This is a genomic window from Rhodoferax ferrireducens, from assembly GCF_049302455.1.
Taxonomy (GTDB): Bacteria; Pseudomonadota; Gammaproteobacteria; order Burkholderiales; family Burkholderiaceae_C; genus Rhodoferax; species Rhodoferax ferrireducens_B.
On sequence record NZ_JBAQMD010000073.1, the window covers coordinates 1 to 111,035 of the forward strand.

At 60.9% G+C, this 111,035-nt stretch carries 117 protein-coding genes and 1 pseudogene; 46 read left to right on the top strand and 72 right to left on the bottom strand.

Annotation, left to right across the window (positions count from 1 at the left end; genetic code table 11):
• Window positions 1-295: pseudogene (locus WA157_RS12760) on the bottom strand (flagellin); the annotation flags it as partial.
• Between the two features lie 384 nt (window positions 296-679).
• Between WA157_RS12760 and WA157_RS12765 the strand changes: the two are divergent.
• From WA157_RS12765 to WA157_RS12780, 4 genes are all read left to right on the top strand, one after another.
• Window positions 680-934 carry an AbrB/MazE/SpoVT family DNA-binding domain-containing protein gene (locus WA157_RS12765; RefSeq protein WP_422621316.1) on the top strand — a complete coding sequence of 85 codons (255 nt, stop codon included), beginning with the start codon at window positions 680-682 and terminating at the stop codon, window positions 932-934.
• Window positions 922-1,380: a type II toxin-antitoxin system VapC family toxin gene (locus WA157_RS12770; RefSeq protein WP_422621317.1), complete on the top strand. Its 459-nt coding sequence runs from the start codon at window positions 922-924 to the stop codon at window positions 1,378-1,380. Before WA157_RS12765 ends, WA157_RS12770 begins: the two co-directional genes overlap by 13 nt.
• Window positions 1,381-1,494: 114 nt before the next feature.
• On the top strand, window positions 1,495-1,749 hold the full coding sequence (locus WA157_RS12775) for a type II toxin-antitoxin system Phd/YefM family antitoxin (protein ID WP_422621318.1): 255 nt from the start codon (window positions 1,495-1,497) through the stop codon (window positions 1,747-1,749).
• Window positions 1,749-2,153, top strand: a complete 405-nt coding sequence (locus WA157_RS12780) for a type II toxin-antitoxin system VapC family toxin (RefSeq protein WP_422621319.1) — start codon at window positions 1,749-1,751, stop codon at window positions 2,151-2,153. Before WA157_RS12775 ends, WA157_RS12780 begins: the two co-directional genes overlap by 1 nt.
• Before the next feature lie 64 nt (window positions 2,154-2,217).
• On the opposite strand, the gene WA157_RS12785 is transcribed toward WA157_RS12780, so the two are convergent.
• The 3 genes from WA157_RS12785 to WA157_RS12795 all read right to left on the bottom strand — a co-directional run bounded on the left by WA157_RS12785 (window position 2,218) and on the right by WA157_RS12795 (window position 3,263).
• On the bottom strand, window positions 2,218-2,379 hold the full coding sequence (locus tag WA157_RS12785) for a HepT-like ribonuclease domain-containing protein (RefSeq protein ID WP_422621320.1): 162 nt from the start codon (window positions 2,377-2,379) through the stop codon (window positions 2,218-2,220).
• A complete protein-coding gene (gene mntA / locus WA157_RS12790; RefSeq protein ID WP_422621321.1) occupies window positions 2,369-2,770 on the bottom strand; it encodes a type VII toxin-antitoxin system MntA family adenylyltransferase antitoxin in 402 nt (133 codons plus the stop codon). The genes WA157_RS12785 and mntA overlap by 11 nt, the downstream gene beginning before the upstream one ends.
• A 97-nt stretch (window positions 2,771-2,867) precedes the next feature.
• Window positions 2,868-3,263, bottom strand: coding sequence for a universal stress protein (locus tag WA157_RS12795; RefSeq protein WP_422621322.1), 396 nt, complete (start codon window positions 3,261-3,263; stop codon window positions 2,868-2,870).
• 185 nt (window positions 3,264-3,448) lie between these two features.
• On the opposite strand from WA157_RS12795, the gene queA reads away from it, so the two are divergent.
• The 6 genes from queA (at window position 3,449) to WA157_RS12825 (ending at window position 10,221) form a co-directional block, all read left to right on the top strand.
• Window positions 3,449-4,531: a tRNA preQ1(34) S-adenosylmethionine ribosyltransferase-isomerase QueA gene (queA, locus tag WA157_RS12800; RefSeq protein ID WP_422621323.1), complete on the top strand. Its 1,083-nt coding sequence runs from the start codon at window positions 3,449-3,451 to the stop codon at window positions 4,529-4,531.
• 32 nt (window positions 4,532-4,563) lie between these two features.
• Window positions 4,564-5,826: an HD-GYP domain-containing protein gene (locus tag WA157_RS12805; RefSeq protein ID WP_422621324.1), complete on the top strand. Its 1,263-nt coding sequence runs from the start codon at window positions 4,564-4,566 to the stop codon at window positions 5,824-5,826.
• A gap of 33 nt (window positions 5,827-5,859) precedes the next feature.
• Entirely contained in the window at window positions 5,860-7,077 is a 1,218-nt protein-coding gene (gene tgt / locus WA157_RS12810) for a tRNA guanosine(34) transglycosylase Tgt (protein ID WP_422621325.1), read from the top strand.
• Between the two features lie 4 nt (window positions 7,078-7,081).
• Complete coding sequence (locus tag WA157_RS12815) at window positions 7,082-7,573, top strand: hypothetical protein (RefSeq protein WP_422621326.1); 492 nt, start codon at window positions 7,082-7,084, stop codon at window positions 7,571-7,573.
• Window positions 7,574-8,084: 511 nt separating this feature from the next.
• On the top strand, window positions 8,085-8,834 hold the full coding sequence (locus tag WA157_RS12820) for a hypothetical protein (protein ID WP_422621327.1): 750 nt from the start codon (window positions 8,085-8,087) through the stop codon (window positions 8,832-8,834).
• Between the two features lie 208 nt (window positions 8,835-9,042).
• Entirely contained in the window at window positions 9,043-10,221 is a 1,179-nt protein-coding gene (locus tag WA157_RS12825; protein ID WP_422621328.1) for a hypothetical protein, read from the top strand.
• Here the strand turns inward: WA157_RS12825 and WA157_RS12830 are convergent.
• From WA157_RS12830 to WA157_RS12860, 7 genes are all read right to left on the bottom strand, one after another.
• Window positions 10,212-11,513 (bottom strand): FIST signal transduction protein, encoded by a 1,302-nt coding sequence (locus WA157_RS12830; protein WP_422621329.1) that lies wholly within the window; start codon window positions 11,511-11,513, stop codon window positions 10,212-10,214. The two genes, WA157_RS12825 and WA157_RS12830, sit on opposite strands and share 10 nt — an antisense overlap.
• A 32-nt stretch (window positions 11,514-11,545) precedes the next feature.
• Window positions 11,546-12,250 (bottom strand): PhaM family polyhydroxyalkanoate granule multifunctional regulatory protein, encoded by a 705-nt coding sequence (locus tag WA157_RS12835; RefSeq protein WP_422621330.1) that lies wholly within the window; start codon window positions 12,248-12,250, stop codon window positions 11,546-11,548.
• Window positions 12,251-12,325: 75 nt separating this feature from the next.
• The gene (tcuB, locus tag WA157_RS12840; protein ID WP_422621481.1) at window positions 12,326-13,489 is read right to left on the bottom strand and encodes a tricarballylate utilization 4Fe-4S protein TcuB; all 1,164 of its coding nucleotides are present in this window, start codon (window positions 13,487-13,489) and stop codon (window positions 12,326-12,328) included.
• Between the two features lie 71 nt (window positions 13,490-13,560).
• The gene (locus WA157_RS12845; protein ID WP_422621331.1) at window positions 13,561-15,864 is read right to left on the bottom strand and encodes a TonB-dependent receptor; all 2,304 of its coding nucleotides are present in this window, start codon (window positions 15,862-15,864) and stop codon (window positions 13,561-13,563) included.
• Window positions 15,865-16,171: 307 nt separating this feature from the next.
• Window positions 16,172-16,627, bottom strand: coding sequence for a DUF2946 family protein (locus tag WA157_RS12850; RefSeq protein WP_422621332.1), 456 nt, complete (start codon window positions 16,625-16,627; stop codon window positions 16,172-16,174).
• Window positions 16,628-16,663: 36 nt separating this feature from the next.
• Window positions 16,664-17,179, bottom strand: coding sequence for a copper chaperone PCu(A)C (locus tag WA157_RS12855; RefSeq protein ID WP_422621333.1), 516 nt, complete (start codon window positions 17,177-17,179; stop codon window positions 16,664-16,666).
• Between the two features lie 152 nt (window positions 17,180-17,331).
• On the bottom strand, window positions 17,332-17,709 hold the full coding sequence (locus WA157_RS12860) for a DUF2946 family protein (protein ID WP_422621334.1): 378 nt from the start codon (window positions 17,707-17,709) through the stop codon (window positions 17,332-17,334).
• 111 nt (window positions 17,710-17,820) lie between these two features.
• On the opposite strand from WA157_RS12860, the gene WA157_RS12865 reads away from it, so the two are divergent.
• Window positions 17,821-18,195 carry a TraR/DksA family transcriptional regulator gene (locus WA157_RS12865; RefSeq protein WP_422621335.1) on the top strand — a complete coding sequence of 125 codons (375 nt, stop codon included), beginning with the start codon at window positions 17,821-17,823 and terminating at the stop codon, window positions 18,193-18,195.
• A gap of 15 nt (window positions 18,196-18,210) precedes the next feature.
• Complete coding sequence (locus WA157_RS12870) at window positions 18,211-18,813, top strand: MarC family protein (RefSeq protein ID WP_422621336.1); 603 nt, start codon at window positions 18,211-18,213, stop codon at window positions 18,811-18,813.
• A gap of 24 nt (window positions 18,814-18,837) precedes the next feature.
• On the opposite strand, the gene WA157_RS12875 is transcribed toward WA157_RS12870, so the two are convergent.
• Window positions 18,838-19,842 (bottom strand): fumarylacetoacetate hydrolase family protein, encoded by a 1,005-nt coding sequence (locus WA157_RS12875; RefSeq protein ID WP_422621337.1) that lies wholly within the window; start codon window positions 19,840-19,842, stop codon window positions 18,838-18,840.
• Between the two features lie 15 nt (window positions 19,843-19,857).
• Here WA157_RS12875 and WA157_RS12880 point away from each other — a divergent pair, with 15 nt between their 5' ends.
• The 4 genes from WA157_RS12880 (at window position 19,858) to purU (ending at window position 23,105) form a co-directional block, all read left to right on the top strand.
• Window positions 19,858-20,952 (top strand): DUF3108 domain-containing protein, encoded by a 1,095-nt coding sequence (locus WA157_RS12880; protein ID WP_422621338.1) that lies wholly within the window; start codon window positions 19,858-19,860, stop codon window positions 20,950-20,952.
• Window positions 20,953-21,017: 65 nt separating this feature from the next.
• Window positions 21,018-21,329, top strand: coding sequence for a BTH_I0359 family protein (locus WA157_RS12885; protein WP_422621339.1), 312 nt, complete (start codon window positions 21,018-21,020; stop codon window positions 21,327-21,329).
• 49 nt (window positions 21,330-21,378) lie between these two features.
• Window positions 21,379-22,236 (top strand): ChaN family lipoprotein, encoded by an 858-nt coding sequence (locus tag WA157_RS12890; protein ID WP_422621340.1) that lies wholly within the window; start codon window positions 21,379-21,381, stop codon window positions 22,234-22,236.
• A 20-nt stretch (window positions 22,237-22,256) separates the two neighbouring features.
• Window positions 22,257-23,105: a formyltetrahydrofolate deformylase gene (purU, locus tag WA157_RS12895; protein WP_422621341.1), complete on the top strand. Its 849-nt coding sequence runs from the start codon at window positions 22,257-22,259 to the stop codon at window positions 23,103-23,105.
• Between the two features lie 33 nt (window positions 23,106-23,138).
• On the opposite strand, the gene WA157_RS12900 is transcribed toward purU, so the two are convergent.
• On the bottom strand, window positions 23,139-23,930 hold the full coding sequence (locus WA157_RS12900) for an enoyl-CoA hydratase-related protein (protein ID WP_422621342.1): 792 nt from the start codon (window positions 23,928-23,930) through the stop codon (window positions 23,139-23,141).
• A gap of 27 nt (window positions 23,931-23,957) precedes the next feature.
• Window positions 23,958-24,812 carry an archaetidylserine decarboxylase gene (gene asd / locus WA157_RS12905; protein WP_422621343.1) on the bottom strand — a complete coding sequence of 285 codons (855 nt, stop codon included), beginning with the start codon at window positions 24,810-24,812 and terminating at the stop codon, window positions 23,958-23,960.
• 270 nt (window positions 24,813-25,082) lie between these two features.
• Here asd and WA157_RS12910 point away from each other — a divergent pair, with 270 nt between their 5' ends.
• From WA157_RS12910 to WA157_RS12920, 3 genes are read left to right on the top strand one after another with little or no spacing between them, the layout of a single operon-like run.
• Window positions 25,083-26,585 carry an FAD-linked oxidase C-terminal domain-containing protein gene (locus tag WA157_RS12910; protein ID WP_422621344.1) on the top strand — a complete coding sequence of 501 codons (1,503 nt, stop codon included), beginning with the start codon at window positions 25,083-25,085 and terminating at the stop codon, window positions 26,583-26,585.
• A gap of 12 nt (window positions 26,586-26,597) precedes the next feature.
• Window positions 26,598-26,954 carry a CidA/LrgA family protein gene (locus WA157_RS12915; protein ID WP_422621345.1) on the top strand — a complete coding sequence of 119 codons (357 nt, stop codon included), beginning with the start codon at window positions 26,598-26,600 and terminating at the stop codon, window positions 26,952-26,954.
• On the top strand, window positions 26,938-27,663 hold the full coding sequence (locus WA157_RS12920) for an LrgB family protein (protein WP_422621346.1): 726 nt from the start codon (window positions 26,938-26,940) through the stop codon (window positions 27,661-27,663). The genes WA157_RS12915 and WA157_RS12920 overlap by 17 nt, the downstream gene beginning before the upstream one ends.
• A 2-nt stretch (window positions 27,664-27,665) precedes the next feature.
• Here the strand turns inward: WA157_RS12920 and ptsP are convergent, their stop codons facing one another.
• From ptsP to WA157_RS12940, 4 genes are all read right to left on the bottom strand, one after another.
• The gene (gene ptsP, locus WA157_RS12925; RefSeq protein WP_422621347.1) at window positions 27,666-29,441 is read right to left on the bottom strand and encodes a phosphoenolpyruvate--protein phosphotransferase; all 1,776 of its coding nucleotides are present in this window, start codon (window positions 29,439-29,441) and stop codon (window positions 27,666-27,668) included.
• 169 nt (window positions 29,442-29,610) lie between these two features.
• On the bottom strand, window positions 29,611-29,880 hold the full coding sequence (locus WA157_RS12930) for an HPr family phosphocarrier protein (RefSeq protein ID WP_422621348.1): 270 nt from the start codon (window positions 29,878-29,880) through the stop codon (window positions 29,611-29,613).
• On the bottom strand, window positions 29,849-30,295 hold the full coding sequence (locus WA157_RS12935) for a PTS sugar transporter subunit IIA (RefSeq protein WP_011462925.1): 447 nt from the start codon (window positions 30,293-30,295) through the stop codon (window positions 29,849-29,851). Before WA157_RS12935 ends, WA157_RS12930 begins: the two co-directional genes overlap by 32 nt.
• Window positions 30,296-30,562: 267 nt before the next feature.
• Window positions 30,563-31,015, bottom strand: a complete 453-nt coding sequence (locus WA157_RS12940; protein ID WP_422621349.1) for a c-type cytochrome — start codon at window positions 31,013-31,015, stop codon at window positions 30,563-30,565.
• 198 nt (window positions 31,016-31,213) lie between these two features.
• On the opposite strand from WA157_RS12940, the gene WA157_RS12945 reads away from it, so the two are divergent.
• A complete protein-coding gene (locus WA157_RS12945; protein WP_422621350.1) occupies window positions 31,214-31,879 on the top strand; it encodes a cytochrome b/b6 domain-containing protein in 666 nt (221 codons plus the stop codon).
• 78 nt (window positions 31,880-31,957) lie between these two features.
• Here WA157_RS12945 and WA157_RS12950 read toward each other — a convergent pair whose 3' ends face one another.
• From WA157_RS12950 to gabT, 7 genes are all read right to left on the bottom strand, one after another.
• The gene (locus WA157_RS12950) at window positions 31,958-33,436 is read right to left on the bottom strand and encodes an NAD-dependent succinate-semialdehyde dehydrogenase (RefSeq protein ID WP_422621351.1); all 1,479 of its coding nucleotides are present in this window, start codon (window positions 33,434-33,436) and stop codon (window positions 31,958-31,960) included.
• Between the two features lie 72 nt (window positions 33,437-33,508).
• Window positions 33,509-34,456 carry an agmatinase gene (speB, locus tag WA157_RS12955; RefSeq protein WP_422621352.1) on the bottom strand — a complete coding sequence of 316 codons (948 nt, stop codon included), beginning with the start codon at window positions 34,454-34,456 and terminating at the stop codon, window positions 33,509-33,511.
• A 2-nt stretch (window positions 34,457-34,458) separates the two neighbouring features.
• Entirely contained in the window at window positions 34,459-35,304 is an 846-nt protein-coding gene (locus WA157_RS12960) for an ABC transporter permease (RefSeq protein ID WP_422621482.1), read from the bottom strand.
• A gap of 74 nt (window positions 35,305-35,378) precedes the next feature.
• Window positions 35,379-36,620 (bottom strand): ABC transporter permease, encoded by a 1,242-nt coding sequence (locus tag WA157_RS12965; protein ID WP_422621353.1) that lies wholly within the window; start codon window positions 36,618-36,620, stop codon window positions 35,379-35,381.
• A 21-nt stretch (window positions 36,621-36,641) separates the two neighbouring features.
• A complete protein-coding gene (locus WA157_RS12970; protein WP_422621354.1) occupies window positions 36,642-37,673 on the bottom strand; it encodes an ABC transporter substrate-binding protein in 1,032 nt (343 codons plus the stop codon).
• Between the two features lie 57 nt (window positions 37,674-37,730).
• Window positions 37,731-38,813 (bottom strand): ABC transporter ATP-binding protein, encoded by a 1,083-nt coding sequence (locus WA157_RS12975; protein ID WP_422621355.1) that lies wholly within the window; start codon window positions 38,811-38,813, stop codon window positions 37,731-37,733.
• A gap of 105 nt (window positions 38,814-38,918) precedes the next feature.
• Window positions 38,919-40,217 carry a 4-aminobutyrate--2-oxoglutarate transaminase gene (gene gabT, locus WA157_RS12980; protein ID WP_422621356.1) on the bottom strand — a complete coding sequence of 433 codons (1,299 nt, stop codon included), beginning with the start codon at window positions 40,215-40,217 and terminating at the stop codon, window positions 38,919-38,921.
• Window positions 40,218-40,360: 143 nt separating this feature from the next.
• Between gabT and WA157_RS12985 the strand changes: the two genes are divergently transcribed.
• Both WA157_RS12985 and alaS read left to right on the top strand, forming a co-directional pair.
• Window positions 40,361-41,755 carry a PLP-dependent aminotransferase family protein gene (locus tag WA157_RS12985; protein ID WP_422621357.1) on the top strand — a complete coding sequence of 465 codons (1,395 nt, stop codon included), beginning with the start codon at window positions 40,361-40,363 and terminating at the stop codon, window positions 41,753-41,755.
• 101 nt (window positions 41,756-41,856) lie between these two features.
• On the top strand, window positions 41,857-44,523 hold the full coding sequence (gene alaS, locus WA157_RS12990) for an alanine--tRNA ligase (RefSeq protein WP_422621358.1): 2,667 nt from the start codon (window positions 41,857-41,859) through the stop codon (window positions 44,521-44,523).
• Window positions 44,524-44,583: 60 nt separating this feature from the next.
• Here the strand turns inward: alaS and WA157_RS12995 are convergent, their stop codons facing one another.
• The 5 genes from WA157_RS12995 to eat all read right to left on the bottom strand — a co-directional run bounded on the left by WA157_RS12995 (window position 44,584) and on the right by eat (window position 50,630).
• The gene (locus WA157_RS12995) at window positions 44,584-45,675 is read right to left on the bottom strand and encodes an acyltransferase family protein (RefSeq protein ID WP_422621359.1); all 1,092 of its coding nucleotides are present in this window, start codon (window positions 45,673-45,675) and stop codon (window positions 44,584-44,586) included.
• The gene (locus WA157_RS13000; RefSeq protein ID WP_422621360.1) at window positions 45,672-46,823 is read right to left on the bottom strand and encodes a hypothetical protein; all 1,152 of its coding nucleotides are present in this window, start codon (window positions 46,821-46,823) and stop codon (window positions 45,672-45,674) included. The genes WA157_RS12995 and WA157_RS13000 overlap by 4 nt, the downstream gene beginning before the upstream one ends.
• A 128-nt stretch (window positions 46,824-46,951) precedes the next feature.
• Window positions 46,952-47,818, bottom strand: coding sequence for an ethanolamine ammonia-lyase subunit EutC (gene eutC / locus WA157_RS13005; protein WP_422621361.1), 867 nt, complete (start codon window positions 47,816-47,818; stop codon window positions 46,952-46,954).
• A gap of 6 nt (window positions 47,819-47,824) precedes the next feature.
• Window positions 47,825-49,222, bottom strand: coding sequence for an ethanolamine ammonia-lyase subunit EutB (locus tag WA157_RS13010; protein WP_422621362.1), 1,398 nt, complete (start codon window positions 49,220-49,222; stop codon window positions 47,825-47,827).
• 10 nt (window positions 49,223-49,232) lie between these two features.
• On the bottom strand, window positions 49,233-50,630 hold the full coding sequence (gene eat / locus WA157_RS13015) for an ethanolamine permease (RefSeq protein WP_422621363.1): 1,398 nt from the start codon (window positions 50,628-50,630) through the stop codon (window positions 49,233-49,235).
• A gap of 209 nt (window positions 50,631-50,839) precedes the next feature.
• Here eat and WA157_RS13020 point away from each other — a divergent pair, with 209 nt between their 5' ends.
• The 8 genes from WA157_RS13020 to phoR all read left to right on the top strand — a co-directional run bounded on the left by WA157_RS13020 (window position 50,840) and on the right by phoR (window position 58,879).
• The gene (locus WA157_RS13020) at window positions 50,840-51,832 is read left to right on the top strand and encodes a helix-turn-helix domain-containing protein (protein WP_422621364.1); all 993 of its coding nucleotides are present in this window, start codon (window positions 50,840-50,842) and stop codon (window positions 51,830-51,832) included.
• A 292-nt stretch (window positions 51,833-52,124) separates the two neighbouring features.
• Window positions 52,125-53,168, top strand: coding sequence for a phosphate ABC transporter substrate-binding protein PstS (gene pstS / locus WA157_RS13025; protein WP_422621365.1), 1,044 nt, complete (start codon window positions 52,125-52,127; stop codon window positions 53,166-53,168).
• Window positions 53,169-53,209: 41 nt separating this feature from the next.
• Window positions 53,210-54,241, top strand: coding sequence for a phosphate ABC transporter permease PstC (pstC, locus tag WA157_RS13030; RefSeq protein WP_422621366.1), 1,032 nt, complete (start codon window positions 53,210-53,212; stop codon window positions 54,239-54,241).
• Window positions 54,238-55,122, top strand: coding sequence for a phosphate ABC transporter permease PstA (pstA, locus tag WA157_RS13035; RefSeq protein ID WP_422621367.1), 885 nt, complete (start codon window positions 54,238-54,240; stop codon window positions 55,120-55,122). The genes pstC and pstA overlap by 4 nt, the downstream gene beginning before the upstream one ends.
• A gap of 12 nt (window positions 55,123-55,134) precedes the next feature.
• On the top strand, window positions 55,135-55,914 hold the full coding sequence (gene pstB, locus WA157_RS13040; protein WP_011462904.1) for a phosphate ABC transporter ATP-binding protein PstB: 780 nt from the start codon (window positions 55,135-55,137) through the stop codon (window positions 55,912-55,914).
• A gap of 68 nt (window positions 55,915-55,982) precedes the next feature.
• Entirely contained in the window at window positions 55,983-56,684 is a 702-nt protein-coding gene (phoU, locus tag WA157_RS13045; protein WP_422621368.1) for a phosphate signaling complex protein PhoU, read from the top strand.
• Window positions 56,681-57,403, top strand: coding sequence for a phosphate regulon transcriptional regulator PhoB (gene phoB / locus WA157_RS13050; protein ID WP_422621369.1), 723 nt, complete (start codon window positions 56,681-56,683; stop codon window positions 57,401-57,403). Before phoU ends, phoB begins: the two co-directional genes overlap by 4 nt.
• A 45-nt stretch (window positions 57,404-57,448) precedes the next feature.
• Window positions 57,449-58,879, top strand: coding sequence for a phosphate regulon sensor histidine kinase PhoR (gene phoR / locus WA157_RS13055; protein ID WP_422621370.1), 1,431 nt, complete (start codon window positions 57,449-57,451; stop codon window positions 58,877-58,879).
• Here phoR and WA157_RS13060 read toward each other — a convergent pair.
• The 3 genes from WA157_RS13060 to WA157_RS13070 all read right to left on the bottom strand — a co-directional run bounded on the left by WA157_RS13060 (window position 58,779) and on the right by WA157_RS13070 (window position 60,908).
• Complete coding sequence (locus WA157_RS13060; RefSeq protein ID WP_422621371.1) at window positions 58,779-59,834, bottom strand: serine/threonine protein kinase; 1,056 nt, start codon at window positions 59,832-59,834, stop codon at window positions 58,779-58,781. The genes phoR and WA157_RS13060 overlap by 101 nt on opposite strands.
• 114 nt (window positions 59,835-59,948) lie before the next feature.
• The gene (locus tag WA157_RS13065) at window positions 59,949-60,377 is read right to left on the bottom strand and encodes an organic hydroperoxide resistance protein (protein WP_422621372.1); all 429 of its coding nucleotides are present in this window, start codon (window positions 60,375-60,377) and stop codon (window positions 59,949-59,951) included.
• Between the two features lie 75 nt (window positions 60,378-60,452).
• The gene (locus tag WA157_RS13070) at window positions 60,453-60,908 is read right to left on the bottom strand and encodes a MarR family winged helix-turn-helix transcriptional regulator (RefSeq protein ID WP_422621373.1); all 456 of its coding nucleotides are present in this window, start codon (window positions 60,906-60,908) and stop codon (window positions 60,453-60,455) included.
• A 165-nt stretch (window positions 60,909-61,073) separates the two neighbouring features.
• Between WA157_RS13070 and WA157_RS13075 the strand changes: the two genes are divergently transcribed.
• Window positions 61,074-62,669, top strand: coding sequence for a GMC family oxidoreductase (locus WA157_RS13075; RefSeq protein ID WP_422621374.1), 1,596 nt, complete (start codon window positions 61,074-61,076; stop codon window positions 62,667-62,669).
• Here the strand turns inward: WA157_RS13075 and WA157_RS13080 are convergent, their stop codons facing one another.
• The 7 genes from WA157_RS13080 to WA157_RS13110 all read right to left on the bottom strand — a co-directional run bounded on the left by WA157_RS13080 (window position 62,670) and on the right by WA157_RS13110 (window position 69,066).
• Window positions 62,670-63,758, bottom strand: coding sequence for a protein-glutamate methylesterase/protein-glutamine glutaminase (locus WA157_RS13080; protein WP_422621375.1), 1,089 nt, complete (start codon window positions 63,756-63,758; stop codon window positions 62,670-62,672).
• Window positions 63,759-63,768: 10 nt separating this feature from the next.
• Window positions 63,769-64,473, bottom strand: a complete 705-nt coding sequence (gene cheD, locus WA157_RS13085; RefSeq protein ID WP_422621376.1) for a chemoreceptor glutamine deamidase CheD — start codon at window positions 64,471-64,473, stop codon at window positions 63,769-63,771.
• A 62-nt stretch (window positions 64,474-64,535) separates the two neighbouring features.
• The gene (locus tag WA157_RS13090; protein ID WP_422621483.1) at window positions 64,536-65,387 is read right to left on the bottom strand and encodes a CheR family methyltransferase; all 852 of its coding nucleotides are present in this window, start codon (window positions 65,385-65,387) and stop codon (window positions 64,536-64,538) included.
• An 81-nt stretch (window positions 65,388-65,468) separates the two neighbouring features.
• Window positions 65,469-65,957 carry a chemotaxis protein CheW gene (locus WA157_RS13095; protein ID WP_011462892.1) on the bottom strand — a complete coding sequence of 163 codons (489 nt, stop codon included), beginning with the start codon at window positions 65,955-65,957 and terminating at the stop codon, window positions 65,469-65,471.
• Between the two features lie 24 nt (window positions 65,958-65,981).
• Window positions 65,982-68,168, bottom strand: coding sequence for a chemotaxis protein CheW (locus tag WA157_RS13100; protein ID WP_422621377.1), 2,187 nt, complete (start codon window positions 68,166-68,168; stop codon window positions 65,982-65,984).
• A 47-nt stretch (window positions 68,169-68,215) separates the two neighbouring features.
• Complete coding sequence (locus WA157_RS13105) at window positions 68,216-68,578, bottom strand: response regulator (protein ID WP_011462890.1); 363 nt, start codon at window positions 68,576-68,578, stop codon at window positions 68,216-68,218.
• A 44-nt stretch (window positions 68,579-68,622) separates the two neighbouring features.
• The gene (locus tag WA157_RS13110; RefSeq protein WP_422621378.1) at window positions 68,623-69,066 is read right to left on the bottom strand and encodes a hypothetical protein; all 444 of its coding nucleotides are present in this window, start codon (window positions 69,064-69,066) and stop codon (window positions 68,623-68,625) included.
• Window positions 69,067-69,272: 206 nt separating this feature from the next.
• Here WA157_RS13110 and WA157_RS13115 point away from each other — a divergent pair, with 206 nt between their 5' ends.
• On the top strand, window positions 69,273-70,367 hold the full coding sequence (locus WA157_RS13115) for a response regulator (RefSeq protein WP_422621379.1): 1,095 nt from the start codon (window positions 69,273-69,275) through the stop codon (window positions 70,365-70,367).
• A gap of 34 nt (window positions 70,368-70,401) precedes the next feature.
• Window positions 70,402-71,031, top strand: a complete 630-nt coding sequence (locus tag WA157_RS13120) for a response regulator (RefSeq protein ID WP_422621380.1) — start codon at window positions 70,402-70,404, stop codon at window positions 71,029-71,031.
• 45 nt (window positions 71,032-71,076) lie between these two features.
• Here WA157_RS13120 and fliR read toward each other — a convergent pair whose 3' ends face one another.
• The 13 genes from fliR to fliF all read right to left on the bottom strand — a co-directional run bounded on the left by fliR (window position 71,077) and on the right by fliF (window position 81,881).
• Complete coding sequence (fliR, locus tag WA157_RS13125) at window positions 71,077-71,844, bottom strand: flagellar biosynthetic protein FliR (RefSeq protein WP_422621381.1); 768 nt, start codon at window positions 71,842-71,844, stop codon at window positions 71,077-71,079.
• Between the two features lie 16 nt (window positions 71,845-71,860).
• Window positions 71,861-72,130: a flagellar biosynthesis protein FliQ gene (fliQ, locus tag WA157_RS13130; RefSeq protein WP_041790070.1), complete on the bottom strand. Its 270-nt coding sequence runs from the start codon at window positions 72,128-72,130 to the stop codon at window positions 71,861-71,863.
• Between the two features lie 9 nt (window positions 72,131-72,139).
• On the bottom strand, window positions 72,140-72,793 hold the full coding sequence (gene fliP, locus WA157_RS13135; RefSeq protein WP_422621484.1) for a flagellar type III secretion system pore protein FliP: 654 nt from the start codon (window positions 72,791-72,793) through the stop codon (window positions 72,140-72,142).
• Window positions 72,794-72,932: 139 nt separating this feature from the next.
• On the bottom strand, window positions 72,933-73,247 hold the full coding sequence (locus WA157_RS13140) for a flagellar biosynthetic protein FliO (RefSeq protein WP_422621382.1): 315 nt from the start codon (window positions 73,245-73,247) through the stop codon (window positions 72,933-72,935).
• Window positions 73,248-73,255: 8 nt separating this feature from the next.
• Window positions 73,256-73,675: a flagellar motor switch protein FliN gene (gene fliN / locus WA157_RS13145; protein ID WP_422621383.1), complete on the bottom strand. Its 420-nt coding sequence runs from the start codon at window positions 73,673-73,675 to the stop codon at window positions 73,256-73,258.
• 4 nt (window positions 73,676-73,679) lie between these two features.
• Window positions 73,680-74,669 (bottom strand): flagellar motor switch protein FliM, encoded by a 990-nt coding sequence (gene fliM / locus WA157_RS13150; protein WP_422621384.1) that lies wholly within the window; start codon window positions 74,667-74,669, stop codon window positions 73,680-73,682.
• A 21-nt stretch (window positions 74,670-74,690) separates the two neighbouring features.
• The gene (locus tag WA157_RS13155; protein WP_422621385.1) at window positions 74,691-75,293 is read right to left on the bottom strand and encodes a flagellar basal body-associated FliL family protein; all 603 of its coding nucleotides are present in this window, start codon (window positions 75,291-75,293) and stop codon (window positions 74,691-74,693) included.
• A gap of 114 nt (window positions 75,294-75,407) precedes the next feature.
• Entirely contained in the window at window positions 75,408-76,625 is a 1,218-nt protein-coding gene (locus WA157_RS13160) for a flagellar hook-length control protein FliK (RefSeq protein WP_422621386.1), read from the bottom strand.
• Window positions 76,622-77,089 carry a flagellar export protein FliJ gene (fliJ, locus tag WA157_RS13165; protein ID WP_422621387.1) on the bottom strand — a complete coding sequence of 156 codons (468 nt, stop codon included), beginning with the start codon at window positions 77,087-77,089 and terminating at the stop codon, window positions 76,622-76,624. The genes WA157_RS13160 and fliJ overlap by 4 nt, the downstream gene beginning before the upstream one ends.
• Window positions 77,086-78,501, bottom strand: a complete 1,416-nt coding sequence (gene fliI / locus WA157_RS13170; RefSeq protein ID WP_422621388.1) for a flagellar protein export ATPase FliI — start codon at window positions 78,499-78,501, stop codon at window positions 77,086-77,088. The genes fliJ and fliI overlap by 4 nt, the downstream gene beginning before the upstream one ends.
• Window positions 78,491-79,174 carry a flagellar assembly protein FliH gene (locus WA157_RS13175; protein WP_422621389.1) on the bottom strand — a complete coding sequence of 228 codons (684 nt, stop codon included), beginning with the start codon at window positions 79,172-79,174 and terminating at the stop codon, window positions 78,491-78,493. Before WA157_RS13175 ends, fliI begins: the two co-directional genes overlap by 11 nt.
• 2 nt (window positions 79,175-79,176) lie before the next feature.
• The gene (gene fliG / locus WA157_RS13180; protein WP_422621390.1) at window positions 79,177-80,175 is read right to left on the bottom strand and encodes a flagellar motor switch protein FliG; all 999 of its coding nucleotides are present in this window, start codon (window positions 80,173-80,175) and stop codon (window positions 79,177-79,179) included.
• 23 nt (window positions 80,176-80,198) lie between these two features.
• Window positions 80,199-81,881, bottom strand: a complete 1,683-nt coding sequence (gene fliF / locus WA157_RS13185) for a flagellar basal-body MS-ring/collar protein FliF (protein ID WP_422621391.1) — start codon at window positions 81,879-81,881, stop codon at window positions 80,199-80,201.
• Between the two features lie 185 nt (window positions 81,882-82,066).
• On the opposite strand from fliF, the gene fliE reads away from it, so the two are divergent.
• Window positions 82,067-82,384 (top strand): flagellar hook-basal body complex protein FliE, encoded by a 318-nt coding sequence (gene fliE, locus WA157_RS13190; RefSeq protein ID WP_011462873.1) that lies wholly within the window; start codon window positions 82,067-82,069, stop codon window positions 82,382-82,384.
• A gap of 121 nt (window positions 82,385-82,505) precedes the next feature.
• On the opposite strand, the gene WA157_RS13195 is transcribed toward fliE, so the two are convergent.
• The gene (locus WA157_RS13195; RefSeq protein WP_422621392.1) at window positions 82,506-84,125 is read right to left on the bottom strand and encodes a GMC family oxidoreductase N-terminal domain-containing protein; all 1,620 of its coding nucleotides are present in this window, start codon (window positions 84,123-84,125) and stop codon (window positions 82,506-82,508) included.
• A gap of 31 nt (window positions 84,126-84,156) precedes the next feature.
• Window positions 84,157-84,666: a hypothetical protein gene (locus tag WA157_RS13200; protein WP_422621393.1), complete on the bottom strand. Its 510-nt coding sequence runs from the start codon at window positions 84,664-84,666 to the stop codon at window positions 84,157-84,159.
• Between the two features lie 66 nt (window positions 84,667-84,732).
• On the opposite strand from WA157_RS13200, the gene WA157_RS13205 reads away from it, so the two are divergent.
• Both WA157_RS13205 and WA157_RS13210 read left to right on the top strand, forming a co-directional pair.
• On the top strand, window positions 84,733-85,470 hold the full coding sequence (locus tag WA157_RS13205) for an FFLEELY motif protein (RefSeq protein WP_422621394.1): 738 nt from the start codon (window positions 84,733-84,735) through the stop codon (window positions 85,468-85,470).
• Between the two features lie 46 nt (window positions 85,471-85,516).
• A complete protein-coding gene (locus WA157_RS13210) occupies window positions 85,517-87,202 on the top strand; it encodes an AMP-binding protein (protein ID WP_422621395.1) in 1,686 nt (561 codons plus the stop codon).
• 34 nt (window positions 87,203-87,236) lie between these two features.
• Here the strand turns inward: WA157_RS13210 and gspF are convergent, their stop codons facing one another.
• Genes gspF through gspG form a run of 11 tightly spaced genes read right to left on the bottom strand, consistent with a single transcriptional unit; the run spans window position 87,237 to window position 97,633 of the window.
• Entirely contained in the window at window positions 87,237-88,472 is a 1,236-nt protein-coding gene (gene gspF, locus WA157_RS13215; protein WP_422621396.1) for a type II secretion system inner membrane protein GspF, read from the bottom strand.
• Window positions 88,473-88,486: 14 nt separating this feature from the next.
• Window positions 88,487-89,875, bottom strand: coding sequence for a GspE/PulE family protein (locus WA157_RS13220; RefSeq protein WP_422621397.1), 1,389 nt, complete (start codon window positions 89,873-89,875; stop codon window positions 88,487-88,489).
• A gap of 23 nt (window positions 89,876-89,898) precedes the next feature.
• On the bottom strand, window positions 89,899-91,998 hold the full coding sequence (gspD, locus tag WA157_RS13225) for a type II secretion system secretin GspD (protein WP_422621398.1): 2,100 nt from the start codon (window positions 91,996-91,998) through the stop codon (window positions 89,899-89,901).
• A gap of 6 nt (window positions 91,999-92,004) precedes the next feature.
• Complete coding sequence (gspN, locus tag WA157_RS13230) at window positions 92,005-92,847, bottom strand: type II secretion system protein N (protein ID WP_422621399.1); 843 nt, start codon at window positions 92,845-92,847, stop codon at window positions 92,005-92,007.
• A 53-nt stretch (window positions 92,848-92,900) separates the two neighbouring features.
• The gene (gspM, locus tag WA157_RS13235; protein WP_422621400.1) at window positions 92,901-93,398 is read right to left on the bottom strand and encodes a type II secretion system protein GspM; all 498 of its coding nucleotides are present in this window, start codon (window positions 93,396-93,398) and stop codon (window positions 92,901-92,903) included.
• Window positions 93,395-94,624, bottom strand: coding sequence for a type II secretion system protein GspL (gene gspL / locus WA157_RS13240; RefSeq protein WP_422621401.1), 1,230 nt, complete (start codon window positions 94,622-94,624; stop codon window positions 93,395-93,397). The genes gspM and gspL overlap by 4 nt, the downstream gene beginning before the upstream one ends.
• A 26-nt stretch (window positions 94,625-94,650) precedes the next feature.
• Window positions 94,651-95,628 carry a type II secretion system minor pseudopilin GspK gene (gene gspK / locus WA157_RS13245; RefSeq protein ID WP_422621402.1) on the bottom strand — a complete coding sequence of 326 codons (978 nt, stop codon included), beginning with the start codon at window positions 95,626-95,628 and terminating at the stop codon, window positions 94,651-94,653.
• Window positions 95,625-96,305, bottom strand: coding sequence for a PulJ/GspJ family protein (locus WA157_RS13250; RefSeq protein ID WP_422621403.1), 681 nt, complete (start codon window positions 96,303-96,305; stop codon window positions 95,625-95,627). The genes gspK and WA157_RS13250 overlap by 4 nt, the downstream gene beginning before the upstream one ends.
• Window positions 96,305-96,685, bottom strand: coding sequence for a type II secretion system minor pseudopilin GspI (gene gspI, locus WA157_RS13255; protein ID WP_422621404.1), 381 nt, complete (start codon window positions 96,683-96,685; stop codon window positions 96,305-96,307). The genes WA157_RS13250 and gspI overlap by 1 nt, the downstream gene beginning before the upstream one ends.
• Window positions 96,682-97,143, bottom strand: a complete 462-nt coding sequence (locus tag WA157_RS13260) for a GspH/FimT family pseudopilin (protein ID WP_422621485.1) — start codon at window positions 97,141-97,143, stop codon at window positions 96,682-96,684. The genes gspI and WA157_RS13260 overlap by 4 nt, the downstream gene beginning before the upstream one ends.
• Before the next feature lie 46 nt (window positions 97,144-97,189).
• Entirely contained in the window at window positions 97,190-97,633 is a 444-nt protein-coding gene (gene gspG, locus WA157_RS13265; RefSeq protein ID WP_422621405.1) for a type II secretion system major pseudopilin GspG, read from the bottom strand.
• Window positions 97,634-97,683: 50 nt separating this feature from the next.
• Between gspG and WA157_RS13270 the strand changes: the two genes are divergently transcribed.
• Window positions 97,684-98,187, top strand: coding sequence for a type II secretion system protein N (locus tag WA157_RS13270; RefSeq protein ID WP_422621406.1), 504 nt, complete (start codon window positions 97,684-97,686; stop codon window positions 98,185-98,187).
• Between the two features lie 13 nt (window positions 98,188-98,200).
• Here the strand turns inward: WA157_RS13270 and rpe are convergent, their stop codons facing one another.
• The gene (gene rpe / locus WA157_RS13275; protein ID WP_422621407.1) at window positions 98,201-98,884 is read right to left on the bottom strand and encodes a ribulose-phosphate 3-epimerase; all 684 of its coding nucleotides are present in this window, start codon (window positions 98,882-98,884) and stop codon (window positions 98,201-98,203) included.
• A gap of 110 nt (window positions 98,885-98,994) precedes the next feature.
• On the opposite strand from rpe, the gene apaG reads away from it, so the two are divergent.
• The 6 genes from apaG (at window position 98,995) to WA157_RS13305 (ending at window position 104,569) form a co-directional block, all read left to right on the top strand.
• Complete coding sequence (gene apaG, locus WA157_RS13280; RefSeq protein ID WP_422621408.1) at window positions 98,995-99,387, top strand: Co2+/Mg2+ efflux protein ApaG; 393 nt, start codon at window positions 98,995-98,997, stop codon at window positions 99,385-99,387.
• Between the two features lie 11 nt (window positions 99,388-99,398).
• On the top strand, window positions 99,399-101,453 hold the full coding sequence (locus WA157_RS13285; RefSeq protein ID WP_422621409.1) for a site-specific recombinase: 2,055 nt from the start codon (window positions 99,399-99,401) through the stop codon (window positions 101,451-101,453).
• Between the two features lie 2 nt (window positions 101,454-101,455).
• Complete coding sequence (thiL, locus tag WA157_RS13290) at window positions 101,456-102,463, top strand: thiamine-phosphate kinase (protein WP_422621410.1); 1,008 nt, start codon at window positions 101,456-101,458, stop codon at window positions 102,461-102,463.
• Window positions 102,464-102,541: 78 nt separating this feature from the next.
• Window positions 102,542-103,768, top strand: a complete 1,227-nt coding sequence (locus WA157_RS13295) for an ATP-binding protein (RefSeq protein ID WP_422621411.1) — start codon at window positions 102,542-102,544, stop codon at window positions 103,766-103,768.
• A 118-nt stretch (window positions 103,769-103,886) separates the two neighbouring features.
• Window positions 103,887-104,192 (top strand): type II toxin-antitoxin system HigB family toxin, encoded by a 306-nt coding sequence (locus WA157_RS13300; protein WP_422621412.1) that lies wholly within the window; start codon window positions 103,887-103,889, stop codon window positions 104,190-104,192.
• Window positions 104,189-104,569, top strand: coding sequence for a helix-turn-helix domain-containing protein (locus WA157_RS13305; protein ID WP_422621413.1), 381 nt, complete (start codon window positions 104,189-104,191; stop codon window positions 104,567-104,569). Before WA157_RS13300 ends, WA157_RS13305 begins: the two co-directional genes overlap by 4 nt.
• 56 nt (window positions 104,570-104,625) lie before the next feature.
• Here the strand turns inward: WA157_RS13305 and WA157_RS13310 are convergent, their stop codons facing one another.
• The 4 genes from WA157_RS13310 to WA157_RS13325 all read right to left on the bottom strand — a co-directional run bounded on the left by WA157_RS13310 (window position 104,626) and on the right by WA157_RS13325 (window position 108,128).
• Window positions 104,626-105,153, bottom strand: coding sequence for a GNAT family N-acetyltransferase (locus WA157_RS13310; RefSeq protein ID WP_422621414.1), 528 nt, complete (start codon window positions 105,151-105,153; stop codon window positions 104,626-104,628).
• A complete protein-coding gene (locus WA157_RS13315) occupies window positions 105,150-105,488 on the bottom strand; it encodes a DUF1778 domain-containing protein (RefSeq protein ID WP_422621415.1) in 339 nt (112 codons plus the stop codon). The genes WA157_RS13310 and WA157_RS13315 overlap by 4 nt, the downstream gene beginning before the upstream one ends.
• Before the next feature lie 142 nt (window positions 105,489-105,630).
• Window positions 105,631-106,665 carry a porin gene (locus tag WA157_RS13320; RefSeq protein WP_422621416.1) on the bottom strand — a complete coding sequence of 345 codons (1,035 nt, stop codon included), beginning with the start codon at window positions 106,663-106,665 and terminating at the stop codon, window positions 105,631-105,633.
• A 362-nt stretch (window positions 106,666-107,027) separates the two neighbouring features.
• Window positions 107,028-108,128, bottom strand: coding sequence for a porin (locus WA157_RS13325; protein ID WP_422621417.1), 1,101 nt, complete (start codon window positions 108,126-108,128; stop codon window positions 107,028-107,030).
• Window positions 108,129-108,532: 404 nt separating this feature from the next.
• Here WA157_RS13325 and WA157_RS13330 point away from each other — a divergent pair, with 404 nt between their 5' ends.
• The gene (locus tag WA157_RS13330) at window positions 108,533-109,825 is read left to right on the top strand and encodes a porin (protein ID WP_422621418.1); all 1,293 of its coding nucleotides are present in this window, start codon (window positions 108,533-108,535) and stop codon (window positions 109,823-109,825) included.
• A gap of 170 nt (window positions 109,826-109,995) precedes the next feature.
• Here the strand turns inward: WA157_RS13330 and WA157_RS13335 are convergent, their stop codons facing one another.
• The gene (locus WA157_RS13335) at window positions 109,996-110,175 is read right to left on the bottom strand and encodes a hypothetical protein (protein WP_422621419.1); all 180 of its coding nucleotides are present in this window, start codon (window positions 110,173-110,175) and stop codon (window positions 109,996-109,998) included.
• 22 nt (window positions 110,176-110,197) lie between these two features.
• Between WA157_RS13335 and WA157_RS13340 the strand changes: the two genes are divergently transcribed.
• Together WA157_RS13340 and WA157_RS13345 are read left to right on the top strand one after the other, a co-directional pair.
• Window positions 110,198-110,497 carry a nucleotidyltransferase domain-containing protein gene (locus WA157_RS13340; RefSeq protein ID WP_422621420.1) on the top strand — a complete coding sequence of 100 codons (300 nt, stop codon included), beginning with the start codon at window positions 110,198-110,200 and terminating at the stop codon, window positions 110,495-110,497.
• A complete protein-coding gene (locus tag WA157_RS13345; protein WP_422621421.1) occupies window positions 110,494-110,988 on the top strand; it encodes a hypothetical protein in 495 nt (164 codons plus the stop codon). Before WA157_RS13340 ends, WA157_RS13345 begins: the two co-directional genes overlap by 4 nt.
• Window positions 110,989-111,035: the final 47 nt, after the last annotated feature.

The window sequence follows — 111,035 nt, forward strand, 5'->3', positions numbered from 1 at the left end:
ATTGCACGGCCAGTTCACGGATACGCTGCAAATTGCTGGTGACCTGCGTCAAGTCCCCTTCAGCCGTTTGCGCCAGCGAGATGCCGTCGTTGGCGTTGCGCGCCGCCTGGTTGCTGCCGCGAATCTGGGTGGTCATCCGCTCGCTGATAGCGAGGCCGGCGGCGTCGTCTTTGGCACTGTTGATGCGCAGGCCGCTTGACAGGCGCTGCATGGCGGTGGCCAGCGAGGCCTGGCTCATCCCCAAATTACGCTGGGCCGTCAACGAACTGATGTTTGTATTGATAACTGAGGTCATTTTGAAGCTCCTTTAAAGCTGAATTAATCCGGCATTGCTGCCAATCCCAACGCCAATCCTGTGGATTGACCGCCATGACCGGTGCGCCCTTTCGAACACTTGCCGGACGTTGAGCTCTGTTTGCACTGAAGCTCGCTGAATCACTTTTGAGATGAAACGGTAGTGAGAATATGAAAATTCCAGCCCGGCTAAAGCGCGATAAACGGCGGGGTTTACGGCTATTTCTGACGGCAGGGTTTGGCGACTTGCCGTTCCCGGTCATCAAGCTGCTTGAGCTTGCCGGGAGGAATGCATCTTTATCAGGGGAAGGCGCAGCAAAGGTTTGACAAAGTTAGATGTTGGATTAATATGACCAATATCTAACTTTTACTTAAGGAGCCTTGCATGCCTGAAATTCGTATGCGCCCAAAACATCAGGTCACATTGCCTGCCAGTGTTGTGCGTGAAGCCAAACTAAAGCCCGATGATCGTCTGACCGTTACCTTTATCAATGGAAGCATCATCATTACCCCTAAACATGATGCCAAGGATGAAGATGACATCATGTCCTTCGCTGGAATCGGTCACGGCCTTTGGGGGAACACGCCCGAGGAGGTCGACCAGACCCTGTGCAACATGAAGAACTCATGGGAAAGGTAGCCACCGCGATGGCCCGACTCGCGGGGCAACGTGTCTATATCGACACCAACGTTTTCATCTATTTCCTGGACAAACACGACACCTATTTCGAAGTGGTGTCACAGTTCTTTCAGGCCTGCATCAGACGAGAGATATTCGGCACCACGGGCGATGCTGCTGTGGCGGAAGTCATGGTCGGGCCCTACCGACAGGACAATCCTGCGCTTGCCGCCCGTTTCAAGCGGTTCTTCGCGCAAAAAAACTTCCTCACCATTGTTGGGCATGACCGTGATGTTTTTGATGCTGCCGCCATGCTGGTTGCTCGCAAGCGATTGAAGTTTATCGACGCGCTTCACGTCGCGACCGCAGTGCATGCAGGATGTCAATTTTTTATCACGAACGACGCCGGGATCAGTTCAAATGAAGGCCTTGAGGTGATCTCTTTGGCTGCGCTTTTGAAGGCATGAGGAAAAGGGGGGGCAGACGAAAAGGGAAGACGGGCCACGGTTCGAATTACTGTTTCCCCTCTCGCTGTCGGTTTGTGCAAAATTATGGCTATCCATAATTTCCAGGGTTGAACCATGAGATTTGTTGCTGTTTTTGAAGCCAAAAACCGGTTTTCGGAGTTGCTCAGTGCGGTCGAGCATGGCGAGGAAATCACCATCACGCGCCACGGCGCACCCATAGCGAGATTGGTGGCGATGGGCACCGCGGGCGAGCTACCAGTGGCGCAAAGTCAGCGCGTTTCAAATGCCATGCAACGGATGCGTACACTGGGAAGTGGTGCTGAGTTGGGTTGCACTGTCAAGCAGGCCATCCAAGAGGGCCGAGAGTGATGTCTTTTGTGCTTGATAACTCGGTCGTCACCGGTTGGTATTTGCCAGACCAGGCCACGACTTACACACAGACCATTGCGACCCGTTTGGAAACGGAAAGCGCCCTGATGCCACCGCTGTGGCAACTGGAGCTGGCTAACGTTCTTAAAACTGCCTGCGCGCGCGGGAAACTGAGCCGGGAGGTCGCCAGGCAAATTCTTGACACGCTGGGTGAGCTCCCAATAGAAGTCGATAGGCGCCCCGGACCCAACCAACGACAGTTGTTTGAATTGGCCATGCACTACAAGCTCAGCAGCTATGACGCAGCTTATCTGGAATTGGCCCAGCGCCATGGCATTGCGTTGGCAACGCAAGATACACAACTGAGGGATGCGGCCATCGCGGCTGGCCTGGCAGTTTTATAAGCTCGAAATACCAGGACTCCTCCAGATGCCTGGGCCATGGCGTGCAGCGCAGGCGTAATCTGAATCAAGCATTGACCAGGAAGCGCACAACAAATTGTTCTTTGTCAGCGGCCACCAAAGCAATGACTTGATCCATGTCGATGTTCATGTAATCGTGCACGATGCTGTTGCGCAGACCAATGATGGCAATGCGCGCGGTCTCGGCTTGGTACAGGTCAAGCCGCATGTTGTTTGTCCCAATAAAAGTCTTCCAGCTCACGCCAAGTGCGCTGCAAAAACCGCGCCCACGCCAGAGAGTCCTGGCCCGCCAGCGGCAAGCCGTCTTCGGCAACGCTGGCGCGCATGGCCAGATTGGCACGGCGTAATTCGATCAGGTCAATCGCTGTGGGTGCAACGTTCAGCTGACGTGCCAGGGTGCGCCTCAAGGTTTCGGTTTTGCCCAGCACAGTGAGCCAATCGAGCTGCGGGGCCCATTGCAGGGCAATGTCCCAGTCGCTGTCGACACGGGCCGTCTCTAGGGCGCGGCTGCCCACCAATACCGCAAATTCCAGCTGTGGCTCATCACGCAAAGTCTGCGCTAGGGCATCTTTAGCTGTGCATGGCTCATTTTTTGGCATCAAAGTTTTGCTGTTTGCCATGATATTTTGTTGCTATATACGAAGAAGAAAGGTCAGGTTCGAATTACCCGCGAATCCCCTCTTAAACCCGGCATCATCACCCCGCCGACTTGACCGCCAATACAGGACAGGAAACGGACAAAAGAAGCTCCTGGGCCACGCTGCCCATGATGAGTTTGCCCACCGGGGTTCGCTTTCTCAGGCCAATGACGAGCAGGGATGCCGGCAAGGACTCGACCAGGGCTTCAATTTCCTCGACGGCATTCTTGCCGCGCACAAACTGTTTGACTTCTGCGTTGAGGCCCGTGTCTTCCAGCAACTTTTGAACCCGCTCGAAGTCTTGCACATCGGCAAACGAGGCATCCTCTTTGGTGCCACCTGAGGTGGCGTTGACCACCACCAGCCGTTCATTGCGACTCTGGGCAATCTCGATCCCTTTGTCCAGGGCGGCCTGACCCTCGGGGCGTGGCACGTAAGCTACAAGTATTGTCATGAATTTTCTCCAGTTGTTTTAGACACTCTATTAGACGCGATCAGGCGGCAAACGGGAACCCCGTCAGCGCAGCCACCCTGTCATGTCGATGACAAAGTTGGAAAGCACAGGGTATCCACTTTTGGCCTGCGACAATCGGGCTCTTTATGCACCCGGTACGGGGCCCGTCCACCCTCTCCAGCACTATGCCGCTCACTTTAGCCGATGCCGCCCGCGCATTCTCCCTCAGCGACTTTGACTTCCACCTCCCGCCCGAGCTGATCGCCCAGCACCCGGCGCCCGAGCGCAGCGGCTCACGGTTGCTCGACGGCACCAGCGCCACCCCGCAAGACCGCTTTTTTCGTGATCTCCCGTCCTTGTTGCAGCCGGGCGATTTGCTGGTCTTCAACGACACACGTGTCATCAACGCCCGCCTGTTTGGCGAAAAGTCCACCGGCGGCAAGCTCGAACTCCTGGTTGAGCGCGTGCTGGGCGGCAACCAGGTGGCCGCGCACCTGCGCGTGAGCAAGAAGCCGGAGGTGGGCGCCTCGGTGACGCTGACCGGCGCCCCCGGCACGCACGAGAATTTGCGCGCCACGCTGCTGGGGCGCTGGCCCGATGCCCAGGGCGCGCTGTTTCGCTTTGTCCTCACCAACGACGCGGGCGACGACCCGTTCACACTGATGGCGCGCCATGGCCATGTGCCGTTGCCGCCCTACATCACGCACGCCGATTCGGCCGAAGACGCTGCGCGGTATCAGACCGTGTTCGCCAAAAATCCCGGCGCCGTGGCCGCGCCGACTGCCGCCCTGCATTTTGATGACGCCCTGCTCGCCGCCATCGACGCCCGGGGCGTGCAGCGTGCTTTTGTCACCCTGCATGTGGGCGCAGGCACCTTTCAGCCCGTGAAAACCGAAAACCTGGCCGAGCACCAGATGCACAGCGAGTGGTACGACGTGCCCGCCGCCACGCAGCAAGCGATTGCCGAATGCCGCGCGCGGGGTGGCCGTCTCATCGCCGTGGGCACCACCACCGTGCGCACGCTGGAGTCGTGGGCCAAAACCGGCCAGACCACAGGCGACACCCGAATCTTCATCACGCCGGGCTTTGAGTTTCAATTGGTGGACCAGCTGGTGACCAATTTTCACCTGCCAAAATCGAGCCTGATGATGCTGGTGAGCGCGTTTGCGGGTTATGAGCCTGTGATGGCTTTGTACCGTCACGCGATGGCAGCGCAGTACCGGTTTTTCAGTTATGGCGACGCCATGCTGCTGGCACGCCAACGCTGAGGCATACGCAGATGCCAGGAAAGCAGACGAGGATGAATACTTTTCAAAAGCGCACCGCCATTCGCATCGCCGCAGTCAGTATTGTGCTGGCGTCTTTGGCCAGCCCGATTGCCTGGTACGTGGCGCGCGAGAGTGCCGAGGAAAGCATTGTGGCGTTGGCCGTTGAGGAGTCGGGGCGTCTGCTGCACCAGTTTGACGCCATCGACTTGAGCGGCCCGCAGGCGACACAACACGCAACCTTGGCCGCGAACGCCATTTCGGGCGGCATGTTTGACATTGTCGAGATTTATGACGCGCAAGGACGCAAGCTCGCTGAATCGGTCACGCCGGAGGGCCACGCAGTGGAGTCGTCATTGCCGCACCATGGCACGCCCAATTACACGGCAGCTTTTTACAAGGGCCACAAGCCCGCATCGGGGGTCTGGGCCTTGCGCGTTTTTGTGCCACTGCGTGACTCCGCCACCGACATGAGCCGCCCAGTCACGGGCTATTTCGAGGGCGTGCGCGTCATGCCGACCTGGCAGCAAGACCAGATCTTCAATAACTCGCTGAGCGCAGCCTTGATGGTCGGGCTGGCTTCTTTGCTGTGTGGCGGGGCGCTTTACCCGGTGGTGGTGCACTTGTCAGCGGATAACGAGCGAAAGGCGCAGGAGGTGCTGGACTCGCATATTTCCATGATGGAAGCGCTTGGGCGCGCCATCGCCAAGCGCGACTCCGACACCGGCGCCCACAACTACCGCGTGGCCTGGATTGCCGCCAGCATTGCCGAACAGATGGGTCTGGCGGGCAGCGACATGCAGGCCCTGATTGCGGGCAGCTTTTTGCACGATGTGGGCAAAATTGGCATTCCGGACGCCATCTTGCTCAAGCCCGGCAAGCTCGATGACGACGAGATGCGCGTCATGCGCACCCACGTCGCGCAAGGGGAGGAGATCGTGAACGGCATGGGCTGGCTTGAAGGTGCCAATGCCGTGGTCGCCGCGCACCACGAAAAATGGAACGGCTCGGGCTACCCGCGCCAGCTCGGCGGCGAGGACATCCCGCTGGCGGCGCGTATTTTTGCGGTGGCCGACGTGTTTGATGCGCTCTGTTCAAAGCGCCCGTACAAGGAGCCGATGGGCTTTGACGCCGCCATGGCCATTCTGGAGAAGGACACCGCCAGCCATTTCGACCCGTCGGTGATGGCCGTGTTTCGCCCGATGGCGCGAGCGACCTTTGACCGCCTGGCCGGCATCAGCGAGAACGCCACCCGGCAACTGCTGGAAGACCGCGTACGCCACCATTTTGAAATGTGAAGCGGGGCGCCAGCATGAAAGACAATAGCGCCCATGCTCCAATTTGACCTGCTCCAAACCGACCCCTCCAGCCATGCCCGCCGTGGCCGCCTGACCCTGAACCATGGCGTGGTGCAAACGCCCATTTTCATGCCGGTGGGCACCTATGGCACGGTGAAAGGCGTCACACCGCGCAGCCTGGAAGACATGGACGCGCAAATCATCCTGGGCAACACCTTTCACCTGTGGATGCGCCCGGGGCTGGATGTGATGGCGCAGTTTGGCGGCCTGCATCAGTTTGAAAAATGGAACAAACCGATCCTGACCGACTCCGGCGGCTTTCAGGTCTGGAGCCTGGGGGCCATGCGCAAAATCACCGAGGACGGCGTGCACTTCTCAAGCCCGGTGAATGGCGACAAGCTGTTCATGTCGCCCGAAGTCAGCATCCAGATTCAAACCACGCTCAATTCCGACATCGCGATGCAGCTGGACGAATGCACACCCTACTTGTCGGTCGAGCCCAAGACCAAAGGGCAGATCACCACCGAGGACGAGGCCAGAGCCTCGATGGAAATGAGCCTGCGCTGGGCCCAACGCAGCCAGGACGAATTTGCCCGGCTGGAAAACCCCAACGCGCTGTTTGGCATTGTGCAGGGCGGCATGTTTGAGGACTTGCGGCAAGAGTCGCTGGAGCAGCTGGTGGCCATGGACTTTCCCGGCTACGCGGTCGGCGGGGTCAGTGTCGGCGAGCCCAAGGATGAGATGCTGCGCATCATGGCGCACACACCGCACCGTTTGCCGGCTCACAAACCGCGCTACCTGATGGGTGTCGGCACGCCCGAGGATCTGATCGAGGGCGTGGCCCAAGGCGTGGACATGTTTGATTGCGTCATGCCGACCCGCAACGCGCGCAACGGCACTTTCTTTACCCGCTATGGCGATTTGAAAATCCGCAACGCCCGCCACAAAATGGACCAGCACCCGCTGGATGAAACCTGCACCTGTTACGCCTGCGCGGGCAGCGCCACGCACGCGAACACGCCAGACACGGGTGCGGGCCGCTCCTGGGCCCAAGGCGGGCGGGGTGGCTTCAGCCGCGCCTACCTGCACCACCTGGACCGCTGCGGCGAGATGCTGGGGCCCATGCTGTCGAGCATCCATAACCTGCACTACTACCTGAACCTGATGACAGAGGTGCGCGCCGCGCTGGACGCCGGCACCTTTGGCGCATTCCGCCAGCAGTTCAAGGCCGATCGGGCGCGCGGGGTGTGAATTTGTGAACCTGGCCTTTCGCCTCCTGAAGAACCTGTTCAGTGGCCTGCTGGCGCTGCTGATCCTGTTCGAGGAATGGGGCTGGGAGCCGCTGCAGCGGGCGCTGGCCTGGGTCGGTCGTTTGCCGGGGCTGCGCTGGCTCGAAGCGCGAATCCGCGCCTTGCCGCCCTACGCTGCGCTGGCCTTGTTTTTGCTGCCCACCGCGATGCTGCTGCCGGTCAAGTTGCTGGCCCTGTGGCTGATCGGGCAGGGCAAGATGTGGGCTGGCACCCTGGTCATCCTCGGCGCCAAGCTGGTGGGCACGGCCATCGTCGCCCGCCTGTTTGCGCTGACGCAACCCGCGCTGATGCAACTGGCCTGGTTTGCGCGCCTGTTCACGCGCTGGGTGAGCTGGAAAGAAGCCCTGCTGGCCCAAGTGCGCGCCTCATGGCCGTGGCGGCTGGGGCGGGTGATGAAACGCCGCTGGAAGCAACGCTTGCGGCGTTTTATGACATGACCACGATCGAATCGCACCGCCTGCTAACATGCCGCAATGACACCCAAAGAGCTAGCCCAACACAAGACTGCTGCCAAGCAATTGCGCGGCATGCCTGTCTTCAAGCCACTCAAACGCAACAAGCTACCCAAACCTCTGCACAAAGTCGGATCGACGCGGATCATGTCCACTGACCTGATGGCGGTTTCGGACACGCACCGCGTGGTCTTGATGTGGCGTGATGGTGAGACTCTACAAGACTCGGCTTTCATGGCGTGGCTGTTTTGTGTTCTAGAAAATCAATCTTGTCCCCGTTGTTTGAATTGCACTTCCACCCCAGCCACAAAGGAGTGCATTGCAAACTGCCCTGTAAAACAGAAAATGATTACACCAACCGCCAACTTCCCGGGGCACCCGAGTTGGATTTATTAACCATCGAAGGACTCGATCCGAGGGTTGAGGTGGACCGTCAAAAGCTAACACTGCAATTTTGCAAGGTGTGTGGCATCACACTGGCATCGGAGAAAGACACGTGGACTTTGCCCCTGGTTTAAAACAAACCATTTGTTCCTTGTTTGAAGTGCATGAAGACAGCGATTCAGTGCAGCGCATCGTCACGCCCCTTGAATACCCTGGCAGCAACGACAAGGTCGTCATTCGGGTACGGCAGCGCAGCCACGGCTTTGAAATTGATGAAAACGGCGAAGCCGCGCTCTATGCGTCCATGCATGGCGGTGACGTGGACTCGGAACTGGTACAGCGCTGGGCTGAAGACTTGAACCAAACCGCTGGCGTGGACTATTCAGACGAAACCCTGATAGCTAGCCTGAGCGACCAGCGCCTGATTGCCCCCACCATCTTTCAGGTAGCAGCCGCCGCCCAACAGCTTTTTGCGCTGGCCACCTCGCACAAAGAACGCGCAGCCAATGACTTCAAAGACCGTGTAGCTGAGGTCGTGGCCGAAATCGCAGGCGCACTCAACTTGCCGTACCGCAGCAATGTCGAGCTAACCATGGCTGGCAGCATGGTGGCGGATCATGTCATTGACCACGCCACGCCCCTGATTGTGATTGCAGCTTCAAGTGCTGCTCGCCTACTGGAGGCCGAAGTCATCCACATGCAATATCTCTACACCCAGCAACCAGGCTTTGTGCTGGCTATCGCCGAGAGTGAGCAGGCAGTGGGCAAAAAGCAATTCAAACGGGCCAACTTCTACACCGGAAAAACCGTGGATTTCAGCCCGTCTGACTTGAAGCAGTTGCTGCGGCAGCAGCTCCACTAAAGTGGAACGCCCAGGCTACACGATCAGATCCGAACCGGATAACCACCCCTCACGTCAACCGATATTGAGTTAATAGCGACGTGCGCTTATTCAACGGGGGCTAGAGGTAAAAAAGCTTATATAAAATTGGTTCAAGACAATTGCCTATAACTCCATCAAAAAACTGCAACATCGACTGCTCACCCAGCCATTTCTACCCCTACCGAACGTGCACCACCAAGCCCCTTTATTTCCAGCCAACGCGCCAGATGCCAGCGCAACGTCAACTTCCGCCGACAAGTTGACCGAACCCGGCACAGCTGTCACCGCCCTCAAATTCACCAGCGGCCAGCTCTCGCCCGAGCAGCAGCGCTTTAACAAGCTGCTGACACGGACCGAAAACCTCGCACGCAAAATCGAGACGACGCGCGCGCTGGCGGATACACACCGCCCGATGCATGGCGCCACCCTGGGCCCACTGCTAACCGAGCGCAGTGCCCTGATGCGCAACATGGCGCTGTGGCTGAATGAACGACTACAACGCAAAGGACTCACCGCCAAACAAAAGCGCATGGCCAGCGAAATTATTTGCAGCCTGGCGGCCGGACTGGCAATGGCGGGCGACGCCGCCATGCAGGAATTGCATGATGCGCACAGCGACGAGACACTGGCCGAGCAAGAAAAGTCCGCCGTGGCCGACATGCAGGAACTGATGGAAGACATTCTGGGCAAACCGCTGGGTGATACCCAGGGGTTTGAAAGCCTGCAGGAAATGCTGCAAGCCAGCATGAAACAAATGCAGGAGCACAACCGGGCGCAGGAAGAAGCCCGGGCAACACACAAAGGGCGTGGCAAGAAGTCCGCACGCCAGCAACAGTCCGAGCAGCAAGCCCAGGACGCGGATGGCGCGCTGCGTACGATCTACCGCCAACTGGTCAGCGCCCTGCACCCCGACCGCGAAAGCGACGCCCATGAGCACTCGCGCAAAACCGCACTGATGAAAGATGTGAACGCGGCCTATGAGCGCCGTGATCTGCTGGCCCTGCTGCAATTGCAGCTGCGCGCCGAGTTGGCGGACGGGGAGATGGTGGCCAATCTGGCGCGTGAGAAGATCATGGCCCTGACCGTCCTGCTGAAAGAGCGGGCCGAGGTGCTGACCCGCGAACTGCGCGAAATTGAGATGCACACGCTGTCCGAGTTCGGTCTGCCGCCCTACGCGCCATTGAGTGCGGCCAGCCTCAAGCGCGCGATGGTCGAGCAACAACAGAACTTGCAGGCCGATGTTGTGATGATGAAAAGGGATTTGCAACGCGTCCAGGAGGACGCAGAGTTCAAGCGCTGGCTGCGCGAACAGCGCCAAGCACCACAGGATGACTTTGACCCCTTTGAGTTGCCTGGCTACTTCTGATCGCCCCAATCACCCCCGGCAAACACCGTCAACACCCCGGTATAGCCGTACAGGTGGTTGCGGGCGATCTCGCCACCGGCAAAAAAGCCGACCAGCGGCACATCACCCAAGGCACGGCGAATGATTTGCAGCTCGGCGCTCGGGGCCCCAAAGTGCGGCCCGCCGCGCCCGGCACAACTCACGTAAATGGCGCCGGCAATGCCACGCGCCGGATGCGGCGCCGCTTCGGCCTCGGACGCATGCAGCGCGGCGACCGCCTCCAGCGGCAGCTCTTCGGGCTCCAGTTCCTCGCGAATTTCGGCACAGACGCGGATTAAATCGGCCTTGGCCGCCTGGGCGTTGCGCTGGCAAAACACAAGTTCCATGCCCGGCTCCACCGGCTCCGCCACGGCGACGCCACGCTGCCCCGGATCAAGACCAATGATGTGGCGCACGACGACATCGTTGCCAAAATGCCCGGTCTGGCGCACTGCGGGCGCATCGGACCCCGCCAGGCCCCGGCGCGCGGTCTGCGCGCGCGCCAGCCCCACCAGCGTGGCACGCACCACCGCCAGCGCTTCTTGCGGCTGCTCCAGTGAAATATGCAAGTCGCGCAGCATCACATCCAGCGCGGGCTCGTCGTCCAGTGTCAACACCACATGCTTGTCGGCCTTGGTGACCTGATGCGTGCGCGCCACTGGCAAACAGCCTTGCGTGACGCGCGACACCAGGTTGATGCCGGCACCAAAAGCGACACCACTCAAGCCGCCGCTGAAAACCCCGCGGGCCGCGCCCTGGCCACTGATGTTGCCATCGCCGCCCACGGCAAACTGCACGGTTTTGGAGCGGCTCGAAGCCAGGCCACCAAACAGGTAGCCCGAGTCGGTGCGCAGCGCCATCTCTTCGATCAGTTCCCCCAGATCGGGCGTGCTGGCGTCGGCATGGATCAAGGCTGTATGCGCTTCAAAGCCCAGTCCCAGCGGCGCCACGCCGGAAAACACCCGGTACTGGTCAGTCGGCAGCTCGCACAACATCAGGGCCAGCGCCGGCTCGTCAAAATACTCGGCGTTATTGGCGGCAATACCCACGCCCACGGTGCCCGCCCAATCGGTGATTTCGGGCAGCTCGGCGCTCAGGTGATCCAGAATCTCTTGCGCCTGCAGCGCGTAGTGGTCCGTGATGTAGAGCAGAGCCAGCGTCGGGCTGCTGGCGTAACCATGCAGCGCCATCTGGGCGCGCACTTGCGCCAGCGTCAGCTCGGCGGCCATCTGCCACTGCGGGTGCGTGGCATGGCCATAGGGAAACAGCTTCATGACCCGCCTTTTTTATCGCAAGCCATCGCGCATCAGGTGCTGCGGCGAACGGTTTTTTTGGCGACTTTCTTAGGCGCTTTTTTGGCTGCAGCCCCCGCTGCACCTGCGCTAGCAGCTACTTTTTTCGTAGCCTTGACGGCTTCTTTGGCAAACCCTGCCGCCATGTTTTTGGTGGCGTCCATGGCGGTGGCTTTGCCCGCGTCTTTCATGGCACTGGCGGCAATTTGCCCAAACTGCTGGGTCAGAGAAGTCCAAAGTTGCATCGGATCAATCAAGCCAGCAGCCATATCGGTCACGGGCTTGGCCGCTTTGCGTACTTTTTTAGCCACATCTTCGGCGTCAGAGGCCACTTCAGAAATAGTCTGGGCGGTCGAGGCTGCCTCTTCCGTGACCCGCTGCACCCCGGAGTAAACCGAGTCGGCTGCTTTGAGCTTGAGCGCATTGGCCACGTCGCCGATGTTGAAGTTCATGCCCTTGAGTGTGGCCAGCGTCATTTTCTGCACCTCAAGCGCCTGCACGGTTGCGCCCAGTGCCTTGGAGTTCTGATCGAGCCAGAAGTGCACCGCCTTGAGTTCGGCAATACGTTTGTCCAGCTCTTCCACATTGAGGGTGGGTGCAATCCAGTTGGCCAGATTGGGCATCTGCGGCACCGTCTCCGTCGCCCCCTTGGCCAGGTTCTGCAAAAAATCAAAACCGGGAATAAATTTGCCGAAACCAGCGTTTTGTGCATCACTCATGTTGTCTCCAAGGGGTTGGCTGTAAGGGTTCACAGCTTACCCCAATGCTGACCGGATGGCGATGCGCCGCCCGCGCTAGGTCTGGCGCTTTTCGACCGCATGGCGCAAGAGCGCGGCGGTTCGGAAAATGCCGTGCGCAAACTTGCCATAAGGCAGCGTGGCAAACAGCGCCATCACAAGTCCCAGGTGCAGGGTCAGAAGGGCTGGCAGGGCCACCCCGGCGTGCACCCACCACAGGGCCAGGCCGCTGGCGCTGGCGCAAAAGAGCAGCGCGATAAAGCCGCGATCCATTGGTTTTTGCGCCGCGTCGCCGTGCAAAGGGTGGCGCTGCAGGTTGAGTGCGAACAAGCTGCCCGTGCCGAGCAGCAAACTCAGCCCGCCGGCGACACCCAGCAGTTTGGGCAGTTGCGGCAAATCGTAGGGCGCCGTCCAGCCCAGGACATAGTGATAAACGCTCGCCACCAAGGTGGCGGCAAAACACAGCAAGACACCGTAAAAGGTCAAATGGTGGGCCCGGCGCCGGGCCAGTGTGGCCGTACCGTCGGCATTGTTGCAGCCGTCGCCGTGGCCACCGTCCAGGTATTTCAGGCGCAAGACGTCACGGGCCGCCTCGCCAGCGGCCGCGGCGCCGACTGACTGGCCGCTGGTGGCCGGCGTCACGTCGTGCCAGAAACGCCGCACCCCCATGCCCAGTGCCAACACGGCATACAGGAAAACCGGCGCAAACAAACCGACCAGCACCTGGTGCGCAAACACCGCGTTGTACCCAGCCTGGGGTGAGCCCAAGAGCGTGCCATTCAAGGCCAGCGCCAGCAGCAGAAAGACGGTCAGCGCGAGCGCCAGCGCCAGCGACAGCACCAGACCATTGCGTTGGTAAAGTGCGCCCAAGGCCGGTGGCCAGGCATAGTCGGCATACGTCTGGCCACGCACGCGGGCCATGGCCTGCGGCAGGTTGACCGCCAGCTCGTGCGGCGGGGCAACCTCGCAGCCGTGCAGACAGGCGCCACAGTTGTGGCAAAGATTGGCCAGGTAGTGGATGTCGGCCTTGGCAAACTGGAGCCGCCGCGAGCTGGCGGGGAATACCGCACAAAAACTATCGCAATAGTGGCAGTCGTTGCAGATATGCAGGAGGCGGGATACTTCGGTTTCGGGTGCCGTCAGCATGGATTCGTCATTCGCTTTGCCACCGGCCAGTGCGGGAGCATCAACAAGAGGGCTGGCGGCGCGAGTGTACGGCAGCTTGGCGCCTGCTCAAGGCGTTCAGTGAGCCGCAGCAGTGCAGTTTCGGCGCCATCAGCCCGGCACTTGCGTCAAAACTTCACATTCACACCCACGTAAATTGAGCGTCCGATACCCGGCACGGCGCCACCCCATTGCGGGTAATTGGGCAGCGCCGGGTTGGTCATGGTTGTCCCTTGCCCGGTATAGGCCCCTCCGGTGGGCAAGTAATAGAACTTGTCGAACAGATTCTCAACACCGAAGTCGACGCGCACCTGTTTCCACGAATAGCTGCCGCGCAAATTGACCAGGCTGTAGCCCGGTGTCCTGATTTCATTGCGCATGCCTGAGACGCTGTCCTTGGCTTGCACCATCAACAGTTCAAAGCTGTTGTCCCAAGCTTTCAACTTTTGCGTCAACGCGAGTTTGGCGTTGAGCGGCATGACGTTGTACAGGCCATCGCCCGTATCCTGATTGGTGCCGCGGGTGTAGTTCAGCAAACCTTTGAGCCCCAAGTCACCCCAGGCACTCCTGGCCAGCGGCATGCGGCCGGAGAGGTCAATGCCGTAGAGGCGGGCCGACTGGTTGGCATATTTGAGGACGCTGAACTTGTTGGCTGCCAGGGTTGTGGCAGCCAAGTTGGTAGTGGCATTCCACTGCACGGCGTCGATGTAATCGCTCACCTGGGTGTAGTAAGGCGTGGCCTTAAAGCCCCAACGGCTGTCAGCAGCGTGCCAGTCGAAGGTGGCGGAAATCGTGTTGGCCTTCTCTGGCTTGAGGTTGACATCGCCCAGGTAACCGTTGCCGTCACCGACAAAATTGTTCATCAGCGCGGCCATCTGCCAAGTGGACCAGGTGTAGCGCTCATACACATTGGGTGAGCGCACCTTGCGGGCGAAGCCGAACTCGATGTCGTAGTTGGTGTTGGCGCTGTAGCGCGCCAGTGCGGTCAGATCCAGGTTGTTGTCGGTTTTGCTCCGGTCCTGGGCATTGAAGGCGCTGGCGTCACGACCTTGAAAGCCACCACCCGCAGGGTTGTAGCCCACCACATTGCCAGCGTTCATTTTGACCTGTTCAACTCGTGCGCCCAGCAGGGTCATCCACTGCGTGTTCTTGCGCGCTTCCCATTCACCAAAGACAGCTGTGCGGTCACGCTGGCCATCCTGGATGTTCCAGAAGGTGCCCGGAAACATGCCCCCACCTGAGGGTGGCCACCAGTCCTTGAGCCGGTATTGCTGCGCTTCTGCGCCCACGCGCAGCACATCCTGCGGGGTCAGCGCCACGTCGGCTTTGACGCTCACGCCTGTTGTTTTTCCCTCGGTGAGCATCGGCATGCCGGCCGCGCAGGTGGCGCTGATCGGGCTGCAGGGTGTGCCGTCAAGCGCTGCGCCCCCGCCCGACGCCGTGCCATACCAGTAGCGTTTGTCAGCGCCAAAGTCCATGACGTGATCCACGTTCTCGCGGTAGGCACGCGCCTCCAGTGCGCCCCAGTCGAACTGGCCCGCGTAGCGCAGGTTCACACTGTTCTGGGTGTTGCCCAGCATGTCCATGCGCTGATTCGGGTAGAGCTGAAACGGCATGTCCTGGTAGCCCAGCTTGGCTTCCAACAAATGGTTGTCGTTCTTGAAAGCCAGCCCCACGCTGTGGTTGCGTGTTTCATACGCCGTGGAGCCCACTTCATCACGCCCCAGGGTGTGCCCGACGCGACCGGTGAAGTCATAGTTTTTGAAGTCGCCGCCTGCGGTGTAGTTGTCGGCCTGGCTGGTGGCCCCGCTGTAGCTGATGTTGAATTGCTCCGTGGCGTAGGTGGCCGAAACGTTGGCGCCTCTTGCCTTGTTATTGCTGCGGTAAAAGGTGCCCACTTCGCCCTTGGTGATGGCGGCTTGCCCAGGCGCGGCAAATTCGGGCGCGCGCGTCTGCGCAACGATGGTGCCGCCAATGGAATCACCACCAGCGCTCACTGGCGTGATGCCTGCATAGACCTTGAGCAGGCCCACCTGGGTCGGGTCGATGTAAGACAGCGCCGGATTCATGTGATTGGGGCAGGAAGCAATCAGGTCCATGCCATCCACCTTGATGCGCAAACGGTCATCAGCCAAGCCGTGGATCGCTGGCAGGCTGGACACGCCACCGGCGCCATACAGGCTTAAGCCCGGTACGTCCTGCAAAAGGCTGGCCGTGTCGCTGGTGGCGGACAGTTTGGGAGCCAGGCTGGCCGGGTCAACGGCTGTGGCGCCCAGTGGCTGGCTGATATTGCTTGGGGTACCGGTGACAGTGATCGGGGCCAGCGTGACCGCGGCAACGTCTGCCGCCAGTGCCGGGCCGCTCAGCAGCGCCAGTGTAGGCAGCGCCAGGGCCATGGCGCAAGTGAGTTGGCAAAGTCTGAATTGAGACATGATGAATAGGCTTCTTTTGTAATAAGTTTGTTTGGGTCGCGGACAGGCCGCGGAGAAATCGACAGTGGCTTAATGCTGGTGTGGATCATGCGCACCTGCCGCATCGCGCGGCGGGTGCACCCACACCTTGACGGTCTGGCTGGCTGCGTGCTTAACGTTCAGGATTGGTCAAAGCGCTCGCCGTTGTTCAGCGAATGCTTCACATCAATCAGCATGAGGTGGTCGTCGCTTTGACTTCATGTCACCCTCATGAATTTAAGACAAATCAGCCTCTAGCCCCCATCGGAACTACGTGAGACGCTATGAATTAAGTAGTGCAGGAGGTGTGTGGCGGGCCGCGCGGGTGAGCCGCCAGCATCGGTTGCTCGGGGAAGAAAAAAGCCTGCCGGACCGTGGGCTCCACGGATTCGCCCAACACTGCGAAGAGGTGAACAAGGAAGTGGGGCGGTGGTGCTGCACGGTCTGTGAATAGCAGGCAAAACGGGCAATGATCTAGCGCAAGGGCAGATACCGGCCCGTCAGGGGTATCTGTCTGAAATTCGGTGCTGCCAGCCGCCTCAAGCCCGGCGTTTTGTGTGGACGCCAATGCCACCCAGCGCGGCCCGCTAAGGGTGCAGACCTCTACCAATGGCCTTATGTCGCCACGCGCCCAGACGATGGCGTGCGACAGCGTAGGCGCCAGCGGACCCAGCACGGCCAGCAACAGCGCCAACGCCAGCGCCCACGGGCGACACAGCGTGTCAGCGTGGGTTGGGCGTGACATCAAATGCGGAAACAGGCTCAAGCCGGTTAACAGGCGCTAAGGGGCCTTTTTGGCCGGCATGTTGCCGTGCATGGAATGATCCATCGGCGCCTCTTTGCCATGCGCCATGCCAGCGGGGGCAACGGCCGCCACCGGCAACGTCAGCTCGACCTTGCTTTCCACCCCCTTGGCATCCTTGAACACCAGGGTCAAGGGCACGCTGGTGCCGGCGACCAAAGCGGATTTCAAGTCCATCAGCATCAGGTGGTAGCCGCCGGATTTGAGCGCCACGGCCTTGCCTGCGGGCAGGTCCAGCCCGCCCTTGACCTCGCCCATTTTCATGACACCAGCGTCCATCGTCATCTCATGCACCTGGCTGACGCCCGCCGCCGGGGACGAGACGCCGACCAGCCGGGCGCCCTCTTTGGCGGTGAGCGTCATGAAGGCGCCGGTGGCTTGCTGACCCTTCACGGTGGCACGCACCCAGGCGTTTTCGACCTCAATGGCAGCAGCGTGGGCGGCGAAGGCAGCCGCAGCGAGGGCGACCGAGCTCATCAGTGTTTTGAATTTCATGGGATTTTCTCTATCAGGGTATTAAAAAATCAAGGGGCAGCCGGAAGCGGCTGTCGGACGACGGGCAGCCACGCGAGGCCGCCGCGCAATATCGGTCAAATACGCCTGCAGCCCTTATCAGGTCTGCATAAGACGCTATTGTTTTTGATGAATTAAAGAGAAGCCGGTGGCCCGCGCGCGGGCAAGGGCGCGGCGCTCAGAACCGCGATGTGGGCGGCGGGAATGCCTTGCAGCACATAGCCCAGCGCTTGCATCGACTCCGTAGCCACATGTGCCAAGGGCGGCGGCGGCGCGCCGATGCCAGCGCACAAGGGGCAGTCCAGCGTGTGGCTGGCAGCCGGCTGGCCGCCGTCATCGGTCTTCTGCAGCAGCTTCATCCCGCCCGCACCCGAGCAGATCAGCTCCATCGCCTGCGGCTTGACCAGCGGCGAGGCAATCGCCACTGCGACCGACATGACAAACCACACCAGCACGAAGCGGGCAAGAAGTCTGGCGTGGCGCAGCAGTTGCAGGGTTGACATCGGGCGCATTGTAGTGCCCGCTTTATCGGCCTACAGTCAACGTCTGCTGCTTGACGGTCATCAAAGTTTGTATTGATTGGGCGGCGCATGATGACAACACATTGCCACGGAGGTTTTCTCATGACCCAAAAACTCAACACCATTTTTAAAGAACAGTTGCTGGCCCAGCGCGCCAGCCTGCTGGCGCAGCTCAGCGATCTGCGCGGCGGCACGGTGGGACGTGCCGAGGCATCCGCCGAGCATTTTGGCCAAAAGGAAGACTCCAGCGCGCAAGAGAGCAGCGCACGGGAGCTTGAATTTGCGCTTGATGCGCGCGACAGCGAGGAGCTTGACCGCCTGGACGCCGCCCTGCGCCGGATCGAGGACGGCAGCTACGGTTTGTGTGTCGACTGTGGCGTTGAAATTCCTGCCGCCCGGCTCCACGCAGCGCCGGACGCGCTGCGCTGCATCGCCTGCCAGGAGAAGTTGGAGAAAACCCAGGCCCGACAGGCCTGATATCCTGCGGGGGCCATGAATTACACCTTTGCCTCGGCCACCATCCTGCTGATCCTGATCACCGACCCGATTGGCAACATCCCGATATTTGCCAATGCGCTCAAGCATGTGGCGCCCGAGCGGCGTCCGTGGGTGATTTTGCGGGAGGTGTTGATTGCGTTTGTGCTGCTGCTGACGTTCATGTTTGTCGGCAGCGGCTTTCTGCGGGTGATGAACTTGAGCGAGCTGTCGCTGCAAATTGGCGGCGGCGTGATTCTGTTCCTGATCGCACTGCGCATGATTTTCCCGCCGCCCAAGTCCGATGCGCCCGAGGAATTGCACGAACCGCTGATCGTGCCGCTGGCGATTCCGGCCATTGCCGGGCCGTCGGCGTTGGCCACGGTGTTGCTGCTGGTGTCGCAGGCACCGACCAGGCGCATGGAATGGATCGCCGCCCTGTGTGTGACCATGACCGTGAGCGCGGTGGTGCTGGTGCTGGCCGAACGGATTCAGCGCGTGGCCGGTGACCGCTTTGTGGTGGCACTGGAGCGCCTAATGGGCCTGGTGCTGGTGGCGGTGTCGATCGAGATGATGCTGCGCGGCGTCAAGACCTTTGCCGGGCAATTGACGAGCGCTTGAGCTTGCGCGCCGGCCGCCACCCTGTCAAAGTGATGCAGCGGCTTTTTCCAGTGGCACGATTTCCTGTTCAATGGCGCCAAACACGCTCTGGCCGTCACGGCCCCTCATCTCGATGCGAATGGTGTCGCCAAATTTCATGAACTCGGTCAAGGGCTGGCCGTCCTGCATGATTTCCAGCGCGCGTTTGTCGGCGATGCAGCTGTAGCCATGGCTCGCATCGGTGTTGCTGACAGCGCCCGCGCCGATGATGGAACCGGCGCGCAGCCGGCGTGTCTTGCACAGGTGCGCAATCAGTTGCCCAAAATGAAAGCGCATCTCCGGCCCGGCCTCACACAGGCCGACTTTGCGGCCATTCCAGCTCGATTGCAGCGTCAGATCCAAACGGCCCTGTGCCCAGGCTGTCCCCACTTCGTCAGGCGTCACCGCCACCGGGCTGAAGGCGGTGGCCGGTCGGCTCTGCAGCGGTCCGAAGCCGTGCGCCAGCTCGGCCGGCATCAACTGGCGCAAACTCAGCGCGTTGCTCAGCAGCAGCAGCCGAATGCCGTCGAGCGCCTGGGCCGGGCTGGCGCCCAGGCGCACGTCGCCGGTGATGATGGCCACCCCGGCCTCGAAATCGATGCCATCGGCCTCCCTGGCACAGTGCACCTCGTCGCACGGGCCAAAAAAATCGTCGCTGGCGCCCTGGTACAGCACCGGGCTACCGGCTGTGCTGGCCGGGCCTTGCAATGCAGCCGGATTGCGGTAAACCGACCCATTCACCCATTGGTAGGCACGCGGGAGCGGCGCCATGCATTGACGCGGATCAAACGGGAAGGCGTGGCGTGCCAGGCCGGCACTCGCGCTGCTGTCGCGCGCACGGTTGAGCGCGTCATACAAGTCCTGCAACTGGGGCGAGAGGAAGTTCCAGTCGTCGAGCACCTGCTGCAACTGGTGCGCGATGCCGGTCGCATAATGGGCAATGCTCAGATCGCGCGCGACGACGACCAGCTGGCCATCGCGTGAGCCGTCTTTGTAAGTAGCAAGTTTCATGGGGAATACGGCTTAATGGCAGGTGTAAATTCTGTATTTTCGTTCAAGGTGCTGGCAGCCATCACAGTCGCCGTGCTGGGGGCGCACCTGGCCGCCTTGCAGGCCAACCCGATGGCCCTGCGCCCGAGCCAGGCCGAACCAACCGTGCGGGCGTTCATCACACGCTCGATTGAAGCGGTCGCACCCCCCATGGCAATGCCAGCAGGCACCCACACAACGAAGACCCAATCGCCGCCGCCACGCCAGCGTGCCCGACCCAGTGCAAGCCGGTCAGCGCCACCGCCCGCCTCGCAGGCGGCACCCGACCGGGCGCAAGCAGCCACGCCGATGCCACCCCCCCGTGAAGAGGTGGAGGCGGTTTCACGCCAGGCGCAAGACGCCGTGGCGCAGGCGCCGCCCGACACTGGCGCGGAGCAACTGGCTTTGGCGCCGGGCACACCGCCCCCGCCACGCGACTCCACACTGGCGGTGGCTGCCGACAAGCTGCCCGGCTCGGTGCATCTGAAATACCAGGTGCAGGCCAACAAATTCCCTTATCGGCTTAACGCCGATCTGCTGTGGCAGCAAACCGGCGACCAGTACGCGGCCCGGCTGGAAATCAGCGCTTTCGGCCAGGCACGCGTGCAAACCAGTCGCGGCCAGATCACGCCCCAGGGTCTGGCGCCGCTGCGCTTTTCCGACAAGTTCCGCAGCGAAGTCGCCGCCCACTTCAACCGGGCGCAAGGCAAAGTCACCTTCAGCGCCAACACGCCGGACGTGGCGCTGCTGGCCGGTGCCCAGGACCGCTTGAGCGTGCTGGTGCAACTCGCCGCCATGGTCGCCAGTGCCCCGCAAAGCTACCCGCGAGGCAGCACGATCACGATTCAGACCATCGGGCCGCGCGCTGCCGATCTCTGGCGGTTTACCGTGGGTGAGCCGGAAACACTCGCCCTGCCGGGTGGCCCGCAAGCCACCTTGAAACTGTTGCGCAACCCGCGCGAGCCGTTTGACCAGAAAGTTGAGCTCTGGCTGGCGCCAGCGCTGGACTATTTGCCGGCCCGCATCCGCATCACGGAATCCAACGGTGACTATGTCGACCAGCAGTGGCTGGAGACCGAGCCGCCAACCTGACCCTTGAAAAAAGCCTGCTCCCCCGCCACCTGTAGGGCATAGACGTTTAAGGGATAATTCTTGCCATGCACACGCTTTACGACTCTGACACCTACTCTGTGACGCACATGCTGGCCAATGCCGTGGCCACCGATGCGACGCCAGAGGTGAGCCTTGACCGCACCGAGCCGGTGCGAATTGTGCCCACGCTGGCACGCCACGGCTTCGAGATTGTGGACAAACGCGCCAACAAGGAGGTCTATCTGGACGGCTCCTGGGCGGAACTGTTCCAGCAGCACATCTCGGCCTGGCAGCAAAACACCCCGACGCAGGAAGAGGTGGAAGACACGCTGGAGCAATATGCCGAGCTGGCGCAAAACCCGGTGCTGGTGCACTGAAGCCAGGCCACGCCCGCTGCCACTCTGCCTCGAACCATCGGCTTTTAGGATGGCTGCCAGACCCCTCGCGGCGCTTGTGGCCGTGTTGGCATTGCTGGGCTGCACCACACTGAGCCCGGCCGCAGCGCCGCCCGGCCTTGATCCCATCAGCCAACTGCAGCAGCTACTGCCCGCTGACGCCATTTTTTTGGGTGAGCAGCATGACGTACCCAAGCATCAACAAATCCACCGCGCCGTTGTAGAAGCGTTGGCCGGCCAGCAGACACTGGCTGTGCTGGCGCTGGAGATGGCCAGCCAGGGCCAGTCCACCGAAAAACTGGGATCAGACGCCAGTGAGGACGCCGTGCGCGCAGCCCTGCACTGGAACGATGAAGGCTGGCCCTGGTCGGCTTACGGCCCGGCCGTGATGGCGGCTGTGCATGCGGGCGTGCCGGTAGTCGGCGCCAATCTGCCGCCTGCACGTGTGCGTGCGGCCATGACGGACAGCGCATTGGATGCACTTTTGTCGGACCCGGCGCTGCAGGCGCAACAGGAAAAGGTCCGCGTGGGTCACTGCAATCTGCTGCCCGAGAGCCAGATTGCCCCCATGACGCGGGTCCAGATTGCGCGCGATGTCGCCATGGCCCAAACCGTCGCGCGGGCGGCGCTGCGCGGCAAGATCGTGCTGTTGCTGGCCGGCGGCGGCCATGTGGACCGCAGCCTGGGTGTGCCGCTGCACCTGCCACCGGACTTGACGGCCAAAACGGTGCTTCTGCAGGCCGGGCCTGCCTCCGAAGAAGCGGAAAGTGCAGGCAATTTTGACCAGATCTGGCCCACCGGACCAGCGCCCGTCAAGGACTATTGCGCCGACTTCAGCCAGCAGCGTAGCGCGACAGCCGCTGCATCCAGGTCGAAAAAAGAGCCCTGAGCCCTGCGACAATCGACCGCATGAATCCTGTTTATATATTGACTCTCTCCTGCCCGGACCGCTTGGGGCTGGTGCATGCGGTGTCCGGCTTCTTGCTGGAGCGCGGCGGCAACATTGAAGAAGCGGCGCAGTACAACGACCAGGACACCGGTCTGTTCTTCATGCGGGTGCAGTTTGCCTGCGCCCAGCTGACGCATGAAGACTTGACACTGCAACTTAAAGCTTTTGCCCAGCCCTTTGAGATGCAGTGGCGTCTGCACGCACGCGCGCAGCCCATACGCACCGTGATCATGGTGAGCAAAGAAGGCCATTGCCTGAACGACCTGCTGTTTCGCTGGAAAAGCGGCCTGCTGCCCATCGACATTCGCGCCATCATCTCCAACCACCGCGAGTTCTACCAGTTAGCCGCCAGCTACAACGTGCCATTTCATCACCTGCCGATCACGGCCGCCTCCAAGCCACAGGTCGAGGCCCGGCAGTATGAAATCATCCAGACGGAAGCGGCCGAACTGGTGGTGCTGGCGCGCTACATGCAGGTTTTAAGCGACGATTTGTGCCGCAAACTGTCCGGCTCGGCCATCAACATCCACCACTCGTTCCTGCCCAGTTTCAAAGGGGCCAAGCCCTATTACCAGGCGCATGACCGCGGCGTGAAACTGATTGGCGCCACCGCCCACTACGTGACCGCCAACCTGGACGAAGGCCCGATTATTGAACAGGACGTGGCGCGCGTCGACCACAGCAAGACGGTGGAAGACCTGACCACGCTGGGCCGTGACACCGAAAGCCAGGTGCTGGCGCGGGCCGTCAAGTGGCACAGCGAGCACCGGGTGCTGATCAACGGTCACAAAACCGTGATTTTCAAGTAAGCACCACAACAGCCGCTGTGGGCGCGGGCCGGCTCAGGCGCCTGTGCCCGACGGGCGCTGCGTGTAGTGCGCCTGGCGTTTTTGCAGAAAAGCCGCAATCCCTTCCTGGGCGTCCGGTGTCATGGCGGCCGTCGCCATCAGCTCGCAAGCCAGCGCGTACGCCTGCGCCTGCGGCAAACCAACCTGCTGGTAAAAACCCTGCTTGCCCATCGCCTTGGACAGCGCGCTGCCCCGGGTCGCGCGGGTGATCAAATCCAGGGTGGCGGCATCGAGCTGATCGGCCGGCACAGCGCGGTTGATCAGGCCCCACTGAGCGGCCGTGGCGGCATCGATCACATCGCCCGTCAGCGCCATCTCCAGCGCCCGTTTGCGACCGATATTGCGAGCCACCGCCACCAGCGGCGTATGACAAAACAAGCCCCCCTTGCCGCCTGGAATGGCAAAACCAGCGGTGTCGGCGGCGATCGCCAGATCGCAACTGGCCACCAGTTGGCAACCGGCCGCCGTGGCCAGTGCATGCACCCGGGCAATCACCGGTTGCGGCATCGCCTGGACGGCGTCCATCATCTCGGTGCAAACACCAAACAGCTCGCGCGCCTGCGCCAGCGTGGCCCCGGCCATGTCGCCAAAGTTGTGCCCGGCGCTGAAGACCGGGCCGTTGGCCGCCAGAATCACACCCAGGGCGTCGCTCTGCGCCACGGCGCGCAGGGCCTGCGTCAACTCCCGCATGACGGGCATGGCCAGCGCGTTGCGCTTCTCGGGACGATTCAGGGTGACAGTGGTGATGGGGCCGCTGGATGTGAGCAGCAAATGTTCGTAGTTCATGTCGGCATTGTGGCCGTCCGGCCAGGTCTACGCAAGCGGCGGCTGGCTGGCCATGGCTTCACCCAGCCGAATCGCAGCACCGGGCGACCACGCCGGGTTGAACTGCAGCGGGCCTTTCGGGAACAGCATGACCACGGTGGAGCCGAGCAGGAAGCGGCCCATTTCCTCGCCCTGCTTCAATCGGACAGGCTGCTCGTCATAGCGCCACTCGCGCACCGCGACGGAGCGCGGCGGGTTCACCACGCCGTGCCACACGGTGGCCATGCTGCCCACAATGGTGGCGCCCACCAGCACCAGCACAAACGGGCCGCGCGCGGACTCAAAGACACACACCACGCGCTCGTTGCGGGCAAACAGCCCCGGCACACCCAGGGCCGTGGTCGGGTTGACCGAAAACAGCGCGCCGGGCACGTAAATCATGCGGCGCAGAACGCCGTCGCACGGCATGTGAATGCGGTGGTAATCGCGCGGACTCAAATACAGTGTGGCAAAGTGGCCATCGTCAAACTGCGCCGCCAAGGCTGCATCGCCGCCCACCAGCGCGGTGCTGCTGTAGTGGTGGCCTTTGGCCTGAAATATCTGCTGACCCGCCATGGCGCCAAACTGGCTGATGGCGCCGTCGACCGGACAAATCAGATCAGCACCGGCGAGCGGGCGGGCGCCGGCCTGGAGGGCGCGGGTGAAAAAGTCGTTGAAGGTGGCGTAACTGGCCGGCTCCGGGTTGGCCGCTTCACGCATATTGACCTTGTAGCGCTTGACGAACCACTCGATCAACCAGGTCGTCCATTTCCCGCCACGGGCACCCGCCACGCGCCCGGCCAAGAGGGTGACGGCCTGCTTGGGAAGCAAATATTGCGGCAGCACGGCTAGACGGTCGAACATAGGGGCTACCGGTGGTTGGAATGGGCGGGATTGTACCCAGCGCATTCCGGCGCCCGCAGTGTGACAATGTAGCCTTGACGACCGCCCGCACCGTTGCGGTCATTCCCGGTAAATTTATAAGAAATTGACCTCTAGCCCCCGTCGTTATTACGTAAGCAGCTATTTATTTCATAGTATTCCTGTTTCAAAACTATCTGAATTTGTCACACCACCCAAGCCGGCTTGCCCCTACAGTTGAACCCTTTATTGAATTGACGCGTGGAATCCACCATGAACACATCTCTCTCTCCTGACATGCCGACTGCGCCACAAAGAGCAGAACGTCAGGCACAAATCGTACGGGGGCTGGAGGCGGTTTTGCCGCGCCACGCCCTGCTCTGGAACCCCGAAGACACCACGCCCTATGAATGCGACGGCCTGACCGCCTACCGCCAGCGCCCGCTGGTGGTGGCCTTGCCGGAAACCGAAGCGCAGGTTCAGGCGGTGCTGCGCACCTGCCACGCGCTGGGCGTGCCGGTGGTGGCGCGCGGTGCGGGCACCGGCCTGTCGGGCGGGGCCATGCCACACGCGCTGGGTGTCACCCTGTCGCTGGCCAGGTTCAACAAAATCGTCAAGATCGACCCCTTGAGCCGCACCGCGGTCGTGCAGTGCGGCGTGCGCAACCTGGCCATCAGCGACGCTGCGGCCGCGCATGATTTGTACTACGCGCCCGACCCATCGAGTCAGATTGCCTGCACCATTGGCGGCAATGTGGCGGAAAACTCGGGCGGGGTGCACTGCCTGAAGTACGGGCTCACCCTGCACAACATCGTCAAGATCAAAGGCTTCACGATGGACGGCGAGGCGGTTGAATTCGGTTCGGACGCGCTGGACGCACCCGGCTATGACCTCATGAGCATCATCATCGGCTCGGAGGGCATGCTGGCCGTCACCACCGAAGTGACGGTCAAGCTGATCCCGAAACCGCAACTGGCGAACTGCATCATGGCCAGCTTTGACGACATTCGCAAGGCCGGCGACGCGGTCGCCGCCATCATTGCCGCGGGCATCATCCCGGCCGGGCTGGAAATGATGGACAAGCCGATGACGGCGGCGGTGGAAGACTATGTGCACGCCGGCTACGACCTGAGCGCCGAGGCGATTTTGCTGTGCGAGAGCGACGGCACGCCGCAAGAGGTCGACGAAGAAATCGCACGCATGAGCGCCGTGCTGCGCAGCCACGGCGCCACCGCCCTTGCGGTGAGCCGCGACGAGGCCGAGCGGCTGAAGTTCTGGAGCGGCCGAAAAAACGCCTTCCCGGCCAGCGGGCGCATCAGCCCGGATTACATGTGCATGGACTCGACCATTCCGCGCAAGCGCCTGGCCGACATGCTGCTGGCAATTCAGCAGATGGAAACAAAATACGGTTTGCGTTGCGCCAATGTGTTCCACGCCGGCGATGGCAACTTGCATCCCTTGATTCTGTTTGATGCCAATCAGGCCGACCAGTTGCACCGGGCGGAGTTGTTCGGCGCCGACATTCTGGAAACCAGCGTCGCCATGGGCGGCACCGTCACCGGCGAGCACGGCGTCGGCGTGGAGAAACTCAACTCGATGTGTGTACAGTTCAGTGTGGAGGAAAACGAACAGATGTTCGGCGTCAAGCGCGCCTTTGACGTCAAAGGTCTGCTCAACCCGGGCAAGGTGATTCCGACGCTGCAACGCTGTGCCGAGTACGGCAAGATGCTGGTGCGCGGCGGACAGCTCAAGCACCCGGATCTGCCGCGGTTTTAACTTCCAGGCCCCATGACCGGACTGCGTGGTTTGGCCTGGCTGCTGGCGCTGCAGTCGATTGGTGAGTTGCTGGCGCGGGGTTTCTCATTGCCCTTTCCCGGTCCGGTCATCGGCATGCTTCTGCTGCTGCTCGCCCTGCGCGCACCCGTTGTACGAGAACCGGTGGCGGCCTGTGCCAGCTTTTTGCTGTCGCACCTCTCGCTGCTGTTTGTGCCGGTTGGCGTCGGGGTGATGACGCACCTGGGCCTGATCAGCCAGTACGGCGTGCGTATGCTGATCGTGATTGTGCTGTCGACCTGGATCGGCCTGGCCGTGACGGCGCTGACCTTGCGTCTGTTCAGGAAAAGAAGCGATGCCGAACTTCGTTGAGCTCTGGGTCTACCTCTCCAGCACGCCCTTGTTTGGCCTGACCGCCACGCTGGTGGTGTATGTGCTGGCGCAAGCCGTGTACGCCCGGCTGCAACAGGCGCCCTGGGCCAATCCGGTGCTCTGGACGGTGCTCGCCATTGCCAGTGTGCTGCTGGCCACCGGCGTGAGTTACCCCACTTACTTTGCCGGTGCGCAATTCATTCATTTCCTGTTGGGCCCGGCGGTGGTGGCGCTGGCCTGGCCGCTCTGGGAGCGACGCGCCGCCTTGGCTCTGCATTGGCCCGCCCTGCTGCTGGCGGCGCTGGCAGGCGGCTTGGCGGCCAGCGGCTCGGCGCTGGCGCTGGGCTGGGCGGCTGGACTGCCCCTGGACGTGGTGTTGTCGCTGGCGCCCAAATCGGTCACCGCACCGGTGGCCATGGGCATTGCCGACAAGATTGGCGGCATTCCCGCCCTGGCGGCCGTGTTTGCCGTGATCACCGGCATGGTGGGTGCCCTGAGTGCCAAATACCTGTTTGCTGCGCTCAAGATCCCGACCGACCCGGCGGGCTGGATGGCGCGTGGTTTTTCCCTGGGTACCGCCGCGCACGGCATCGGCGCCGCCCGGGCGCTACAGGTCAATGCCGATGCCGGTGCTTACGCCGGGCTGGCGCTGGGGCTGCAGGTGGTACTGGCCTCGCTGCTGATACCGCTGGCGTTCCGGCTGTTTTGAGTTTAGTGCCGGGTCATGCGCAAACCCGGCTCGTCGTCGGCCATCACCTGTTGCGCCCACGCCGTCAGCTTGCCCGCGTCAGCGCGCAATACCTCTTGCTTGACGGCCAGAATTTGCGCCGGATGCATGGAAAAACTGCGCAAGCCCATGCCCAGCAGCAGGCGAGTGAGGGAGACGTCGCCGGCCATCTCGCCACACAGGCTCACGGGTTTGCCCTGGGCCCGGCATTCGGCAATGGTCTGTGCCACCAGCCGCAGCACGGCCGGATGCAGCGGGTCGTACAAATGCGCGACGGACTCGTCCGTGCGATCGATCGCCAGCGTGTATTGAATCAGGTCGTTGGTGCCAATGGACAGAAAGTCGAAGTATTTCAGGAACACCTTGACAATGAGAGCGGCGGCAGGCACCTCGATCATGGCGCCTATCTTGACCGGACCGTAGGCAATGCCGCGGTTGTCGAGCTCGACACGGGCGCGGTCAATCAGGGCCATCGTGTGGCGAATTTCACCGGCATGCACCAGCATCGGTATCAGTAGGTTCACCGGGCCATGGGCGGCGGCACGCAGAATCGCCCTTAACTGCGTCAGGAACATCGCCGGGTCCGCCAGGCTCCAGCGAATGGCCCGCAGCCCCAGCGCCGGATTCAGGTGAGCGTTATCCTGCTGCGACTCATCCAGCGGCTTGTCGGCGCCCACATCGACGGTGCGAATCGTCACCGGCAAGCCCTGCATACCCTCGACGGCGCGCCGGTACGCCAGGTACTGCTCCTCTTCATTGGGCAGTCGGCCATTGCGTCCCATGAACAGGAATTCACTGCGAAACAGGCCCACGCCGACCGCACCCGCCAAAACGGCGCCAAGTGCGTCCTCAGGCATCTCGATATTGGCCAGCAATTCAATTTTCTGGCCATCCATCGTCACGGCCGGGGTGTGCAGCAGGCGGGTCAAGCGACCGCGCTCCAACTCGCCCTGGCGCTGCTTGAAACCATATTCGGCCAGCACGATGGGAGACGGATCGACCACCATCACACCGGCGTCGCCGTCGATGATGACCCAGTCATCCTGGCGCACCAACTGGCTCGACAAGCGTGCGCCCACCACCGCCGGGATATCCAGGCTGCGGGCGACGATGGCGGTGTGCGAGGTTTTGCCGCCGACGTCGGTCACAAAGCCGGCAAACACACTTTGCTTGAACTGCAACATGTCGGCCGGCGACAGGTCGTGCGCCACCAGAATCAAGGGCACATCCACGGTGTCGTCGAGCAACAGGTCTTGTTGCGAGGGCTTGCGCAGCGTTCGGCTGGGCGCCACCACCACCGGCGAGGCCACGCCCTTCATGGCGCGTAATACTTTTTCGGTGATTTGCTCCAGGTCGGCTTTGCGCCCGCGCAGGTATTCGTCCTCCATCTCGTCGAACTGGCGGGCAATCACTTCCAATTGCGTGGTGAGCGCCCACTCGGCGTTGTACAAGCGGTCCTTGATCCAATGCCTGACGCCGTTTGACAGTTCATCGTCGTTGAGCAGCATCAGATGCACATCGAGCAGCGCTGTCAGCTCCTGCGGTGCTTCTTTTGGGCCCATATGGCTGATGCTGGCTTGCAGCCGGTGAATTTCATTCACCACCGCGTCGCGCGCGCTACGCACCCGTTCAATCTCGGCATCCACCTGGGTGGCGTCAATAAAATAATGCGCCACATCCACCCGACTGGAGGCCACCAGCACCGCCCGCCCAATGGCGATGCCGCGCGCAACGGCAAGACCGTGAATGGAAAATGTCATGACAGCCGCGGCGCCGGGCCGCCCCAAGCAAGGCTAGCCCCCACGGGGGGCAGCGCAGTACACGAAGTGACAAGCGTGGGGGCCTGCCGAGCCGCCGGGCCGCCCCAAGGCGAGGCCACCCCCTCGGGGGGCAGCGCAGTACACGAAGTGACTAGCGTGGGGGCCATACCTACTCACCTTCTCCAAATTTGTCGGCAATCAATGCCAGCAAGGCATCCAGGGCCTCTTGTTCGCGTTCACCGCTGACATCAATTTCCACCGTGCTGCCGTTGCCTGCCGCCAGCATCATGACGCCCATGATGCTCTTGGCGTTCACGCGCCGCTCTCCCTTTGCAATCCAGACTTCGCATGGGTAGCCGCCCGCCAGCTTGGTGAGTTTGGCTGAGGCCCGCGCATGCAGGCCCAGTTTATTGCTGATGGTCGTGCTTGCTTTGATCACTTTTCTTCCTCAATTGATTCTGCGGCGCCGTCGTCGCCACCGGCATGACGCCCTGCGTGCCACCGGCCAGAGCCCGCGCCACCATGGCGTCCAGGGTCTCACCGCGGTAGGTGACGGTGCGCAGCAGCATCGGCAGATTGACCCCGGCAACTAATTTTGAGTTCACGCCGTCGACCAGCCTTTGCGCCACGTTACAGGGGGTGGCCCCAAACACGTCGGCCAACACCAGTGTCTGCGGCACATTCAGCAAGGCCAGTGCCTGCCTGGCACCGGCCAGCGTTTCTTCGGGTGGCGTATTGGGCTGCACGTCAAACGTCGCGACGGCCGCCTCGGCATCCGGGAATACATGCAGCACGCACTGGCGCAACGCGCTGGCCAGTGGTGCATGAGCAATGATAAGAATGCCGTTGTTCATTTATTTAACTTAACAGGACCGGCCACGCACTCAATACAGGCCACGCCCGGTCCAGAAACCCTGAGATGGACTGATTATGACTTTTTGCAGGCGGACAATCGGCGTGAGGTGCCATCGGGCCCATCCAAAAGGTGCCCAAAATGACCTGAACAAGCGGTATTTTTGTCAGCCCCAGCACCAGGGGTTTTCTTGCGGCCCGCCACGGTCATGGACCTGACGGCACCGGGGAGTCGGCCTGTGCCATGGTCCAAAGACCAATTGGCAGCGTCAGTCTTTTCGGAAATCGTCGTGGCAAGTCTTGCAGGCCCCACCCGTGGCGGACACCGCCGTCTTGATGTCATTGAGGCTACCGGTTTTCGCAGCGGCGGCAAGCTTGGTCATTTCAGCCTGCATCTTGTCGGCGTATTCCTTGAATTTGGCGGTCTCTTTCCAAATCTCCGCCTTGGCCCTGGTCTCACCTTTGCCGGTCCCTTCACCAAAGGCAGCCCAGGGAAGCTTGGACATAAACTCCGCGACCGCCGCACTGTCAGCGGCCACCTTGGCGTCGAACGGCGCTTTGCCCGTTGCCATGGCAGCCACACGGCCAAAGTTCTGCTGCATGACAAACAAGGCACTCTTGCGGTATTTGACGGCGTCTTCCGGTTTGGCGAACTGGGCGCAGGCTGGTGCGCTGAAGGCGACGACGGTGGCAGCGAGAACAAACAGGGTGCTACTTTTCATGGCGATTACTTCCTCGGGACGGTTGTGATTTATTCGGGTCGATCAGTGTAATGGTGATAAAAAAATCCTGCTGACACCACCGGGCCAGAAAAGACCGGCTGGCGCGCGCAGTTTTTATCACCAATGGCCCGACGAAAATAGGGCCTGATCTCCTGCAAAATGACTGCGAGTTTTGATCAACATTGAAGGAGGCCACCGATGTCGCACAAAGTCAGGGTGTGGGACTTGCCAACCCGGTGCGTCCATTGGGCATTGGTCGTCTGCTTTATCGGCTCGATCACAAGCGCTCAGATGGGCGGCGACGCAATGGCCTGGCATTTCAGATCGGGTTACGCGGTGCTCAGTCTGCTGCTGTTCCGCATCATTTGGGGCCTGGTGGGAGGAAGATGGTCACGTTTTACCTCTTTCATCTATGCACCCGCCACCATCCTGGCCTACATCAAAGGACGCGGCCTGCCAGAGCACACCGTTGGACACAGCCCGCTGGGTTCCGGCTCGGTGTTTGCCATGCTGGGTTTTCTTCTGCTTCAGGTCACGACCGGGTTGGTCAGCGACGACGAAATTGCAAACGCTGGCCCCTTAAGCCAATTTGTCTCCAACGCGGTCGTGAGTTTCGCCACTTTTTACCATACGGCTATTGGCAAGCGGGTTCTCATCGGTTTGGTGGTGCTGCACATCAGCGTCATCTCCTTTTATTACTTCAAGAAGCGCCAAAATCTTGTGCTGCCCATGATCCTGGGGGACAAGCAGACCGACAACGCCGCCGGGAGTTCAAGGGATGACGCCATGTCCCGCGCGCTGGCGCTGGCCATTTTTTTGGGTTGTGCCGCATTAGTGGCCGGCATGGTCAAGCTGGCGGGATGAGCGTTCACGTGCGGCCGAGTTGACGGCTGTCAGCGCCAGTCGCATCAGGCCGCTCAGCACCCCGGCCAGCAGCGCCGCTTATTTGAGGATGTCGCCAATGCAGAGGTATTTGATCTCCACATAGTCATCGATGCCCAAATGCGAACCCTCGCGCCCCAGACCGGACTGTTTGACGCCACCAAACGGCACATGTTCGGTGGCCAGAATGCCAACGTTGATGCCCACCATGCCGTACTCCAACGCCTCGCTGACCCGGAAGATGCGGCCCACGTCGCGGCTGTAGAAGTAACTGGCCAGTCCAAATTCGGTGTTGTTGGCAGCAAAAATCGCATCCTGCTCGGTTTTGAACTTGAACACCGGCGCAAACGGGCCAAAGGTTTCCTCGCGCGCGCACAGCATATCGACGCTGGCGTCAGCCATCACCGTGGGCTCGAAAAATTGGCCCGGCAAGCGGTGGCCGCCAGTGAGCAAACGGGCACCTTTGAGCAACGCGTCCTGCACATGGCGCTCGACCTTGAGCAGCGCGGCTTCTTCAATCAGCGGCCCCTGGTTGACACCTTCCTCAAAGCCGTTACCCACCTTGGCGGTCTTGACCTTGGCGGCGAACTTCTGCACAAATTCGTCATACACGCCCTCTTGCACGTAGAAACGATTGGAGCAGACGCAGGTTTGCCCGGCATTGCGGTACTTGCTGGCAAACGCGCCTTCCACCGCACTGTCAATGTCGGCATCGTCAAAGACGATGAAGGGTGCGTTGCCGCCCAACTCCAGGGAGAGTTTTTTGACCGTGGGCGCCGACTGCGCCAGCAGGATGCGACCCACTTCGGTGGAGCCGGTGAAGCTGATGTGGCGCACCACGTCGCTGGCGCAAAAAACCTTGCCCACGGCAATGGAGTTGTCGGCGTCAGCGGTGATGACGTTGAGCACCCCAGCCGGTATACCGGCGCGCAAAGCCAGCTCGGCAACAGCCAGCGCACTCAAGGGCGTCAATTCGGCCGGCTTGATGACCACCGGGCAACCCGCCGCCAGCGCGGGTGAGACCTTGCGGGTGATCATGGCCATCGGAAAGTTCCACGGCGTGATGGCGGCGCAGACGCCAATCGGCTGGCGCAGCAGCAGCAGGCGGCGGTTGTTGTCAAACTGCGGCAAGGTCTCGCCGTTGATGCGTTTGGCTTCCTCGGCGAACCACTCCACAAAGCTGGCGCCATAGGCGATTTCGCCTTTGGCCTCGAGCAGCGGCTTGCCTTCTTCGGCGGTCATGATGCGCCCCAGGTCATCCTGATTCGCCATGATCAGGTCATACCACTTGCGCAAAATGATGCTGCGCTCCTTGGCGGTCTTGTTGCGCCAGGCCGGCCAGGCGGCGTTGGCGGCCGCAATGGCTGCTTCAGCCTCCGCCGGTCCCAGGTTCGCGACGTCGGCGAGGTGCGCGCCCGTGGCCGGGTCAGTGACAGCGAAACGGCTTGCGCCGCTGACCCATTGGCCATTGATCAAGGCATCGGTTTTCAGAAGAGTGGGATCTTTGAGCAGGGAAAGAGGCGAAAGCAAAGCTGACATGAAAACTCCTGTATGTTTATAAGAAATAAGGCTCTAGCCCTTACGGAATAAGCGCCAACAGCTACAAAATAGCTAGCGTCTGAGGACGCCTGGCAGCACGCACAGCATCTCGAACAACAGGTTGGCCCCGAGCAGGGCGGTGTTGCCGCTCACATCATAGGCAGGCGAAACTTCGACCAAGTCGCAGCCGATCAGATTGAGGCCAAAGCAGCCACGAATGATCTCCAGCGCCTGCGGCACAGTCAGACCACCTATTTCTGGCGTGCCCGTGCCGCCTGCATACGCCGGATCGATACCGTCGATGTCAAAGCTCAGGTAGCACGGGGTCTGGCCAATGTGGGCCCGGATATTGGCCATCAGGGGCGCGAGTGACTGGTACCAGACCTCATGTGCCATCACCAGCGTAAAACCCTGCTGCCGGGGCCAGTCAAAGTCGTCGGACGCGTAGCCGCTGCCGCGCAGGCCAATCTGAAACACCTTGTGGCAGTCCAGCAGACCTTCTTCAACCGCCCGGCGAAACGGTGTGCCGTGTGCCACCGGCTCGCCAAACATCTCTTCGTTGACATCGGCATGGGCATCCACATGGATAAGCCCAACCGGGCCATGTTTGGCCGCCAGGGCGCGCAGGATGGGCAGGGCGATGGTGTGGTCACCACCAAGCGTCAGGGGGATGCAGTTGGCGCGCAACACCTGGTCATAAAACCCGGCGATGATCGGCAGCGATTTCGTCAGCGAATAGGTGTTGATCGGCACGTCGCCCAGATCCGCCACTTGCAGCGTGTCAAACGGCGCGGCGCCGGTCGCCATGTTGTAGGGCCGAATCAGCGCTGACTCGGCGCGAATCTGGCGCGGGCCAAAGCGCGCACCGGGCCGGTGCGACGTGCCGATGTCCAGCGGCACGCCAATAAAGGCTGCATCGAGGCCTGCGGGGGAACTGGCAACAGGCAGGCGCAACATGCTGGCGATGCCGCCGAAACGCGGCATGGCGTTGCCGGACAAGGGCTGATTTTTCGGCGCCATTTTCAACGCCTTCTGCCGCGCAGCCATTCCAGTCCCAACATCAGGGTGGTGGTAAAAATAATCAACAAAGTGGCGACAGCGGCAATGGTGGGCGTGATGTTTTCCCGGATGCCGGTAAACATCTGGCGCGGCAGCGTCACCTGGGTCGGGCCGGCGATAAACAAGGTCACCACCACTTCGTCAAACGACGTGGCAAAGGCAAACAGGGCACCTGAAATGACGCCCGGCGCAATGATCGGCAAGGTGATGCGAAAAAAGGTTTGCGTTTGATTGGCACCCAGGCTCTGGCTGGCCCGCACCAGGTTGTCGTTGAAGTTTTGCAGCGTGGCCAGCACGGTCGTCAGCACAAACGGCGCTCCCAACGCGGCATGCACCAGAATCAGGCCGAGGTAGGTGTCAGCCAGGCCAATCTTGGCGAAAAACAGATAGGTGCTAACGCCCACCACCACAATCGGCACCACCATCGGGGCGATCAGCAGGCTCATCAGCGCACCCTTGCCGAAGAACTGGACGCGCGCCAAGCCGACGGCGGCCAGGGTGCCCAATACCGTGGCCAGCAGGGTGGCCAGCGGCGCGACGATGAAGCTGTTGCGAGTGGCCCGGCCCCATTCGTCGGAGCTGAACAAATTGTCGTACCACTGCATGGACCAGCCCGGCATCGGGTACGACAAAAACGAGCTGGCACTGAACGACAACGGCATGATGACCAGAATCGGCAGCAGCAAAAACAGCAAAACCCCAAGGCACAGCACACGCAGCGCGTACCAGCCCACCTTGTCAGCCAGCGTGGCGTAGGCGGGGAAGGTGGGCAGGCGGGCGAACGCCGCCAGCGTGGCCAGTACCCGCATGATCGGGTGGGCCGAACGCACAGCGCCAGCCGGACGCTCAGAGACAGTAGGCAATGGAAACAATCGCATCAGGCTTACCCCAGACTGAGTTCGGACTTGACGACACGGCGGTACAGGGCATACAGCACCAGCGTGGCCGAGAGCAACACGGCCCCCAGCGCACACGCCATGCCCCAATTGACGTTGACATTGGTGTACTGGGCAATGTAGTAACTCAGCATCTGGTCACCCGCGCCGCCCAGCAGTGCGGGCGTCACGTAATAGCCAATGCTGAGGATGAAAACCAGCAAACCACCGGCCCCCACACCGGGCCAGGTTTGCGGCACATAAACCCGAAAGAACGCCGCCAGCGGATGGCTGCCCAGCGACACCGCCGCCCGCAGGTAAGTCGGCGGCACCGACTTCATCACACTGTAGAGCGGCAAGATCATGAACGGCAGCAGGATATGCACCATGGCAATGATCACGCCCAGGCGATTGAACAGCAGCGGCAAGGGCGCATCGCTCAGCCCCAGGCCCATCAGCGAGCGGTTCACCAGCCCATTGGATTGCAGCAGCACGATCCAGGCGGCCACCCGCACCAGAATCGAGGTCCAGAACGGCACCAGCACCAGAATCATCAGCATATTGGCTTTGCGTGTGGACAGGATCGACAGCCAGTAGGCCAGCGGGTACCCCAGCAGCAGGCAAAACAAGGTGACGATGGCGCTGATCTTGAAGGTGCGCACCAGGATGTTGGCAAACGCAGCGGAGTCGGCATCCACCCGCGTGATGTGGCCCTGCACATCGCGCTTCAGGTCCAGCGAGGTCAACAAATAATCAGGCGTCCAGCGCGACGCATTTTTGGCAATCGCCTGCCAATAACTGAGCTCACCCCAGCGCGCATCCAGCGCCAGCAACTGGGTGCGCACCTGCTCGGGCGTCAGGCCCGGCGCCAGCGGCAGCGCCCGGTAGGTGCTCATGATCAGGGAGCGGGCACCGCTGACTTCGCTGTTGAGCCGGCGCGCCAGCGCACCGGCGTCAGACTGCTCTTTGATGGCCGACAAGTCTTCAATCAAGGCCGCGTAGGCAACGGCGGGCGGGGCTGCGGTGCGGTTCCAGCTTGACAAGGCCTTGGCCGTGCGGCCCAAGGTATTGGCGACTTCGGGGTTTTCCACCGCGCGCACCAACAAGGCGCCGATCGGCACCAGAAAGGTGAACAGCAGAAATAGCAACAGCGGCAGCGTCAGCGAGATCGCAAAAGCGCGCTTGCGGCGCTCGGCCCGGCGCAACTGGCCTACCAGCTTGCCGGGTTCCAGGGTCATCGATTGGGCCATGGCGATCTCGCTGTCAGTGGCTTACTGCGCGGCCCAGGCGGCAAAGCGCTTCTCAAGCGCCTCACCCTGGTCAGCCCAGAAACCGACGTTGAATTGCAACGCCATCTTGGCATTGGCCGGTGCCGTGGGCAACTTGCCCAGTACCTTGGCGTCGAGCATGGTCAGTGCCTTGATGTTGGTCGGCCCGTAGGAGATCAGCTTGGCATATTCCGCCTGCTCTTTGGCACTGCTGGCCATGGCAATGAATTTCAGGGTCGCCTCTCTGTTGGGCGCTCCTTTGGGCATCACCCAATAGTCCAGGTCATAGATGCCACCGGTCCAGGTGATCTGCAGGTTCTTGCCTTCGCGCTGGGCGGCGTCAATGCGGCCGTTGTAAGCGGTGGTCATGACGACATCACCCGCCACCAGAAATTGCGGCGGTTGGGCACCGGCTTCCCACCATTGAATGTTGGGCTTGAGTTCGGTCAGTTTCTTGAAGGCGCGCTCGGCGCCGTCCTTGGTCGCCAGCACCTTGTACACGTCTGGCACCGCCACACCGTCAGCCATCAGGGCAAATTCAAGGTTGTAGCGGGCGCCCTTGCGCATGGCGCGCTTGCCCGGGAATTTCTTCACGTCCCAGAAGTCAGCCCAGGTGGTGGGCGCGGTTTTGAGCTTGTCGGCGTTATAGGCCATGACGGTGGACCAGACAAAAGTGCCAATGCCACACTCGTGAATCGCGGCCGGGGTGAAGTCAGCCTTGTTGCCAATCTTGCTGTAGTCGAGCTTTTCAAACAGACCTTCGTCGCAACCACGGGTCACGTCGGGCGACTCGACCTCCACCACATCCCAGTTCACTTGCTTGGCCTCGACCATGGCCTTGATCTTGGCCTGCTCACCGTTGTACTCCACACCAATAATCTTGTTGCCGGTGGCTTTCTCATAAGGCTCAAAGTAAGCCTTCTTCTGGGCATTGCCATTGGCGCCGCCGAAATTGACGACGGTAATCTGGGTCTGCGCGAAGCTGGCCGTACAGGCCAGCAGTGCAACAGCGGCCACGATGGGTTTGAGTTTCATGGTTGGGTCTCCTTTTGGGGTTGGGTAATGGGCAAGAGGTCAGGGTTTGCACACGGATCAAAGATAGATCCGCAAATGCTCGGGTGGCAAACGCAGCCAAACGGTTTGCCCGGATTGCGGGACGGTCGGGCTGGAAAGCGCAATCTTGACGGTGGCATCGACTTGGCCAGGGAGCGCGCAGCGCAGCCGCAGGTGATCGCCAAAATAAATGACGTCGCCCACTTTCGCCTCCAGGCTGTTGGCGCCCGGTGAGGCGCCAGCCGGATGTACCTCGATACGTTCCGGCCGGATGCAGGCATGCACCCGGCTGCTGGTAGCGGCGGCGTTGACATTGAGGCCGCTCAGCACCGTGCCGCTGGCCAGCCGCAGGTCGCACTGACCATCCCGTGTCGCCGCAACGGTGCCATCAAAAACCGTGTTGTCCCCGACAAAGCCAGCCACAAAATGATTGGCCGGGGTTTCGTACAGGCCGGTCACGATGTCGATTTGCTGAATGATGCCATCGCTGAAAACAGCCACCCGGTCCGACATGGTCAGTGCTTCGGACTGGTCATGCGTGACATAGACAAAGGTCAGGCCGAGCTGACGGTGCAGCGCCTTGAGTTCGAGCTGCATGTGCTCGCGCAACTGCTTGTCCAGCGCACCCAGCGGCTCATCCATCAGCACCAGTTGGGGGTCAAACACCAGCGCACGCGCCAGCGCCACGCGCTGCTGCTGACCGCCCGAGAGTTGCCCCGGATAGCGGGCGCTCAAGTTGTCCATTTGCACCATGCCCAAGGCACGCAGCACTTTGGCTTCGCGCTCGGCCTTGCTAAAGTTTCGCACCGTCAAGGGGTAGGCCACGTTGTCGGCAATGGTCATGTGCGGAAACAGTGCGTAGTTCTGAAACACCATGCCAAAGTTGCGCTTGTGCGGCGGCGTGCGGGTGATGGGTGTGCCGTTCAAAAAAATCTCGCCCGCTGTTGGCGACTCAAAGCCGGCCAGCATCATCAAGGTGGTGGTTTTGCCCGATCCCGAGGGACCCAACAGTGAGAGAAACTCGCCAGCCCGGATGTCAAGGTTGAGATCGCGCACCACCAGGGTCTTGCCGTCATACGTTTTTTCAACGCCGGCAAATTTCACGAGTTCTTGGGACGACATGTTATGTAGCGGCCTTTCAGCGTTTCAAGGGGCGAACAAAATAAAGGGGATGCGGCTTTAGTCAGTTAAGCAACATGCATGCCCGATGTACGACTTGGATGTTGATTAGACTGCTTGAATGGCGGTCAGGCAAGCGTCCATGATGCCCAGGCCTTCATCGACGATGGCATCACTGGCCGTCAGCGGCACCAGAATACGAACGACATTGCCATACGTGCCGCAGGTCAACAGGATCAGCCCGCGCTGGGTCGCCTCGGCTGCCAGCCGTTTGGCCATGTCGGCATCGGGCTGATGGATGTCACCCCCCTTGCACAACTCAATCGCCACCATGGCCCCCAAGCCCCGCACATCGGCGATGCAGCGGTGGCTGGCGGCCATTTTTTTCAGGCTGGTGGTCAAGCGAAGGCCCAGTTGGCGGCTGCGGTCCAGCAGGTTTTCCTGCTTGAACACCTCCAATACCGCCAGCGCGGCTGCGCACGACAAGGGACTTCCCGCATACGTGCCACCCAGCCCGCCGGGCGCGGGCGCGTCCATCACGTCAGCGCGGCCCACGACGGCCGAGATCGGGAAACCACCGGCCATTGACTTGGCCAAAGTGATCAAGTCAGGCGCAACGTCGCTTTGCTCGACGGCAAACCAGGTGCCGGTGCGGCCAGCGCCGGTTTGAATCTCGTCGGCAATCAACAAAATGCCATGTTGATCGCACAGCGTGCGCAGGCGCTGCAGGAACTCTGGCGGCGCCACATTGAAGCCGCCTTCACCCTGCACCGGCTCCACAATGATGGCCGCGACACGGCTGGCTTCGACATCGTTCTTGAAGATCGATTCAATCGACGCGATCGATTCATCGACGCTCACGCCGTGCAGCGCGTTGGGAAACTGGGCATGAAAAATTTCTGCCGGAAACGGGCCAAAGCCAGTCTTATACGGAGCCACCTTGCCGGTCAAACCCAGCGTCAGCAGCGTGCGGCCGTGGTAGCCACTGGTAAACGCGATGATGGCCGTGCGCTTGGTATAGGCGCGGGCAATCTTGATGGCGTTTTCAACCGCTTCCGCGCCGGTACTCAAGAACATCGTTTTCTTGGCGAAATCACCGGGGGCCAGGGCGTTGATGCGCTCAGCCAGCTCGACATAGGGCTCATAGGCCAGAACCTGGAAGCAGGTGTGGGTGTAGAGGTCCAGCTGGGCCTTGACGGCGGCGATCACCGTGGGATTGCAGTGCCCGGTATTGAGAACGGCAATGCCGCCGGCAAAGTCAATATAGCGTTTGCCTTCCACATCCCAGATTTCGGCGTTTTCACCGCGGGCGATAAACACCTCGTGGCTTTGGCCAACACCGCGTGGAATGGCAGCCCGACGACGGGCCATCAAGCTTGCATTTTTCAGGTTTGATTCGCGTTGCATATCAGTCCAAATAAGGTTGGGGTGGTTGGTGAAGTGAGGCGAATATAGAGCCAGCCCTTCACGACTACCATATACAGATTGCGCTATTTTTCGATGCACTGTGCAGCCAGCAGCACCGCTACATACAAACCCTAGGTATCACCATGTTTTCCCTTAATCCGCAAAGTGCGACGCCCCTGGTCCTGCAAATCGTGGACGGGTTTCGGCTCGCCATCCAGGACGGCTCGCTGCGCCCAGGCTCCAAGGCGCCGTCGATCAGGCAGTTTGCCCATGCGCACGGGGTCAGCGTGTTTACCGTGGTCGATGCCTACGACCGGCTGGTGGCCCAGGGCTACTTTACGTCACGCCCCCATTCCGGGTTCTTTGTCAGACAGCGCCCGGTGTCGGACCTTGAGGTGCCCGGACACGGTCCGAATTTCAACTTCGACTCCATGTGGTACCTGCGCCGCATTTTTGAAAACCGGGCACTGCGCATCAAGCCGGGCTGCGGCTGGTTGCCCGGTGACTGGCTGTTTCAGGACGGTGTGCGCCGCAGCCTGCGCAGTTTGGCCACCGACGACGTGGACTTGGGCGGCTATGGTGAGCCCAAAGGCTACCCACCGCTGCGCCAACTGGTGCGCGACCTGCTGGCCGAGCAGGAAATTGCGGTGAGTTCGGAGCAGGTGCTGCTCACGCAAGGATCGAGTCAGGCCATGGACCTGGTGGCCCGGCGCCTGGTACGCCCAGGAGACGCGGTGCTGGTGGACGAGCCGGGTTACCCCAATCTGCTGTTTTCCTTGCGCTTTTTGGGCGCGCGCCTGATCGGCGTGCCGCGCACCCCGACCGGCTACGACCTGGTGACGCTGGAACGCCTGGTCATCGAACACCAGCCCAAGCTGTTTTTTACCCAGCCCCGGCTGCAGAGCCCAACCGGATCGGTCGCCCAGCTGGCGCATCTGCACCGCGTCATGCAACTGGCCGACAAACATGATTTTCTGGTGGTGGAGAACGACATTTACGCCGACCTCGACCCGGAGCCCCGGCCCTCGCTGGCCAGCCTGGATCAGCTCAATCGGGTGATTTACATCAGCAGTTTTTCCAAAACGATCTCGCCCAATATCCGGGTCGGCTACCTGGCGACCAATCCGGATCTGCTGGAAGACCTGGCCCAACTCAAGATGATCTCAGGCTTGACGTCTTCAGAGTTCAGTGAACGCCTGGCGTATGGCGCCTTGATGGATGGGCGCTGGCGCAAGCATGTCAAGAACCTGCGCGAGCGCCTGGCAAAGGCGCACGAGGGCGCGGCATCGCGTTTGCTGAAAATCGGCTTTGAAATATTTTGCGAACCCAAGGCCGGCATTTTTCTGTGGGCCAAACACCCGGCCATCGCGGATTCGGCCGAGCTGGCCTACAAGGCCACCGAGCAGGATATTTTGCTCGGGCCGGGGCACTTGTTCAGTCCTGATTTACAACCCAGCCCGTGGCTGCGCTTCAATGTCATTTTTTGCGATGAACCGGCTCTGTTCACCTTCCTGGAACAGCAGTGCCGGGCGCCCTGATGCCTTAAAATTGACCGTTTTGGTGGGCGTCGCGCCACCGCCCTGCGTTAGGGAACCTTAGCGCTTCACCCCAAAAACCCGTCAACCATTGCCCAAACGCCATGAACTCAACCGTCGCCCCCGCCTCCGTCGCCGACATCCGCAAGATCTTCCTCGACTTCTTTGCCTCCAAAGGCCATACCGTGGTGCCGTCGAGCCCGCTGGTGCCCGGCAATGACCCGACGCTGATGTTCACCAACTCGGGCATGGTGCAGTTCAAGGATGTGTTCCTGGGCACCGACAAGCGTTCTTATGTGCGTGCCGCCTCGGTGCAAGCCTGCCTGCGCGCCGGGGGCAAACACAACGACCTGGAAAACGTCGGTTACACCGCACGTCACCACACGTTTTTCGAGATGCTGGGCAACTGGAGCTTTGGCGACTACTTCAAGCGCGACTCGCTCAAGTGGGGCTGGGAACTGCTGACGCAAGTCTATAAATTGCCCGCTGACAAGCTCTGGGCCACGGTTTATATCGACGACGACGAGGCTTACAACATCTGGACGCAAGAAATTGGCCTGCCGCCCGAGCGCGTGGTGCGCATTGGCGACAACAAGGGCGCCAAATACGCCTCCGACAACTTCTGGATGATGGCCGACACCGGCCCGTGCGGCCCCTGCAGCGAGATTTTTTATGACCACGGCCCCGCCATTGCCGGCGGCCCCCCGGGCAGCCCGGAGCAGGACGGTGACCGCTACATCGAAATCTGGAACCACGTGTTCATGCAGTACGACATGCAGCCGGACGGCTCGGTCAAGCCGCTGCCGGCACCGTGTGTTGATACCGGCATGGGGCTGGAGCGCCTGGCTGCCATCCTGCAGCACGTGCACAGCAATTACGAGATCGATATTTTCGATGCGCTGATCAAGGCCGCGGCCCGCGAGACCGGTTGCACCGACCTGGGCAACAAGAGCCTGCGCGTGATCGCCGATCACATCCGCGCCACCGCCTTTCTGGTCAGCGACGGCGTCCTGCCCAGCAACGAAGGGCGGGGCTACGTGCAGCGCCGCATCATCCGCCGCGCCATTCGCCACGGCTACAAGCTGGGCCGCAAGACGCCGTTTTTCTACAAACTGGTGCCCGACCTGGTGGCCCTGATGGGCGAGGCCTATCCGAGTCTGGCGGCGCAAGCCGAACGTATTGCGCAGGTGTTGCAGGCCGAGGAGGAGCGCTTTTATGAAACGCTGGCCAACGGCATGCAAATCCTCGATGTAGAACTTTTCGGAATCAATTTTGACCGGGCGGCGGGCGTTAAGAAGGCGCTCATCAAGAAGTTGCCCGGTGCTGTGGCTTTTCGGTTGCATGACACCTTTGGCTTTCCGCTTGATCTAACTGCCGATGTATGCCGCGAGAATGGTGTCGAGGTGGATGAGATCGGCTTTCATGCCGCGATGGAAAAACAAAAAGCCCAAGGCCGCGCTGCGGGCAAGTTCCGCATGGACCGCGCACTGGAGTACAGCGGCGACGGCAATGACTTTGTCGGCTATGAGCGCCTCACGGAAGTTACAAAAATAGTAGCGCTCTATGCAGACAGCACGCCGGTTAGCGAGCTGAAAGCAGGTCAAACCGGGGTCGTGGTGCTGGCCGCCACGCCGTTTTATGGCGAGAGCGGTGGCCAGGTCGGCGACCAGGGCGCGATCTTTTCTGACGGCGCGATGTTTGACGTGGCCGACACGCAAAAAATCAAGGCCGATGTATTTGGCCACCATGGTGTGCTGAAATCCGGCGCACTCAAGCTCGGCGACGAAGTCACGGCCCATGTCAACGCCAGCCTGCGCGCCGCCACCCAGCGCAACCACAGCGCCACCCACCTGATGCACAAGGCGCTGCGCGAAGTGCTGGGCGCGCATGTGCAGCAAAAAGGCTCCCTCGTTAACGCAGAGCGCACCCGCTTTGATTTTGCCCACAACGCGCCGGTCACGGACGAGCAGATTCGCGAGGTGGAGGCGCGCGTCAACTTTGAGATCCTGTCCAACGCGGCGACCCAGGCGCGTGTGATGGACATTGATGCGGCCCAGGAAACCGGCGCCATGATGCTGTTTGGCGAGAAATACGGCGAGTCGGTACGTGTGCTCGACATCGGTGCCAGCCGCGAACTGTGCGGCGGCACCCATGTTGCCCGCACCGGCGACATTGGCCTGTTCAAAATCGTGGCGGAAAGCGGCGTCGCCTCCGGCGTGCGGCGTATCGAGGCCGTCACCGGTCAGAATGCGCTGAGCTATCTGCAGGATCTGGAAGACACGGTGACCCAGGTGGCGGGCACCCTCAAAGCGCCCGTGGTGGAGATCAACGAGCGTGTTGCCGGCGTGCTCGATCACCTCAAGTCGCTGGAAAAAGAGATCGCCGCTCTCAAGGGCAAACTGGCCTCCGCCCAGGGTGATGAGTTGCTGACTCAGGCGGTGGATGTGAAGGGTATCAAGGTGCTGGTCGCCATGCTTGAAGGCGCCGACACCAAGACCCTGCGCGAGACCATGGACAAGCTCAAAGACAAACTCAAAAGCGCCGTGATCGTGCTGGCGGCGGTTGAGGGCGACAAGGTGCAAATCGCCGCTGGCGTCACGTCGAACAGCGTAGGCAAAGTCAAGGCCGGTGAACTGGTCAACTTTGTGGCGAGCCAGGTGGGCGGTAAAGGTGGTGGCAAGCCCGACATGGCCATGGCCGGCGGCACCGAACCAGCCAAACTGCCAGCCGCCTTGGCCAGCGTGATGGCCTGGGTTTCGGTCAAGCTTTGATTTACTATTAATTTAGTAGCTGTATCCCCATGTTCTACGGGGGCTGGGGCTCGATTTGGCTTATAAAATGGCGCGATGGGGCACGGGCTTGCTCAAGCCCCTGTTCCAGCGATAACCCAGACGCGACAGCGGCGCCTCGACCCAGCGTTCAAACAACACGGCCAGCCCCATACAGGTGGCCCAGCAGCCCAGCAAAAACAGCCAGGTGAGCCAGCTGGCGCCCAGCCCCAGTTGCGCAAACAGCGCATTGCCGATCATCAGGACCGAAAAATGCACCAGAAAAAGGGCATAAGAAGTCTTTCCCAACAGAGCGAGCGCATGTGACAGCGTTGCGGGCAGGCGCAGTGGGGATGCGGCCGTGTGATGGCGCCACTGAAGCAGCCCCAACAACAAGGCGACGGCCAGGGCCAGCGTGATGCGTTCGCGAAAATCAAACACCAGCGCAAGCAGCCCGACGCCGGCCAGCAGGCCGAGCAGCCAGCCGGGGCGGCGAGCGTTGCCGGCCCAGAAGGCGGCCGCCCCCATGCCGTAAGCGCCGAAAAAATACAGTGCCCAGTTGTCCCAGTCCTCATCCCGATTGAAAAAGAACAGCGACGCCAGCATCAGGCCCAGCAGCAGGGCCTGAGGCCAACGCGGGCGGCGGCCTAGCCACAGCAGCACGGTCATGAGGGCGAAAAGCTGAAAGTCGATCGCCACATACCAGACGCCGGCGGACAGCGAGTCGTGGCCGAGCACGCCATGTAATAGCGCAGCGTGCGCCAGCGCCTGACCCCAGGTGGGGGCGCCCGGGATGAAGTCGTCGCTGAGCCATTGACGGGCCAGCGCCGCACTGGCGACGGCGAGGACCAGGGCGGCCAGAAAAGGCAGGATCAGGCGCTGGTAGCGCTGGAGGATGGCGCGCCAGGGCGTGCCAGCGCGCAATTGCCCTGCAGGCGCCAGGCTGCGTACGGCCAGGTAGCCGCCGAGCACCAGAAACACCTGCACCGCCATGCGTGCGTAGTCGTAAAACCAGCTGGTCAGTGCGGGCGCAACTTCGCTCAAGGCGTCGGCCAGCGGACCATAAGTCGCAAAGTGGTGCAACACAATCAACTGCGAGGCGAGCAGCTTGAGGGCATCAACGTGCGTTTGCCGCCCCGGTCTGGCTGTATTCATTGCGCTGGCAGCACCAGGTCGGCCGTGCCGGGGCGAACCCAGCGCGCGAATTCACGCGTGGTGTCGATGCAGCCGCCGGCTTCGGTGTAGACGCCGCGCGGCTCCCGGTAGCGCTCCATCACGGCCAGGATGCGCTGGCGCTCGGCGGCGTTGTTCAATGAGGCTTCGATCAAAGGCTCGATCCGGGCTTCGTCAATGCGCTCGTCGCCGTTTTCGTCCCGATAGAGTCCGTGTCGCCAGTGGTAGATCTCCACGCATTTGCGGGTCAGGGTGTAGGGCTGGTCGTGCTTCCAGAAATTGCAGAACAGGCCGCCGCCCAGGTACATGACCCACGAACCTTCAAAACCCGAGGCATCGGCGGAGGCTTCATCGGGATTGCGAAACCAGGTGCGGTCACCCGGTACAAAATAACGCGGCGGCAAGGGTTCATCCATAGAGCCCTGTTCGCGCAGAAAGACCTCATGAAACTCGCCGGATGCGATCGGCCGGGCCGTCCACATCGTCTGCAACTGCTGCAGCAGGGCCGGGTGGCTCTGCTGCAGCTCCTGCGCGATGCCCAACAAGATCACGTACTCGGTGGCGCGATAGCAGGAGAACGAATACAGGCTGCCCGAGACTTCCGGCTGGGTGGCTTTGGTCAGGGCCGCGATCAGTGACACCCCGGGCCGGATGGTGAAGCCGCGATCTTCGTCATAGGTCCAGCAGTCCAGCGGGCGATCAAGCGCGCTGGTGTGAAAGGCCAGCGTCGTTTTGCGTGCGGCCTGCACGATGTTGCGCCGGATGCGAACCGCCGACACCAACTCATCGAGGCTGGGGAACTCGAAGGCCACCGGCCCCATGAGCAGGGTCAGCACGATCTCGCGCATCAGGTCGCCGGGCTGGTTCAAGGTATCGAGTCCCAGCGTCTGGCAGAGCTGCAAGGTGTCGTGAGCGGGAGCCCAGGCCTGCACCCGGTCGTCGCTGAGCCACAGCCGCACAAAGGGTCCCAGGGCATCGGCCCCGGCTTCAAGCATCACATGGGGCGCCAGATCCAGCGCGTCAAGCAGCGTCAGCACAGCATGACGTGCCCCGTTCGCGTCGCCTGTTTCACGGCCCCGAACCAGAATGCCGCGAGTTGCGGGACCACCTTGATTGTGCGTAACGTTCATCGTGCTGTTTGTCTCGTGCCGTTGCTGTTGGATGCTGCGGGGCAATATACCGCAAGCCATCGGTGGTTTTCTGCGCCTGCTGTGCTGCGCGCCAGTGCATGCCCTCTTGGCGCTGAGCAGCGGCCGCCTCAAGACAATGGGGCCGCCTCGTTTGGCGTGTGTGCGTGTTCCAGCAGGAAGTTTGTCTGATTCGCAGTCACCCGGTCGGGGTCGCCACCCGTTTCGTCCTTGAGTTCGACACCGGACAATTGTCGCTGGCGCGCTTGCGACAACAGATAGTGCAGCTTGTAAGCGGCTTCATCAAAGCCCAGACCAGCCGGGCGCACGTTGGAGATGCAATTGCGGCTGGCGTCAAGCAGCCCGACGCGCGGCATCCAGGTCAGGTACAGGCCCATGCTGTCGGGTGCGCTTAAGCCGGGGCGTTCGCCGATCAACACCACCACCGCCTTCGCGCCCAGCCGCTCGGCCACCTCGTCGCCAATCGCCACCCTGCCCTGCTCGACGATGCAGACCGGCGCAACGGACCAGTTCTCCGCCGCGATGCGGGCCAGCAGGGTGCACAGAAAAGGCACGGCGTTCTGCTCGATGGCCAAGGCGGACAGGCCGTCCACCACCACGAATGCGAGGTCGTACGGTCGTGGCGATGGCGCTTGTGCCGGGGGTTCCAGGGCATCCAATGCAGCCCTCGATGCGGCGTCGAGCCGACGCCCCAGGTCAGGGCGCTGCAGGTAGGTCGGGCGGTCGGCCGCCGCGCTATGCAGCGTGAGGCAGGGGGCCTGCTGATCGCCGCGCGCGGCATCGAGTGACTGCGCCAATTGCGGCGCATCCAGCGCCAGATGGACGGCATCACGCGCCTTCGCATGCGCCAGCTGGAAGTCCAGATGCGCGTCCGTTGGCAAGCTCACGCCGGCGCGCCCCAGCGCAATGCGGGCATCGGTAAATTGGCGCAGGGCGGCCCACGGGTTGGTGATGACGGGAGAGGTCTGATCGTCCATGGCAGGCTAAGCCAGGCGCAACAGCGCCCTCTGGAAGGCGGGCGGCAAGGCGGGGTTCAAGCGGAACTGCGCGTCGCGGCTGAAGATCTGCATCTTCTGCAGCCAGGCCTCGAACTCGGGTGCGGGCTTTAGTCCCAGCACGCGGCGCACATACAGCGCGTCGTGGAACGACGTGGTCTGGTAGTTGAGCATGATGTCGTCCGAGCCGGGAATGCCCATGACGAAGCTGCAACCGGCCACACCGAGCAGGGTCAGCAGCACGTCCATGTCGTTCTGGTCAGCCTCGGCATGGTTGGTGTAACAGACGTCGCAGCCCATCGGCAGCCCGAGCAGCTTGGCGCAGAAATGGTCTTCCAGTCCGGCACGAATGATCTGCTTGCCGTCGAACAGGTATTCAGGGCCGATGAAGCCGACCACGGTGTTGACCAGCAGCGGCTTGAAGTGGCGCGCCACCGCATAGGCCCGCGCCTCGCAGGTTTGCTGGTCCAGCCCGTGATGCGCGTTGGCCGACAGGGCGCTGCCCTGGCCGGTCTCGAAATACATCACGTTGTCGCCCACCGTGCCGCGCTTTAAAGACAGTGCTGCGCTGCGCGCCTCGCCCAACAAATCGAGGCTGACACCGAAGCTGCGGTTGGTGGCCTCGGTGCCGCCGATCGACTGGAACACCAGGTCCACCGGCGCACCGCGTTCTATGGCCTGGATGGTGTTGGTCACATGCGTGAGCACGCAGGACTGGGTCGGGATGTCGTACTGTTGGATGATGTCGTTCATCATCGTCACCAACTTGATCACTTGCGGCACGTTGTCGGTGGCCGGGTTGATGCCAATCACCGCGTCGCCGCTGCCGTACAGCAGGCCGTCGAGCAGGCTGGCGGCAATGCCGGTGGCATCGTCGGTGGGGTGGTTGGGCTGCAGGCGCGTGGCCATGCGGCCCGGCAGACCGATGGTGTTGCGAAATTTCGTGACCACGCGGCACTTCTTGGCCACCAGAATCAGGTCCTGGTTGCGCATGATCTTGCACACGGCGGCCGCCATTTCCGGCGTGATGCCGGGCGCCAAAGCGGCCAGCACGGCACTGTCCACCTCGTCACCGAGCAGCCAGTTGCGAAAGTCGCCGACCGTCAGGTGGCTGACGGGGGCAAAGGCTGTGGCGTCGTGGCTGTCGATGATCAGGCGCGTGATCTCGTCGTCTTCATACGGCACCAGCGCTTCACTCAGGAAGGTGGCGAGTGGCACCTCGGCCAGCGCCATTTGCGCCACGGCACGCTCCTGCGCACTGTGGGCGGCCACACCCGCCAGCAGGTCGCCGGAGCGTTCCGGCGTGGCCTTGGCCATCAGGTCCTTCAAATCGCGAAAGCTGTAGGTTTTGGCTCCGACGCTATGGGTGTACTGATGGGTCTGCACGGTGCTTCTATCAGGTCAAATCGGCCGCCATGTTGTTCATGGCAATGGCCCGGGTTCGGTGGTGGCTGGTCATCAGGAAGTAGCCATAACCAATGGCCAGAAAGCCCAGGAAAATGCCGAAGATCAGGGCGTTGTAATAAATCATTGTAGCCATGCAGACCCCTGCCCCCAGCAGTGCAAAGGCCGGGAACAGCGGGTAAAACGGCGCGCGGAACGGGCGCACCATGAGGGGCTCGGCACGACGCAACTGGAACAGGCTGAGCATGCTGATGATGTACATCAGGATGGCACCAAACACCGACATGGTGACGATGTTGGCGGTCAGGGTATTGCCGCCGATCTTGATCAACTCGTCGCTGTAGATAGCCGCAATACCGATGGCACCCCCGGCCAGAATGGCGCGGTGCGGGGTCTTGAAGCGCGGGTGTAATTTGGCGAAAAAGGGTGGCAGATAGCCTTCACGTGACAGCGCATAAATCTGGCGTGAGTAGCCCAGGATGATGCCGTGAAACGATGCCACCAGACCAAACAGGCCCAGCCAGACCAACATGTGCAACCAGCCGCTGTTTTCGCCGACGATCATCTTCATGGCTTGTGGCAGCGGGTCGTTGATGTTGGACAGCTTGGTCCAGTCACCCGCACCACCGGCAAACACCATCACACCAATGGCCAGCACCACCAGCGTCAGGATGCCAGTGATGTAGGCCACGGGAATCGAGCGCTTGGGGTCTTTGGCTTCTTCGGCGGCCATGGCCACACCTTCGATCGCCAGGAAGAACCAGATGGCAAACGGAATCGCAGCGAACATGCCGGGAATCGCTGCCAGGCTGAAGCTGTCCTGACCGGACCAGCCGCCTTTGGTGAAGTTGGCCAGCGAGAAGCCGGGCGACACCACGCCCATGAAGACCAGCAGTTCAAAAATGGCCAGCAGCGTCACCGCCAGCTCGAAGGTGGCGGCAATCTGCACCCCCACGATGTTGAGCGTCATGAAAACCAGGTAGGCCCCGAGCGCGGCCAGCTTGGGGTCCAGCGCCGGGAATTGCACGTTCAGGTAGGCACCAATGGCCAGAGAGATGGCGGGTGGCGCAAACACAAATTCAATCAGCGTGGCAGCACCGGCCAGATAACCCCCCACCGGGCCGAAGGCGCGTTTGCTGTAGGCAAACGGACCACCGGCGTGGGGAATGGAGGTGGTCAGCTCGGTGAAGCTGAAGATGAAAGTGGCATACATCGCGGCAATAAAAATCGAGGTGATGGTGAAGCCCAGCGTGCCGGCCGAGGCCCAGCCGAAGCTCCAGCCAAAGTACTCGCCGGAAATCACCAGGCCGACGGCGATGCCCCAAAGTTGCAGGGTGCTGAGCACCGGTTTGAGCACGTGCGTGCTGTGAAAAGGGTTAGCAGGTTTCATCTGATTTCTCCAATCAAGTGCAAGGTGGTTTGCGGATTCGCCAGAAGCGGTTTGGGCATGGGATTTGCTTGGCTTTTACTGTAGCCAGTCCAGCTTTTTTGCGTTATCGAATTTCGGCAAAGTTTTTTTTGACACGGGTTAACCCCGTTGCCACCTTCGATACGCAAGGGCTCCAATCCACGCAAAACCGACTCACGAGGACGCACGCCATGGCACTCGCATCTTCTTGCCTTACCGATCACATCGTGCGTGATGCGCCATTTGCGTGCAACGCGCACCAGATTCGCACGGTCGAAGCGTTTGATGCCGACGAGCACGCGCACAACCTCACCGATTGGGAACAAAGTTACGACCAGATCACGCCGGGTCATTTCCACGGCACGCTGGCCGAGCTGCAGTTGCCCCAGATGCAGGTGTTTCTGGAATGCACCAGCCAGGCGGTGCGCCAGTCCTGCTGCGTCTGGCCGGATGCCTTCTGGTTTGGCCTGCCCGAACAGTCCGACCAGACCCGCATCAACGGGCGACTGGCGGGTGAGCACGCCGTCATGGTGCGCCCAGGCGACTGCGAGTTTGAGCTGGTCACCCCGTCGGACTACACCATCTACGGCATCGTGATCCGCCGCGAGGCCTTGTTGCAAGCCGCTGAGTTGAGCGGCAGCCGGATCGACTGGGCACAACTGACCAGTGCCGAGGTGATGCATGTGGACAACAGCTCACGCACCGCTTTGCTGCAAACGCTGGCCGGCTTGCTGCAAAGCGACGTTGGCTGCACCGACTCTGATTTGCGCCAGCAAGTCCTGCTCAACGCCCTGCTCGCACTGCTGGACACCAGTGCGGTGGACAGTGCGGTCAGCAGCAGCTTCCAGCGCCGTCAACGCATCGTGGCCAAGGCGCGTGATCTGGTGCTGGCGCAGCACGACCAGGCCATCACCGTGCCGCAGCTGTGTGAACAGCTGTTTGTCAGCCGCCGCACCTTGCAGTATTGTTTTGAAGATGTGCTGGGCATGAGCCCGATGCAGTACCTGCGCCTGATCCGCCTCAACGGCGCACGCCGCCATTTGCGGCAAGCCTCATCCAAATCCCTGACGGTGCAGGACGTAGCCGCCGATTGGGGCTTCTGGCATTTCAGCCAGTTCTCCAGCGATTACCGAAAGTTATTTGGGCGGAGTCCGTCGGAATCGTTGCGCCAGCGTTCGCATTGATGCCTGGTCGGGTATGTTTTCTTGATAAATAGCGGCTGCAGCCCCCGTCGTTAATACGCAGTCTGCTATTAATTTTGCAACAACCCCCCTATGTCACCGCTATTCCCGCCGGGCGCCAGTTCAGGCCCGGCCCGGTACCTGGCGCAGGTTCGAGGTGGGCACGCGGGTTGACATTGTGAAACCGCAGGCGGACTGCTTGGCGCTTTAGAATTGTCACACCACTGTCACACAATCTTCATACAGTCATCGAGTGTCCAGAGATTTTCTTTTACTTCACTCGAAAGGTATCCCGATGAAAACCAGTTTCAAAATTGCTTTGCTTAGTGTGGCCAGCCTAGCCAGCCTGTCGTACGCGACGGTGGCCGGCGCGCAGGAAATCACTGGCGCCGGCGCCTCGTTCCCGGCGCCCTTGTACGCCAAATGGGCGGCCGACTACAACAAGGCCACGGGTGTCAAGATCAATTACCAGTCGGTCGGCTCCGGTGCCGGCATCAAGCAGATCGACGCCAAGACGGTTGATTTTGGTGCGTCTGACATGCCGCTGTCCGATGAGGTACTGGCCCAGAAAGGCCAGATGCAGTTCCCGACCGTGATGGGCGGCGTGGTGCCGGTGATCAACGTCAAGGGCATCAATCCCGGCCAACTCAAACTCAATGGCCAAGTGCTGGGCGACATCTATCTGGGCAAAATCAGCAAATGGAACGACGCCGCAATCAAGGCTCTCAACCCGACGCTGGACTTACCCGATGCAGCCATCGCACAGGTGCGTAGGGCCGATGGTTCTGGCACGACGTTCATCTTCACCAACTACCTGAGCAAGGTGAATGCCGAATGGAAGAGCAAAGTGGGTGAAGGCACGGCAGTGAACTGGCCGGTCGGTGCGGGCGGCAAGGGCAACGAAGGCGTTTCCGCTTTTGTGGGCCGTCTGCCCAATTCGATTGGCTACGTGGAATACTCTTATGCCAAGCAAAACAAGATGACCTACACCCTGATGCAGAACGCCGGCGGTAATTTTGTCGCGCCCGATGATGCCACTTTCAAAGCGGCTGCCGCAGGTGCCGACTGGGCCAAGAGCTTCTATCAAATTCTGACCAATCAGCCCGGTAAAGATGCATGGCCCATCTCGGGCGCGACTTTCATCCTGATGCACAAGTTGCAGGACAAGCCCGCCAATGCGACCGAAACGCTGAAGTTTTTCGCCTGGGCCTACAAAAACGGCGACAAGCAAGCGCTTGATCTGGACTATGTGCCCATGCCCAAGTCGGTTGTAGGCAATATTGAAAAAGCCTGGGGTGAGATCAAGGACGCGTCTGGCAAAGCGGTCGCGTTCAAGTAAAACAGCGCTGACGCGTACCCTGGCACTTTGGGGACTGGAGCATGTCATCTACACTTCCGGCACGTGAAATCTCTCTTCATCAGTTTGAACCAACCGCCGGACGTGTCATGAGCCTTCCTCCTGCGCCAAAAATGGCCCGCTCGGGCCCCATGGCGGACCGCATCTTTGGCTGGCTGGCCAAAGCGGCGGCCTTATTCACTTTGGGCATGCTGATTGCCATTCTGGTGTCGCTGACCATCAGCGCCTGGCCTGCCATCGACCGGTATGGCCTGGGCTTTCTGACCAGCACCACCTGGGACCCGGTCAAAGAGGAGTTCGGCGGCCTGGTGATGATTTACGGCACCTTGATGACCTCGTTCATCGCGCTGCTGATCGCCGTGCCGGTCAGTTTCGGCATCGCCCTGTTCCTGACCGAACTCGCGCCGGCCTGGCTCAAGCGCCCGCTCGGCACCGCCATTGAATTGCTGGCGGCGATTCCGTCCATTGTGTATGGCATGTGGGGCTTGCTGGTGTTCAGCCCGGTGCTGGCGACCTACGTGCAGCAACCCTTGCAAGCCGTGTTTTCCGGCGTACCTTACATGGGCGCCTTTTTTTCCGGACCGCCCGTGGGCATTGGCATTTTGTCGGCCGGCATTATTCTGGCCATCATGATCATTCCCTTCATCGCGGCGGTGATGCGCGACGTATTTGAGATCACGCCGACACTGCTCAAGGAATCAGCCTACGGGCTGGGGGCCACCACCTGGGAAGTGGTCTCCACCGTGGTGCTGCCCTACACCAAGGCTGGCGTCATCGGCGGCATCATGCTGGGCCTGGGACGCGCCATCGGCGAGACCATGGCCGTCACCTTTGTCATCGGCAATTTCAACCAGCTCGATTCACTCAGCCTGTTTCAGGCCGCCAACAGCATCACCTCGGCCCTGGCCAATGAGTTTGCCGAAGCGGGTGAAGGCCTGCACCAGGCATCGCTGATGTACCTGGGTCTGGTGCTGTTCTTCATCACTTTTGTGGTGTTGACCCTGTCCAAAATCCTGCTGGCACAGCTCAAGAAGAATGAAGGGGCCAGGACATGAGCACCAGCGAATTGCTGCTGCAGGCGCAGGCGCTGGAGCAGACACGGCTGGCCCGCTATGCCCAGCGCAAGCTCGTCAATCGGGTGGCGCTCACGCTGTCCTTGCTGGCCATGGCGTTTGGCTTGTTCTGGCTGGCCTGGATTTTGTTTGAGACCGTTCGGCTGGGCGTGAGCGGGCTCAACCTCGCCACCCTGACCCAGATGACGCCGCCGCCCAATGACGTGGGCGGCTTGGCCAATGCCATCTATGGCTCGTTTCTGATGGTCTTGCTCGCCACGTTTGTCGGCACGCCGATCGGCATCATGGCCGGCATCTACCTGGCCGAGTTCGAGCCCAAAGGCTGGCTGGCCAGCACCACGCGCTTTGTCAACGACATCCTGCTGTCGGCGCCGTCGATTGTGATTGGCCTGTTTGTCTATGCCGTGGTGGTGACGCGTTTCAAGTCATTCTCGGGCTACGCCGGCGTCCTGGCGCTGGCGCTGATCGTGATTCCGGTGGTCATTCGCACCACCGAAAACATGCTGCAACTGGTGCCTGCCGGGCTGCGCGAGGCCGCTTATGCGCTCGGAGCGCCCAAATGGAAAGTCATCATCAGCATCACCTTGCGGGCTTCCAGCGCGGGTGTATTGACCGGCATTTTGCTGGCGGTGGCGCGCATCGCCGGTGAAACCGCACCGCTGCTGTTCACGGCCCTGTCCAATCAGTTCTGGACCTCCAGCCTGAGTGGGCCGATGGCGAGTTTGCCGGTCACCATTTTCAAGTTCGCCATGAGTCCGTATGAGAACTGGCAAAAGCTGGCCTGGGCCGGTGTCTTCATCATCACCATGGCGGTGCTCGGGCTCAATATTTTGGCCCGGGTGTTAACCCGCAGCAAGACCTGAGAAAAATTGAACATGAACACTGCCGTCGTCACGAATGCAGCGCCCAAGATTGCCGTCAAGAATTTGAACTTCTTCTATGGCAAGTTCCACGCGCTCCGAGATATCAGCCTGGAGATTCCCGAGCACAAAGTGACCGCCTTCATTGGCCCGTCCGGCTGTGGCAAATCGACACTGCTGCGTGTTTTCAATCGGATGTTCGAGTTGTATCCGGAGCAGCGTGCTGAAGGTGAAATTTTGCTCGATGGCGAAAACCTGCTGACCAGCAAAAAGGATGTGGCGCTGTTGCGGGCCAAAGTCGGCATGGTGTTCCAAAAGCCAACGCCGTTTCCGATGTCGATTTTTGACAATATTGCTTTCGGCGTTAAGCTGTTTGAATCGCTCAACACCACCGACCTGGAGGAACGCGTTGAGTGGGCCTTGCGCAAGGCGGCCTTGTGGGGCGAGGTTAAAGACAAGTTGACCCAGAGCGGCTCCAGTCTCTCGGGCGGGCAGCAGCAGCGGCTGTGCATTGCGCGCGGCATCGCCATCAAGCCCGAGGTCCTGCTGCTCGATGAGCCTTGCTCGGCGCTTGACCCGATCTCGACCGGGAAAATCGAGGAACTGATCACCGAGCTCAAGAGCGACTACACCGTCGTCATCGTGACCCACAACATGCAGCAGGCGGCGCGCTGCAGTGACTACACGGCCTACATGTACCTGGGTGACCTGATGGAGTTTGGTGCCACCGAGCAGATATTTTTCAAGCCCACGCGCAAGGAAACTGAAGATTACATCACCGGAAGGTTTGGGTAGCTTGCGGGAAAGACCGCCGCCACACGAAGTGGGCAAGCTCTGTCCCCAACTGATTAGAAGGAATTACCATGCCAGAAAAACATCTCTCCACCCAATTTGACAGCGAACTCAGCGCGGTCTCGACCCGTGTCATGGAAATGGGTGGTCTGGTGGAGTCCCAGATCCACCAGGCCATCTTTGCCCTGTCCCAGTTCAGCGTCGAAGTGGCCAACCAGGTCTCGGCGACCGAGCCACGCGTGAACACGATGGAAGTGGACATTGACCGCGAGCTCTCCAGCATCATCGCCCGGCGCCAGCCGACCGCGCGGGACCTGCGCTTGCTGATTGCCATCTCCAAAACCACCGCCAACCTGGAGCGCGTCGGCGATGAGGCTGCCAAGATTGCGCGCATGGTGCGCTCCATCATTGAAAGCGGTGGGCCGCGTTCGCTGCCGGCCAATGAACTGCGGGTGGCAGGCGATATGGCCTCGGGTTTGCTGCGCAAGGCGCTGGATGCCTTTGCCCGCCTCGACACCACAGCCGCAGTGGCCATTCTGAAGGAAGACGATCTGATCGACGAGGAGTTCAACGGCTTCGTGCGCAAGCTCATCACCTACATGATGGAAGACCCGCGCATGATTTCACCCAGCCTGGACCTGCTGTTTCTGGCCAAAGCCCTGGAGCGCATTGGCGACCACGCCAAAAATATCGCCGAGTTCATCATCTACGTGGTCAAGGGCGCGGACGTGCGCCACACCTCAATGGAACAGATTGAATCGGTTCTGAAATGAGACAGCAGCCCGGCGTCTTGATTGTGGAAGATGAGCCGGCCATCGCCGAACTGATTGCCGTCAACCTGCGCCACAACGGTTTTCGGCCGACCTGGGCGATGGACAGTGCCAGTGCCCAGCGCGAACTCGATGCGGTATTGCCCGATGTGATTCTGCTGGACTGGATGCTGCCCGGCGAGAGCGGCCTGACGCTGGCCAAACGCTGGCGCGCCCACCCGCGCACCAAGGCGATACCGATCATCATGCTGACGGCCCGTGGCGACGAGACCGATCGGGTCGCGGGCCTTGACGCCGGTGCCGATGACTACATTGCCAAGCCGTTTTCCACCAAGGAGCTGCTGGCGCGCATGCGTGCCGTGCTGCGCCGACGGGCTCCCGAACAAGTCGGTGGCGTGGTCAGCGTTGGCGCCCTGTCGCTTGATACCGCCACCTACCGCGTGACGTTTGCTGGTCAGCCGCTCAAGCTCGGGCCGACTGAATTCAAGTTGCTGCAGTACCTGATGAGCCACGCCGAGCGCGTGCATACCCGCGGGCAATTGCTCGACAAGGTCTGGGGCGACCACGTCTTCATTGAAGAGCGCACGGTCGATGTACACGTCAAGCGTTTGCGCGAGGCCCTGGGTCCCCAGGCCGGCCAGATGATTGAGACCGTGCGCGGCGCGGGCTACCGGCTGACGGCGCAATCAATACGACCCACGCCGGTGCAGGCCAGCGCGTGATCCAACGCAGCTTGCGCGCTGTTTGGCGCTAACAGCAGTCTCATCATGTTCTGGCGCTTTTTTTCCTTCATCGCGTGCCAACTCCTGGGTGGCCTGGTCGGTTGGTACGCGACCTCATCGTCTCATGCGCCGACCAGCGAACTGGTGAGCACCCTGGCCGGTGTGGTGTTGGGCGGCGTGGTCTGGTTTTTGCTGGATACCTCGCGCGGCGCGCGCTTGTTGCGCTGGCTGCGCGTCGGTGATGTCTCCGAGGTGGCCATGCGCTCGGGCTTGTGGGGCGAGGTGTCCGATCGGGCCCGGCGCCTGATTCGCGCCCGCGAGCAAATGACGTTGGAGAGCCAGCACCGACTGCAGGATTTCCTCTCTGCCTTGCAGGCCTCGCCCAATGGCGTGCTGCTGCTGGACGCGCAAGGGCAAATCGAGTGGCTGAACCAGACCGCAGCCTCGCATTTTGGTCTGGATGCGCAGCGTGACCTGTTGCAGCACCTGGGCAATCTGGTGCGCGATCCCGCATTTGCGAGCTACTTTGCCAGTCGGGATTACCGCCATGAGCTCATCATGCCCGGGCGCGAAAGCACACCGGCGCGGCCGGTCAGACTGTCCGTTCACCTGCATCCCTATGGCGAAGGGCGTCTGCTGCTGCTCTCCAGCGACATCACGGCCGTCGAGCAGGCCGAAGCCATGCGGCGTGATTTTGTCGCCAATGTCTCGCACGAAATCCGTACCCCACTGACGGTGCTGGCCGGTTTTGTCGAAACGCTGCAAACCTTGCCCCTCAACGACGAGGAACGTGCCCGCTACCTGGCCTTGATGGCGCAGCAGGCCGGGCGCATGCAGACCCTGGTCAATGATCTGCTGGTCCTCTCGCGGCTGGAGGGCAGCCCGCTGCCGAGTGACAGCGAGGGCATCGCCGTGCCAGCCCTGATGCACCAACTGGAGCAGGACGGTCGCGCCTTGTCGACCGTCATGAACCCGGCCTCCGAGCCCTTGCAGCACCTGACGTTCGACAGTTCGCTCACGGGTGACATCATGGGCGCGCCCAACGAATTGCTCAGTGCGTTGGGCAACCTGGTCAGCAACGCCATTCGCTACACACCCAGCGGCGGGCAGATTCAGGTGCGGGCGCGACTGTTGGCCGACGACCGGGCTGAGTTTTCAGTGTCGGACACCGGCCCCGGCATCGCCCCAGAACACATCCCGCGCCTGACCGAGCGTTTTTACCGGGTCGACCGCAGCCGCTCTCGCGACACCGGCGGCACCGGCCTCGGGCTGGCCATCGTCAAGCATGTGGCGCAGCGCCACGGCGCCGAGTTGAAAATTGACAGCACACCGGGCAAAGGCTCGGTGTTCAAGATCATCTTTCCGGCCAATCGGGTCAGACCATCAGCGGTTCTTCCTGCATCGCTTCCAGCTGCTCCTGCAGCATCTGCACCTGGCCCTGCCAGTAGTCGCTGGAGCCAAACCACGGGAAGTTGATGGGGAAAGTCGGATCGCTCCAGCGCCGCGCCAACCAGGCGCTGTAGTGGATCAGGCGCAAGGTGCGCAGCGGCTCGATCAGGGCCAGTTCGCGCCGGTCAAATTCGCGGAACTGCTCGTAGCCATCCACCAGGCAGCCGAGTTGACGCGTGCGCTGCTGGCGGTCGCCACTGAGCAGCATCCACAGGTCTTGCACGGCCGGTCCGCTGCGGGCGTCATCCAGATCAACAAAATGTGGGCCCGGCCCGGCGCTTGTCGGCAAATCAAGTGGCGTCCAGAGGATGTTGCCGGGGTGGCAGTCGCCGTGCAATCGGAGTTGCCTGATGGGCTCAAAATAGGGATCATTTTGGCCTGTATCCCCCGTCAAACAGGCATGAGTAGCTATAACATCGATAGCATCCTGCGACGCCTTGGCCCACGCCGATTGCACATCAAGCGGCACCTGGTCATGGCCCAGCAGCCACTCGCGCGAGTCGATGCCAAAGCTTTGCAGGTCCAAGGCGGGGCGGCTGGCAAAGGGCTTGGCGGCGCCCACTGTATGAATGCGCGCCAGAAAGCGGCCAATCCACTCCAGGACCTCCGGGTCGTCAAGTTCGGGTGGTCGCCCGCCCCGGCTCGGACTGACGCTGAAGGCAAAACCGCCAAAATGATGGAGCGTGCTACCGTTCAGCAGCAGCGGCCCGACCACCGGAATTTCCGCCTCCATCAATTCGGCGGAAAACGCGTGTTCCTCCAGAATTTGCGCCTCGCTCCAACGCTTTGGCCGGTAAAACTTGGCAACGACCACCGACCCGTCCTCCAGGTGCAACTGATAAACCCGGTTTTCGTAAGAACTCAATGCCAGCAGACGACCGTCGCCATACAGGCCGACGCTCGCCAGCGCGTCCATCACCACGTCGGGCGTGAGCGTTTGATAAGCATGCGGGACAACAGAAGACGGCGAGGGTGCAAACATGGTGCCATTGTCGCGTCTGGCGCGGCACGTCGCAATGCTGGGTTTTCGGCCATGACGGCGTGTGATGGCGGCCCCGGCTTACGCCAGGTCAGCGACTTTGGCGACAAAAGCCTGTCACGCCAGCGTCAGGGTCACTTCAATGTTGCCGCGTGTGGCGTTGGAGTAGGGGCACACTTGATGCGCCTTGTCAATCAGGGCCTGCGCCACCGCGCGGTCCATGCCCGGCAGATGCACCACCATTTGCACCTCAATGCCGAATCCCGCTGGAATCTGGCCAATGCCCACGGTGGCGTCGATCGAAGCGTTGGCTGGCATGGCCAGTTTTTGAGTACCGGCCACAAACTTCATGGCACCAATGAAGCAGGCGCTGTAGCCCGCTGCAAACAACTGCTCGGGGTTGACGCCACCGCCGGCGCCACCCATTTCTTTCGGTACTGCAAGCTTGATGTCAAGCAGACCGTCGGATGTTCTGGTGCTGCCGTCGCGCCCGCCCGTGGATGTCGCGTGGGCTTGGTAGACAACTTTTTCGACTTTGGTGATCATGGTATTTCCTGAAAAAATAGCTTCTTGCATCGAAGCGGGTTGAAAAAACGGAGGTGTTTGGAAGCCAGTGCACGATCAGGCCGTCAGCTGGCGTCGCAGGGCCTGTACCTTTTTTGTCAATGCCATCAGCTCAGCCACTGGACAATGCGCGGCGCTGACCACACAAGCGGGCACCTTGATGGCCTGCGCCTTGAGCTCGCGCCCGCTATCGGTAAGGGCGATCTGCACCCGCCGCTCGTCCAGGCTGGAGCGGGTTCGCCGCAGCAGACCCGCCGCTTCCATGCGTTTGAGCAGCGGCGTGAGCGTGCCAGAGTCCAGAAACAGTCGCTCTCCCAAAGCCGACACACTCACATCATCCTGCTCCCACAGCACCAGCATCACCAGGTACTGGGGATAGGTCAGCCCCAGCGCCGCCAGCAAGGGCTGGTAAATCTTGGTCATCGTCAGCGAAGTGGAATACAGCGCAAAGCACAGCTGGTTGTCCAGTAGCAGCGCGGGGTCGAGCTGGGGATTTGAGTTTTGAGAGGGCATGGAACAAATATAGCACACAATTAAATTGTTAACAATTTAATTGTCATGGCCTCCGTAGCGCCATAGGGACGGCCTTGGGACCCTCCTCTAATTGCCGGCGCCACTATGAGCTATGGTCCGCGACAGGCACTTGACCCTGATTCACAAAGTGCCGCGGAGAAACCCATGTTTGACTACATCATTGTTGGCGGCGGCTCGGCCGGTTGCGTGCTGGCCGCGCGGCTCAGCGAAAACCCAGAGATCACGGTCGCCCTGCTTGAGGCAGGCCCGGTCGACAGCAGCGTGCTGATCCACTGTCCCGCCGGGCTCGCCCTGATGGCACAAACGGGCCGGGCCAACTGGAAGGTGGCATCGGTGCCGCAGCCCGGCCTCAATGGCCGCCAAGGCTATTCGCCGCTGGGCAAGGTGCTGGGCGGCTCCAGCTCAATCAACGCCATGATTTACATCCGCGGTCAGCGACAGGATTACGACCTTTGGGCGGCCGAAGGTAACGCCGGTTGGGCTTATGACGATGTGCTGCCCTACTTCAAACGCGCTGAACACAACGAGCGGGGCGGGGACGCTTTTCATGGCAGTGATGGCCCGCTCAACGTGATGGATCTGCGCTGCCCCAACCGGTATAGCCCGGCGTTTGTACAGGCTGGTCAACAAGCGGGCCATGCGCACAACACTGACTTCAACGCCGCCACCCAGGAAGGCGTGGGCATGTACCAGGTGACACACAAGAACGGTGAGCGTTTCAGCGCCGCCAAAGCCTATCTGACGCCCAACCTCACACGCCCCAACCTGCAGGTATTTACCGGCGCCCACACCACGCGCATTCTGCTGGAGCACAAACGCGCCGTCGGCGTTGAATTTCAGCACGAAGGACAAGTTAAACAACTCAAAGCCAGGCGCGAGGTGTTGCTGTGCGCGGGTGCGCTGCATTCGCCCCAGATTCTGATGCTCTCGGGTATCGGCGAACATGCCCACCTGGTCGAAATGGGCATCGCCACGCAACACAACCTGCCTGGCGTCGGCCAGCACTTGCACGACCACGTTGACGTGGTGCTGGTCGTGAATGCACCACGCGCCAAAGATCTTCTTGGCATCTCCCTGACGGGCATGTGGCACCTCATCAAAGGCATTGTGGATTGGCGCCAGCACCGCAGCGGCATCCTCACCACCAATTTTGCCGAAGCGGGTGGCTTCATCAAGAGTCAACCGATTGAGGCAACACCCGACCTCCAGCTGCACTTTGTGATTGGCAAGCTGATCAACCACGGCCGCACTGTCGTCTTTGGCCATGGCTTTTCTTGTCACGTGTGTCTGCTACGCCCGCGCAGCCGGGGCAGCGTCAAACTGGCCAGCAAAGACCCGCTTGCCACGCCCCTGATCGACCCCAATTTTCTGGGCGACCGCGATGACATGGACCGCATGGTGCGCGGCTTCAAGTTGGCGCGCGGGATTCTGTCCCAACCGGCCCTGGCAGCCCTGGGCGGACGGGAACTGGAAGCGTCGATCCACGCCCAAAGTGACGTCCAGATCGAACAATTCATTCGCGACCACGCTGACACGATTTATCACCCGGTGGGCAGTTGCCGCATGGGTAACGGTCCCCTGGACGTGGTGGATGCGCAGTTGCGGGTGCGCGGGCTGGAAGGCCTGCGCGTGGTGGATGCCTCCATCATGCCCAGCGTGGTCAGCGGCAACACGAACGCACCGGTGATCATGATTGCCGAGAAGGCGGCCGACATGATCAAAGCGGCGCAAGTGCGTTGATCACACCCGGTAACGGTCTGTGGCGCTGCTCAGCTTGGTGATCAGCGCGGGCGCGATGGCCGTCAGTGGCAACACTTCGTCGGCGGCACCATGCAGAATCGCTTCACGCGGCATCCCAAAAACGATACAGGACGCCTCATCCTGCACAAAGTTGTAGCTGCCGGCATCCTTCATTTCGCGCATCGCCTTGGCGCCATCGTTGCCCATGCCGGTCAACATGACACCATACGCATTGCGACCCACCACGCTGGCGACCGATTTAAACAACACCTCAACCGACGGTTTGTGCCGATTGACCAACTCGCCATCTTCCACCAGCGCCACATAATTGGCACCACTGCGGCTGACCCGGAATTGTTTGCCGCCCGGTGCGATATAGGCGTGTCCCGGCAGGATGCGCTCACCGTTGACCGCCTCTTGCACTGCAATCTGGCACAAGCTGTTCAGTCGCGCGGCAAAACTGGTGGTAAAGCCCGGTGGCATGTGCTGGGTGATCACGATGCCGGGTGAGTCGGCGGGAAGACGCGTCAATATTTCCTTGATGGCCTCGGTACCACCGGTCGAGGCGCCAATACATATCAGCTTCTCGGTCGACACGCGGCCGATAGACGCCACCGGGGCGTGAACACCCACTGCCCCCCCTACGGCCGGGGTGGCAGCAGCAGGCACAGCAGGGGCGCGTCTAACATGGGCCGTCGCGGCGATGCGAACCTTCTCCACGATTTGGTCCGACAACTCGGTCAGGCCAGTGGCGACACCAATTCTGGGCTTGGCCACAAAATCAATGGCACCAAGTTCCAGCGCCTTCATCGTGATTTCGGCACCACGCTCGGTCAGGGTCGAGACCATCACCACCGGCATCGGTCGTAAACGCATGAGCCGACCCAAAAAATCAATGCCATCCATCCGTGGCATCTCAATATCAAGGGTCAGGACGTCAGGATTGAGTTCACGGATCATTTCCCGGGCGATCAGGGGATCATGGGCAGTTCCCACACATTCCATGTCTTTTTGCCGATTGATGATTTCTGCCAACAAACTGCGCACCAAGGCAGAATCATCGACCACCACCACGCGAATTTTTTTCAATTCAATATCCTCAAAACAAATCCACCGAGCCACCAGACGTCGCTTTGGCTACGGTCGCGGCATTGCCTTTGCGCTCTTCCACGGCCAGCGTTTCCGGATGCGAATGGGCCAGCCGCTTGACCAGCACCTTGCCGGTCACCGGGAAAAAACAAACCTTGCGCGGGTGAATATCCAGCACATCCTGCGACACCACCGGGATGCGCTCCGTCGCCAGGTAGTCCAAGACAAATTTGGTGTTGCGTTCACCCACGTTCATGGTGGTAAAACCCGCCATGACCGCCGCGCCGCCAAACACCTTGGCCTGCATCGACTCGCGCCGTGCGCCCTTCTTCAGCAATTCGTTGATCAGCAACTCCATGGCATACGAACCATAGCGACCAAAACCATCAACGCTGTCGCCATCGGGCAGCATGAAGTGGTTCATGCCTCCGGCCCGGACCCTGCCATCCCAGATGCAGGCCGAAATGCACGAGCCCAAGACGGTCATGACGACCAGATCTTCGTTGGACACAAAGTACTCGCCCGGCAGCACCTTGACCGCGTCATATTGAAAATGATGGTCACGGTAAAAAAAAGAAGCTTCGCCAGGGTTGCGGATTTGCGCCTTCAACTGATCAACGCGCGACAAAGCCCCACCCGCCAATACCGTGGGCGCAACGACCACGCCCGAAGCGCGAGGCGGCAAAGCGGCCGGCCCAGATGCGAACATGTTCATGGTTGCCTTGCCATCAATGGGCGTGGTCGCAAGCCGGGACGCCGTTGTGCACGCACAAATACTCAACGACGTTCATAGACGGTTTTGCCTTTTAGAACAAACAAGTCGCGCGACTCGCTGAAATTTTCAGCGTGCCCCACAAACAGCAAGCCCCCGGGAGCCATCACGCGATGGATTCGTTCAAGCACTTTGCGCTGGGTGGGCGCATCAAAATAAATCATGACATTGCGGCAGAACACCACATCAAAGGGCTGGCGAAACGGCCAGTCATCGCGAATCAGATTGACACTGATGAATTCAATCATGCGCTGCAGTTCTGGTTTCACGCGGGCCATGCCGGCGTTGCCCCCTTTGCCGCGCAGAAAAAAACGCTGGATGCGCTCCTCGTTGACACCCTTGAGTCCTTCAAGCCGGTAAACGCCTTGCGCGGCAGAAGCCAGTACCTTGGAGTCAATGTCGCTGGCCGTCAGCGTCAAATTCGCCTGGGGACCCAGCGCCTCCTGCGCGGTCATGACAATCGAATAGGGTTCCTCACCGGTCGACGCGGCATTACACCAGACCCGCCAGGCCGTGCCCGCGGGTCTGGATTTCAAGTGGCTGGCGAAGATTTCAAAATGGTGCTGCTCACGGAAAAAAGAAGTCAGGTTGGTGGTCAGGGCGTTGACAAACTCCTGCCATTCGGGGCCGTCATGCGTCTCAAGCCAGGCCAGATAGTCCTTGAAGCTCTGGTACCCGGTATCGCGCAGGCGCCGCGACAGGCGGCTGTACACCATGGCATGTTTGCCGTCGTGCAGACTGATGCCTGCGTGTTGATAAATCAAGGCTTGAACCCGATCAAAATCAGCATCGGTCCAGGCAAATTCACGACCCTGCATGTCCGCGCCACCCGCGTCCGATGCGCCCCCCACTGGCATACGCACTGCAGCATTGGGACGAACATCCGTCCTGACTAGCGCCATGCTGTCGACCACATCAAAACACAGGCTGAGAGGTTTTCAAACGACATCAGGTGCCAATGCCATATCGACGCCTGACATCAGCTTTTCGATATCCAGCAATATCAACATGCGGTCACCCAGCGAGCCAAGCCCCAGTACGGCATCGCCGTCGATCACACTGTCGACATCCGGCGCTGCCTTCAGGCTCTCGGGCGGAAGTTCCATCACATCGCTGACCGAATCCACCACAATGCCGACGATTCGGCTGTGCAGATTGAGAATGATGACCACCGTGAAGGAATCGTATTCAGCCTTGGAACAATTGAACTTCAGCCGCATGTCCACGATCGGCACAATCGTGCCACGCAGATTAACCACCCCTTTGATGAAATTAGGCGCATTGGCGATGCGCGTGGGTGGCTCATAGCCTCGAATTTCCTGCACCTTCAGAATGTCAATGCCATACTCTTCCTGATCAAGCCGGAACGTCAAGTACTCACGTGCACCAGCCGAGGTCATTTCGCCAATTCTTTCCATCGCACCCATGTTTTTCTCCTGCTAATTGCTGCCTTAATGGCGCGAGCGGCGCACCAGCGCACCGGTATCAAGAATGAGCGCCACCTTGCCGTCCCCCAGAATCGTGGCGCCCGATATGTTGGGCACTTTTCGGTAATTGGACTCCAGGTTTTTTACCACCACCTGTTGCTGGCCCAGCAATTCGTCCACCAGCAAGGCAACCCGACTGCCATCGGCCTCGATCACCACCATGATGTCGCTCGACTTGTCAAAATCGAAGCGCGGCACCTGAAAGACCTTTTCCAGTTCGATCACCGGCATGTATTCGTCGCGCACTTTCACCAGTTGGGCGCCCTGCCCGACCGTGCTCACGGCATCCGACTTCACCTGGAATGACTCCACCACGGAGGACAGCGGCAAGATGTAAACCTCGTCGCCAACGCCGACCGACATGCCGTCCATGATGGCCAGTGTCAGCGGCAGCCGGATCGACACCTTCATGCCATAACCCTCAGCCGAATCGATCTCCACCGTGCCGTTCAAGGCGGCAATATTGCGCTTGACCACATCCATGCCAACGCCTCGCCCTGACACATCGGTCACCACTTCGGCGGTGGAAAAACCGGGCGCAAAAATCAGCATCCAGACTTCAGAGTCCGGCATCTGATCCGACACATCCATGCCACGCTCCCGAGCTTTGGCCAAAATCTTCTCACGCGACATGCCGTGGCCATCATCGCGCACCTCGATCACGATGGAGCCGCCCTGATGTGCTGCTGACAGCGTGATCGTGCCCGTTTCAGACTTGCCGGCGCGTATGCGATCAGCGGGCATTTCAATACCGTGGTCGCAACTGTTGCGCACCAGGTGCGTTAACGGATCGGTTATCTTTTCAACCAGGCCTTTGTCCAGTTCAGTGGCCTCACCCTGCGTGACGAAATCAACTTTTTTGCCGAGCTTGTTCGCCAGGTCACGCAACATGCGCGGAAAGCGGCTGAACACGATCGACATTGGAATCATCCGGATCGACATCACGGACTCCTGTAAATCGCGCGTGTTGCGGTCCAGATCGGTCAGGCCCGTCAGCAGTTGCTGGTACAGCGCCGGGTCAAGCGCCCGGCTGTTTTGCGCCAGCATGGCTTGTGTAATGACCAACTCGCCCACCAGATTGATCAGTTGATCCACCTTGCTGATGGCCACCCGGATCGTTGCGGCCTCTGGCTGGACCACGGGGCTTGCCGCCTTGGCCGCCGCCCGCGCGGAAGCGGTTGACCCGCTGGACCCGGCAGCCACGCCAGTGGCAGCGGCGACAGGGACAGGGGCGCCAGGCGCACCATCAAAGAAACCAAAACCTGGCGGCGGGGCCAAGGGAGTTCCCGGTGGCGGATCATCATAAAGCGATGTTTCGGGCGAACCCGCAGCGCCATCAAAAACTCCGTAGCGGGTCTCAGGCGCGACGGCGACGTTGTCAACCTCTTTGATCGACACCTGTTCCCTTGAAACATGAAACGCGAATAAATCCAATAAATCCGCATCCGTGGATGAAGTCTCAACGGCGAAGACCCGCGTGTCAGCCTGGTTGCAAGCCACGACCGTGATGTCACCCAAGCCCTCAATATCACGAAACAATTCCTTGATCGCATCAGCTTGCGCCGGGTGGTCAAGGGGCCCGATTCGAATTTCAAGCGAACGTGTTGTGTTCGATGGCTGGTTGATCGGCGCCAGCACGGCCGTTGTCTGCACAGCCACAATCGCAGGCATAGCCACTGGTGTCGGTGGTGGCGGCGGCGCTACGCTCTGTACCGCCTGCGCCATCTCCCCCGCAACCAGTGCCTTGATGCGGTGCACCAAATCCGCGGCGGGGGGTGCATCGCCTTCTCCCCCGGCCTGATGACGCGCCAATAAGCCGCGCGAGGCATCTGCCGACTCAAGCAGCACATCGACCATGGCAGAGTTGGGCTGCAGTTCATGGCGACGCAAACGATCCAGCAGCGATTCCATTTGATGCGTCAACTCGGCCACATCCGAAAAGCCAAAGGTGGCCGCGCCGCCTTTGACGGAATGGGCGCAACGAAAAATCCCGTTCAACTCTTCATCGTCTGCAGTCTCAAGATTCAGGCTGAGCAGCATCTGCTCCATCAGATCGAGATTTTCTGCGGCCTCTTCAAAAAATATCTGATAAAACTGGCTGAGATCAAAATCCCCCGCCGTACTGCTACTTTCCTGGTGCGCTTCCGCCATGTCAATCTCCTGTGTTCCTTGTGACAACTCAACTATCTCTGAACGCGTTACTTGATCACCTTTTTAATGACCTCAAGCAATCGAGCCGGGTCAAACGGCTTGACCAACCAACCGGTGGCACCAGCGGCCCGCCCGGCCTGCTTCATCAAATCACTCGACTCCGTGGTCAACACGAGGATGGGAACGGTTTTGAACTGCGGATGATCCCTGAGCTTACGGGTCAACCCGAGTCCATCAAGCCGGGGCATATTCTGATCTGTCAGAACCAGATCAAATGATTGCGCCTGCGCTTTTTCGTAGGCATCTACACCGTCAACCGCTTCCACCACCTGGTAGCCAGCCCCGGTTAAAGTAAACGACACCATCTTGCGCATGGACGGCGAGTCGTCAACAGCGAGTATTAATGACATGTAAGGCTCCGACTATTTCAGTTAGGGGGTAAATGGGGCGGCGTTTAAAAAAGCTCAATGGAACCAGCGTCCATGGCATCCTGGGTGACCGGGTTGGGGCGTTCCGGCACCTCTTCAACAAACGGCACCGCCTCGCCATCTTCGAGCCCCATGGACTCGGACGCCAGACGGTAGGCGCAACCTTGAAGGATCTTGGAAGTATGAACGATCAGCTGTGAGGCGATATCCTGAAACTGTAACTCGGTCACCGCCGCCCGCAGGGCGCTACGAACAGCATCGAGTGCCTCGGAGTCGACCAGCATGGGATCAGCCAGATTGGCACTGGCACAGGTGAACCGTTCCATCAGGTTCTCCATCGTGTGCACCAACAGCCCGTCAAGACGGTTTAAATCATGAACCACAACCAGCAACGAATCCTGCACCTCCGCCACCAACATGACAGGCAACTGCACGGCGGGCACTGAATAGCTTGTCTGATTTGCTTGCATTCTTGTATCCAATCTCTTCACCAAGCATCGCATGAGCCACGATTTGGGTCACGACTTTTTAGGCGCACTAAAATTTACGCAGGGCCAGGTTAGCGGGAAGCTCCGATACTAATGCAATTTCAAGCACTGTTAGACCAATATAAGAGGCCAGGAGACCCCACTGCTGAACTGATGCTGGTTACCTTCATTTACGGGCATCGCCGACAATGATACCGTTCACCATGGCGCAAACACATCCTCCTCCCCGTCCGCTGCGAATTTTGCACTTGGAAGATTCCGCCCTTGACCATGAACTCGTCAAACGGGCCTTACTCAAGTCGCACCAGCCCTGCGAGCTGGAGCGGGTAGAAACCCTTGACGAGTTTGGACGGCGGGTCAAAGAGTTCGAATTTGATGTCATTCTGGCGGACTATCGACTGCCCGGCTTTACGGCACTGGACGCCTGGCATATCCTGCAACAACAGACACGACAACCGCCCTTCGTCTTGCTGTCCGGGGCCATTGGCGAGCCGGCCGCCGTTGCAGCCATCAAAACGGGCATCAGCGACTACCTGGCCAAAGACGACCTGGGCCGACTGGCGCAGGTCATCCGCCGCGCGCTTGAGGTTCACGACATTCGACGGGCCAAAGAAATGGCCGACAGCGAGTTGGCCAGGTCTGAGAAAAGGCTGGCGGATTTTGCCGAACATTTGCAGATGACCATAGAACAAGAGCGCGCTGCAATTGCCCGCGAAATTCATGATGACATTGGCGGCGCGCTGGCCGCCGTGCGCTTTGATCTTTCCTGGATCGGCCGACACACAACCGACGCCGTGACCCAGCAGCACATCACAGCGGCCACCGAGATGCTGCAGCAGGCGATTGGGGCAAGTCAGCGCATCATGATGAATTTGCGCCCCGCCATTCTGGATCAGGGTCTGGTCGCTGCTGTTCAATGGCTTGCCGGAGGTTTTGCAAAGCGCACGGGTATAAAAACGACCGTGCATGCGGCACCAGAAGCGGGCACACTGTCCAAGGCCGTGCAGTTGGTGGCCTACCGCACGGCACAGGAAGCCTTGACCAATATTGCCAAACACGCAGACTGCAGCCAGGTCACGATCGACTTGTCCGATGCAGAGAACGTCTTGACGCTTGAAATCAAGGATAACGGCAAAGGCATCTCGCCCATCGAGCTCAACAAGCCGCAGGCGTTTGGCGTTCGGGGTCTCCATGAGCGCGCCAAGACCGTGGGCGGCTGGCTGGACGTCAGCACCCACCTGGGCAGCGGTACTTCAATCATTCTGTCCGTGCCCTTGGCGTAGTCCAATTCAGGTACCCACCCGAAAGCCGATCCAGATGATTCACGTTATTCTTTGCGACGACCACGCCATGATTCGTCGCGGCATCCGCGACACGCTGGCGGAGGCGGTTGATATTCAAGTCACCGCCGAAGCTGGCAGCTACGCTGAAGTTCGCGAGGCCATGCGCAACTCGGCCTGTGAGGTGCTGGTCCTCGACCTGAATCTGCCGGGCCGAGGCGGTATGGAGGTTTTGTCCAGCCTGAAAGAAGCCCACTCACCCATCAAGGTATTGATCGTCTCCATGTTCCCGGAAGACCAGTATGCGATTCGGTGTCTGCGGGCTGGCGCGCAAGGCTACCTGAACAAGGCCGGCGACCCGGCCGACCTGATCAGCGCGGTCCGGACTGTTGCCCAGGGAGGCAAGTACGTCACACCCGCGGTGGCCCACATGCTGGTCGAAAGCCTGAGCACCCCCGAAAACCAGACCCTGCATGCCGCATTGTCAGAGCGGGAACTGCAGACCTTGCTGAAAATTGCCTCTGGCAAGCGCCTGGCGGACATCGCCGAAGAACTCATGCTCAGCCCCAAAACCGTCAGCGTGTACCGCGCCAGGGTGCTGGAAAAACTCAAACTCTCCAACAACGCCGAACTCACGGTCTACGCCATTCGCAACGAGTTGGTCTGACACCCGGCCCCGGCGACACCATCCGAAGCGCAACAAGTCAAACGGTCATTTGCCGGCAAAGATGTCGATCGCCCGCTCCATGAGTGCCATAAAGGGTTGATCCAGCATGGGCAAGGTCGCGGCAATGCCGATCATGCCGACAGTCAATGTGACGGGGAAACCGATGGCAAAAATATTCATTTGCGGCGCCACCCTGGAGACGATGCCAAGTGCCAGGTTGGCGAACAGCAACATGCCAATCATCGGCAAGGCAATCCACAGCCCGCTGGCGAACAAGTCCGACCCGAAGTCATAAATCTTCATTTGCCCGATGGCTTCAAGAAAATTCTGGTTCACTGGAAATTTATCAAAACTTTTGATCACGGCCATCAAGACCATCAAATGACCGTTCATCACGACGAACAAAAAAGTGGCCATTTGTCCAAAAAAACGCGCGACGGCGCTGGACTGGGTATTCAGGGCTGGATTGAAAAACGAGGCAAAGCCCAGTCCCATCTGAAAGCCCACCACCTCGCCCGCCAGTTCCACCGCCGCGAAGACCAGCCGCACCGTGAACCCTATCGCCAGGCCGATTCCCACCTGCTGTGCGACCGCGCCCATGGCGTCAGGCCCGGAAATACTGATGATGGGTTGACCTTGCAGACTGGGTTGCGCGGCAAAGGCAATGAAGAAGGCCAGCCCAATCCTGGCGCGCAGCGGAAATGCCTTCGAAGAAAAGAGGGGGGCGGCGGTAAACACGGCCAACACCCGCAAAAATGGCCAGATCATGGGTGACAGCCACGCCACCAACTGGGCTTCGGTGAATGCGATCACGAGCGCGTCACCCGACTCACATCACGGCCGACGGGATCGCTTCGAAAGTCCGACGAATATAGTCAACCAGGATACTGAGCATCCACGGCCCGGCCAGCGCAAAGACCGCCATCGCCGCCACCAGCTTGGGCACGAAAGCCAGTGTGGCCTCATTGATCTGGGTCACCGCCTGAAACAGACTAACCAGCAAACCCACCACCAACACGACCCCCAGCACCGGCGCAGACACCATCAGCAACATGATCAATGCCTCTTGGCCCATCGTCAAAACCATTTGTGCGTTCATGCGCCTCCCTCAGGTCACAAAACTGGCGGCCAAAGAGCCAATCAGCAAATTCCAGCCATCGGCCAGCACAAACAACATCAGTTTGAACGGCAAGGCCACCAACACCGGCGACAACATCATCATCCCCAGCGACATCAGCACACTGGCAACCACAATGTCGATCACCAGAAAAGGAATAAAGATCATGAACCCAATCTGGAACGCCGATTTAAGCTCGCTCGTAACGAACGCCGGCACCAGCACCCGCATCGGCACGGTCTGGGCTGTTGCGCCCGATTCCAATTTGGCCAGCTTGGCAAACAGCGCCAGATCCGACTGCCGCGTTTGTTTGCTCATAAACTGGCGCAGCGGGTCCTCCGCTTTGGCCAGCGCCTGCTCAAATGGCATCCCGTTATTGGTATAGGGCAGATAAGCCTCGCTGTAGACCTTGTCCAGCGTTGGCCCCATCACCAGAAACGTCAGGAAAAGCGACAACCCGACAATCACCTGATTCGGTGGCGCCGACTGTGTACCCAAGGCTTGGCGCATCAGTGACAACACGATCACAATGCGCGTGAAGCCCGTCATCATGAGCAGGACGGCCGGCAAAAAGGACAGGGCAGTAAAAAACAGCAGTGTCTGGATCGGCACCGAAAAACTCACCCCCGAGGGCCCCGACCCCATCAGCAAAGGCAACTGCCCTGCGCTCTGGGCCAGTGCCGCCGACTGCGTCAGGATCGCCAGCAACAACAGCGCCACCTTGGGCAGCGGTCTCTTGCCAAGCGCCGAATAAACAAATTGATCGCTCACCACATACTCCACGTCACAGCTGCGCAGGCGGAGTTCGAGTCGCTTGCGTCAGGCCTGCTTGCCCATGGGGGTCAAGCGCTGCGCTGTGCAGGCAGGTAATGGCTTGCGCCGTCACGCCCAGCGTCAGCCAGACACGCGCGCCCTCGGGTCCGACTTCAACTGTGACCACGCGCTGGTGCGGCCCCACCGCCACCGCAGAAATAACTCTGGAGGCCACCAGCACACCCCCGGCCCCGGCCGCCGAGCGGGCTTGCAGCCACTTGAGTCCGATCGGCACCAGTGCCAATAGAAGGACGAACAGGCCAATCGACAGCAGCGCTTGCGTCATCGGCTGCATCAACCACCCTTGCTGACACGACGCAGCCGCTCGGACGGCGTCACGACATCGGTCAGGCGAATGCCGAACTTGTCATTCACCACGACGACCTCGCCCTGCGCAATCAAATAGCCGTTCACCAACACATCCATCGGCTCACCGGCCAAGGCATCCAGCTCCACCACCGAGCCTTGCCCCAACTGAAGAATATGCTTGATCGGCACCTTGGTTCGACCCAACTCAACCGACAGCTGAACGGGGATGTCGAGGACCCGATTGATATCGTTGATCGGCGCATCCGATGACGAAAAAGAATGGGACATATCCCCTGCCAGGACACCCCCTGGTTCTGCGGCGGGCTCCGAACTTTTTTGCTCCAGCAGGGCCTCGGCCCAATCGGCCATGCCGTCATCTTCTGCTGGTTTTTCATCAACTGCCATAACGTTATCCCTTCCAGTTGAGGTCATTACCCCTCAAACTTTTGTCAATGCGAATTGCATATTTTGCGTTGTGCGTCCCATACTGGCACTCAAACACCGGTACGCCTTCCACCGTCACCTCAATGCGTGAGGGACGATCAAGTTCAATAAAGTCCCCGGTTTTCATGGCCAGCAGCTGTTCAACGGTTGCGTCGGCACGGGCCAGTTCAGCCACCAGCGTTATTTCAGCCGCCTGAATCTCCTGTGTCAAGACATTCACCCAGCGCTTATCCACCTCGATGGAATCGCCTTGGGTCGATGAATACAGTATGTCGCGAATCGGCTCCAGCGTCGCGTAGGGCATACAGAAATGGATCGAACCCGCAATCTCACCAATTTCAAGCTGGAACGAGGTCGAAATCACAATCTCGCTGGGCGTGGCAATATTGGCGAACTGTGGCTGCATTTCAGAGCGTTGATATTCGAGCTCCAGCGGATAAATACCCTTCCAGGCTTTCTTGTATTCATCGGTAATGACGTCAACCAAGCGGTTGATGACCCGCTGCTCCGTGGCGGAAAAATCACGCCCTTCGATCCGGTCCTGAAACTTGCCGATACCGCCGTAAAGCGTATCAATAACGCCAAAAACAAGCGATGGTTCACAAACAATCATGCCACTGCCACGCAAAGGCCGGATCGCCACAATATTGAAGTTGGTGGGCACTGCCAGTTCACGCAAAAAAGCGCTGTAGCGTTGCACAGTCACCGGTCCCACCGAGATTTCGGGGCTGCGCCGGATAAAGTTAAAAAGTCCCACCCGCAGGTTGCGCGCAAATCGCTCATTAACGATTTCCATCGTTGGCATGCGCCCACGAACAATACGCTCCTGACTCGATATGTTGTAAGAGCGAACCTCACCCTTCTCGTGCACTTCCTCAACAAGCTTCTGGCTTTCGCCCGTGACACCCTCCAACAGGGCATCAACTTCTTCTTGGGAGAGAAAGGATTCACTCATAAACCAGTCCCGCTTGCGCCGCTACTGAACAATGAAACTGGAAAACAACACGGCCACCACCGGCAGATCAGCTTGAGCCGCCGCCTTGACAGCTTTCTTCTTGACGCCGGCCGGGGCCGCACCTGCTTGGCCACCGCCAAACGGAATCAGGGTTTCACGCAAAATATCCTTGGCCAGCTTTTGCTTGCCCTCTTGCGTCAAAAGCTCGTTGGCCGTTCGCTGCGAAATCAGCATCAGTACACCACTGCGGATAGACGGCAAATAGGCTTTGACTGAGTCCGAAGCGTGAGCATCGAGCACCTGCAGGGTAATACCCACCTGCGCCACCTTCTCGCCCCCCGGGTCAGCCAGATTCACCACCATGTTGTCCAGTGGCAAGTAAACCGGTGGCCCTTTTGGCACTGCTTCTGCAGCAACTGCTGACGCACCGCCTGTGCCCTCCAAGGCAGCGGCAGCACGCTTCTTGCTAATGAAAAACAACGCACCGCCACCCACTAAAACCAAGACCATCACCCCGGCAATAACGATGATCAGCATCTTTTTGCGCCAGACTGGCTTTTTGCCTGGCTCGTCCGCGTCAAGTTTGACGGCGTCGGGCTTGGCTGCGTCAGGTTTGGTCGCCACTGGATTTCCTTGAACAAATTGAGTTGAAGAGCATTATTGAGCACATTCACGGCCACAAGCGCCGAATAAACCATCAGAAAGCATGGCTTACAGCAGTTTTTTCAGTTGGCATCTTTACACAAAAAGATCCAGCGCCCGACCCACCGTCAGATTGACTCGCCGCTGGCCTGGCGTGGGCACCTGCTCCGTCGTTATCAGCTTAGCCTGGCCTGCTTGACGGATGCCGGGGTGATTGCGCTGCTCCTGCGCTCCCGAGCCACCCTGGCTGGATGCACCTACCGAAACCCCGGACAGCACCAGACCTTCGCTCTTCAAGGCTTCCTTCAAGTGGGCAAGCGCCCCTTCGAGCATCTGACGAATCTCGGGCTGGTCAGTGCGAAAACCAATGTGCGCCTGATCGCCCTTGAGCGATATTTTCACCTCAACGCTTTCACCGCCCAAGCCCTCAAGCTTCAACTCGGCGTTTTGAACCCCTTGCGTCACCCAATAGCTCACCGTATCTGCCACCGTCGGCCCAAGCGACTGCATCGACGAACTGGCCAGCACAACAGACGTATTGGCACGGTTTCCCGCCAGCAGGGCTTGATGCCCCCAAGACCCTTCCATGCCAGCGTTGGCCGACAGCCCCGAAAACTTGTTGCCAGAGCGCTGCACTGGCTTGAGCAAGGCGTCACCTATCTCGCTGCTGAGCAGAGCACCCTCGCTGCTCAGCAGCGCCCCGGACAACGCGGACTCGCTCGCAGCCGGGTCCGCGCGCCCGGCCTGCTGCAGTGCCCGCGCGTCCGCTACGGTGGCGCTGACAGCCGACTGAAACCCGGCACCCTTGCCCTTGATGGACCAGGCCGGCGAGGTCTGCGCCGCCTGTTCCAGCATCGCATCGACTGCCTGCTTGGGGTTGCCTGGCTCCAAGTTCAAAAGAGAGGCTGCGGATGACCCCCGCCCGCTCGTTGGTGACCTTGTTTGTGCAAGCGGTTCATTGGCAACACCTGCCTTCGCTCCTGCCGCACCAACTCCAACGGCACCAACACCAGCGGCACCGACGGCACCGACGGCACCGACGGCACCGACGGCACCAACGGCACCAACGGCACCAACGGCACCAGCTTGCGCCAATAACAGGGCAGGATCGGCATCCGGGGTTGTCGCCGCCACGCTCAGCTCCGCACTGACATCGGTATCCGAATCGAGGGCCGTTATCAGCGCCAGAAAACCACCCGGAACATCATCGAGCTCGTCCCCTGATTTCACTTTGCCTTTGTCCTTGGCACTGCTGCTGTCTACTGCCCCAAGTATTTTGGGACTGCTGGCCGTGCTGCTTGATTCAACGCTCATAATTGATTTCCACTGAAATGCCCGGCGCTTGTGCGACGGGTCTGCAAGGCGGCAAACTCATCCATTTGTTTTTGTTCGCGACGGGTCTGAATCAGCGCCAGACCGGCCTGTTTCTTTTTCAGGACCTGCTTCAAACTGACCAGCCGAAATTCCGCCTCCAGCACCAATCGTTTGGCCTGCGCCACTTTACGGCTCTCATTTGCAAGCACCCCTTGTTGCAGCCCGATGGCATGCTGCAGACGATCCAGAAACTGATAGTGATGACGCATCAACTCCGGGGTGGTGCCAACCTGGGCGCAGGCCGTCCACCTGGACGCTGTTTCCGCTGCGTAGACTTCCAGCTGGTTCATCTGGTCCTGCGCAAACACGTGGGCACTTTGGACCCGCATCAAATCCTGCGCCGCCTCATCACGCTTGCGCGTGCTCAGATCAATCGCCAGCAAAAAACTCTTGACGGCACTCATGCCACGGCCTCTTCAAAATCTAAGGCCTTCGCCATGGCGCACACGCTGGCGTCCAAGGTGGACGCCTCAAACATATCCTGCTGCAGGAATCTGGCCATGTCATCGTGCAATTGGATCGCCTCGTCCAGCGCCGGATCGGAGCCGCCGACGTAGGCACCTATCTGCACCAGATCGCGACCTTTTTCGTAGCGCGAGTTGATCGCCCGAAATCGCCGCGCCATCTCAAAATGCTGTTGTGGTACCACGTTGTGCATCACCCGCGATGCCGACTGCTCGATGTCAATGGCGGGGAAATGCCCCGACTCCGCCAGCGCACGCGACAGCACAATGTGCCCGTCCAGAATCGCCCGCGCCGCATCGGCAATCGGATCCTGCTGGTCGTCACCCTCAGACAACACGGTATAAAAAGCGGTGATCGAGCCCAGCCCGTGCAGGCCATTGCCACTGCGTTCCACCAGCTGGGGTAATTTCGCAAAACAGGACGGCGGATAGCCCTTGGTCGCGGGCGGCTCGCCAATTGCCAGAGCAATTTCACGCTGCGCCATGGCGTAGCGCGTGAGCGAATCCATCAGCAACAACACGTGCTTGCCCTTGTCCCGGAAACTCTCCGCAATGGCCGTGGCGTAGGCTGCCCCCTGCATGCGCAGCAAGGGCGGCGCATCGCCTGGGGCCGCCACCACCACCGAGCGGGCGCGTCCATCGTCGCCCAGAATATCTTCAATGAACTCCTTGACCTCACGCCCGCGCTCTCCGATCAGGCCCACCACAATCACATCTGCCTTTGTATAGCGGGCCATCATGCCCAGCAAGACGCTCTTGCCCACGCCGGAGCCGGCAAACAGCCCAATGCGCTGCCCCCGGCCAATTGTCAGGAGCGCATTAATGGCGCGCACCCCGGTGTCCAGCGTTTCTCGCACCGGCGCCCGGTCCATCGCATTGATGGGTTGCCGATCCAGCGGCACCGCCGTGACGTCCTCAATCGGACCGCGCCGATCCATTGGCGCCCCCTGCGCGTCCACGACGCGCCCCAGCAAGCCGTCCCCCAGGGGCAGGCGCAACGTGCCATAGCCTGCGGTGCGCTCGGTCTGGCGGCGCTCGCCCAAACGCGGCACCGCCACATACGCCGCCGCCGGTTCCACACTGGCGCCACTGGACAAGCCATGCACATCGCCTGCCGGCATCAGGAAAGCACGGTCGTTTGAAAACCCGACCACCTCGGCCAGCACCGGTGCTTGCGCCTTCATCGTCACCAGGCACTGCGACCCCACCGGCACGCGAATGCCGGTTGCTTCAAGCACCAGACCGGTCAGCCGCGTCAGGGTGCCGCGCAACGCCAGCGTGCTGCCGGTGCTGACGCGCTTGCGGGCACTGTCCATAAAGAGTTGCCACTTGACCGAGGCGTCACTGTTCATCAGTGGGCTCCTCCCAGGACGAATCAAGCCCCAGACTGGCGACCGCCCGCATCCACCGCTTTTCAAGGGTGCCATCCACCACGGTGCCGGCTGATTCGATCAGGCAGCCGCCTCGGGTCAAGGTCGGATCCGCCAGCAAGGTCAGGGACAAAGAAGAAAACTCGGTGCGAATGACCTCTTCGAGCACGTTGAAATCCAGGGGGTGCAAGCGCACCACGGCACTCTTGGTGTCGGCCGCCAGCAGGCCCAAGGCCTCGCGAATCACGGGCTGCACGGCCTTCGGGTCCACCAACAATTCACGGCGCAACACCTGACGCGCCAGCTCGCACGCGAGCTCCAGCGTGCCCTGGGCCATCACCTGCTCCGCCTCGGCCAACTGCGCTTGCACCGTGGCAAAAAGTTGTGCGAACTGGCGTGCCGCATCGCTGCCCTGATGGGCGATAAAGTCAGCCATCTGGCGTTGCGCCTCCATGGTCGCCTGGGCTCGCCCTTGCGCAAAGCCCTCGGCATAACCCGCCTGCCTGCACGCCTCCTGTTTGGACTCTTCGGCGGCTTCATCGCGCACCTTGACCTGCGCTGCCAGCAACAAGGACGCGGTGTCCACCGCGGCAAAATTCCACTGCTCAACCGCATCAATCTCTTCGCCGGGAATAAAACGGGAATAGTTACGCATCGTCAAACCATCAAGTCATCTGCGCCGCCACCAATCACGATGGTGCCTTCATCGGCCAGACGGCGCACTGTTTTCAGGATTTCTTTCTGCTGGGCCTCCACCTCGGACAGGCGCATGGGGCCGCGCGACTCCAGGTCTTCGCGCAGCGCCTCGGCCGCGCGCGTCGACATATTGGCCAGAAACTTCTCTTTCAGCTCGGGCTGGGCGCCTTTCAGGGCGACGATCAGCACGTCGGAAGACACTTCCTTCAGCACCGTCTGGATCGCCTTGTCGTCGAGCTTCAAGACATCGTCAAAGACAAACATCTTGTCCATGATCTTCTGCGCCAGGTCCGGGTCATGGTTGCGGATCGATTCAATCACCGTGCCTTCGATCGCCGTGCCCATCAGATTGATCATTTCTGCCGCCGTCTTGACGCCGCCCAGCGACGACTTGCGCACCTTGTCGCCACCGGCCAGAACCTGGAACAGCACCTCGTTCAAATCCTTCAAGGCAGACGGCTGAATGCCCTCCATGGTGGCCACACGCAGCATCACCTCGTTGCGCTGGCGCTCGGCAAAAAACTTCAATACATCGGCGGCCTGGTCAAAGTCCAGATGAACCAGAATGGCCGCCACAATTTGCGGATGCTCATTGCGCAAGAGCTCCGCCACGGACGAAGGGTCCATCCATTTCAGACTCTCGATGCCGGAGACATCACCGCCCTGCAAAATGCGGTCAATCAGCAAGGCCGCCTTGTCGTCCCCGAGCGCGCGCTTCAGGACCGAACGAACATAGTCGCCTGAGTTTGACACCAGCAGGCTCTGGGCGGCGGCCACGCCGGTAAAACGGTCCACCACCTCATCCACCCGCTCGCGCGTGATGGCCTTGGTTTTGGCAATCGCCTCGCCCAGTTTTTGAACTTCTTTGGGCGACAGATGCTTGAACACCTCCGAGGCCTCCGCCTCGCCCAGCGACATCATGAGAATGGCCGCGTCTTGTAGTCCGTCTGTTTGATTCATCTTGTGATCCCAACCGGGCCCCATCAGGCCGGCGCCTCACCATTGATCCAGGTCTTGACGATATTGGCCACCGCAGCCGGGTTGTCGCGCGTCAACTTGCGGGCATCATCCAAGGCCAGTTCACCGCTGGTGGGGCCGGCAAGCTCACTGCTTCTGGCGGGGGCCGCCAACTGCGCCCGCTCTGGCGCCTCGGACTCAATCGCATTCAACTGGTGGGCTGAAGCCGAGATTCTCGGTTGCGACTGCGCCAAGGTCTTGAGCGCCGGGCGAATCACCCCCAGCAGCACCAAAGCGCCGAACAACAAAGTGCCCAGTGGCCAGGCCAAGCTGCGCGCCAAATCCTGAATTTCGGACTGCTTCCAGAATGGCAAGTCCACAGGCACCACTCTTTCCGTGGTGAACGGCGCATTCATCAGGTTCACCGAATCGCCCCGCTCTTTGTTGAAGCCGACGGTTTCGCGTACCAAGGCCGTCATTTGCTCGATCTGCTGCGCGCTCAAAGGCGTGGTGGTGGTTTTGCCTTTGGCATCGGTCACCGACTGGTGGTTGACCACGACGGCGGCACTGATGCGCTTGACGATGCCGGTGCCGCCGCGCACGACCTTGACCGTCTTGTCCACCTCGTAGTTGATGATGGATTCACGGCGACCCCCGGCACTGGCACTGGCGCCGGTGCCAGCCGCGGTCAAGGTTTGTGGCGCACCGTTGATGGGCGCCGAAGACGGTCCGGGCGGCTTGTTGCTGGTCGCACCCGGCACACCCGAAGGAGGCCCGCTGATGCCACTGCCGTTGCTGCTCTCGGATACCTGCTGGCTGCGAATCGCGCTTGAATCGGGCGTCTGATTGGGCTTGTGCGACTCCGAGGTGGATTCCGTCTGTGAGAAATCAAGCTCGGCCGTCACCTGCGCTCGCGCGTTGCCCCGGCCCACGACCGGCTCCAGAATGTCCAGAATACGGCGGCTGTAGAGCTGCTCGAGTTGCTGCACATACTGCAGTTGCTGTGCGTCACCACCACCGGCGCCGTCCGCGCCCTCGGGCGGGGTCGACAGCAACTTGCCGGAATCATCGAGCACGCTCACCGCACTGGCGTTCATCTCGGGCACACTGGACGACACCAGATGCACGATGCCCGCCAACTGCGCCCGGTCCAGCGTGCGCCCGGCGTTCAAACTGACCAGCACCGAGGCCGACGGCTTTTGCTGCTCACGAAAAAATCCGTTTTGATTCGGCAAGGCCAAATGAACGCGGGCGCTCTGCACCGAGGACAGCGCCTGGATCGAGCGCGTCAACTCACCCTCCAGGCCGCGCTGAAACGCCAGCCGCTCCTGAAACTGCGTCATGCCAAAGCGGTTGGCATCCATCGTCTCGAAGCCGGCGACCGCCCCCTTGGGCAAGCCCTGCGAGGCCAGTCGCAAACGCGTGTCATAAACCTTGTCGGCCGGCACCAGGATCGCGCCCCCGCCATCGGCATACTTGTACGGAACGTTCATGGTTGACAACTGGGCCACGATGGCGCCGCCGTCTTTGTCAGCCAGATTGGCATACAAGACGCGCCACTCGGCCTGGCGCCCCATCATCAGCCCGATGATGCCAATGGCAACAAACACGGCCAGCCCCAAGCCCATGCGCAGCCGTTGACCTTGGTCCAGACCGGAAAAACGCTGTGACAGCGTGGGGTTGATAGCGATGGCGGAGGCGGCAGACATAGGGTTTCCAAGGGTTTCCAGGTCAGTGTGGCGCAATTTTGCACCACCGATGCCGACGATTATTCGACCCGGCTGCGAAAACATTAGCTCGATAAGCCGCGTTTTTACCCCTTACTTCAAATTAATGTTTTGCCAGCCCCGCCCTAGCATCACTCAACTCTCAATTTATCAGGCAAGACGGCCCCATGGAACTCCGACTCTCCCCCACCACCATGCCGACGACGGTGCGCCCCACGCTGGCACCGCGCCTGTCATCCAGCCAGGTGACGGGCGGCGCCGACGGCGGCTTCTCCGGCGCACTCAAAAGCGCCCTCAGTTCGGTCAGCGCGGCGCAAAACGACGCCACTCGCTTGCAGCGCGAAGTGCAAATGGAAAACCCCAATGTCAGCCTGGAAGAAACCATGGTGGCGATCCAGAAAGCGCAAATCGGCTTTCAGGCCACGCTGCATGTGCGCAACCGCATGGTGCAGGCCTATACAGACATCATGAACATGCAGGTGTGACGCCTGTTCTGAAGCACCAGCCTTCAAGCGAAGGATTTAAGTAAAATCAGACTCTAGCCCCCGTGGATACTGCGTAATAAGCTATTAATTAAATAGCAAATCAGCACGAACACCGGCGTCCTCACGCCAGGTTCAGATCCTGCCCCGTGAGCCGCTTGACCAGCCCTTGCGCCAGACGATTGACGATGCCATAAATGGACAACTGGGGGTTGGCGCCAATGCTGGTCGGGAAGATCGACCCGTCATGAATGGACAGATTGTCCAACTGCCAATGCACGCCGTCCGGGCGCGTCACGCCCAGGGCCTCCGTGCCAGCCAGGCCGCAACCGCCCATCACATGGGCACTCACCACTTTGGTCAGCAGCGGCTGCATGGCCAGCGCCGCTACCGCCTGCCGGCCCTCGGTCCAGTTGTTGCAGGGCCGGGCCGACTCATGCATCGGCAACACCTGCCGGGCACCGGCGGCAAACTGGATTTCCATCATCGCCAGCAGGGCACGCCGCGCCCCGGCCATGACAAAGTCAGTCAGCGGGTAGTCCAGCTCGGGCGACCCGTCGCCCCGCAGCTTGACCTGGCCGCCCGCCGCTTCTTCATGGAATCCGTCGCGCAGCAGCGCCAACAGGACATGGGTGTGGGGAAACTGCGCCAACATCGCGGCTTGCTCCTGGCCATAACCGAACACCGTGGAGGCAAAGATGACCGGGTGCAAGGGCGGCGCTTCGAGCTTGAAGCCGATCGGGCCGTCAATCGGCTGGGTGCCCATAAAATGATCGGTATAGATGGTTTGCGGTGCGCCAGCCCAGGCCTCCACCTTTTGGCTCATGATGGCCGCCGACATCACCACCGGATGCAAGAAGGTGCGCCGACCCAGGCGCCCATGCGGATCGGGCGCGTTGGAGCGCAGCAGCAAGGCCGCCGAGTTGATCGCGCCGGCCGCCAGTACAAAATGCTTAGCTATTATTGTTGTAGCATTAACACCAGATTCGACGGGGGCTCCGTTCGGTTTTACTGCAATGCAACGGACCGATCGCAGGCGCCCATTGACCAGCTCAAACTGTTCGGCCCGGGTTTCTACCAGCAGCGTGGCGCCCAAGTCCAGCGCAGCGGGAATCGTGGTCACCAGCATCGACTGCTTGGCATTGGTCGGGCAGCCCATGCCGCAGGAGCCCAGGTTCCAGCAGCCCTTGACGTTGCGGGCAATCGCCGCCGCCGGGATGCCGAGCCTGGCGGCACCGCGGCGCAACAAGTCGTTGTTTTCATTCGGCGCGACCAGCCACGGGCCCATGTTGAGCCGGGTCTCGGCCTGTTGGAAATAGGGTGCCAAAGCGTCGTTGGTGTAGTCAGGCAGCGCGAACTTCTGCTGCCAATAGCTCAAGGTATCCAGCGGTGTTCGAAATGAGCTGGTCCAGTTGACGGTGGTGGAGCCGCCCACGCAGCGCCCCTGCAGGATCGTGACGCCTTTGTCGGCGGTTTTGCGGCCGGCACTTTCCTGGTACAGCGCGGGGTAGGCTTCTGCCTCCTTCTGGTTGAAGTCGCTGCTGCTCTTGAGCGGCCCCTCTTCAATGATCACGACCTGCAAACCCGCGCGCGCCAGCAGCTCGGCGCTGATACCGGCGCCGGCGCCCGAGCCAACGATCGCCACATCGCAGACCATTTTTTCGGGCCGTGCGCCGTGCGCGCCACCCAGCACTTTCCAGCCACGCTTTAATCCGTCGCGGATCGGATCCTGCAAACTGCTCATAACTAAGTGGCGCCTCGGTAAGGGGGGTGATTCAAATTGTCAAAGGGCCGGGATAACCCAGCGCGGGCCAGGTGCTGGCATCCGAAAAATAGGCCGCGCCGACAATGTCATGCAGGGCCTGGTAGCTTTGCAGGCGCAAGCCCAAGCGCGAGCTGCGCATCGACTGCAAGGCTTGCTGCACCTCGGCGACGCTCGCACTGCGCCAATCGGGCGCTAGAGCGGCCAGCGTGCGCCGTCCGACCGCGGTACCCAGGAGCCCGAGCAGTTGCGACAGTTCGGCTTGTGCATGGGGCGGCAGGGCCTGCACCAAGGCATCAATGCGCGGCATCAGGCCCTTCAGCGCCGCCTGGGCTTGCGCCGGTTCTGTGGGCAGGGTGCCATCAAGAATGGCGCGCGCCACGCTGGTGAACACGTCCTGCGCGCCCGGCGTCAAGTGCCCTTGCCGCAAGCCGGGTTGCAACAAGGCAGTCGCACCCCCCGCCAAAATCAGCACCGTGGCCGATACGGCACCCAATTTGAGCCAGGTTCTTCTTTGCATCATTGGAATATCGCATGCAAAAGCGCGCTATTTCTAGAGCCTGGCACCTAGGTAGACTCAGGGTTTAATATGGAAGCCACCAACATCATCCGCGACGCCGTCAGCCGCGTCACCGCACTGCGTCAAAGTGCCACCGACAACCCCGAGTTGGCGCAGGCCATCAGCGAGGTCAAGCGACTGCAGGCCCGACGCTTTGCCGGGACCTACTTTGATCTGCTGCAGTCCCAACAGTACCAGCCAGCCGCCCGGTTTTTTCTGGAGGAGCTGTACAGCGAGAAAGATTACACCTTGCGCGATGCGCAATTTGCGCGCATTGCCAGTGGCCTGGAGCGGCTTTTTCCCCAGCAGGTGGTGCAAACCGCCGTGTCGATGGCGCGCCTGCATCATCTGACGGAAGAGCTCGATCTGGCCATGGCCCAGTGCTGGCTGAGCCATGGCGCACTCGACGAGGTCGCGCGCTACGTGGCCGCCTGGCGCAGCGTTGGCCGTCGTGCGGACCGCGACGTCCAACTGGCAACGGTGTTGGAGGTTGGGCAGGAACTCGACCGCCTGACACGCACCCCTGGCCTGCGCATGATGCTGAAAATGATGCGCGGCCCGGCGCGCATGATGGGGCTCAGTGCGCTGCAGCAATTTCTGGAATCAGGCTTTGACACCTTCGCCGCCATGGGGCGCAAGGGCGACGGCGCGTCCTATTTTCTCGACACCGTCCGCCAGCGCGAAGCCGGCCTGATCGAGCGGCTTTTTCAGGCCAGCGCTGTCGCGTGCGAGACCGAAATCACCCAGATACTGGGGCAAGCCCTGTAAGGCGGGCGGCCACTCTGGCTCAAAATCAGAGCCAAGGAGAAACCGCATGGAAAAAATCTGGCTCAAGAGCTACCCCCCCGGCGTCCCGCATGACGTCGACCCAGAGCAATACGCCTCATTGACACAACTGCTGGAAGAGTCCTTCCGCAAGAACGCCAGCAGCCGCTTCGCCGTGTGCATGGAGAGCTGGATGACCTATGGCCAGCTTGATCAACTCTCAAGCGCGCTGGGCGCCTGGCTGCACAGCCTGGGCCTGGCGACGGACGCGCGGGTGGCCATCATGCTGCCCAATATCCCGCAGTTTCCGGTGACGATGGCAGGCGTCTTGCGTGGCGGCTACACCTGCGTCAACGTGAACCCGCTGTACACCGCGCGCGAGTTGCAGCACCAGTTGACCGACTCCGGCGCGAGCGTGATTGTGGTGCTGGAGAACTTTGTCGCCACCCTGGCCGAAGTGATTGACCAGACCCCGATCCAGCATGTGGTGGTGGCGTCCATGGGCGACTTGCTGGGCTTTTGGTACGGCCAGTGGATCACGTTTGCCGTGCGCCACCTTGCCAAAATGGTGCCCCCTTACAAACTGACGCTGACAGACGGCCGCACCGCCACCTCGTTCAAGCAGGCCATCGCAAAGGGCGCCGCCCTGCCCTTCAAGTCGGCGCCGAGCACGCTCGATTCCGTCGCATTCTTGCAGTACACCGGCGGCACCACGGGCTTGAGCAAAGGCGCCGTGCTGACGCACCGCAACATCGTGGCGACGGTCTTGCAGGCCGAGGCCTGGTTCAACCCGGCGCTCTCGCGTATCGGCGACGTCCGCCACGTCAACAGCATTGCCGCGCTGCCGCTGTACCACATCTTTGCGTTGACGCTGTCGCTGCTGGCCATCCGCTGGGGGGCGCAGCTGACCCTGATTCCGAACCCGCGCGATTTTGGCGGCTTCATCGAAACGCTCAAAAAGCGCCCGTTTCATTTGCTGCCGGGTGTCAACACCTTGTTCAACGCCCTGCTGGCGCAGCCGCAATTCAAAACCGTGGATTTTTCCAGTCTCTGCGCGACGCAAGCGGGCGGCATGGCGGCTTCAGAGGGCACCGCCCAGCGCTGGCTGGAGACCACCGGTTGCCCGATGGTCGAAGGCTGGGGCATGAGCGAGACCTGCGCCATTGGCACCAACAACCCGGTGCTGGCCCGGGAGTTTTCGGGCACCATCGGCCTGCCGCTGCCCGGCATTGACATCGCCATCAAGGACGACGAGGGCCACTCCCTGTCTCAAGGGTCGTCCGGTGAAATCTGCATCCGGGGCCCGAATGTCATGCCCGGCTACTACCAGCAGCCCGAAGAGAACCGGCGCGCCTTCACGCCCGACGGCTTCCTGCGCACTGGTGATGTCGGCATCATGGATGAGCGCGGTTACACCAAAATTGTGGACCGCAAGAAAGACATGATCCTGGTCAGCGGCTTCAACGTCTTCCCGAGTGAACTCGAAAATGTGATTTCACTGTGCGATGGCGTGCTGGAGTGCGCCGTCATCGGCGTGCCCGACGAGAAGCAAGGCGAAGCCATCAAGGTCTTTGTCGTCAAGGACAACCCGCTGCTGGCCGAAGACGACGTGGCGCGCTATTGCCAGCAAAATCTGACCGGCTACAAGCACCCCAAATACATTGAGTTCCGTGACGAACTGCCCAAATCGAATGTCGGCAAGATACTTCGGCGTGAGTTGCGTGCGGGCAAATAGCAAGGGCAACAGCGGCCCCGCCCCGCGTGGCCGCTCATTTCACCAGTTGATTGAGTTGAATGATCGGCATCAGCACCGCCAGCACGATCAACATCACCACCACGCCCATAACCACAATCAGCAGCGGCTCCAGGATGGTGGCCAGTTGCATGGCGCGGCGCTGCACCTCCACACTGAGCTGCTTGGCCGCGCGCTGCAGCATGGTGGGCAACTGGCCGGTTTGCTCACCCAGGCGGGCGAACATGGCCAACAGCCCCGGAAAACGCTTTTTTTGCGCCAGCGCAGAGGCCAGCGGCGCGCCTTCGCGCACCAACACCAAGGCATCGAGCGCGTCGGTGCGCATGGCGCGGTTGGACAGGGTTTCAGCCGCCGCCTGCAAGGCTTTGAGAATCGGCACCCCGGCGGCGGCCAGCATCGCCAGCGTGCTGGCAAAGCGCGCGGTGTTGTAACTGCGTGAGAGCTTGCCCAGAATCGGCAGGTTCAACCAGGCGGCGTCAAATTTTTCACGAAACAAGGCGTTAGCCAGCGCCAGGCGTGCGCCGATAACTCCAAAAATAATAGCAATCAACATCAGCCAGCCATAACTGCGCACAAAGGCGCTGGTGCCGATCATGATCACCGTCAACAGCGGCAGGGCGCGCTTGCTGCCCGCAAACACATGGGCCACCTGCGGCACCACATAGGTCACCAAAAACAGCACAATGACAACCGCCACCAGCGACACGATGGCCGGATAAAGCGCCGCGCCTATCAGTTTGGCCTTGAGCGCCTGCTGCTCTTCCAGGTCGTCGGCCAGGCGCTCCAGCACCAGGCCGAGGTTGCCGCTTTGCTCACCGGCGCCAATGACGGCGATAAAAATGGGGCTGAACTCACGCGGATGCTGCGACAAGGCCTTGGCAAAGGTCGCGCCGCCGTTGACTTCAGCGCGCAACAGCGCCACCAGGTGGTGCTCATTGTCGCGCTCGGCCTCGTCCGACAGCGAGGTCAGCGCCCGCTCCAGCGGCAGACCCGAGGACACCAGGCCGGCCAGTTGGCGCGTCCAGATGGCCAGCCCCGTGGCGCTGAAAACCCGCCGCCTCAAACTGCGGCCTGAGCCGGCGCCACCGGCCCCGTCCTGCCCCGCCGCCTGCGCCCCGACCGTCTCGACCTTGATCGGCACCATGGCCTGGCCGCGCAGCAGGCTGCGCGCGCCCTTGGCCGAGTCGGCCTCGATCACGCCCTTGCGGGTTTCGCCGTCAGCGGTCAGAGCTTCAAAGGAATAAACGGGCATGGCAGTGATGCAAGCTAGTCGCGCGTCACGCGCACCAACTCTTCGCGCGATGTCAGCCCCAGGCGAACCAGCCGTTCGCCGTCATCACGCATCAGCGTCATGCCACTGGCCAGGGCAGCGGCGCGAATATCGGCTTCCGCCGCGCGGTTGTGAATCTGGGCGCGAATGGCATCGTCCGTGACCAGCAGCTCGAACACGCCCGAGCGCCCGGCGTAGCCGGTTTGGCCACAGGCGCTACAGCCGGCACCATGGCACGTCAGGCACAGCTTGCGCAGCAGGCGCTGCGCCAACACGCCCAGCAAGCTGGAGCTGAGCAAGAACGGCTCGACCCCCATGTCGGTCAAACGGGTGACGGCGCTGGTGGCGTCATTGGTGTGCAGCGTGGCGAGCACCAAATGGCCGGTGAGCGAGGCTTGAATTGCAATCTGGGCGGTCTCGAAATCGCGGATTTCACCGATCATGATGATGTCCGGGTCTTGCCGCAAAATGGCACGCAAGGCCTTGGCAAAGGTGAGTTCAATCTTGGCGTTGACCTGGGTCTGGCCGACACCGGCCAACTCGTACTCAATCGGGTCTTCCACCGTCATGATGTTGCTGCGGCTGGCGTCTAACCGGCTCAAGGCAGCATACAGCGTCGTGGTTTTACCGGAACCGGTCGGCCCGGTGACCAGCACGATGCCGTGCGGTTGTGTCACCAGATGCTCGAAGCGCTTGAGCACCTCGCCCTGCATGCCGAGCGCTTCCAGACTGAGGCGCCCTTCCGACTTATCCAGCAGGCGCAACACGGCGCGCTCGCCATGGGCGCTCGGCAGGGTGCTGACGCGCACATCGACAGCGCGCGTGCCAATACGCAGCGAGATACGGCCGTCTTGCGGCAGGCGGCGTTCGGCAATATCGAGTTCGGCCATGATCTTCAGGCGCGAGATCAATGCCGCGTGCAGCGCCCGGTTGGGTTGCACCACCTCGCGCAGCGTGCCATCGACCCGAAAGCGCACGCTCGAATGGCGCTCATAGGGCTCGATATGAATGTCACTGGCGCCGTCGCGCGCGGCCTGCGTCAAGAGCGCATTGAGCATGCGGATGATGGGCGCATCGTCCGAGGTCTCCAGCAAGTCTTCAATCGCGGGCAGGTCCTGCATCATGCGCGTAAGGTCAGCGTCGCTCTCGACCTCGCTGACCACCGCCGCGGCACTCGATTCACCTTGGGCGTAGGCGGCGCTGATGCGCTGGATCAGCGCCTGCGCACCGAGCGACTGCAGATGCCGCACCGGGTACTTGCGCATCACTTCGCTCACCGCGCTGGCCCCCGAGTCGGGGTGCACACACAGCGTCAGATCGCCCGACTCATCCTCCAGCAGGAGCTGATGCGTTCGGGCAAAGGCATAGGGCAGCGGGTAGCGCATGGCGTTGTGCCTCCGGCTCGAAGTCAGGGTTTAACGGCGGGCGTCGGGCCAAGCGACCTGATGGCCGGCTGGACGGCCGGCTGGGAACCCGGCAGCGCGGGCAGTAGCGGCGACTCGTTGATCGGCACCAACTGGCTGGGCACCGGTTGCGCAGCGTTCATGCCCGAGCGCATCAATTCATAGCGATCCATCGACAACTGGTCGACGGCCTGGCCGTCGCGCACGACCACCGGGCGCAAAAACACCATCAGGTTGGTTTTGTTGCGGGTACGCGCCTCGCTTTTGAACAGATTGCCGAACAAGGGCACATCACCCAAGCCGGGCACCTTGTCCTGGTTGCCGGAATACTTGTCCTGCAACAGACCACCCAGCACCACGATGCTGCCATCGTCGACCAGCACGGTGGACTCGATCGTGCGCTTGGATGTCGTCGGTCCGTTGGCAGCCGTCTCCGTGCCGGCCTTGACCGCCGAGGTCTCCTGGTAGATCACCAGCTTGACGGTACCGTTCTCGTTGATTTGCGGCTTCACCTTGAGCGTCAGGCCCACGTCCTTGCGCTCCACGGTGGTGAACGGATTGACCGAATTGCCACTGGTGTTGTTGCTGGTGTAGGAGCCGGTGACAAAGGGCACGTTTTCACCGATCACGATCTTGGCCTCCTCATTGTCCAGTGTCAGCAAATTGGGCGTGGACAGCACATTGCCGCTGCCGCTGGTCTCCAGAAAATTAGCCAGGAAGCCGAGCACGTAGACCCCGTTGGTGCGCTGAACGGCGCCAAAATTGAGACCTGCCCCCGGCGCCACGGCGCCGGCACCGGTTGCCAGGTTGATGATGTTCTTGCCGGCAGCGCCAAAGTTGGTGCCCAGCAGGCCAATGACGCCGTCGCCGGCCTTGCCCAACGGGCCCTGCCACTGAATACCAAATTCCGCCGCCCGGTCGGCGTTCACCTCCACAATCAGGCTCTCCACCAGCACCTGGGCACGTCGTCCATCAAGCCGGTCAATGACTGCGCGCAACTGCCGGTACTGCGGCTCGGGCGCCGTGATGATGAGCGAATTGGTCGCCACATCGGCCTGGATTTGTCCGCCCGTGGTGGACTGGGTGGCCGCCACAACCGCCACCGTCGCCGCAGCCGCCACGCCGGGCGTCGCCGCCGCCGGGGCCTGACCGGTCATGGCCGCGCGCAAGGTGGCGGCCAGTTTGGTGGCGTCGGCATTCTTGAGGTAGACCACATGGATATTGCCCGCCTCGCCGTTGAGACCAGGCGCCGAGGGCTGGTCCAGCTTGTCCACCAGCGACTTCACCAGCGCCACGCGGGCCGGGTTGGCGGCGCGCAAAATCAACGAGTTGGAGCGCGGCTCGGCCACCAGAATGGTCTTGAAAGAGGTATCAGCCTGGCCCGGCGCCGTGCCGGCCGCCGAGGACTCCACCAGCCGCAGCACCAGCGGTGCCAGGTCAGTCGCAATGGCGTGCTTGAGCGGCAAAATCTCGACGTCGGTGGCGTTGGACACGTCGACAGCGGCAATGATGCGCGCCATGCGGCGCAGGTTGTCGGCGTAGTCGGTGATGACGAGCGAATTGGTGCCAGGGTTGACGTTGATGGTGTTGTTCGGGCTGATCAGCGGGCGCAACACCGCCACCAGGTTGTTGGCCGACTCGAAGTTGAGCTTGAAAATCTGCGTCGTGATCTGGTTGCCCAGCGCACCGCCGATCGACTCATCGCTGACCGTCACTGCGCCACTTTGCAGCTTGGCATCGGCCTCGGGCACGACCTTGTACAGGCCGTTTGATTCCACCATGGTGAAGCCTTGCAAGCGCAGTGCCGCCTGAAACTGGTTCATGGCGGCGCGGCGGCTGACCGGCTTGTCAGTGACCAGCGTCAGGGTGCCCTTGACGCGCGGATCCACCACCACATTGGTGCCCGTGATGGTCGCCATGGTGCGCGCAACGGCCTCAATATCGGCGTTGCTGAAGTTCAGGGTAACGGCTTCGCCCGGCTTCGACACGGCGCTGGCCTGTGCCAGTAGATTTACAGGAAATAGGGCTGTAGCCCCCGTCAGTATTGCGCAAGCAGCTATTGAATATATAGCATTTTTAGAGCCGATGGGGGCGCGAAGTTTCATACCGATTCAACCTACTTTGATGATGGCGCGGGCGCCGTCGCGCCGACCGATGATATTAAGAAGATTAGACAGCGCGTCCAGCCGCTCCGGCGTGGCGCTGGCGATGCCGTCAAACCGCAGTCTGGCGCCCACCCACTGGCCGGTGCCTGACAATTGTAGAGCGCCCTCGAGGGTGCTCAAACCCAAGGTCGGCGTCGCACCCCCGCTCCAAGTGACGCGGTAGCTGCCCATCGGTTTGAGCGTGGACAGGCGTGAGGACATGTGCAGGGCATCGAGCTGGGCGCGCCCACTGAGCAACAAGCGCCCCGCCGCCCATTCGGCTGCGAGTCCGTGCGTCGACAAGCTCAACAGACCTTCGGGCTGCACCGTATTCCATGGGGTTCCGAGTCCGGTGAGCCACTGCGCCGGCCACTGCGACTGGCTGTCGGCCAGCGCCAGCCTGACCCCGCCCCAGCGGGGTTGCAGGCTTAAGCGCCACGGCTGCTGCATACAACAATCAGCATTCAGCTCAGCCGCCAGCCCCAGCCAGCCGGGGCGCAGCCGCCACGTCAGGCGCCCGGGCAGGGTGGCCGCATCGATGCTGCCGGCGCCGCCCGTGAGTGTGAGCCGGGCCGAGCCATTCCAGACGGTGCCCCGCGCATCACTCAGCAGCACCCGCTCCTGCAAGCCCTGTTGCACCGCGACCGTCAGCCAGCGTGCCGGTGCATTGAGCAACAGCGCCACTGCCAGCCCCAGCAGCGCCCCGGACCAGGCCCAGGACCAGGGGGCCGTGAGTGGCAGTGCGCTGGGTGCGCTGGTTCGAGGTCGGCTTCGGGCTGGCGTTCTCAAGGTGGTTTGGCGGCGGAACATGGGGTCGGCGGGTCGGACGAGTGTGATCTGGACGGTTGACCTGGTCCGGCGTCTTAGCGCGCGCTCAAGCTCAACACCAGCGTGCCGTTCCAGCCGCCTGGCGCACCGCCCACCACCGCGGCACCGCGCACCAGCCGCGCCTCACTCGGCACGGCGCGCGCAGTCAGGCGCACCTGCGCCAACCACTGCGCCAACGCGTCGGCGGAGATCCCTTTAAAGCTGAGCGTCACGCGCTCGCCCGCGACCACCAGTTGCGCCGTGGCGCCCAGCGGTTTGACCGAGGCCTCCAGCAAGCGCCGGGCGTCGGCAAAGCTCAAAGGCGGCTGGGCTTGCAACACTTTGGCCTGCGCCTGCAGGCGCTGCATCTGTTGCCACTGGGCGTCCAGCACCAGACGCTGCTGCTGAGCCGCCTTCAAGGTCGCCAGCGCGGGCGCCAAGGCCAGGCTCCACAGCAAGGTCAGCAACACCAATGCCAGCGCGGCCAGCAACAGGCGTTGCTCGCGGCGCGCCAGCAGGCGCCAGCGCGCTTGCAGCTCGGACAGTAGTTTCATAAGGCAGCCACCTGTTTGATCACCACATTGTCAGCCTCGACGTTGACGGCATAACCTTGCGGCTTGAGTTGGGAAGCGATCGCCGTGAGCTGCTCCGCGGTCAGCTTCAAGCCCTTCAACCGGGCCTCGCCTGCTACATATTCTATAGCTTCCGGCACAGCATTGACGGGGGCTACAGCCCCAAAAGAGCCCAACATGCTCTCCAGGTCGCGGCCCGATGGGGCGCCGCTGGCCTGTTGCAGGGTCGCCACCTCACGCGCCATCTGGATCGGCGCATCGACCACCACGCGCACCTGGGGAAATGTGCTGGTCAGCACGGCCTGAATGGCCTGGCGCTGGCTGTTGAGCAAGGACTTTTCCTTCCAGGCCCAGGCGTTCAGACCCGCCAGGTTAATCGCCAGCAGCGCCAGCAGCGCCAGCCGGGCGGCACGCCAGCGCGGCGCGCTGAGCAGGCCGCGCGCGGCACCAGCCCAACGCTTCCAGTTTCTGGCGCTCTGGGACGTCACCAGGTCAAACTGGGCCAGATCCCAGGCCGACTGCGCGGCCTGCAACTGACGCTGGGCACTTTGTTGCAGCGTGACCGGGCGCTGGAACAACGCTTCAGCCGAGGCCACCACGGCGGGCTCGGCCACCACATTTTTTTCTTCCGGCCCGGCGAGCAGCGCAATCGCCTCCCGGGACAGGGGCAACATGGCAACGCTGCCTTCGGCGGCGCCCACCAGGTAGGCCGCGTCGGCCTCACCCGTGACGTAAAGCGTGTCCGTGAGCGCCTGCGGCGTGAACTCGGGCACGATGCGACTGACCGCCCGCCCGGATTGCTCCAGCACCTGCAAGGCCGCTCGCAGCCAGGCTCGCTCGCACACCGCCACCCACACCGGCGCATCGGTGGGCGGCTGGGGCTCCAACGCAAAATGCAGTTGCTCGGTGTCGTCGAGCAGGCGATCTTCAAGCAGGCCATCAAGCACCGCGCGTACGCGCAAGGCGCCACCGTCCTGAAACAATCGCCGCCCCAACGTGCCCTTGGGCAACTGCACCTGGTGCCAGGACAGACGCTGCGCGGCCACCAAGGCCACCACCTCGCAGTCGGCTTTGCCCACCAGGGGCAACAGCGCCAGCGGAGCGCGCGACTGCTCGGCCACCGTGCTGCCATCGCGGGTCAGCACGTAGTCGTACAAGGCAGCCGCGTCAAGCGGCTCGGCAGGTAGGGTAACGATCAGGGTGGTCATGGGTGCTGCTTGGTGCGTGTCGGCGGTCATTGTAGAGTGGGGGAGCTGCTCGCCACGCGTTGCCGTGACAGTGTTTTGACCTCCAGCCCGTCGCGCTGCACCACAGATACCTCTTGCACCGTCGCCTGGTCAATGCGCAGGTCACCGCGCACTTCAAAGAAGCGCGACGACACACTGTGCAGCGCGGCATTGAACTGCGCTGAGGTCTTGCCGCTGATTTTGCTGGCATCACTCAAAGTGGCCAGGTGGGTGAGGTTGCGCTCGCGCACCAAACGATGGGCGTCGGCCAGGTCAAAGCCCTCGACACACGCATAAATCACTTCTGCCGCAGCGGTGTTGAGGTTGACCGGTGTGCGCGCCGGCAACACCGTAACGAACGGGCGCAACACGGCAATACTGCGCGCCGACACGCCAAACCAGGCCAGTTGATCGATCGTTTGCGGCCACAGCGTGATGCTGGCCGCGTCGGTTGCATCCAAAGGCGCCGCCGCCACGGCAGCACCCGCTGGTGCGCCCTGCGCCAGTCGCAGCTTGTCCAGCAGCAGGACCAACTCGGTCTCAGGCAGATCGAGCATCTCGAACAGCCGGGTGAAGGCGCGCTCGCTGGCAGCGTCGATGCTGCCGCTTTGCACCAGGTTGGTCACGTTCAGGCGCGACTGCAAATCAGTGATCTGGCCCGACAGAAAGGCTTCTTGCGCGGCATCGGCCGCTTGCGTGTCGCTGCGGTCGGCCGCCAGAAAGCTCGACAGCCGCGCCTGCTCCAGCGGCACGGCCCACGGCTCGGCCAGATGGTCGGCGCCGCCTTTGCGGCCATCCTCGCGCAAGATCAGCCGCGCCCAATCGAGGGCGCCGCTCAGTATCCAGGCCGACTGCATGCGACTGCGCTCGGCGGCCTCCACCTCGACCCCGCGCCATTGCTGCCAGAGCGTGGCCGAGGCCAGCGAGGCCACCAGCACCACGGTCAGCATGGCGGTCAGGATGGCGGCACCGCGCTGCGACTTCATTTGCCACCTCCCAGCGTGGGCCGGACCCAGTCGCGCGTCACGCGGCCGCTGATGGCCTGGCCGACTGACAGGGTCAGCTCCAGCCGCACGCCATCGGGGATCAACGCAGCCGTTGCCGCCTGGGCCGCGCCGGGGGCACCGGCGCTGGACAGCGGGTTGCTCCAGGCGTTGTCCCGAAAATAGAAAATTTGCCACTGATCGAGCGCCGCCACCCGCACCTCTCGCGTTCTGGCTTCGTCGCTCGGGTTCTGCCCCCACAAGGCGGCCTGCTGCCAGGCCAGTTGCACTTCAGCGCGCGTGGTCAAGGGCGGCGACTGCCAGCGCAGCCACTGACCGGCCCCGTCGATCGTGCGCCGGGACCACGCCACCACCCGCAGCCCCTCGCCGGGCGTCGCGGTGCTGGCGCGCAGGAGGCGCAGGGCGCGCCCGTCCCAGTCCAGGCTCGGGGTCTTGGGCTGGGTGGCCAGCGCGTCCAGGTCGGCGCCCCACTGCGCCAGGCCCGCCTGCAAGGCGAGCACATCGTCCGAATGGCGGCGCATTTGCGTCTGCGCTCGCGTCATGCCGTCGAGCCCACGCCAGCTCAGTGCCGCCATCAACGCCATCAGGCTGATCGCCACCAGCAACTCAATCAGCGTGAAGCCTTTGACTCGAAGCCGCGGCAAGCCTGGCTGCGTCATCAGTAGCGCCCCGCCACGGTGGACAAGCGCAGCACGGCGGCGTCGCCCTTGAACACCTGCGCATCGACCCGTCGAAAATTGAAGTTGGGCGTGGGCCGCACCGCCAGCGCCACCGTGAAGACCTCCCCGGCCTGCTCGCAGGCGATGCTGCTGTCGCCGACGTCGGGCAACTGCCTGGCCAGGCGCACCTTGACCAGCTCATTCTCGGCACAGGTCTGGGCCAGCAGCACATCGGACTGGCGCTGGGCGTGGCGGGTCAAGGCGGCGGTGGCCTGCAAACCAGCCAGCAGGGCAATGGCCACAATGCCAAGCGCCACCAGCACTTCAACCAGGGTAAAGCCGCGCGCACCGTGGCGCCGTGGCTGGCGAGCGCTGTTCACGGCGCGCCCGCCAGCACGGCAAAGGGGCGCACGCCGTCGGTGGCCAGGCGCACGCTTTTACCCGGCTGGGTGCGAGACGTCAACTCCACCTGTTGCGGCTCGATGATGGGATCCGGGCCCAACAACAGCGTAAGAGCCGGTGCGCTGGCTGGGCCGTCGGCCACGCGGGTATCCGGGTCCAGCCATTGCTCCGGCAAATCGGAATCCGGTTGCGCGGAGGGCGTCAAGCCCTCAAAACGGAACCCGGTTGGCGTGGCGCGCCAACGCACCGGCACGCCGCTGACCCGTGAGCGTGCGCGCGCCGACTCCAGCAACGCCGCCAGGCGCTCGGCGTCGCGCTCCAACTGCACCTGTGAGGTGTCGCGCATCGCAAAGCCGACACCGGCGGAGGCCATGGCGATGATGGCAACGACCACCAGCAACTCCAGCAGCGTGAAGCCTCGACTGGCCTTTGCCATCGCGAGCGCAGACGAATTCAAAAACTATTGGCCATTCCAACCCACTCTATGGTTGCCAACTGCCAATATCTGCATTTTTGCCCTCGCCCCCGGCCTGGCCATCGGCACCAAGGGACATCACGTCGATCTCGCCCTTGATGCCGGGGTTAAGGTAAACATAGGGCTTGCCCCAAGGATCGTTGGGCAGCAGGTCAAGGTAGGACTTCCAGTTGGGTGGCACCGGCGCGGTCGTGGGCTTGGTCAGCAAGGCTTGCAAACCCTGCTCGGCCGTGGGGTAGCGCTGGTTGTCCAGCCGGTAGAGCTTGAGGGCCTGCATCAGGTTGTTGACGTCTGTCTTGGCCGCCGTGACCCGCGCGTCATCGGCGCGGTCCAGCACGTTCGGCACGATGAGGGCGGCCAACACCCCGATGATCAGCAATACCACCATCAGCTCGATCAGGGTGAAGCCGGCCTGGAGGCGACGACGCATGCTTTGAGAAATTGATTTCATCGGGTTAAGTCACTTTCTAATATCGGGTTCGCTTCAATGATAATCCAGCCATGAAGACCGCATTGCTTTCCCTCTGGTGGCTACGCATCGCCACTTTTTTGCTGGCTGCCCTGGCTGCGGCCAGCGCCACCTATTGGGTCCTAAAGTGGCAGGCCACCGTGCCGGCAAGCCTGACGGTAGCCGTGATTTACACCGCCCCACCGGCAGCGGACCCGCAAGTCGTGGCCCGCCTGCTGGGTGGTGGCCGGACCAGCGTGAGCGCCAAGCTGGTGGACAGCGCAGCCAGTCATTTCAAATTGAGCGGCGTGCTTGCCAACCGGGCCAACGGTAGTTACGCCCTGATTTCCGTCGATGGAAAACCGGCCAAGCCGTACCGGGTCGGCACCCATGTGAATGACGAGCTGGTGCTGCACTCGGTGGCGCCGCGCAGCGCATCGCTGGCCACCAGCCTGGATGCGCCAGTGTCGGTCACGCTGGAGTTGCCAAAATTAACTCAAGCCCAAACTCTAGCGCCAGCCCGGCCCGCACCGGCCAAAACGCCAACAGAAGAATGAGCTGGCGCGAGGGTCAGGCGGCTGTTCCCAGCGCCAGCCGCATGGCATCCACCACTGACTTGTAATCCGGTTGGCCAAAAATGGCGCTGCCGGCCACAAAAGTGTCGGCCCCGGCGTCGGCGACGCGCCGGATGTTGTCCACCTTGATGCCACCATCGACTTCCAGCCGAATGTATTTGCCGCAGGCCGTGATGCGCCGACGCACATCCTCGATCTTGCGCAAGGCAGATTCAATAAAACTCTGGCCGCCAAAGCCAGGGTTGACGCTCATGATCAGGATCAGATCAATGTCGTCAATGACCCAGTCCAGCACGTCAAGGGGTTCAGCCGGGTTGAACACCAGGCCGGCCTTGCATCCCTTGGCCTTGATGGCCTGGATGCTGCGGTGCACATGGCCGGATGCGTCCGGGTGAAAGCTGATCAAATCCGCCCCGGCATCGGCAAAGGCACTGGCCAGCGCATCGACCGGTTGCACCATCAGATGCACATCAATCGGCACGGCCACGCCGCCAGCGGTCTTGGCATGCGGCTTCAAAGCGCTGCAAATCATCGGACCGAAGGTGAGATTGGGCACGTAGTGGTTGTCCATCACGTCAAAGTGAATCCAGTCGCAACCGGCGGCGATGACGTGGCTGAGTTCCTCACCCAGCCGGGCAAAGTCGGCAGAGAGAATGGAAGGGGCAATGCGGTAGGTCATGGGTGAAGTATAAATACTTGCCTTTGAATTCATGCGCGGTTGGGGACAGCGCTTGCCAACGACGCGCGAGCTGCGATCTGCCCCTCAAATTTTCAGGATAGCATTGCGCCATGTCCCAGTACCAGTTTCGCGTTGAAGTCGAGTCTCGTTATCTTGCTGACCAGTCAGCACCGCAGCAAGACCTGTATGTGTTCGCTTACACCATCACCATCATCAATCTGGGGCAGGTCAGTGCCCAGTTGATCTCACGCACCTGGAACGTGAACGACGCCAACGGTCACACCGAGCGTGTGAAGGGCCTGGGTGTGGTCGGGCAGCAGCCGCTGCTCAAACCTGGTGAAGCGTTTGAATACACCAGCGGCACCCGCCTGCGCACCCCCACGGGCACCATGCATGGCAGCTTTTTTTGCGTCGCCGAAGACGGCGAAAAGTTCGATGTCGATGTGCCGATGTTTGTGCTCGATGGCCTGAGCCCCAGCGGCGGCGCGCGCACACTGCACTGAAACCCGAATCGATGACCCCCAAATTTGACCTGGCTGAACTGCTCGATGCCCTGGACCCGCAAGCCCATCTGGCGCACCGCCACCTGTGGCTGATTGACTTGCTGCGCTGGGTCCGTGGCGGCCGCGACTCAGTGCCGCGCGCGGTGGCACGTGTGACGCTGCTGCTCGACGCGCTGCAACAGCGCCCGGATGCGCGTGCCAAGCTGCAGGCCTGGTGGCAGGTGCTGCTTTCCACCGTGGATGCCACGGCCTTGCTGGCCGACTACGGGTTTTCGTCCAGCAGCGCTTTTGCCAGTGAGCTGGCCGAGCGCCTGCGCCTCAAATGGTTGCCTGGAACCCCCGAAACTGTCGATGCCTCGGCCCTGTTTTCACTGGTGTTGTGCGATGCGTTTGATGCCCAATGGATCAGCGCCCTGGACGACGCCACCTTGACGCGACTGTCTGAGTTACTGCAAATCTCGTGTCTGGATGTCAGCAACGAAAACTGTGCCTGGGTGCCCCAGGTCAAGCAAGGCAGCGTCTCGCCCTGGCAGGCGACACTGCTTGAGGCGCTGACCTTTTGCACCAGCCAGATTCGCGCCACCGGTTTTTCACCGGAGCTGCGTTTGCGCATGAGCGCCCCGGCGCTGGAGACGGCCCCCTTTCACGCCCTGGACGGCGACATCATGGCGCTGCAAGTCGCCTTTCTGGCCAGCCCGCACGTCAACTCTTCCGAGCGCCAGGACGCGCTGCAGCGGTACCTGAGCCGTCTGGAGGCTTGCCGTCAGGCGGCCGCGTCGGTTTACGCCCATCTGGATGCCAACGGTATTTCCGTCAACCTGGTGTTCCAGTTGCGCCAATTGCGTGAGCGGGTGCTGCGCGTTCGCGCCCTGCTCGATTGCCTGCTGGCGGCCAGCCCGCAGGCCAGCACCGCGCGTCTGCTGGCGCATCTGGTTCTGGTGGGGCAGGCGCGGCGCAGTCTGCGCGCCCTGATCGCCTCCAACTCATCGATGCTGGCCGCCAAAGTAGCCGAGCGCAGTTCCGAGACCGGCGAGCACTACATTACCCGCACCCGGGCCGAATACGGAACCATGCTGCGCGATGCAGCGGGTGGCGGCGCCGTGATGTCACTCACCACGCTGTTCAAGTTCATGGTGCTATCGCTCGGCTTGTCGGCTTTCTGGAGCGGGTTTTATGCCGGCCTGAACTACGCCCTGAGTTTTGTGCTGATCCAGTTGCTGCACTGGACCGTCGCCACCAAACAGCCGGCCATGACGGCCCCGGCCATGGCCGCGAAACTCAAGGACCTCGACGAACCCGGGGCCGTTGACCTGTTCGTCGATGAAGTCACCCATCTGGTGCGCTCGCAGGTAGCAGCCGTGGTGGGCAACCTGGCCTTGGTGGCGCCGTGTGTCGTGCTGATCAGCGCGGCGCTCTGGTTCACTCTGGGAAAGCCGATGATTGACGTGAAGGAGGCCGAGCACGTGCTGCATACGCTCCACGTGTTCGGCCCGACAGCGCTGTTTGCCGCGCTGACAGGTGTGCTGTTGTTTGCGTCGAGCATCATCGCAGGTTGGGTCGAGAACTGGTTTGTGCTGCACCGGCTGGACTCGGCGCTGCGCTACAACCCCAAGATCACTACAGCACTGGGGATTGAGCGTGCCGGGCGTTGGGCGCAGTTCATGCGCGACAACATCTCGGGTCTGGCGGCCAATGTGTCGCTCGGGTTGATGCTGGGTTTGGTCCCGGCTTTTGCCGCGTTTTTCGGGCTGGGACTGGAAGTGCGGCACGTAACACTGTCCACCGGCCAACTGGCCGCGGCAGCCGCCAGCCTCGGCCTGGCGGTACTCAAGCAATCGGCTTTCTGGTGGTGCGTGGCCGGCATTGTGCTCACCGCCGTGCTCAACGTGGGGGTCAGCTTTTACTTTGCGTTCCGGCTTGCTTTGCGCGCCCATAACATCGGCGGCATCGACCGCTCCCGGATTCGAACCGCCATTCGCGCGCGCTGGCGCCATGCGCCGCTGAGCTTCTTTTTACCGGCAAAGGAAACAGTCCCCACGCCGCCAGCAGACGATAAGGATGACTAGCCATGGGTGAATTTGAATTGATCGAACGCTATTTCACACGCCCTGAGCGCCACGCCGCGCGGGTAGCCTTGGGAATTGGCGACGACTGCGCGCTGCTGCAGCCGGCGCCCGGCACGCAACTGGCCATTTCCTGCGACATGCTGGTCGAAGGTCGCCACTTTGTCTCCACGCTGGATCCCTTCAAGCTCGGGCACAAGGCGCTGGCCGTCAATTTGAGCGACCTGGCCGCCTGTGGCGCGCGCCCGCTGGCGTTCAGCCTGGCGCTAGCGCTGCCGCGCGCCGACGAGTCCTGGCTGGCGCCGTTCTCGCAAGGCTTGCTGGCGCTGGCCGACGCGCACGGCTGCGAACTGATCGGCGGCGACACCACGCAGGGGCCGCTCAACATCTGCATCACGGTGTTTGGCGAGGTGCCGGTAGTGGCGGGTCGCTCGCAGGCGCTGCTGCGCTCGGGCGCGCAAGCGGGCGACGACCTCTATGTCAGTGGCAACCTGGGCGACGCCCGGCTGGCGCTGGAGGTTTTTCGCGGCACCGTGTCCGTGCCCGAGGCGGTGTTCACCGCGGCGCGTGTACGCCTCGAAACCCCGACGCCGCGCGTGGCACTGGGTCTGGCGTTGCGCGGTGTTGCCAACGCAGCCATTGATGTCAGCGACGGCCTGCTTGGCGACCTCGCCCACATCCTGCAGCAGTCGGGCGTGGGCGCCACGATGGACGCCGATGTTGCTACTGCGTTAATAGCAGCTCACGCATATTACACGGGGGCTACAGGCCAATTTGATACAAATATTGCACCAGAGCAATGGCGTCGCTGGGCGCTCTCTGGGGGCGACGATTACGAGCTGCTGTTCACCGCCCCGGTGGCCCGCCGCGAAGCCGTCGCCGCTGCGGCGGCGGCCAGCTTGACACCCGTCACCCGCATCGGTCAAATTGAGGCCGAGCGCGGCCTGCGTCTGGTGGATGCCCAAGGGCAACCCGTGCCCAACCGCTACGCCTCGTTCGACCACTTTGCCTGAAGCTGCAGTGCTGTAAGAGCGCGTGCTTCACAACTATTTATCCTTGCATATTGCTCACCAGACAGGCAAAATGCGAGGATGAATAACAGCACAATGAATCTTGCCGAGCGCCATGAATTCCATCGGGCGTTGCTGCAAACTGCCACTGAGCAACTGGCATTTTCGCCCGCCGTCGTGTTGCTGGGCCCCAGACAAGTCGGTAAAACCACCTTGGCCAAGATGATTGCAAGCGCTTATCCGGGCGCCCTCAGCCTGGACTTGCAATTAGCGGCCGACCGGGCAAAGCTCATCAGCGGTAGCGGGTTCTTGCAAGCCCATCGCGACAAACTTGTGGTGCTCGACGAAGTGCAGTATGTGCCCGAGGTATTTGCCCAATTGCGCCCTGAGATTGACGCCCTGCGCCGCCCCGGGCGGTTTCTGTTACTGGGCTCAGCCTCGGGCAAACTACTGCAACAAAGCTCCGAATCGTTGGCCGGGCGCGTCAGCTATCTGGAGCTCACGCCCTTGCAGGTGCGCGAGGTCATGGCCGCCGATGCCGACGCCCAGACAGCACTACTGACCCTACAAAAACTTTGGTTGCGCGGCGGCTTTCCCGTCAGCTTCACGGCGCCCAGCGATGCGCTTTCATTCAACTGGCGAACGGACTTCATTGCCACTTTTTTGAACCGGGACATTCGCGAGTTCGGGGTTAATGTCCCGGCTCAGACCTTGCACCGTTTTTGGCGCATGACGGCCCATTTGCATGGTCAGTTGTTCAATGCATCCAACATCGCGGCATCGTTGGGCGGCATCTCGCACACCACGGTGGCGCGCTACCTCGATTCGCTGGTTGACACCATGATGCTGCGCCGCCTGGAACCCCATTTTGTCAACGTCGGCAAACGGTTGGTGAAATCACCCAAGGTCTACGTGCGCGACTCTGGTTTGCTGCACGCCTTGCTCAACTTGCCCGATATCGACAGTTTGATCGGACACCCGATGGCGGGCCATTCATGGGAAGGTTTGATGGTGGAGCAGATTTGCGCCCTCGTGCCCAAGGGTGGTGATGTGAGTTTCTATCGCACGGCGGCGGGGGCCGAACTGGATATTGTGGTTGAGCTGGGCAGCAAGAAATACGGGTTCGAGATCAAGTTTTCGGGCGCGCCCACTGTCACCAAGGGCTTTTGGCAAGCTTGCCAGGATGTGGGCGTGCAACACGCTTATGTGCTGGCCCCGGTGACGCAAGGTTGGCCCATGAAGCCTGGCGCAAACCACAGTGTGGATGTGATTTCGCCCCTGCAGCTGCCTTGGGCGTTGGCGCAATAACGCGGCTTGCGCCAGATGGATGCCCAAGGGCAACCCGTGCCCAACCGGTACGCCTCGTTCGACCACTTTGCTTGAAATTCGACTTGAATAATCCCACAATGGGACTAAAATTAGACCAATGCGAGTTATTTCAAAGGCAGCATTGGTAGGGTTTTGGTGCAAGCACCCCACAGCCAAACAAGCCCTTCAAACCTGGGTTGAAGATGCCATTCACGCGCAATGGAAGACCCCGCAGGAGATCAAGATTCGGTATGCAAGCGCCAGTTTTGTTGGCAGCAATCGAGTGGTATTCAATATCAAGGGCAATGACTACCGCTTGGTTGTGGCCGTAGCCTACCGCTTTGCAGCCCTTTACATCAAATTTATTGGCACACATGCCGAATATGACGCCATTGATGCAAGCACCGTGGAGAATCAATCATGAAAAAGAATGCTTACCCAATTCATCCCATCCGCACTGAGGCCGATTACCAGGCAGCGCTGCAATTGGTTGCGCCCTATTTTGATCATGAGCCTGAGCTTGACAGCGATCCCGGCGCCCACTTTGAGGCCTTACTCACCCTGATTGAGGCCTATGAGGCCAAACACTACCCCATTGCGCCACCCGATCCGCTGCAGGCAATCAAGTTCCGCATGGAGCAGCAGGGGCTCAAGCCCAAAGACCTGGAGCCCATGATTGGCCGGCGCAACCGGGTGTATGAAGTACTCAGCGGCAAACGCAAACTCACCATGGCGATGGTGTGGAAGTTACACACGGGCCTAGGCATTCCAGCTGAAAGCTTGATCCGTCAACCGGGCTAAAGGCCATCAAGGCAATTTGCGTGAACGAAGGACAGCCCGTCATCCACTTGCAGCTATTAAAATTTTCCCGCAGCCTTGATGGCGACCGCCATCATGTCCAGCGGCAGCACAAGCGTTAAAGGCGCATCCAGCAAAGCAAGCGCACCGTAACTTGCGTACCAGGCGGCCACAGGGTCGTTTTTGGCATCGATCACCAGCGCGGTGCCGCCCACCTCTTCGGCAGCGCGCAGGCAACGACGCCCCGCCGCCAAAAGCAGCTGACCACCGAGGCCCTGGCCATGAAAATCCATGCGAACAGCCAGTCTGCCCAAGCGGAACGCGCCAATTTCATAGCGGCCCAGGCCGCGGCGCAATAGCGTGGGTGTGCGCGAATAGTCGACCGAGGCCGGACTCAGGCTGTAATAACCGTAGATTTTTTTCCCGTCGTGGTCATCAATTGCCAAAAAGGTCTTGGCAGCACCGCGCTCATGACTTTGGCGGGCGTAGTCGCGTAAAAACGTATTGAGTTCTTCTTGTCCGCAATCGAATTCTTGCCGATCATGCTTTTTGGCGACGGGCTCTTCATGCCAGGCTGGCAGACTCATTGCTGAGCAGGCATGGCGCGTGCAGCGGCCATGAGGCGGGCGTTTGGCGCCGGAGGATGCTCAAGCAACTCCAAAACTCGCAGACTGTCACGTTCGGAAAGTGCCACGCGCTCTGACTGGTCAATCACGGCATCCACAGCACGCAACACGTTGCGCAAAATAAATTCCGTCAAATCGGTTCTCTCCAACGCGCAAGCACGGACCAGCCTCGCTTTGTCCGCAGGTTGAATCCGAAGAGCAACCCGACTGTTGCTCTCAATGGACGCTCTTGGCATGATGAAATCCTTATTTTGTACACATTGAAAGTGTACACTTTGAAGCATATTTGTCAACATGCCGCGTGGTCAAAGGGTTTGGTGCGTACGGCAGGCGCCCATCGACTGACTGCCACGGGGACGCAATAAAACAAAAACCCTGCCGGGTTGCCCAGGCGGGGTTTTTGGATTCAATCTTTAACTGACTTGCGTCAGCGTCAGATTAAAACGAGTGGCGCACGCCGATATTGAACAATTTACTGTCATTGCCTGCGGGGGTAGCGAGCTTCCCAGCCTTGTAAGAAGCTGCACTGTCGTTGCTCACCTGAGCGTAGCTGGTGTACAGCGCGGTGCGCTTGGACAGCTTGTGAATGTAACCAATTGCAAATTGCTCAGCATCCGCATCGGCTTTCAGGTCATCCGTTTTTTTGATATAAGAAACCATAACAGTGCCAGCCTTGCCAACGGGCGCGCTCAGACCGATGTGAGCGTCATTTTGGTCTCTTTTGTTCCCGAGAATGCCAGACTCGGTCTCTTCAACGGCATAAGCCGCGAACAGCTTGACCATGCCAAAATCATAATTGCCGCCCAGCAATGTCATTTTGGTGGCCGTATCATAAGGGGTGGTATCCGTACCGTTATGGATATTTTGATGCGTCAGCACGACATCAAAGGGACCGGCCTTGTAGCCGACAAACATGGCTGCAGTGCGCCCAGCAGACTCCTCGTCTTGAATATCATTGTTGCCTGCAACTTCACCCAGGCCATACTGGAGTTCGCCGTAGAAGCCACTGGCCGCGTAGTTGTAGGACACCATGTTGTTGGTGCGGCTGCCGTTGTAGCTGAACAAATGTGACGAGTCACCAGCCAGTGCGTCACCAAACGAATCCCAGGTGGATGCGGTGGCATAGACCGGGTTCATTTGACGACCAAACTTGACGGTACCATAGCCGCTAGACACGCCAACAAAAGATTGACGGTTAAAGAAACTTGTTGAATCTGCCTGTGCACCTGTGTCGGGGTTAAAACCGGCTTCGAGCGTGAAAATCGCTTTCAGGCCACCGCCCAGATCTTCAGAGCCTTTCAGGCCCCAACGACTGCCATTCAGATTGCCAGTATCCATACGGGTAACGCTATCCGTACCGTTGTCTTCAAATGCGATGCCAGCGTCAACAATACCGTACAGCGTGACGGAAGACTGAGCCATAGCGGCGCCGGAAGCAGCGAGAACTGCCAAGGCGATGAGGGATTTTTTCATTCAAATACTCCAAAGTTAATATTGGTGAAACACTGGTTGTGCTTCGCATCACTTCTTGAGTAGAAGTTGAGTTCCATTTGACCAGAGCGCGCTGACCAGCGCAAAGATTTTGGCGGCAAGCGGCTAAATATAACTGGTTTATGTGGGTCAAATACAACGTTTTACGGCTAATAACCAAGGCCCGCATCCATTTAAGGGGCAGTCATTATCGACTGCACCGCTGCCATATCACCCGGCATGCGGGAGGACTTGCAACCTGCGGAAGCGCATGCTGGGCGGGCGCACACATGAAAAAACCCCGCCCAGTTTCCCGAGCGGGGTTTTCACGATTTAGCCGTCAGCTGACTTGCGTCAGCGTCAGATTAGAAGGTGTGGTTCACACCAACAGCGTAGAGATCAGATTTGAGGTTGACGTTAGCGCTAGTTGCATCAAACTTGGTATCTGTCACTACACCGTAGATCGTAGTGCGCTTGGACAGGCTGTAGGTCAAAGCGGCGCTGAAACCTTTGGTTTTTCCGATATCGGTTCCGTCAGCTTTCAACTTTGACTCTGCGTAACCGGCGCCCAACTTCAGGCTCGCAGCCAAGGGCACTTCAACACCCAGGTTGAACTCATCGGCTTCGTATTTGCCAGCCACGTCATCAAAAGTCTGTTCAACTTTGTTATAACCACCAATCAACTTGGCGACGCGGAAGTCGTATGAACCGTTAATCAAGGCGTACTTGGTTTTACCTTTGAAGGTTGTACCCAGAGTGGGAGCCAAGGCCGATACAACATCGGCAGGAAGGATACCAGGGAGAGCGCTGAACACGCTATTCACGCCGCCAGACTGTTTTTGCTCTTGATACGCAACACCAACCGACACAGGGCCATTGGCATATAGACCACCGATGGCAGCAATGCTGCTTGCGCCCACGGTCGCTGTCTTGTCTTCACCCAGCGAGTAGCTCAAAGCACCGCTGAAACCACTGAACGTGGGTGATTGGTACTTGATGGAATTGTTCAAGCGATCTTGATAGCCAACCCAGGTATTGAAAGAAGCGGCAACGTTCACGTTGAACGTGTCGTTGTTGGTTGAACGAACGTCGTCATAAGGCGACCAGGTCTTACCCAGTTGAACTTCACCGAAACCACCAGAGATGCCAACCCAAGATTGACGGTTGAATGCAACGCCAGAAACTTGTTGCGCACCCGTATCAATGTTGATGCCTTGTTCCAATTGGAAGTTGGCTTTCAGGCCACCGCCCAAATCTTCAGAGCCTTTGAAACCGAAACGGCTTGTACTTACACCGTTGCTGTCCAACCTGGTTGTCGTCAAAGAACTGTTGACGCCGTTAACATTTGATTCCACTTTGGAAGAACCAAGCCAAACATCAGCAACACCATAAAGCGTGACGCTGGATTGGGCGAACGAGGCGCCGGAGGCGGCGAGCACGGCGAGTGCAATTAAACTTTTCTTCATAATAGATAATTCCAAAAAAATTAAACAATCAAACCGCTTTTGACGGCTGGTTTTGAAGTGGCGAATGAAACATTCACGGACTGGATTTCACCACGGAGACACAATTGAAGCGCACTTAACTTGCGTTTTAGGCCCGCCAAACGGCATTCTTTACCTATTGTGTTGCGCCAATTCCACATACACCCGGCGTGTGGCGCTTCAACGAGCCGCTTCACGCCACCGGCCCACCAATTGCCAACGCCACGCGAACTTGACAAGCAGCGCAGCAAGCGCACCGAATCAGGGAAAACCCCTGTGACAAAAAAGTCTAAAACGGTGCATCTGTCGCCCGTGCGTCTTGTTGGCACAAGCGGATTCTCAGAAAATCCAAGGCTGGATTAACTCTTAAACCACCAAGGAAAACCATGTCAAACCTTGTTACCAGCCGTAACCAAATTCTCCCAATCGCTGCACGCTCCATCGCTGCCGCTGCTGCCTTGTGCTGCGCCGGTTTGGCCAGCGCGCAAACTGCCCCAAGCGTTACGCTGTACGGCATGGTTGACGTGGGCATCACGTCGGTCAGCGGCTTGAAGGGAGGCACCGCGACCCAACTTGCCAGCGGCATCATGGAAGGCTCGCGCTGGGGTCTGAAGGGCAATGAAGATTTGGGTGGGGGCTATAGGACCATTTTCACGCTGGAAAATCGGTTTGAGGCGGATACGGGGGCGTTAGGTAGTCGACCAATTTCTGGTCTGCAACTGTCAGATCGTTACTCACAGGCAACCCTGCTGGGATTGCCCGCGACCCTGCAACCCGTCATAACAGGTCTTGCAGGCCAGTTGGCCACGGCCAGCTGGGGGGTCAATATTGGCAACAACCTTTTCGATCGCCAGGCCTATGTGGGTCTCGTGACACCGTTCGGTGGTTTCCTGGCCGGTCGTCAGTACACACCCGCCTTTGAAACCAACGCCACCTATGACATCATGGAGACGCAGTCAGCCTTGTCCGCGGGACAAGTTGCGGCCTTCCCTGCGGTGCTTGAAATTCGCAAGTCGAACGCACTGCAATACAGGTTTGTTAAAGATGGCATGTCTGGTTCATTCATGTATGCACTGGGCGAAGTAGCGGGTGATGCTGCCAAGGGGCGCATGCTGGGTTTGAACGCCAATTACAAAACGGGGGCCTTCTCGGTCGGTTTTGGTTACAACACGGCCAATAACGAAAACGGTGATAAATCGCTCACGACCTCGGTGTTGGGAGCATCAATGAATTTTGGCAGCGACAAGCTCAGTGGGATGCTCATCAAGATAACGGACGACAACCCAAGCAACATGACCGGAATCGGTCAGGCGCTGAGTGCCAATCCAGCGACCGCAGCCTATGCCGCACTGATCCAAGGCGCCTACACCACCGCCTTCAAGCAAGACGGCACACTGGTGCATATTGGCTACCGCCATGTGACCGGCCCGCACACCATGTCTGTGGCCTACAGCAGCTTCAACGACAAAACCGCGTCCAATGCAGACGTAGCGTCATACGGTGTGGCTTACACCTACGCCTTGTCCAAACGCACTGACTTGAACGGGGTACTGGTGCGTATTGACAACAAGGATCGAGGCCAAGTGGCCCCAGGCGGTAATGGCTACGTTGGTGGTGTCACGGCTTCAGCCGGGACCAGCTCCACGGGCATCGCATTTGGCCTTCGCCACCGCTTCTAAGCAGGCACTTGCCGCACCCCTGAAAAGCCCCGCGAGGGGCTTTTCCCATTTGGCGTTGCAGACCTACTCATCGGCAGCGTCTGCGGCTGCCAAGCTTAAAACGAACCACGCGCCTGTGCACCGATCCAGTTGCGACCATCCGCCAAGAGATATTGAATCTTGCGGGCGATTCAGCGCGGATCTGGCTGTTTGGCTCGCGGATGCATGACGAGGCACGCGGTAGTGACGTCGATCTGCCGATCGATGTGGATGGGGTCGGCGGCGCCGCGGTACTTGTCAGCGTAGCCCCGGTCTTTGATCTGTTGCAGGGCGCGGGTCTCGCACGCACCTTCGACAATCAAGGTTCCCAAGGCAAAGTCTAAAATACCGCTTATGCGTATTTCACCCGAACAAGCTGTGATGATCCGCCAGGAGGTGTTGAATCTTGCGGGCAATTCAGCGCGGGTCTGGCTGTTTGGTTCGCGTGTGCGTGATGACGCACGCGGTGGCGACGTCGATCTGCTGGTCGAGATGAATGAGGCGGTAGCAGAACCCGCACTGCTGAGCGCCCGGCTTGGCGCGCGCGTTTCAAGAAACATGCACGGTCGCAAAGTCGATGTGTTGATTGAGGCGCCCAACCTGTTGCGTTTGCCGATCCATGCCGTGGCCCATGCAGAAGGGGTCAGGTTGTGAGGCTGGTTGCGGCACTGGCGGCGCGCCTGGAATTTTTGTCGCGAGTGACGGAAAAAGAGTGCCAGCACCTGCTTGACACCGATCACCGCTTGTTTGGTCACCTCTTTACGCTTGAAGATGCCCAAAAAATCGAGACCGACCCGATCCTGGCTGAGCGGCTGGATGCGTTTGTGAGTCGCTTTGGCCGACTGCAAGACACCGTTGGCGACAAACTGCTACCGGCACTGCTGAGCGCCTTGGCAGAAACACCCGGCCCGGCCATCGACAACCTGGACAAGGCCGAAAAGTTTGGATTGATTGAGTCCACCGAGGCTTGGATGGAGATGCGCCGGCTCAGAAATCAGATGGTGCATGAGTACATTGAAGACTTGACCGTTCTGTGCAGCGCCTTGCGCAGCGGTCATGCGTTTGTACCCAGCCTGGTCGCCGCAGCGCGCCGCTGCGTGGCTGAAAGTCAACGTGTGGGTGCCGTTGTGCGTGCGGACAAATAGCTGCCACATTTATATCAAATCGGCCTGTAGCCCCCGTCGAATATGCG

Excerpts from the sequence above, each read along its gene's own strand:
- WA157_RS13325 (WP_422621417.1), bottom strand. The coding sequence starts at position 108,128 with ATGAAGAAAAGTTTAATTGCACTCGCCGTGCTCGCCGCCTCCGGCGCC.
- WA157_RS12785 (WP_422621320.1), bottom strand. The coding sequence starts at position 2,379 with ATGCGGCTTGACCTGTACCAAGCCGAGACCGCGCGCATTGCCATCATT.
- WA157_RS12775 (WP_422621318.1), top strand. The coding sequence starts at position 1,495 with ATGAGATTTGTTGCTGTTTTTGAAGCCAAAAACCGGTTTTCGGAGTTG.
- pstB (WP_011462904.1), top strand. The coding sequence starts at position 55,135 with ATGAACACTGCCGTCGTCACGAATGCAGCGCCCAAGATTGCCGTCAAG.
- cheD (WP_422621376.1), bottom strand. The coding sequence starts at position 64,473 with ATGAACATGTTCGCATCTGGGCCGGCCGCTTTGCCGCCTCGCGCTTCG.
- WA157_RS13220 (WP_422621397.1), bottom strand. The coding sequence starts at position 89,875 with ATGCGCTACCCGCTGCCCTATGCCTTTGCCCGAACGCATCAGCTCCTG.
- ptsP (WP_422621347.1), bottom strand. The coding sequence starts at position 29,441 with ATGACATTTTCCATTCACGGTCTTGCCGTTGCGCGCGGCATCGCCATT.
- gabT (WP_422621356.1), bottom strand. The coding sequence starts at position 40,217 with ATGCAACGCGAATCAAACCTGAAAAATGCAAGCTTGATGGCCCGTCGT.
- WA157_RS13020 (WP_422621364.1), top strand. The coding sequence starts at position 50,840 with ATGGCACTCGCATCTTCTTGCCTTACCGATCACATCGTGCGTGATGCG.
- WA157_RS12765 (WP_422621316.1), top strand. The coding sequence starts at position 680 with ATGCCTGAAATTCGTATGCGCCCAAAACATCAGGTCACATTGCCTGCC.
- fliG (WP_422621390.1), bottom strand. The coding sequence starts at position 80,175 with ATGAATCAAACAGACGGACTACAAGACGCGGCCATTCTCATGATGTCG.
- gspN (WP_422621399.1), bottom strand. The coding sequence starts at position 92,847 with ATGTTCCGCCGCCAAACCACCTTGAGAACGCCAGCCCGAAGCCGACCT.
- WA157_RS13305 (WP_422621413.1), top strand. The coding sequence starts at position 104,189 with ATGAAAAAGAATGCTTACCCAATTCATCCCATCCGCACTGAGGCCGAT.
- gspK (WP_422621402.1), bottom strand. The coding sequence starts at position 95,628 with ATGAAGTCGCAGCGCGGTGCCGCCATCCTGACCGCCATGCTGACCGTG.
- WA157_RS13195 (WP_422621392.1), bottom strand. The coding sequence starts at position 84,125 with ATGAGCAGTTTGCAGGATCCGATCCGCGACGGATTAAAGCGTGGCTGG.
- WA157_RS12965 (WP_422621353.1), bottom strand. The coding sequence starts at position 36,620 with ATGGCCCAATCGATGACCCTGGAACCCGGCAAGCTGGTAGGCCAGTTG.
- phoB (WP_422621369.1), top strand. The coding sequence starts at position 56,681 with ATGAGACAGCAGCCCGGCGTCTTGATTGTGGAAGATGAGCCGGCCATC.
- WA157_RS13340 (WP_422621420.1), top strand. The coding sequence starts at position 110,198 with ATGCGTATTTCACCCGAACAAGCTGTGATGATCCGCCAGGAGGTGTTG.
- WA157_RS13140 (WP_422621382.1), bottom strand. The coding sequence starts at position 73,247 with ATGACGCAAGCGCTGCTGTCGATTGGCCTGTTCGTCCTTCTATTGGCA.
- purU (WP_422621341.1), top strand. The coding sequence starts at position 22,257 with ATGAATCCTGTTTATATATTGACTCTCTCCTGCCCGGACCGCTTGGGG.
- fliQ (WP_041790070.1), bottom strand. The coding sequence starts at position 72,130 with ATGAACGCACAAATGGTTTTGACGATGGGCCAAGAGGCATTGATCATG.
- alaS (WP_422621358.1), top strand. The coding sequence starts at position 41,857 with ATGAACTCAACCGTCGCCCCCGCCTCCGTCGCCGACATCCGCAAGATC.
- phoR (WP_422621370.1), top strand. The coding sequence starts at position 57,449 with ATGTTCTGGCGCTTTTTTTCCTTCATCGCGTGCCAACTCCTGGGTGGC.
- WA157_RS13270 (WP_422621406.1), top strand. The coding sequence starts at position 97,684 with ATGAAGACCGCATTGCTTTCCCTCTGGTGGCTACGCATCGCCACTTTT.
- WA157_RS13120 (WP_422621380.1), top strand. The coding sequence starts at position 70,402 with ATGATTCACGTTATTCTTTGCGACGACCACGCCATGATTCGTCGCGGC.
- queA (WP_422621323.1), top strand. The coding sequence starts at position 3,449 with ATGCCGCTCACTTTAGCCGATGCCGCCCGCGCATTCTCCCTCAGCGAC.
- WA157_RS13285 (WP_422621409.1), top strand. The coding sequence starts at position 99,399 with ATGACCCCCAAATTTGACCTGGCTGAACTGCTCGATGCCCTGGACCCG.
- WA157_RS12940 (WP_422621349.1), bottom strand. The coding sequence starts at position 31,015 with ATGAAAAGTAGCACCCTGTTTGTTCTCGCTGCCACCGTCGTCGCCTTC.
- WA157_RS13115 (WP_422621379.1), top strand. The coding sequence starts at position 69,273 with ATGATACCGTTCACCATGGCGCAAACACATCCTCCTCCCCGTCCGCTG.
- WA157_RS13070 (WP_422621373.1), bottom strand. The coding sequence starts at position 60,908 with ATGCCCTCTCAAAACTCAAATCCCCAGCTCGACCCCGCGCTGCTACTG.
- WA157_RS12900 (WP_422621342.1), bottom strand. The coding sequence starts at position 23,930 with ATGAACTACGAACATTTGCTGCTCACATCCAGCGGCCCCATCACCACT.
- WA157_RS13310 (WP_422621414.1), bottom strand. The coding sequence starts at position 105,153 with ATGAGTCTGCCAGCCTGGCATGAAGAGCCCGTCGCCAAAAAGCATGAT.
- pstA (WP_422621367.1), top strand. The coding sequence starts at position 54,238 with ATGAGCACCAGCGAATTGCTGCTGCAGGCGCAGGCGCTGGAGCAGACA.
- WA157_RS13320 (WP_422621416.1), bottom strand. The coding sequence starts at position 106,665 with ATGAAAAAATCCCTCATCGCCTTGGCAGTTCTCGCTGCTTCCGGCGCC.
- WA157_RS12865 (WP_422621335.1), top strand. The coding sequence starts at position 17,821 with ATGACCCAAAAACTCAACACCATTTTTAAAGAACAGTTGCTGGCCCAG.
- WA157_RS12890 (WP_422621340.1), top strand. The coding sequence starts at position 21,379 with ATGGCTGCCAGACCCCTCGCGGCGCTTGTGGCCGTGTTGGCATTGCTG.
- WA157_RS13315 (WP_422621415.1), bottom strand. The coding sequence starts at position 105,488 with ATGTTGACAAATATGCTTCAAAGTGTACACTTTCAATGTGTACAAAAT.
- WA157_RS12920 (WP_422621346.1), top strand. The coding sequence starts at position 26,938 with ATGCCGAACTTCGTTGAGCTCTGGGTCTACCTCTCCAGCACGCCCTTG.
- gspL (WP_422621401.1), bottom strand. The coding sequence starts at position 94,624 with ATGACCACCCTGATCGTTACCCTACCTGCCGAGCCGCTTGACGCGGCT.
- WA157_RS12770 (WP_422621317.1), top strand. The coding sequence starts at position 922 with ATGGGAAAGGTAGCCACCGCGATGGCCCGACTCGCGGGGCAACGTGTC.
- gspG (WP_422621405.1), bottom strand. The coding sequence starts at position 97,633 with ATGAAATCAATTTCTCAAAGCATGCGTCGTCGCCTCCAGGCCGGCTTC.
- tgt (WP_422621325.1), top strand. The coding sequence starts at position 5,860 with ATGCTCCAATTTGACCTGCTCCAAACCGACCCCTCCAGCCATGCCCGC.
- gspF (WP_422621396.1), bottom strand. The coding sequence starts at position 88,472 with ATGCCCGTTTATTCCTTTGAAGCTCTGACCGCTGACGGCGAAACCCGC.
- WA157_RS12830 (WP_422621329.1), bottom strand. The coding sequence starts at position 11,513 with ATGAAGCTGTTTCCCTATGGCCATGCCACGCACCCGCAGTGGCAGATG.
- WA157_RS12915 (WP_422621345.1), top strand. The coding sequence starts at position 26,598 with ATGACCGGACTGCGTGGTTTGGCCTGGCTGCTGGCGCTGCAGTCGATT.
- WA157_RS13250 (WP_422621403.1), bottom strand. The coding sequence starts at position 96,305 with ATGACGCAGCCAGGCTTGCCGCGGCTTCGAGTCAAAGGCTTCACGCTG.
- WA157_RS13075 (WP_422621374.1), top strand. The coding sequence starts at position 61,074 with ATGTTTGACTACATCATTGTTGGCGGCGGCTCGGCCGGTTGCGTGCTG.
- WA157_RS12850 (WP_422621332.1), bottom strand. The coding sequence starts at position 16,627 with ATGTCACGCCCAACCCACGCTGACACGCTGTGTCGCCCGTGGGCGCTG.
- WA157_RS13160 (WP_422621386.1), bottom strand. The coding sequence starts at position 76,625 with ATGAGCGTTGAATCAAGCAGCACGGCCAGCAGTCCCAAAATACTTGGG.
- eutC (WP_422621361.1), bottom strand. The coding sequence starts at position 47,818 with ATGGACGATCAGACCTCTCCCGTCATCACCAACCCGTGGGCCGCCCTG.
- WA157_RS12960 (WP_422621482.1), bottom strand. The coding sequence starts at position 35,304 with ATGCGGGTACTGGCCACGCTGGCGGCGTTCGCCCGCCTGCCCACCTTC.
- WA157_RS13065 (WP_422621372.1), bottom strand. The coding sequence starts at position 60,377 with ATGATCACCAAAGTCGAAAAAGTTGTCTACCAAGCCCACGCGACATCC.
- WA157_RS12880 (WP_422621338.1), top strand. The coding sequence starts at position 19,858 with ATGGCAGGTGTAAATTCTGTATTTTCGTTCAAGGTGCTGGCAGCCATC.
- WA157_RS12835 (WP_422621330.1), bottom strand. The coding sequence starts at position 12,250 with ATGAGTGATGCACAAAACGCTGGTTTCGGCAAATTTATTCCCGGTTTT.
- fliE (WP_011462873.1), top strand. The coding sequence starts at position 82,067 with ATGGAACTCCGACTCTCCCCCACCACCATGCCGACGACGGTGCGCCCC.
- rpe (WP_422621407.1), bottom strand. The coding sequence starts at position 98,884 with ATGACCTACCGCATTGCCCCTTCCATTCTCTCTGCCGACTTTGCCCGG.
- speB (WP_422621352.1), bottom strand. The coding sequence starts at position 34,456 with ATGGCGCCGAAAAATCAGCCCTTGTCCGGCAACGCCATGCCGCGTTTC.
- WA157_RS13330 (WP_422621418.1), top strand. The coding sequence starts at position 108,533 with ATGTCAAACCTTGTTACCAGCCGTAACCAAATTCTCCCAATCGCTGCA.
- WA157_RS12910 (WP_422621344.1), top strand. The coding sequence starts at position 25,083 with ATGAACACATCTCTCTCTCCTGACATGCCGACTGCGCCACAAAGAGCA.
- fliF (WP_422621391.1), bottom strand. The coding sequence starts at position 81,881 with ATGTCTGCCGCCTCCGCCATCGCTATCAACCCCACGCTGTCACAGCGT.
- eat (WP_422621363.1), bottom strand. The coding sequence starts at position 50,630 with ATGAAACCTGCTAACCCTTTTCACAGCACGCACGTGCTCAAACCGGTG.
- WA157_RS12950 (WP_422621351.1), bottom strand. The coding sequence starts at position 33,436 with ATGTCAGCTTTGCTTTCGCCTCTTTCCCTGCTCAAAGATCCCACTCTT.
- asd (WP_422621343.1), bottom strand. The coding sequence starts at position 24,812 with ATGTTCGACCGTCTAGCCGTGCTGCCGCAATATTTGCTTCCCAAGCAG.
- fliM (WP_422621384.1), bottom strand. The coding sequence starts at position 74,669 with ATGAGTGAATCCTTTCTCTCCCAAGAAGAAGTTGATGCCCTGTTGGAG.
- WA157_RS12985 (WP_422621357.1), top strand. The coding sequence starts at position 40,361 with ATGTTTTCCCTTAATCCGCAAAGTGCGACGCCCCTGGTCCTGCAAATC.
- WA157_RS12945 (WP_422621350.1), top strand. The coding sequence starts at position 31,214 with ATGTCGCACAAAGTCAGGGTGTGGGACTTGCCAACCCGGTGCGTCCAT.
- WA157_RS12975 (WP_422621355.1), bottom strand. The coding sequence starts at position 38,813 with ATGTCGTCCCAAGAACTCGTGAAATTTGCCGGCGTTGAAAAAACGTAT.
- WA157_RS13200 (WP_422621393.1), bottom strand. The coding sequence starts at position 84,666 with ATGATGCAAAGAAGAACCTGGCTCAAATTGGGTGCCGTATCGGCCACG.
- fliI (WP_422621388.1), bottom strand. The coding sequence starts at position 78,501 with ATGAACAGTGACGCCTCGGTCAAGTGGCAACTCTTTATGGACAGTGCC.
- WA157_RS12970 (WP_422621354.1), bottom strand. The coding sequence starts at position 37,673 with ATGAAACTCAAACCCATCGTGGCCGCTGTTGCACTGCTGGCCTGTACG.
- WA157_RS12995 (WP_422621359.1), bottom strand. The coding sequence starts at position 45,675 with ATGAATACAGCCAGACCGGGGCGGCAAACGCACGTTGATGCCCTCAAG.
- WA157_RS13105 (WP_011462890.1), bottom strand. The coding sequence starts at position 68,578 with ATGTCATTAATACTCGCTGTTGACGACTCGCCGTCCATGCGCAAGATG.
- thiL (WP_422621410.1), top strand. The coding sequence starts at position 101,456 with ATGGGTGAATTTGAATTGATCGAACGCTATTTCACACGCCCTGAGCGC.
- WA157_RS12870 (WP_422621336.1), top strand. The coding sequence starts at position 18,211 with ATGAATTACACCTTTGCCTCGGCCACCATCCTGCTGATCCTGATCACC.
- WA157_RS13000 (WP_422621360.1), bottom strand. The coding sequence starts at position 46,823 with ATGAACGTTACGCACAATCAAGGTGGTCCCGCAACTCGCGGCATTCTG.
- WA157_RS12805 (WP_422621324.1), top strand. The coding sequence starts at position 4,564 with ATGAATACTTTTCAAAAGCGCACCGCCATTCGCATCGCCGCAGTCAGT.
- WA157_RS13300 (WP_422621412.1), top strand. The coding sequence starts at position 103,887 with ATGCGAGTTATTTCAAAGGCAGCATTGGTAGGGTTTTGGTGCAAGCAC.
- apaG (WP_422621408.1), top strand. The coding sequence starts at position 98,995 with ATGTCCCAGTACCAGTTTCGCGTTGAAGTCGAGTCTCGTTATCTTGCT.
- fliJ (WP_422621387.1), bottom strand. The coding sequence starts at position 77,089 with ATGAGTGCCGTCAAGAGTTTTTTGCTGGCGATTGATCTGAGCACGCGC.
- WA157_RS13090 (WP_422621483.1), bottom strand. The coding sequence starts at position 65,387 with ATGCCAGTGGGGGGCGCATCGGACGCGGGTGGCGCGGACATGCAGGGT.
- WA157_RS12885 (WP_422621339.1), top strand. The coding sequence starts at position 21,018 with ATGCACACGCTTTACGACTCTGACACCTACTCTGTGACGCACATGCTG.
- fliP (WP_422621484.1), bottom strand. The coding sequence starts at position 72,793 with ATGGGGTCGGGGCCCTCGGGGGTGAGTTTTTCGGTGCCGATCCAGACA.
- pstC (WP_422621366.1), top strand. The coding sequence starts at position 53,210 with ATGTCATCTACACTTCCGGCACGTGAAATCTCTCTTCATCAGTTTGAA.
- WA157_RS13210 (WP_422621395.1), top strand. The coding sequence starts at position 85,517 with ATGGAAAAAATCTGGCTCAAGAGCTACCCCCCCGGCGTCCCGCATGAC.
- WA157_RS13110 (WP_422621378.1), bottom strand. The coding sequence starts at position 69,066 with ATGCAAGCAAATCAGACAAGCTATTCAGTGCCCGCCGTGCAGTTGCCT.
- WA157_RS13095 (WP_011462892.1), bottom strand. The coding sequence starts at position 65,957 with ATGGGTGCGATGGAAAGAATTGGCGAAATGACCTCGGCTGGTGCACGT.
- WA157_RS12795 (WP_422621322.1), bottom strand. The coding sequence starts at position 3,263 with ATGACAATACTTGTAGCTTACGTGCCACGCCCCGAGGGTCAGGCCGCC.
- WA157_RS13295 (WP_422621411.1), top strand. The coding sequence starts at position 102,542 with ATGAATAACAGCACAATGAATCTTGCCGAGCGCCATGAATTCCATCGG.
- WA157_RS12845 (WP_422621331.1), bottom strand. The coding sequence starts at position 15,864 with ATGTCTCAATTCAGACTTTGCCAACTCACTTGCGCCATGGCCCTGGCG.
- WA157_RS12855 (WP_422621333.1), bottom strand. The coding sequence starts at position 17,179 with ATGAAATTCAAAACACTGATGAGCTCGGTCGCCCTCGCTGCGGCTGCC.
- WA157_RS13060 (WP_422621371.1), bottom strand. The coding sequence starts at position 59,834 with ATGTTTGCACCCTCGCCGTCTTCTGTTGTCCCGCATGCTTATCAAACG.
- WA157_RS13205 (WP_422621394.1), top strand. The coding sequence starts at position 84,733 with ATGGAAGCCACCAACATCATCCGCGACGCCGTCAGCCGCGTCACCGCA.
- gspD (WP_422621398.1), bottom strand. The coding sequence starts at position 91,998 with ATGAAACTTCGCGCCCCCATCGGCTCTAAAAATGCTATATATTCAATA.
- mntA (WP_422621321.1), bottom strand. The coding sequence starts at position 2,770 with ATGCCAAAAAATGAGCCATGCACAGCTAAAGATGCCCTAGCGCAGACT.
- WA157_RS12780 (WP_422621319.1), top strand. The coding sequence starts at position 1,749 with ATGTCTTTTGTGCTTGATAACTCGGTCGTCACCGGTTGGTATTTGCCA.
- phoU (WP_422621368.1), top strand. The coding sequence starts at position 55,983 with ATGCCAGAAAAACATCTCTCCACCCAATTTGACAGCGAACTCAGCGCG.
- WA157_RS12860 (WP_422621334.1), bottom strand. The coding sequence starts at position 17,709 with ATGCGCCCGATGTCAACCCTGCAACTGCTGCGCCACGCCAGACTTCTT.
- WA157_RS13260 (WP_422621485.1), bottom strand. The coding sequence starts at position 97,143 with ATGGCAAAGGCCAGTCGAGGCTTCACGCTGCTGGAGTTGCTGGTGGTC.
- WA157_RS13100 (WP_422621377.1), bottom strand. The coding sequence starts at position 68,168 with ATGGCGGAAGCGCACCAGGAAAGTAGCAGTACGGCGGGGGATTTTGAT.
- WA157_RS12935 (WP_011462925.1), bottom strand. The coding sequence starts at position 30,295 with ATGAACAACGGCATTCTTATCATTGCTCATGCACCACTGGCCAGCGCG.
- pstS (WP_422621365.1), top strand. The coding sequence starts at position 52,125 with ATGAAAACCAGTTTCAAAATTGCTTTGCTTAGTGTGGCCAGCCTAGCC.
- fliN (WP_422621383.1), bottom strand. The coding sequence starts at position 73,675 with ATGGCAGTTGATGAAAAACCAGCAGAAGATGACGGCATGGCCGATTGG.
- WA157_RS12875 (WP_422621337.1), bottom strand. The coding sequence starts at position 19,842 with ATGAAACTTGCTACTTACAAAGACGGCTCACGCGATGGCCAGCTGGTC.
- WA157_RS13175 (WP_422621389.1), bottom strand. The coding sequence starts at position 79,174 with ATGCGTAACTATTCCCGTTTTATTCCCGGCGAAGAGATTGATGCGGTT.
- gspM (WP_422621400.1), bottom strand. The coding sequence starts at position 93,398 with ATGAAACTACTGTCCGAGCTGCAAGCGCGCTGGCGCCTGCTGGCGCGC.